Genomic DNA, 115,343 nt, shown 5'->3' with positions numbered 1-115,343 from the left:
CCGGTTACGCTTATTCCCGTTGCTCCAGTCAATCCCGTTACGCCTGTTGCTCCTGTTTCGCCTGTAGCACCAGTACTGCCTGTTACACTTACTCCTGTGGCTCCTGTTATCCCCGTCGCCCCAGTCAACCCTACAAGACCAGTCGCTCCTGTTTCACCAGTTGCCCCGGTTCCTCCAGTTACTCCGGTTGATCCCGTTACGCTTAGTCCCGTGGCTCCCGTAATTCCAGTCGCCCCTGTTAACCCTGTAAGACCAGTCGCTCCTGTTTCACCGGAACTTCCTGTCACTCCAACTCCAGTTGCACCCGTCACACCAGTTGGGCCTGCTCCAGCGATCAACGTGTAATCTGGTGAAGTCCCCGGCGTCCCCGTTGGTGATGCCACATTCGCAATATACGTACTACCGTTAAACGTTACAACCTGGCCAGCTGGATACGTTGGGGCTACGGCTGGATCAAATGGTACGATACCACTTAAACCTACGCCTGTCGCTCCTGTGACTCCGGTACTTCCGGTTACTCCAACGCCAGTTGCACCGGTCACACCTGTCGCTCCTGCTCCAGCGATCAACGTGTAATCTGGCGATGTGCCCGGCGTTCCGGTTGGCGATGCCACATTCGCAATATACGTACTACCGTTGAACGTTACGACTTGACCCGATGGATACGTTGGAGCTACGGCTGGATCGAATGGTACGATACCACTCAAACCTACGCCGGTCGCTCCTGTTACGCCCGATGCTCCTGTAGCTCCGGTACTTCCCGTTCCACCAATGCCGGTTGCTCCTGTAACTCCCGTTGCGCCTGCGCCCGCTAGCAATGTGTAATCCGGTGAAGTCCCCGGCGTTCCCGTTGGTGACGCCACATTCGAGATATACGTACTGCTGTTGAACGTTACGACTTGACCCGCTGGATACGTTGGAGCTACGGCTGGATCGAATGGTACGATACCACTTAAACCTACGCCTGTCGCTCCCGTTACCCCTGATGCTCCGGTAGCACCCGTGCTTCCCGTTCCACCAATGCCGGTTGCTCCTGTAACTCCCGTTGCTCCTGCGCCCGCTAGCAATGTGTAATCCGGCGATGTGCCCGGCGTTCCGGTTGGTGATGCTACATTCGCAATATACGTACTGCCGTTGAACGTTACAACTTGGCCGGCTGGATACGTCGGGGCTACGGCTGGATCGAATGGTACAATGCCACTCAAACCTACGCCTGTCGCTCCTGTTACGCCCGATGCTCCGGTGCTCCCGGTTACTCCAACGCCAGTTGCACCCGTCACACCTGTCGCTCCCGCGCCAGCAAGCAACGTGTAATCCGGCGATGTGCCCGGCGTTCCCGTTGGTGACGCCACATTTGCAATATACGTACTACCGTTGAATGTTACAACTTGACCCGATGGATACGTTGGAGCTACGGCTGGATCGAATGGTACGATACCACTCAAACCTACGCCGGTCGCTCCCGTTACGCCCGATGCTCCGGTAGCACCCGTGCTTCCCGTTCCACCAATGCCGGTTGCTCCTGTAACTCCCGTTGCGCCTGCGCCCGCTAGCAATGTGTAATCCGGTGAAGTTCCCGGCGTTCCCGTTGGTGACGCCACATTCGCAATATACGTACTGCCGTTGAACGTTACAACTTGACCCGCTGGATACGTTGGGGCTACGGCTGGATCGAATGGTACGATACCACTCAAACCTACGCCGGTCGCTCCTGTTACGCCCGATGCTCCTGTAGCTCCGGTACTTCCCGTTCCACCAATGCCGGTTGCTCCTGTAACTCCCGTTGCGCCTGCGCCCGCAAGCAACGTGTAATCTGGTGAAATCCCCGGCGTTCCGGTTGGCGATGCCACATTAGCGATAAACGTACTGCCGTTGAACGTTACGACTTGACCCGCTGGATACGTTGGGGCTACGGCTGGATCATATGGCACGATACCACTTAAACCTACGCCGGTCGCTCCTGTTACGCCCGATGCTCCGGTGCTTCCGGTTACTCCAACGCCAGTTGCACCCGTCACACCCGTTGCGCCTGCTCCAGCGATCAACGTGTAATCTGGTGAAGTCCCCGGCGTTCCCGTTGGTGACGCCACATTCGAGATATACGTACTGCCGTTGAACGTTACAACCTGACCCGCTGGATACGTTGGGGCTACGGCTGGATCATATGGCACTAGGCCTGTCAGTCCCGCCCCGGTTGCTCCCGTTACACCTGATGCTCCTGTGGATCCTGTAGGTCCTGTAGGTCCTGCACCTGCAAGCAATGTATAGTCTGGAGAAGTACCTGGCGTACCCGATGGCGAAGCGACATTTGTAATATAAGTACTGCCACCAAACGTGACGATCTGTCCAGCTGGATATGTTGGGGCTAATGCGGGATTGAATGGCACGATGCCACTTAATCCTGCACCTGTGGCTCCAGTAACACCAGTCGCCCCCGCAGCAGCGATTAATGTGTAATCCGATGAAGATCCCGGTGTTCCTAGAGGACCAGCTACACTCGTAATGTAAGTACTACCGTTATACGTAATTACTTGACCTGCTGGATAACCCGGGGCGAGCGCTGCATTAAATGCCACGGCTCCTGTCAAACCAGCTCCGGTTGCTCCCGTTGCTCCATTGGTTCCACCCGACAGTAAAAGAGTGTAGTCTGGAGAACTTCCTGGTGTACCCAAGGGACCGTTTACATTAGCAACATAAAGACTACCCTCGTAGCTTACTACTTGACCTTGAGCATAAGTTGGTCCCAGTGCAGGATCATATGCAGTAATATTGTTCAAGCCAACACCAGGTGCTCCTGCAGGACCCTGTGCTCCCTGTGGACCAACTGGGCCAACCGGTCCTACTGGTCCAATTCCTCCGGGTGTTCCAGTGGCCCCTGGCACCCCAGGGACTCCCGGGACACCTGGTACCCCAGGGACTCCTGGCACTCCCTGTGGACCGGCTGGTCCGGTAATCCCTCCAGTTCCAAGAGTTGTCGTGGCCCGGCTTAGTGATATGGAGATCGATCGAATTAATCCCACAAGTTTATCTTTTTCTGCAGGAGGTACTTCCAGAAGCAGCGTCACACTTAACAAGTCATCCAGTAAGTTTTGCAAGTTACCTGCGAGATTAATAAGAGGAACAGGGACAACCTCTGAACCTGCAATCGTTAATTCCAATACGGCTTGTAATTCTGCCTTTACTCCGGCACGAAATCCGGATTGATTTACAAAACTAAGTAACTGGCGTAATGCGTTCTGCAAAGACAGTATATTGGCTGAAGTCGGCTGACTGATTACAGCAGGAATAGCCACAGCCAATGAACGCAGTATGGATTCAAACTGCTCTAGTTCGCTTGTGGTTATTGGAATAAACGGAGAGCCCGCTCTAAAAGATCTGCCTTCCAGAAAAGCTTTAATATTGACCCTTTTTCGATCATCGGACATGCTTAACTCAATCCTCCTCTATCTTGCTTGCTTTTCAAGCTTATGTCACATAGGAAGGAAAATTATCTTGGACACTCTTTTTAGTCAAAAAAAGACCATTCATGTTCCACGTTGAACAAGATTAAACGGTAGTCTTCAACAAAAAAACACCCTCCATAAGGGGGTGTTTCCGCACTTTTTGTATGAAATTCAGGCTATTTCGATGAATCCAAAGGAAATTGCAAAATAAACTCTGTTCCTTCGCCAAGCACACTATTGACGGTAATCATGCCTTGATGCGCATCAACAATATTCTTCACAATCGCTAAACCAAGCCCCGTACCTACACTTTCTCCCCGAACACGAGCCTTGTCTGCTTTGTAGAATCGTTCGAAAATAAATGGCAAGTCGGATGAAGGGATACCTACACCCTGATCCTTCACAGAAACTCTGACAAATGGAGCACGAAGATAAGTGACACGCTCGGCTGAGATCATTACATTTTTGCCAGTAGGCGTATGTCTGAACGCATTATCCAGCAAATTCGTAAATACTTGCTCAAGTCGATCCTCATCTGCCTGTTGAAGTTCAATGGTTGGTTGTTCAAACTTAAATTGTAGTTGAATTCCCTGTTCTTTTGAACGCACCGAGAACTTCCGATATACACGTTCAAGTAGTTCTCCGAGGTCAACTTCTTTCATCACCATGTCCGTGTGTCCAGCTTCCATCCGCGCAAGATCAAGCAAGTCTTTAACCAGTCTGCCCATCCGGAGGGACTCATCATGAATGACCTGGATCAGTTCTTCGCTCTCTTCCGGTGAGGTAGCCATGCCGTCCAAAAGGGCTTCACTGTAGCCTTGCATCATGGATAGCGGAGTTCGTATCTCATGAGATACGTTAGCCACGAAATCACGCCGCATTTTTTCCAGACGCACTTCTTCTGTTACATCTCTTAAGACAGCCACAGCCCCTCTAACAACACTGTCAGCATACAACGGTGCCATCTGAACAGACCAAACACCTTGCTGTACATGAACATTGGAGTTCTGGTCCCCACCTTGCTCCATCACCATTCTGAACAAAGGAAGAAGGGGCTCAGGTACATCACGCGAAGTCTTGTCAGACTGCTCGGATTCTTGTCCTTCGTCCATTTTTGCCCAATCGAGATCATACCATGCCTGCATGATCTTCTCTCCTGGCGGATTCGTCAGAATAACTTTGCCTTCACCATCAAATGTAACCACCGCATCGGTCATGCTGCGAAGCACACTCGCCAAATGTTCCTTCTCATGGTTAAGGTTTCGAATATTATCTTCCAGTTGGGCAGCCATATGATTAAATGTGTTGGCAAGTTCACCAATCTCATCACTCGTTACCAGGGAGAGACGTGTTCCGTAGTTCCCTTTGCGAATCGCATTGGCTGCCTGAATCAATTGCTGCATGGGCTGCGTTATTTTGGTGAATAGAAACAATGCAAAAAACGTGGTTAAACTGAATCCAATAATACAGATATAGGTAAACAACCGCTTAATATCTCTGGATTCGGATTCTGCAAAGTTCGTATCAATGTAGGGCAGCAAAAAAAGACCCAGCGCTATAAGTACACAACCCACAAGGCAGATAATAGTGATCCATAACTTCCCGACCAGTGATCTCCAGAAACTAAAACTACTTCGGTACTTCCAGTTTATAACCCACACCCCACACCGTCGTAATCATGGCCGCCGATTCAGGCGATACCTTGTTAAGTTTCTCGCGAAGACGCTTCACATGCGTATCCACGGTACGAAGATCGCCAAAGAATTCGTAATTCCATACATCTTTGAGCAATTCTTCTCTGGAGAAAACTTTGTCGGGAGATGTTGCCAGGTAGTGCAGCAATTCATATTCTTTTGGTGTAAGACTAATCTCTTCGCCACCAGCGGTTACCCGGTGGGCATCATGCTCAATAACCAGATGCGGGAACACGATGTTGTTACTCGAATTGCTCTCCTTGGAGAGATAAGCTGTCGCGGAAGCTCGACGCAAAATCGCTTTGACGCGATAAATCACTTCACGCGGGCTGAATGGTTTTACAACATAATCATCAGCGCCAACTTCGAAGCCTTGAACGCGGTTAATCTCTTCACCTTTTGCAGTGAGCATCAAAACAGGTGTTGATTTCACCTGACGAAGACGGGTACACACTTCAACTCCATCCATACCCGGCAACATCACATCAAGCAAAATCAGCCCGTAGTCCCCTGCTGTTGCTTTACGCAGTGCAGTTTCCCCATCCTCAGCTTCATCGATTTCATAACCTTCTTTTTCAAGATACATTTTCAAAAGCCTGCGGATTCTCTCTTCGTCATCCACGACCAGTATTCGATTCTCATGTTCAGCCATGCCTCTCCAGCCCCTTTGCAATAACTCCTCATCACTTCTATTATGTTCGATCTGGCGAACAATATTTGAATACCCTTTAATAAAAAGGTACGTTTGTGTTTCCCGCTTCTAAACTCAACCTTTGCAATGCGAGTCTGTCCTAGTCCGCTCCAGCATAAGAATGTAATCCAGCAATGATCAGATTCACCCCAACTAGCGTAAACATGACGACCAGGAAGCCAAGAACTGCAAGCCATGCAGACTTCTGACCTTGCCAACCTCTGGATAAACGCAGATGCAGATACACACTATAATATAGCCATGTAATCAATGCCCACACCTCTTTAGGGTCCCAACCCCAAAAGCGACTCCAGGCAATCTGAGCCCAGATCATGGCAAAAATTAATGCTCCCAGCGTAAATATCGGAAAACCAATGGCAATCGCACGATAACTTATCTCATCCAGATCATCGGCATCAATTCCATCCATCATTGGCTGTAACGCTTGTCCAAGTGGTCTGCGCACAAGAAGTCGTACAATTCCATACAGGATCAGACCTACAATAAGTGACCAAACCACCGTATTCAGCTTACGCCCGGCATTTACCCCGTTCATCCAGGAAGGCGTCTCAAGTAAAGGTTTTTTCATGCCAAGAAACGGTGTCATGCTCTCCACTTCGCTATTATATGGTGCAAAAATCGGAGGCATGCGATAAATCACTTTCTCTATTGTACTATTTTCCTGTACCTCTGTGTCAATGCTGACCGTTTTCTGTACAAAAACCGCCTCGTAACCAGCTGTACGAAAGGCAAATACCGTTCCGATGAATCCGATGACTACAACGATCGTAACCAGGGTGAATTCAACCCATCCTCGTTGACGTCTTGAAGATTTGTCCTTACCACTGAAATCAACAGTACGGAGCAAATACATGAACCCTGCGGCAAAACCCACGGCGAAGAATGCTTCACCAAGCGCCGCCAACGTCACGTGAATTTTCAGCCAGATGGACTGAAGCGCCGGGATTAATGGCTGTACCTCCTGAGGAAATACAGCGGCGTACGCCATAATAATAATGGTAAGTGGTAACGCAAACAAACCCAGTAATGACTTGCGGTATATGGCATATACAACAATAAATGCAACCATAATCATCATGGACAGAAAAGACATGAACTCATACATGTTACTAACCGGGATATGACCTGCCCCAGCCCAACGGGTTACAAAAAATACAATATGTGCCGCCAAGGCGACAGTCGAAGCGATAAAAGCTCTTTTACCCCAGCGATTCATATGGTCCAGAGGATCACGATTACTCCATTTTTTGCCCATGACTGCGACAGCATATAACAAGAATGCAGCACAATAGAGAAAGAAAGATACGATAAATGCGTCGCTGCTGAAATCCAATAAATTCATGCCTGGTTCCCCCCGTTATCCAACGACTTCTCTTCCACTTCCAGATTCATCTGTTTCAAGACGGCCGCAACTTCACGCCTGAAGCCAAACCAGTTTTTGTTGGTATGTCCACCCAAGGTGAGCTGTTTATCATCAAAACGAATCCAGATGCGGCGATGATGCCAATAAAAACCCATGACCAGACCCAGCATAACAATACCGGCTCCTACCCACACAAAAGGCATTGCCTTATCCACTCTTATATTGAGATAACTTACGGACTGAATAATATCAACCTTGTCCATGCTGTCTACTTCCAGCTGTAGAGGAATCTCAGCTCCAATCAACTGTTGGTTAATCGCATCTTGTTGAAACCGTTGTTTGTCAATCTGCTTCGCAAAGTACAGATATTGTATCCCCTCTTCGGGCAGATCCGGTCCCTTGATGAGAAAGAGAAAAGCAGGTGCATTAGGTGAAGGCGATTTTGATTTGGGCTGACCATTCTCATCCAATCCAAAGTCCATAAACTTTTCTTTTACCGTGAGCTTATAAGGACCAGCTTCAAATGTTCTTTGGGTATCTACCATATCAATCTTAATTGGCCCATATACTTCACCCGTCTTTGTATTGACCAGATCAGGCGTTACGGACCGAATGGTGGGTGTTAGATCATAATCAAACTGATATGCTTTCAGACCGTTATAATTCAATGGATGATTCACGCGTACATCATGTCTGGCCACCTCAGCTAACTGAGGTTTCTTCGAAAGATCCGAACAGTCTGCTGTACATTCATACAAAACAACTTTTGTTTCGAACAGTTTCGGAACGGTTTTATTGAGGTTACGGAATTGCTCAGGTACTTCTTCCTCACTGTAGAATTCAACATTGAACTGTTCATTTTGCAGATACATCGATGTATTCGGGATCTTTTTGATCTCACCTTCAGGAAAAGCGACGTGCTCGTCCAGATTCAGACCTGGAAGCCCTCGTGCGAGTACCGCCAGCAAAAATATAATGAGTCCAATATGGATGACATATGGGCCCCATCGACTGAATCGCTGTTTCTCTGCGAGTAATGCATCCCCCTGGGTGTGCACGCGGTATCCTTTCTTTTTCAACGGCGTAACCGCTTTCTTAATCCAGTCTTCTGGTGCCTCTTCGATGGTACCTTGGTACACCAGACGCTGTCTTGTCAGAAATTGCGTATGTTTACGTATTCTCTGTTTATTCAGTGCTTTGTAGAGCGGTAGGACGCGATCCAGACTGCATATCACCAATGATGCCCCAATCAGCACCAGCAGTAGAATAAACCACCAGGATTCGTATGTATGGGATAAACCCAACAGATAATAGATATGACCCAACTGACCGTATGTTTCTTTGTAATAGACGGAAGGATCAATATTCAAGAATGTACTTTCTTGCGGATAGATTGTACCAAGCATAGAACCTACCAGCGTAAAAACAATCATATAGACGGCAATTTTGACGGATGAAAAAAAGTTCCATATGCGGTCAATGATGTTGGGATTACTACGCTGTGAACGGCGCGCCATGCCATCATAACGCATTTCCAGCACTTCATCCGATTTAGCTTCAGACTCCAGTAACGGTTTTCCACATGCTTCACATAGTACAGTGCCAACCGGATTCTGGTGTCCGCACTCACATTTGGTATTTTGGAACACGAATAGACCTCCTGTCAGGGCTGCTTCGCCAGTTGCGAAATTTGAGCGTCAAGTGTGTCCAAATCAAGTTGACCGATATGAATGGTAGAGATTTTGCCCGTGTCGGATACAAAGAATGTTGTTGGCATCGGAGAGATCCCGAAATCACGAACCGAGTTTTTCTCCCTGTCAAGCATGATTGGAAACGTAACCCCAACCTGCCGTACAAAATTATCCACGGTCATCTGGTCTTCTCCAACATTAATTCCGACAAATTGTACTCCCTGGTCCTTCCATTTGTCAGCTTGTGCCTGAAGTGCAGGCATTTCTTTAACACAAGGTTCACACCACGTGCCCCAGAAATTGATCACCATCGCTTTTCCTTTGTACTCATCAGACGTATGGACTTGACCATCCAGGCCCAGCAGTTCAAAAGAAGGAGACTTGTCCCCTTCCTTTGGCTTGCCATTCGAGCCGGATACCGATGTGGTAATCGCATATCCGCCCAACACCAGGATCAATAACAAAATGACGATTTGCACCGTTCTTCTTGATTTCCCCATGTGCTGCTCCCCTTTTATGTGACTGTAGCATTCGCATCTTATTGGTCTAAGACAACTGTGAACATCCTATGAACAATTATAGCGAATTTCGTCACAAAACTGCGGCGGTTTTATGAAAATTGTGTGTCCTCACATTACCTTTTTTTCATTTTTTTGGCTGGTTCTGATTGTGCGAGGGTAATCAGGTTGTTGACTTCTTCTTTGGTCAGATTACGTGTCAGACCACGTTTCAGGTTTTGTAGCAAAATACCACCAAACGAAATCCGTTTCAGACGGGTTACCGGATGGTTGATCGCCTCAAACATGCGTCTAACCTGACGGTTACGTCCTTCATAGATCGTAATGGAAATGACCGACTCATTAGCGGCTGTATCCACATCTTTGTACTCTACCTCTGCAGGAGCAGTCATGCCGTCATCCAGCATAATGCCTGTCTTTAATTTCTCCAGAGCTGTACCATGCGGCACACCTTTAACCGTTGCATGATACGTTTTGGGTACGTGATGCTTCGGATGCGTCAGCAAATGTGCAAACTCTCCATCATTGGTAAGGATCAATAAGCCCTCTGTGTCATAATCCAGACGACCCACAGGATATACGCGTTCCTTGACACCTTTCAGGTAGTCGGATACAATTTTCCGACCTTCGGGGTCAGATGCACTTGTGATTACACCTTTTGGCTTGTTCAACATCAAGTACACTTTTTTCTCACTGCGGATTGGTTTTCCATTAACCGTAATCATATCCTCTTCGGGGTTCGCTTTTGTACCCAGTTCGGTTACGACCTCCCCGTTAACTTCTACTTTGCCGGACAGGATTAGTTCCTCGCTCTTGCGGCGGGATGCAATGCCTGCCTGTGCGATAATTTTTTGTAATCTTTCCATGTTTGTCATGTCACCTCACACTAATGATACCCATCACGCAGGGAAATCACAAGGATAATCCAAGGATTTTGCAAACTGGCGACACGAATATGCATTTTAGGCGACCTTCCCCTTTGAGATTGACGCAAAAAAGCCTACCTTTACACGACCTGTTGAACACAGATGGTGTAAAGATAAGCCTTTTCCTCAAATCATTTAATTGGAAACTTTTCCTGCAACTGCAACCTGTTTTTTGGCAGGTTTAGTACTCTCTTTAATGAAAGTCTGCAATGTCTTGGAAGTAATATAATAGGTACGTCCACCGTACACAAATGTCATCATACCAATGACCCGGTTGTTCTGATCCAGAACAGGGCCACCTGAATTACCTTGTGCCATGGATTTCACAATACTGCCGATTCCCTTTTTACCTGGAACGTCCGAAGCTTGGGAACTGAACACTCTGCTTTTGGCTATCGTATTGTAGGTTGAAGGAAAATCTTCATCCAGGATGACAAGATCACCAGCAGGATTTTTGGGGAATCCAATGGTATAGACAACCTGGTTATCCCTTGCGTTTGCAAACGTGACCGGTTGGGCGTCTATTTCCTTGTCCAGCTTCAGCAGCGCCATGTCTGTCACCGGGTCTGTCTTAATAATCTTTGCCTTTACAGGCTTACCCAAGGAACCCGGACTCGCAACAGTCAGTGTGCCTTCATCACCATCAGACAGTTCAGCATAACTCTGAACGACATGATAATTCGTGAGCACTTCATCCTTGGAGATCAGTATCGAGGTACCAACATCATAATATACCATATCGGGTTCATCCTGCTTGACCAAACGTACATTCACGACTGGAAAAGAATCCGCTGTGACTGCCATTTGTGCACGCAGCTGTTTGTCGAAGTAACCTGTAAAATGTATCGTCTGAACGGCTTGAGCTGCCGCCAGCCCCGTTGACCCTGCGAGCATTGCAATAGCAAGCACGCCTGACATTCCGACACGGAGCATTCGTTTCCAACTCTTCTGCATGTCTCACTCTCCTCCGCTATTATTCTAGCATATCTAATATATCGGAAGGAAAGGAGATATCTTTTAACCAAAAACGAGCAAACAAATGGCAAGGGCAGCAATAAAACCAACGACATCGGAAAACAACCCTACTTTGAGTGCATACCGACCGTTCCTTATGCCTACAGCCCCAAAATAAACAGTCAGCACATATAACGTAGTGTCTGTACTCCCCTGAATCGTAGATGCCATACGTCCGATCATGGAGTCAGGGCCATGGGTTTTGATCAGATCGGTTGTAAACGCCAGGGAGCCTGTCCCAGTCAAAGGACGCAGTATTCCGAGTGGCAACACTTCGCCTGGAACACCCATCCAGGACACCAACGGAGCGAATAGGCTAATCACAAAATCCAGTGCACCCGAGGCACGAAATACGCTGATTGCGACCATCATGCCCACGAGATGCGGAATAATACTGATTGCAGTAGAGAAACCATCCTTGGCCCCATCAACAAAGGATTCGTAAACCGGGACCTTTTTGGTAAACGCATATAATGGAACAAACGCGATAATAACCGGGATGGCCCAGACGGAGATCCAATTGATGAAGGTTAACAAAGGTGCTCATCCTTTCATGCCGGGATTGCCACTTTTCGGAATGCGCGGCGGTTTGTGTAAAGCCCTGTTCCGATACCAGCGATCGGCGATTATAGCAGCAAGTGTAGCGATAATGGTAGCCATCAATGTTGTTCCCACAATCTCTGTTGCATTGGCGGAATGATAGTTTAAGCGGATGGCGATCAGCGTTGTCGGAATAATAGTAATACTAGCCGTATTCAGAGCCAGTAAGGTGCACATCGCAGGAGAAGCGGTTTGTTTGTCCGGATTAAGCTCCTGCAGTTGTTGCATGGCTTTGATTCCCATCGGAGTAGCCGCATTTCCTAGCCCCAGCAGATTCGCACTCATATTGGAGAGAATATAACCCATCGCCGGATGATTTTTGGGCACATCGGGGAACAGGAAACCCACAACCGGTCCGAGCAGCTTGGCAATCCGGGCCAGGAGACCGGCATCCTCAGCCATTTTCATCATGCCCATCCAGAACACAAGCACACTAATCAGTCCAAAACAGACCGTGACTCCCGTTGCCGCCCCATCAAAAGCGGCTTGCGTGACCACTTCGATATTGCCGTTGACGGCTGCAAAAGCAAATCCGATTAAAATCATGAGCAGCCAAATTAGATTAATCATGGATTATATCCTCCCTTCAATGACGATTTAGCTAAGGAGACAACAGGTGGCTTAACACGGCACGCCATGCAGCTGCCCAGGAAGAGACATCACCGATTCCACCCAGCGTTGCATCTTCTGTCTTCGGTTCAGGAGGAATATAACTGCCTTTGCGATACACCGGAATTGAGCCAACAAGTTTGCCGTCAAGCTGCATATCAATGCGACCTGCCAATCCGAACGAAGGATCTGTCGATTGTTCCTTGCCTTCGACTTTCGTTTCTGACTGGGCGCGATTTTCGTGCAGAATCAACTTTTTGGTCAATGAACTTTTCTCACTCTCGGCCAGAGGATACCAGAATCCCCGGCCCGTAACGACATCTGTATTTTGCACAGGCTGTTCTTGCTTGGCGACCTCTACTAACGGGAAGTACTCAAACCCGAAATCTAGCATCCGAGCATGATCGTTCCAATCGTTTCCGTCGTTCAGCGTTACCGCGGCAAGCTGCTGTCCATTGCGTGTAGCCGAGCTGACCAAACATCTGAAAGCTTTCTTTGTGTAGCCGGTTTTCACTCCATCTGCACCTTCATACATCCGCAGCATTTTATTTTTGTTGTGCCAAGAGTATTCCCAGCTTTCATTGGGGTTCGGTGCAGATTTGTCCTCCGTGGCTACGATTCGTTTGAACACCGGATTGTGCAACGCATATGCCGTTAATCGGGCCAAGTCATTGGCTGTGGAATAATGACCTTCTGCATCCAGTCCATGAGGGTTCATAAAATGAGAATGCATCAGACCGATTTGCTCCGCCTTTTTGTTCATTAACAGGACAAAGCCTTCTTCCGATCCACCGACATGTTCTGCGATCGCAGAGGCCGCGTCATTGCCTGAACGGAGCATTAGCCCGTACAACATGTTTTCAAGCGTCATCTCTTCACCTAACTTCAGATAGAGAGAAGATCCTTCTTTGGCAAAAGCTGAGGGAGACACTTTCACTTTTTCATCCAGCTTGCTGTGTTCGATCGCTACGATCGCTGTCATGATTTTGGTCAAACTGGCAATTCGCAGTTCCTTATCCCCATCTTTGCTGTATAAGATCCGGCCTGATGTGACATCAATGAGAGCAGCGCTTTGCGCATGTGTAGACGGACCTTGAATTGTTGCTTGGGCTTGAGTAACCCCTAATGAAGACAGCAAGAAGACAGGGATAAGCATGCATGCAAGAACTTTCGTTATTTTTCGCATCAATTCATTCCTCCGGGTCACTTGGAATCTTGTACTATCTTATGTTCGGACAACTTGGAGTATGTCCCATAGGGCAAAAACAGCAAAAATCCCTCACGCTTGAATGCGGGAGGGATCATGACGAAATGATTCAGCTGTACGTTGATGGATCTGGTGTAACCGGTACACCTGTAGCATTCGCTGGTGTTGTATTCCGTTGGAACATGCCTTGAATTCGGTCCAAAACATATGGGGTGGAGTCAATGAGTTTCTCAAACAGATGTGTGGAGTTATCGAGTGGTACAATGTGTACCCCCTGTTTACCTACCACCAGGAACGCAATAGGACGTATGGATACACCGCCGCCGCTACCGCCACCAAACGGAGAAGCAACTTTAGCTGAACTCGCATGTTCAGTAGAGGTACCCGTAGCACCACTTTTGCCACTACTCTCTCCATTAACGTGAAAATCACTACCACCGGCAGCAAATCCGAATCCTACCTTACTTATTGGCAGAATCACGGTACCATCTGGTGTTTCGACTGCATCGCCAACAATTGTATTGACATCCACCATGGCCTTGATATTTTCCATAGCAGTTTCCATTAAGCCTTGAATTGGATGATCTGACATTTAAATTCCCTCCAGTTTCAATGTAAGCTAGGTTTGATCTAACCATATCATCCCCAAACATGAAGGGACTTATGTAATAAGCATTTTAAATACACTCACCAAACCCCAACCTTACATTCCCAAAAACAGACCGACTATGATGGGTTTTTATACTGATGTCCCACTAAGCTTATTCTTTTGTTTCTCCTTATGCCTGCGGCGCTGTTCCTGAAGAAGCTTGAACCACATCCGCCATCCGCCTTCGACTTGAAGCACACGGGTGAGTAGTGTAACTCCAGCGATCAGAACGGCTGTAATCCGAATTTTCGCTCTGAAATCGAGCTCCGTTCTAAATTCCATTTCATCGGACCATACCGGCATAACCTGAAGCACGGGTGTTTCATCAAAGCGGATCTGATAGGTGAGAAAACCAATAATAATGGACTTAATGCTCCACACCCAGCCCGTCAGCACCGCTGTATATGCTGCATCACCAACGCCGATGTGGGTAGCCCAGGACAGTTGGGTCATATGTACTCGTGTGAGTGTTTGCTTAAGCCACAGCTTGAGCGCGTCCGTTGCCCTAAGCATAATTTTCACATCTTTAGTCCACTTCTTGACTTTGCGTTTGTTGACCCGCTCACTTCCCTGGGCCTCACCTCTCGAATGATTCATGGATTGTTCGGTCTTGACCAGAAAACCTTCCTTCATATTACGAAAAACAATACTCGGGATCTCATAGTTAATCCGCACAATTCCATAGAGAAGACGAACATTAATATTGGCGTAATCATCACTTTTATGTTTACTGAATGTAAAATGTACATGAACATTTGAGATGAGGACTGCGGCAATCAGCAATGCGAACAACAAACCGATTCCTCCAAGCCAAATCCACACAGGCCTTACCTCCAAGCCCTCAATTCTTTTCTCGTCTAGTATGACACTCTGAATAGGAAAAAATTCACGTCTGACCTAAAAATCCCATTTCATATTTATTTAGAAACTATTCTATTCACCATTTTTCTAAAACAATGCACAAAAAAACCGACTCCACTGATGGGTGTCGGTTAGTATGAGCTTGCAAATTAGAGTGAAGAACCCGTATTATCGTCTTCGTTGTCGATATGACTTAGGTCATCCGCCGGATCAGCACTTTCCGGTTCCAGTTGTTGCAAATCCAGTTTGTTGAATAACAGTTGTGTCTCTTCCTCCAGGTTTTCGGAATCTTCGAACAAGCCTGGTTCCGGAAGGTCTTTAATTGAAGCCAAACCGAAATAATCCAGGAATGACTTGGTCGTTCCGTACAGAATTGGTCGTCCGATCGCCTCGGCTCGTCCCACTTCAATAATCAAATCCTTATTCACAAGTGTATGGATGGCCCGCTCCGATTTTACACCACGGATTTCCTCAATCTCTACCCGTGTAATCGGCTGACGATACGCCACAATGGCCAGCGTCTCCAGAGCCGCTTGGGATAAGGACGTTCGTGCGGGAGAGTATGCCAGTTTCTCGAAATATACAGCGTGGTCAGGCAAGGTGCCCAACTGCACTACACCAGCGATCTTGAGAATCTGTACACCTCGTCCCTGCTGTGAAAATTCATGAATCATCTCCTCAATCGCGTCCGTTACAAGTTCCACTCGCTGGTCGACGATCTCGGCGATTTGTTTGATACTCAGCCCCTCTTCTCCGGACAAAAACAGCAGGCCTTCAATAATCGATTTCAATTTCGGAAAATCCATGATTCTTTGTTTCCCCTCTCCACTCCATAACGATATCCTCAAACATCCGTTCCTGATAACAGACAATCTGCTTCATCTTCATCAGTTCCAGCACCGCCAGAAAAGTGACAACAATCTCATGGCGATAGATATGTTCATCCATCAACTTGGAAAATAACAGTCTGCCTCCCGGCCCCATACTTTCCAAAGCGCCGATGACATCCCGTATCCGGTCCTTAACCGAAATCTCATCCCGTTTGATTCGGGTTACAGTTGTACGCTTCTCAGCCTTGCGTAGCGCCTTCTGAAATGCTGCAATCAGGTCAGAGGTGTGTAAACCCTCAACCGGGTTCGATTGGGCTTCTACGGGCATATAGGGGCGCAGATCCTCGGGCTCTTTGGAAAATATAAGGCTGCGTTCCCACTCCCGTTCATGAAGATGACGCGCAATTCCCTTGTACTTGCGATATTCTATCAGACGTGCAATCAGCTCTGCACGTGGATCATAATCTTCTTCTTCCATAAAATCATAATCCTCGAAGTCCTCAATTACCGGTGGTTTAGGCAGTAAAAGTTTGCTCTTGATCGACAGCAATGTTGCTGCCATGACCAGAAATTCACTCGTAATATCCAGTTCCAGTTCCTGCATCGAATGCAGGTACGCCATGTATTGATCGGTAATATCGCTGATGGGAATATCCTGGATATGAATTTCAGCCTTGTCAATCAAATGAAGCAGCAGATCCAAAGGCCCTTCAAAAGTCTCCAGTTTGTATGTAACTACCGTCACTAGACGAATCCTCCCGCCAGAAAAATACAAAACCCTGCTAAGCCGTACGAATCCGGTTTCCCGTGTTCGTCTGCGCAAAGCAGGGCACTACTATTAAATAAGCACTATTTTAGCTGTTTCGTCAAGTTTGCCATCTCAATTGCCGCCGTAGCTGCATCCCAACCTTTGTTACCCGCTTTGGTTCCGGCACGTTCAATCGCTTGTTCAATATTTTCTGTTGTAACCAATCCAAAGATTGTAGGCACGCCAGTTTTCAGGTTGATTGCTGCTACCCCTTTAGCCATCTCGTTGCACACATAATCGTAATGCGTAGTGGATCCACGAATGACAGTTCCCAGGGTAATCACCGCATCATACTTGCCGCTCTCCGCCATTTTCTGCGCAATCAGAGGGATTTCGAACGCTCCTGGAACCCAGGCTACATCCACTTCATCATCCTGCACGCCGTGACGTTTGAATGCATCAAGCGCCGCGCTAAGTAATTTACTGGTGATGAATTCGTTGAAACGTCCAACGACAACTCCATAACGTGATCCTTCTGATACTAAATGTCCTTCAAAAAATTGTGGCATTCAAGTCATCTCCCTAACGGTATAATGTAATGTAAGTAACGGAAATCCTAATTAATCTCTTCCATAAATTACATGGTGAACGTTATTCATCTAAAATATATTTACTGTTCGTTTTGTTCGATATCATCAAACTTGAGCATATGCCCCAGCTTTGCTTGCTTTGTATGAAGATAAACCGTATTGTCCTCGTTCTCTTCCATCTGGATCGCAACACGTTCTACAACTTCAAGTCCGTATCCTTCAAGGCCTTTAATTTTACGAGGATTGTTAGTTAACAGTCTGATCTGACGAACCCCAAGGTCTTTCAGAATTTGAGCGCCAATCCCGTAATCACGCAAGTCGGCAGCAAATCCCAGCTTCAGGTTTGCATCCACCGTATCCAGACCTTCCTCTTGCAGCTTATAGGCTTTGAGTTTGTTGATTAGCCCAATGCCCCGGCCTTCCTGTCTCATATAGAGCAGTACGCCGTTGCCTTCCTCGTTAATCTGTTTGAGTGCCGCATCAAACTGAGGACCACAGTCACAACGATGGGAATGGAATACATCACCAGTCAAACATTCAGAGTGCACACGTACAAGTACGGGTTTGGAACCATCTATTTCACCTTTGACCAAAGCCACATGTTCCTTGTTATCCACAGCGTTTGTATAAGCCACCGCTTGAAACTCGCCAAAGTCCGTTGGCATACGCACAGCCACTTCACGTTGAACCAGCTGCTCTTTTTCGTTACGGTAACGAATCATGTCCTGAATACTGATCAGCTTCAGATCATGCTTGCGGGCAATCTCCTGCAGATCCGGAAGTCTGGCCATTGTGCCATCTTCCTTAATCACTTCACAGATCACGCCTGCGGGATATGAACCACACATAATGGCCAAATCTACCGCCGCTTCTGTATGCCCGGCACGACGAAGTACACCGCCATCTTTTGCAATCAGCGGGAACATGTGACCAGGTTTACGGAAGTCCCCAGCTTTCGCTTCAGGATCGATCAGACCTTTCACGGTAATAGAGCGTTCATGTGCCGAGATACCTGTTGTCGTATCTTTGTGGTCCACAGAAACGGTGAAGGCTGTTCCATGGAAATCCGTATTTTGTTGAACCATCGGTTTAAGATTCAGTTCGTCCGCACGTTGTTGTGTAATCGGAACACAGACCAGACCTCTACCTTCAGTAATCATGAAATTAATGACTTCAGGTGTCGCCTTTTCGGCCAAAGCGATAAAATCGCCTTCATTCTCCCGATCTTCATCATCCACAACAATGACGGGTTTGCCACGCATGAGATCATATATGGCTTCTTCTATCGTATCCAAAATGGATTGTTCTGACATGGGTCCACCTCCAGTTTATTTCTGTTTCTATTTATGCAAATCCGTGATTGGAGAGAAAATCTTCACTGATACTGCGCGGCTTGCCAGCACCCGTCTCTCGATGTCCTCTCCCATACTGGAGCAGATGATCCACATATTTGCCCAAAATATCGCATTCGATATTAATGGTATCCCCTGTCTTTTTCACATTTAGTACAGTTTCACCAATGGTATGCGGGATTATGGAAACCGTGAATGCGGTATCCGATGTATGGACAACGGTCAAGCTAATGCCATCCAGTGTAACTGATCCTTTGGGAATCAGATATTTGAACAACTGGTGATCATCAGGTTTGATCTCAAACACAATCGCATTCTGATCACGTGTTATACTGCCAATCACTCCAGTACCATCGACATGGCCCTGAACGATGTGTCCGCCAAAACGACCGCCGGATTGCATGGCCCGCTCCAGATTAACTTTACTGCCAGATTGCAGCTGACTGAGATTGGTATGGCGATAGGTTTCAGGCATTACATCGGCGGTAAAACCTCCACCTTCGAGCGTTGTCGCAGTTAAGCACACGCCGTTCACTGCTACACTATCACCAATTTTCAGATCGTCCATGATGGCGGAAGCTCCGATATTCAGGACCATCGCTTCGCCTTTCCGACCAATACGCCGGATCTGACCAACTTCTTCCACCAAACCGGTAAACATGCTGCCGCCTCCCTTCTTTAATTTATAAAGAGTCTAACTTGTTTCTTTAAAATTCATTTATTTATTCAGGCCACACCGGAATACCGCCAATGCTGATATTATCTCCAACTTTTTCGATCTCCAACTGATTCAATTGAATCGCCTGATTCATACGTTCCACACCTTCGAAGCGGAAGCTTCCAGGTGTATCATAACCGCCTACAATCTTCGGTGCGATAAACATGAGCAGTCGATCGACCAACCGTGCCTCCAGCATGGCTCCATTCAGAGTGCCCCCACCTTCAAGCAAAATCGAACCAATCTCACGCTCACCCAACTTGCTAAGTCCGCTTAACAGATCCACACGTGGTCCAGGACCACAGCGTATAATCTCAACACCGTAAGCTTCCAAACGTTCAGCAGCTTCAGGACTGGCTTCGTCTGTGGTCAGAACCCATGTTGGAGCAAGACCATCCTTAACCATTTTGGCACCTACGGGAAGACGCAACTTGGAATCCACCACAATGCGCACCGGACTAATGCCTTCCACTTGTAAACGGGTTGTAAGTTCCGGATTATCGGCAATCACTGTGTCGACGCCAACCATAATTCCCTGGTGACGATGACGAAGGGCATGCACAATCTCACGAGCGGGCTCGTTGGAGATCCACTTGCTGTCTCCGCTGCGAGTAGCAATTTTGCCATCCAAAGTCGTAGCCGTCTTCAGTGTCACAAAAGGTAGACCCGTTGTAATAAATTTAATGAATTTTTCATTCATTCGTCTTCCACGCTCACGCAGTACGCCAACTTCAACTTCAATGCCTTGTTGACGAAGCATGCTGATGCCCCTGCCGGATACTTGCGGATTTGGATCTTCACAACATACCACAACACGTTTCACCTTTTCATGAATCAGGCGTTCACTACAAGGTGGCGTTTTGCCATAATGACTACAAGGCTCAAGTGTGACGTATACCGTACTTCCTTCTGCATCACTGCCTGCCATGTTAAGTGCATGCACCTCTGCATGACCGGTTCCACGTTTCAGATGGCTTCCCAGGCCTACAATACGACCCTCTTTCACAACTACACATCCAACGACCGGATTAATCCCCGTCTGTCCCTGTGCTCGTTCCGCCATATCCAATGCCAGTGCCATATAAAATTCATCATTGATCATTTCCAAATCCGTTCACCCCGCGGTTTAAAGTCTTGTTTATTAAAAAATCCCCGTCGAACAATCAGTTCGATGGGGATGATGAGAGACAAATGTCACCAGCAGGAGTGAAATGGATACAGCACGCCAACACTTTGCCCAAAACTTCATTTCGGGCAAGTGAAAATAGACACATACCTTAATGAACATCAATTACAGGTAAAGAGCTTTTATAGTGCGGCATATGTATGGAACTGTCCGGCGTAACCGGATCTTCCCTGCACAGTGCAAGACATTACCAATCGTGACTGTGCAGCAATACTCCTGCTGAATGCAAACCTGTTAGGTCTGCACCTCTCCTTCTCCCATCCAGACTATACTGTCGGTTCTGGAATTACACCAGATCAGCCATCTGCCAATGGCAGACAGGTCACGGACTTTGCATCAAGTGCTGGACATATGTCCTTACACTTCCTGCATCACCGCCGGTAGGGAATTGCACCCTGCCCTGAAGGATTGCTTTCGTTATTACTTGGATGTTAGCACTTTAATGCCAAAAAATCAATTGTTTTTTGTTTCTTTTTGTCACATACTAACTTTTAATAAGCTAAGAAACAACAAAAAACCGCTTCCTCTCAAGGAGGTACGGTTTTTGTTTGGAGGCACATTTCACATCCATCGCAGCATTCTACATATCAGGAAAACACCAGCTCGCCATATGCTTTAATTCTTTGGCATTATGGAATGGAGTGCGATCAGGTTCTTGCAGGGGCGAAGTCGGAAGCGGGAACTCTCTTGCCACCCTTCTGACCCAACTTGTGGAATCAATCGCAATAGCCGAGCATTTCCAGCGTCCATTCGCTCTCGGTCGAAACGTTCCATGCAAATCTGCTTTTCCCGGCATCTCTGGAAAGACACCATCCAAATATTCAACGATGACACGCTTGTCTCTGACTTCATGACAGTATACTGTCACCCATACACCTTCCCGGACCCGAACAGCATACACATCTCCAGACTGTACCTCCCCGGTACCTGCATCAGGAGATGCCTTTGGTACTTTTCCGCGAACACTTCTCTTCTTCTCCAATGCTCCTAAGATCGTGTCCTTTACAGCTGGACTCTCATCAGGCTTATCCGCAAGAGATATATTATTCAGATCAAAATCATGAAATATCTTGTTCAGGTTGTTCTCATTGATTCCCACAGATGAGTCCCACCACGCCAGAGGCGCCTGTACCTCAACCCGAACATTGGGGCGTGCGTCACGTTGCATGTAAGTGGTGAATTCCGTGATCATTCCAGGATGTTCCGGCGTATCCAATATGCCAATCAAAGCTAACGTCTCAAGCAAATCACGGTAGGCATATTCCTTCTGTGTAGGCAAAAGACGTTCCTTCTTGAGCGCTACTGCTGCCTTGCTGTAGCGTGTTTTGGGAGGTAATTCGCGCAGCACCGTTAACACCGCACGGAATGTCCAACGGTCGTAATCATTGGGTATTGGAAGCTCCTGCGCTGCAGCCAACTCTCGAAGTGCCAGCACATATCCAAAAGGATCACCGTCCAACGGGGTTCCATTGGTCATCCGCCAATACCATTGCAGCGTCGTGTCGGTAGCTTGATCTACACTTAATCCGCAGATCTTGCAAGTGTTCGAAGATGGATATGGCGTATGTTCATGACTTGGCATACTGCTCGCAATAAGCTTGCCCGTAAGCAACGAGCGCCAGATCATGGGTGCTGACCACAAAGAGGACACAAAGGCCTGCGCTGCATCATTCAGCGTCCATTGATTCGCAACTTTTTTCAGCTCAGTAATCGTTTCATCATGTTGGGGACGTACAAATCGATTCGGTTCATGCCCCGCTGCCTCAAGCGCTTCTCGATCCTTTACGGATAGACTATCCGGAACGACATGGCGCGATGCCTGCAGTTCTTCATCCCACAACGTTCGCTCACTATAAATTTGTTTTAACAAGCTTAGCTGAGTAACCGTATCCAAGGTTTTATTCATCCTTTCTAATCATCGATTTCAAGTATGTAAAAAAACAAAAAAAGTGCTTCTATAAAAGAAGCACTTCATGTTTGGATCCAGTTAAGGTGAAGGTATTAAGCTTCTACAACTTCAACAGTTTCCATTTTGTCTTTACCTTCTAAAGCGTCCACGAACTCCATACCTTTAGTTACTTTACCAAATACAGTATGTTGTCCATCCAAATGTGGTTGCGGTTGGTAGCAGATGTAGAACTGGCTTCCACCTGTGTTACGGCCAGCATGTGCCATAGCAAGTGTTCCGCGCTCATGTTTGTTCGGGTTAATTTCACAGTTGATTGTGTAACCTGGGCCACCTGCACCGCTACCGTTAGGGCATCCGCCTTGAGCTACAAAGCCCGGGATAACGCGGTGGAATGTAAGACCATTGTAGAAACCGGAGTTAGCCAGTTTCTCAAAGTTTGCTACTGTGTTTGGAGCTTCTTGATCGAACAGATCGATCAGAACTTCTCCGCCGTTTGCCAATTTAATTTTCGCTTGTTTCGCCATATGTAAATGACTCCTTTCGTATTGACCATCGTTAATGGTGCCAGAACGCATGACCCTGGGTCAAACATTACAGCACTTTTCTTAGTGTACACCGAAAATGACTGGATCGCAAAAAAAACGGAAACTTTTTTTCATAATTTAGTCCGAATATACAAAAAGCAGACGAAAAAGGAAGTTCCCTTTTCATCTGCTTCAAATTTAAAATCCCTATATCCTGAATAATGCAGAAACGCATTATCTTTTGACGAATTAGCGAGTTACTGGCTGTTTGCCAATGCGCGCTGGTACCAGGTCATTCTGGATGATATCTTGATACGTCTCACGGCGTACTACGACATCACCTTGACCGTCTTTGACAAACACAACAGCCGGACGACGAATACGGTTGTAGTTGCTAGCCATGGAGTAGTTATATGCACCTGTACAAGCTACAGCGAGCAGATCGCCGCTCTCCACTTTTGGCAGGTCCAGATCCCAGATCAACATATCGCCACTCTCGCAGCATTTACCCGCAACAGATACCGTTTCCTGAGCAGCCTCATTTGCACGGTTGGCAAGCACAGCTTCGTACTTGGATTCATACAAAGCAGGACGTGGGTTATCGGTCATCCCACCATCAACGGCAACGTATTTACGCACGCCTGGGATGTCTTTGCTTGTTCCAACAGTATACAGCGTTGTTCCTGCTTCACCCACGATGCTGCGGCCTGGTTCAACCCAGATCTCAGGTACGGCATAACCGATTTGGGCAAAATGATTTTTAACTGCGTCTGTAATAGCCTTCACGTATTGCGCAACTTCAAGCGGCGTATCTCCATCGATATAACGGATTCCGAATCCACCACCAAGGTTAACCACTTTGAAGGCAACATTAAGACGCTCATATACACTTGCTGCAAATTCAGCAACACGTTGAACAGCCATCTGGAAACCTTCAACTTCGAAGATCTGGGAACCGATGTGGGAATGCACACCGAGCAATACCAGGTTAGATTGCTTGGAAGCCAAGTCAATCGCTTCAAATGCTGTACCATTGCCGATATCGAATCCAAATTTGGAATCCGTTTGACCTGTGGAAATATATTCATGCGTATGGGCCTCAACACCAGGCGTCACACGAAGCAAAATGTTTACTTTACGATTTTTGTCCGCGGCTACAGCCTGCAACAGATGCAGTTCATTGAAGTTATCAACAACAAAGCATCCGATCTCCGCATCAAGAGCCATTTCAATCTCTTCCAGCGTTTTGTTGTTACCGTGGAAATGAATGCGCTCAGCAGGGAATCCTGCTTGCAGTGCAGTAAACAGTTCACCATCAGATACAACATCCAGGGAAAGTCCTTCTTCAGCTGCAAGTGCACACATTGCCATTACACAGAATGCTTTACTTGCGTAAGCAACCTGGAAACCCAGTCCGGAAGCACGGAACGCTTCCATGTACTCTCTGCAACGCTCGCGAACCAATTGCTCGTCCACAACGTACAGGGGAGTTCCAAATTGTTCTTTCAGATCTGTTGCATCAACTCCGCCAATCTCCAGATGTCCTTGTGCATTTATTTTACTTGTACCATGTAAATACATAATCTGCATTCCTCACTTTTTTGTATACTGGAACAGTTGCTATTCCAATGATTTTACACCAGTATATCAAATTAGGCAGCGAGATGAATGGATTTTTCGGAAGATCATTTGTGTTTTTTACTTTTTCGCAGTTCACCGTCCGGATCATCGGACATTTTGGTGTTGTCACGGGTTTTGTTAAATGATGGACGTTTTTTATTTTCCAGCAACGGAAGCCGGAATAAAAAGTTGCCCAGAGCCTTTGCATTAAACGGTATAAAAGGCCAGAGATACGAAGAATTGTACGACCTGTGAACGGTGAGCGCCAATATGAGTAGTGTACTGCCCACGACTAATCCAGGAACCTTGAATATCGCAACAGCGACTAGCAGAACCAACCTGACCAACCTGTTGGCGAGACCCAGCTCGTAACTCGGCGTGGCAAACATGCCGATGGCTGCGATAGCCATATAGAGTACAACCTCATTGACAAAATATCCTGTTTTGACGGCGATATCCCCGACTAGAATTGCCGCGATCAAGCCCATTGCAGAGGCCAGAGGTGTAGGCGTATGGACCGCGGCCATCCGTAATAAATCGACGCCCAGTTCAATCAGTAGAAACTGTAGAATCAGCGGCAGCTTTACATTTTCCTGCGGACCAATAAAGTCAAGTCCCATCGGTTTAATCGAAGGATCAATAACCATGAGAAGCCATAGTGGAAGCAAAAACAACGAGATGAGAATCCCTGCAAAACGCACCCATCGTAAATACGTTCCCATCAAGGCAGTCTGTCTATTCTCCTCGGCATGCTCACACAGGTCGAAGAAGGTCGTAGGCAGAATCATCACACTGGGGGAAGTGTCCACGAAAATGACAACTCGTCCTTCCAGCAAATGGGAAGCTGTAACATCTGGTCGCTCGGAATACCGAACGAGTGGAAACGGATTCCAACCCTTGTTGATAATCGCTTCTTCCAGCTGTTTATCGGCGGAGGGAATACCATCGATATCCACTCGCTGAATTTTTTCACGAACTGAATCCACTTGCACTTTATCCACAATATCGTCAATGTACACCACGCAGACATCGGTTTGTGTTCTCCGCCCTACCTGCATGATCTCAAATTTCAATCCAGGGTCGCGTATTCTGCGGCGCACCAAGGTTACATTGGTGAGGAGTGTTTCGGTAAAACCGTCTCTGGAACCGCGGACTACCCTTTCCAATGAAGGTTCTTCGGGTGAACGTACCGGATAACTCCGGGTATCCATAATTAAGACCGAGCGGTCCCCTTCAACAAACATTGCGCTCATACCAGTAAGAACCTTGTTGATGACCGCACTCATCTTCTCGACTTTTTCCACCTGAATATGGGGAATGTAACATTCAAAATAGGATTTGAGAGCATGTCCGGACACGTCATCCGGCGTGAGATAGGTGAGTCTTTTCAACACCTCAAGCAAAATCTCATCCTTGGCGAAGCCGGTGATCATCAGCAATCCAACATGCTTGCCACCCAGAACCATTTCCCTCATATTCACGTCAAACGATTCTCCGAGCCCCAGGACCTGTTGTAGTGTATATCTATTCTCACTCATGCGTGGGGAGATATCATCGTTTTCCTGCCAATATTGTACGGATTCCTCAATGCTGTCGGACATCTCATTTTGTTTTTTCTTACTGTACGCTTTCTCCTCTTCTTCCTTCTGAATCTCATAAGCAGACTTGTGTAACATCTCTTCCGTTATACCTTCACTATTTTCCTGGCCTGTGTGCTCTGTTTGTTCATCCATCTTCCATCCTCCTATGGCCACGAGTTACCGCTGATATATGAAAAAATCAAACAGGGAACCTGTCATTTTGCCCAAAATCATGGCGAGCAGTAATCCAAACAAATAAGGTTTCATGCCCAATCGTTTAGCTAGCACGGGTAGTACATTGAGTACCTCAGTTAGCGCCGCGGCGAGCAGACCGATGAAGACGCCACAGAACAAACCAACGATTGGGCTGAGCAGCAGCACCCCATGCATTTTCCAATGCCAGAAATCCGCCACCGTGCCGAGCAGTGAGCCACCTATTAGCGCCCCTTCGTACCAGTGAGTCTTGTCATACGATTGCGTAAGTTGAGCCAACCTGGGAATCATATCGAGCACCAGAATGAGCGCAATTACGCCGCTTCCTACGGCAATCCCCCCTGCAACACCCAATACAATGCTGATTGCTCCATTAAGAACGCTCATCCGCATTCATCTCCCTGCGTTCCTGCTCATGCATCCGTTCACTTTCTTCAATCACCACATATTTATCTACATTTTGCTGGTATAGGAACATCTCCACTTCCAGCGGAGTAGGCTCCTCATTCCACTTTTTCTTGAACAAATGATTAAAAAATACTGCCATTCCGAATCCAATGCCAATGGAATACGCCACTTGGAACAGATAGGGATGTTCGTCCCGATGCCCAGTGAGCATCTCCACAATTCGAATCTGTACTTCCTGCATGTTCACATCGGCATGAAAATTCATAATGGTTAAGGCTGATCCAAAGAACAGCAGCAGCCAAACCAGAATGAACAGGGACTTGGAAGGTTGACCATTTCCCGCAATGACTTCAACCAACGTATGACCTGATCCCATCAGTTCCACACTTACCTCCGGCAAGATACGCCGAATTTGGGGAATAATCTGCAATATATCAATGAGGATCAGATTGCCATCCTCCGGTCCAGGGCGCAGCAGTTCAAGCTCCAGTAGCCTGCCCTCCTGGTCTTCAGAAGAGGTCAGTACATGTGCAATGTCTCCAAGCTTGACTGCTCTGCCCCTCTGGATGCGAATACGGCTGCGCAGACGAATATAGACCATTGGAGTGGGTGTCTGGGACATCCATAGCACTCCTTTACTGCGTAATTTAAGTTAGTATTTGAAGAATGTGCAAATTTATTACAAACGGGTTGGAAAAAGATCGGGAGGTGGGTGGGGGCGCTGCGGGATGGATCGGTCATTGGTCGCTGTTGCTCGGGGGAGGATACACGCAGACACTCCGACGGCAGACCAACCTTCTGATCGCTGTTGTCTCCAAATTCTTTTGAATTATTTCTAAGAGTTAGAAATTTGGAGACAAAGGCGCACGCTTCGCTTCTTCAGGTCTAATCTGCCGCCTGCGTTGCTTATGCATCCTTAGATGAGCCCTCACGCTTCGCTCCTTTTGACCGATTCCATCCCTCCGCTACCCATCGTCCTCCCGTTTCCAAACGTTTGAAATAAATATGCTGGGGAGGAGGCAGGGGGATTTAAAAGATGAATCTCGGGCTTTATTTTGACTTGAACGGAGGAGTGACTATTGACCGATTTGGGGCGTAATTGAGTGTGAAGCATTATTACACATATCAAAAAAGTCGCCGTATGGGCGACTCTTTGGAATTTGTAGATAGGCTCACGGATCATGTACAATAGTTCAGCAATTATGTTCTTTTTCTCTTTTGTTCAATTCCCTTCTAAAACGTAAAGGGGTTGAATTCATTGTTTTGCGGAATTGGTTAATGTAATAACTCGTGCTGTTTAAATCCAACCTCATAGGCAATTTCGGTGATGCTACGCTCGGAGAGTTGCAATAGTTCAATGCTTCTTTGGATGCGGTACTCGATCACATATTGCATGGGTGTGGTTTTCAGGATTTGCTTGAAATAACGGCATGTCTCCGATCGACTTAACTGTCCGGCCTTTGCAATATCTTCTAATCTAATCGGCTCGGCATAGTTGAAATGAATCCATTGCAACATGTCTTTCATTCGCTTGTTTCTGCTCATCTCTGATGGATCATGTTCCAGGGAATATCCGTTCATAATCAGTAGTTTCCACATATTCAGCACCGAAGAAGCAACATTCACTTCGTAAAAAGGAACTTGTTGCACTAGCTCCTTTCTAATCTGTGCAATGGCACTCAGGATCTGTTCTCCCCAAGCGTTAGCTCTTTCGATATACAGAAAAGGCAAATTAGTTGCTGTTACATATGGATGTACGTACTTTATATACAAATCCGAAGGCATGATAACATGCGGGGACAAATTCAGACATAAATAAATGCAGTTCTCGCTCACACCGTGATCTTCGGCCATATGCATTATTCCACTGTTGATAAAAATCCCGTCACCTTTGGACAAAATCACCTTTTGATCGTTGATATGGAACAACGCCGTACCCTGAAGAACGGTAACAAACTGCAATTCATCATGCCAGTGGAGAGGAATATGTCCGTGAACATTTTGAACAATGGTTGTCTCATAACAGGCTATAGATAATGTATCGGTACGGTGTTGCGTCATTTCTTTCAAATGTTGATCAATGATAAATTCGATTTTCTGCATGGCCCTCATCTCAATATAGTTATATTTTTAAGTGTAATATTGATATTAATGTACCGCATTTCTCCTTAATATAACACTATTCTTATATTTAAGGTGAGGCGAACAAGAATGACAACTTCTGCAAAATCCAAAATTTCAGGCATCGTACTCGTTCTGACCGGAGCCATCTGTTGGGGCATTGGGGGTACGGTATCTCAAAAACTGTTTCAACTGGATGGAATTGAGGTCAATTGGTATGTCACTGTACGATTGTTGATTGCTGGGTTACTATTACTGGTTATTCAATCGTTTACTAATGGACGATTTCAGATTTTTGATGTGTGGAAAAATAAAAAAACTGCTGGACAGCTGATCATTTTTGGATTGGTCGGCATGCTTACCGTCCAGTATACGTACATGGCATCCATTAAACACGGCAATTCAGCGGTAGCTACACTCCTGCAGTACCTGTCCCCTGTCATGATCATGATTTACATCGCACTCCGTAAGCAGTCTGTCCTTACACGCAATGACCTTGCATGCGCCGTTCTGGCTCTCGGTGGGTGTTTTCTCCTACTGACGAACGGCTCACTCACGCAGTTATCTGTCTCCTGGCTCGCAGTGATGTGGGGCATATTATCCGGGGTTTCAGCTGCATTTTATACGCTGTATGCCGTGCAACTGATTAAAAAATTCGATTCACTTGTTGTGGTTGGCTGGGCTATGATCATCGCTGGTTTGGGAATGAGTTTTATTCACCCGCCCTGGAAAATGAATTTTGCTGCTATCACGCTCGAAACCTACGGTTATTTGATATTTACGATCCTTTTTGGAACCATGATTGCTTTTTGGTTTTATATTGCGAGTCTCAAAAGTCTTACACCCAAGGAAACTAGCCTGCTTGGGAGCGCAGAGCCCCTTGCTGCTGTTGGAACAACTGTCATATGGCTCCATGAACCTTTTGGCTTCTATCAATGGATTGGTATGGCATGTATTCTTGGCATGATGCTGGTCATGCAGTCCAATCGTTCGAGATCTCCCCGGAGTAACAACAAATAACCTTCCTCGCCATAATGCGCGATAGAAGGTTGTTAGTTGTCGTATATTGGTGCATAAGCGCCAATATTGTTGTTGCACTCCACAAAATCACTGTGCGATCTGGTCGCGGATGGATTGCAGTATTTTTTTCTCCAGACGTGATACCTGTACCTGAGATATTCCCAGCCTGCTGGCAACCTCGGACTGCGTCTGATCCCGGTAATACCGAAGATAAACGATTAACCGCTCCCGCTCACTGAGACCACCGATGGCTTCGTTTAGCGCCAATTTGTCAAACCAACGTTCCTGAGACTCGTCGGCAATCTGATCCATTAATGTAATAGGATCACCGTCATTCTCGAATACCGTCTCATGGATGGAGGTCGGTGGTTTGTTCGCTTCCTGGGCAAATACAACTTCCTCCGGGGTTACTCCCAGCTCTGCGGCAACTTCCTTGATCGTTGGCAGACGATCCAAATGTTTGGACAGTTCGTCCCTTTTTTTGCGAACTTTATTCGCCATCTCTTTCAGTGAACGACTGACCTTCAGGGTACCGTCATCCCGCAGGAATCGCTGAATTTCTCCGATGATCATCGGTACCGCGTAGGTTGAGAACTTCACGTCATAACTGAGATCAAATTTATCTACTGACTTGAGCAGACCGATACAACCAATCTGGAACAGATCTTCCGGATCATATCCCCTGTTCATAAAACGCTGTACGACGGACCAGACGAGTCTGATGTTGCAGTTCACCAGCGTATCCCGTGAAACATGGTCACCCGACTGACTGAGCGCAATCAGCCGTTTGACCTCGGCATCGTCCAAATAGGTCTGTGAAGATGGTTTCACTTCAGCATCCATAAGAACACCAACCCCTAATTATACAATGCTTTCTTGGATTCAATCCTTTTTTTCATCTTGATGGAGGTGCCTCTGCCGGGCTCACTGCTGACTTCGAATTCATCCATGAAGTTTTCCATAATGGTGAAGCCCATGCCCGACCGCTCAAGTTCGGGTTTGGACGTATATAGCGGCTGCTTGGCCAGTTCAAGATCTTCGATTCCTTCACCGCGGTCTTCCACAATAATCGTAATCATGTCTTCCCGAATCTCGGCCTGGATGGACACAACCCCATCGGAGTTGTTGTTGTATCCGTGGATGATGCTGTTGGTCACGGCTTCCGAAATGACCGTCTTCAGGTCACTGAGCTCGTCCATCGTTGGATCAAGCTGGGAGATAAACGCAGCAACGGTTACCCGTGCAAACGACTCATTCTCTGACTTGGCCGCGAATTGCAGATTCATGAAATTTGTCCCTGTTCCTTCATTCATGAGACGACCTCCAGACCTGAGAGAGCAGTTCCCTCATTTTCGTATATCGGCATAATCTTGAACAAACCCGACATTTCCAGCAAACGGTACACTGGCGAATTGACGTCACAGACCACCATCTTGCCACCTTTATTCTTAATGAGCTTGTATCTTCCCAAAATGACACCCAGACCCGAACTGTCCATAAATTGCAGATCTTTCAGGCTGAGTACGAGATGCTCGCTTTGTCTCCGCTGGATGGCTTCATCCATTTGCATCCGTACCATGTCAGCTGTATGGTGATCCAGCTCCCCGGATAATCGTACAATCAGAATCCCGCGATGGTGTTCCATTTCTACATGCAAGTTCACGTTTGCTCACTCTCCTCCCTGTCTTAGAACAAGGATTTCTACGCTTCCAAAGGCTTTTCCTGCCCCCCGACAAAACTAGAAGAAAACCCCTATTTAACTACAAAATATGTTCGAAGGATACGTGCAACTCGCAGAAATCGCCGTTTAGTCAAACAAGTTGGACGTGGTCCGCTTGAACAACTTCCACCAGCCAGCCTTATTCACATCCTGCGGAGCCTGGATATCGAACTCCTTAATCACGTCATTGCCTTGGTAAACCACCAGTTTACCTATACTTTGCCCGGCTTTGATTGGAGCTTTCAATTCTTTGGCGACTAGCAATTCATGCCGGATGTCATTGGATTTGGCTCCTTTGCGCATCAGCACACTATAATTTTGTGTGGCATTTAGAGGCAACTCGGCAACTTCACCTTTTTCGATTCTCAGACTACCCAGTAGATCCCCTGCCTTGTAAAGAGCCTTCATCGTATATTGACTAAAGGCATAGTCAAACATCGAAGACACTTCGCTATTCCGTGTTTTGGTATTTGGTTCACCAAGTACCACGGAAACGACACGCAGTCCATCTTTGGACGCCGTTGCAGACAAGCAGAATTTCGCTTCGGAAGTATAACCTGTTTTCAAACCATCTGCCCCTTCATAAAAACGAACCAGCTTGTTTGTGTTCACCAGCCAGAATGGCTTTTCCGTATCTTTGCGAAGGTAATCCTGATATGCACCGGTATACTTCGTAATCCCGGAATGCTTCAGCAATTCACGGCTCATGACGGCAATGTCATGGGCGGAAGAATAATGATTATCGACTGGAAGGCCGTTACAGTTGGCAAAATGAGTATCCTTCATGCCAAGCTCCTTCGCACGCTCATTCATCAGCTGTACAAAAGCTTCTTCCGAACCAGCAATCTTCTCGGCCATAGCCACTGAGGCATCATTGCCTGAAGCCATCGCGATCCCTTTTAACATATCATCGACCGTCATTTCTTCCCCAGGCTCCAGGAAGATCTGCGAACCGCCCATGGAAGCTGCATATTCACTCGTTCTTACTTTGTCCGTCAGCTTCAGCTTGCCCGAGTCGATCGCTTCGATCGTAAGCAGCATGGTCATAATTTTTGTAATGCTCGCAGGAGGCAGCTGATCATGACTGTTTTTCTCATAAATGACGGTCCCCGTATCTGCATCCATTAAGATCGCAGATCGCGCCGACGGGGCCAGATCAGTTCCTCCCGCTGCCTTCGGTGTTTCTTCAGCTGATGCCGTTGATGCCATAAGGGACAGCAGGATACAAAGGGTCATGAACGATGCCATTATTCTTTTCTTCACAAGGTTACCTCCTCAAATGACTTGCTTACTGCATGTTCCATGCATGTACTGCTAATCATTGTCGGCCCGTTTCCAGTAAATTATTCCATGTAAAGCATGATTTCCCGAACTTTTATTGAAAAATGTGGTCAAAGCAAAAAAACGTACTGCACTCAATGAATGAGTAACCGTACGTTTAACACAACAAAAAAAAGGTTACCCCCGATGATTTCTCATCCAAAGAGGTAACCTTCTCTACTCAAATCTTGCTTACATTTGCGGAATAACCGCCACTACCAGCGCCAGGAACGACTCACGCACACGCTCCGTCGTTTCCATCACCTCATCATGTGACAGCGGCTGGTCCAAAATTCCGGCAGCCATGTTGCTGATACAGGAAATACCGAGTACTTCCAGGCCTGCGTGGCGTGCCACGATCACTTCAGATACAGTGGACATGCCCACTGCGTCTGCGCCCAATGTACGCAGCATTCTGATCTCTGCCGGTGTCTCATAGTTCGGACCGAGCATACCTGCGTATACCCCTTCACGTACGTTAAAACCTTGTGATGCGGCCGTATCCTTCGCCAGCGCACGCAAACGGCGGCTATATGCTTCGGACAGATCCGGGAAACGCACGCCCAGTGCAGCGTCATTTGGTCCGATCAGTGGATTTTTGCCTGTAAGATTTAAGTGATCAGAGATCAGCATCAAGTCTCCAGCTTCATACGACGTATTCACGCCACCCGCAGCATTGGTTACAAGCAAGCTGCTTACACCCAGTTCTTTCATAACCCGTACCGGGAAAGCTGTCAATTCCGGACCATATCCTTCGTACATGTGGAAACGGCCTTTCATCATTACGACTGGACGACCTTTGATGGTTCCGACCAATAGTTCACCTTCATGTCCTTCTACTGTGGACACCGGAAAATGTGGAATATCCTGATAAGCAATACTTACGCCATCTTCAATCAGTTCTGCCAGTACGCCAAGACCCGAACCCAAAATCAAACCGACTTCCGGCTTGATGGAGCTTTTGCTTTGAATATAAGATGCTGCTTCCGAAATCATTTGTTGGTTTAATGCTGTCATGCGTTGTATGTTCCTCCTTGAGTTGAAACGATCCGTTTTATGTATAACGGCGTTTGGATGTATTCAATTTATTTTATCCTAAATCGGCCCAATGTTCCGCATTTATTTGTGAATGCCATGCGTCAAAATCTATCTTGCCCTCGGATGATGGGTTTCATAGATTTCTTTCATGGTTTTGCGACCATGATTGCCATATTGTTGTCCAGGCTGCTCCACGTGACCCAGCATGTCCTGAACCGCACGTGTATCCGCCCCATTGGCAATCAGGTGTGCCGCAAACGAATGACGCAGCGTATGCGGCGTAATTTCTTCCGAGATTCCCGCGTCCACCGCTGCTTTTTTGAGCAGCTTCCAGAAGCCCTGCCGGGTTAAACGTCTGCCGGATACATTCACGAATAGTGCCTGCTCGTCCGAATCGGTTTTGAGCAACTTGTTGCGGAATTCCTCCACATATACACTTGCCCAATGTGCTGCTGGTGCACCGATGGGAAGGATACGTTCCTTGCCCGCCCCACCGCATCGGATAAAGCGCATGCCTGGCTGAACATCTCGAATGTCAAGGGCAATCAGTTCCGAGACCCGAATACCCGTAGCATATAACAGTTCAAGCATCGCTCGATCTCTCACACCCTGCGGTGAACGAATATCAGGCGCTGTCAGCAGTTGTTCGATCTCCTGGATACTTAACACCTGTGGTGGCGTCTTGTCCGCCTTGGGAGCTTCCACATCAAACGTAGGGTCCTGTATAATATCACCCCGCCGCATCAAAAAATGAAAGTAGGAGCGCAGAGATACGATGCTGCGGGCAATGGTTGCATTGGCACGTCCTGCCTGTTTGAGCTGACCTGCAAACAGGACGACATGTGTGCGTCTGACCTGATCGGCTTCGCGTATGCCATATTCCTTATCTGCAAATTCAATGAACTTGTCCACGTCTCGGAGATACGATTCAAGCGTGCTGCTCGACATCCCTTTATCATCTTCCAAGTATAAGGCATAGGCGTGTATCGTCTGTTTCATGTACAACGCTCCTCAACTGACAGACCTGCCGTTCTGGCAGACTGCTCCCGTATTTGCATCCCTGGCAGTTTGAAGCTACTCCCCGTACCAATAGAACAAACGGAGACGCTCTGCCATCGTAGGACGTCCTTCTCCATTACCCGGCCAATCCGTTTCCTGAAATACTTTGATTGCATTGCCAGTCGGCATCTGATATTGATCCACAGGTGAGATCCAGCCATTAAACAGATCCAGAACATGATAGAACAGATAAACTAATGCAGCAAAAAATATAATAAATCGAATAAAACGGAGCCCTCTCCGCACTGATATAATCATGGGCGCGTCCCCCTCCTGATTCGAATCCAGTATTGTCCTTGAATCAGGGTATGTCCATAAACACAGGTTTATGCCATCCGGGGGAAACTCCAGATCATGTCCGGTGCCAAAAAAGCTCTCCCGTCAAAACCGCCGGTGAGAGCTTGAAGATATGCTATGTTATTCTTCATCTTTGGGTTTCTGTTCATTTTTAGCTTTGCAACGATAACAAATTCCATGAAAGTCCAGTCGGTGATCTACTACCGAAAAGTTGAATTCCCGCTCCAAACGCTCTTCAAGCGGTCCAAGCCAGTCTTCACGTATTTCATCCATACTTCCGCATTGAACACAGATTAAGTGATGATGGTGATGCTTGGATGTATCTCCGCGCAGATCATAACGCGCTACACCGTCGCCGAAGTTGATTTTCTCTACAACATGCAGCTCACTCAGCAGTTCGAGGGTACGGTACACGGTTGCCAGACCGATTTCGGGAGCCTTTTCTTTAACGAGCATGAATACGTCTTCTGCGCTCAGATGATCTTCTTCATTCTCAAGAAGTACTCTTACGGTGGCTTCCCGCTGGGGCGTTAATTTATATCCTTGGGACTGTAGTTGCTGCTTAATTTTATCAATCCGTGCTTCCATTTTCTCCCTCCCCCTAGGAAATCACTGCACACTGCAACTTAACCCACTCTTTTCATTATAGGGGGAGTGCGTAATTAAAGTCAACATTTTACACTATACGGTACACGTTAGGCCGGTAGTAGCATTGGCGTGACCCAGCGCATCATCGCAGGTGTAACCCATGTTTCAAAAGACGCCACACCGAGCAGCAGTGCAGCCATAACCAAAGTTAACACTATATATGAAGCAAAAGGCCTTTGTCGACCAGGTGTTCGCTGCATCAAAACACGATTGCGAATGATGTATAACGAGAACGTCATCGCCGCCACACTGCAGATCAGGAGGATCGGAATGACAAATAGATTATGCGGCGCCACGGAAACCAGTGCAAACAGCAGCCCTTTCCAGGAATACTGCCCAACAAGGTACCCCACTGTGAATCCAATGAGCACACCTTTCAGAAAATCCAGAACCAGTATACCGGGCAGTCCAACGACGGATAAACCCAGAATAAAGATCAGACCCACCCATTTCAGATGGAGCATGGCAATGTCCCAATATGCCCCGGTCTCAGTCACCTGTGCACTGTGCTGCACGGTCATGAAGAAATTGCCGAGATAACCCTCCAGATCCTGACGTTGCTCAAGAGACAATGCGTTCACCATGAGCGCGCCAAAAATGACGCCGACCAGAAACAAGACAGCCACGAATACATATAACGAAGTCTGACCTTTAAATGTAAAGTAGGAAGAGCGCATACAGGTACGAGTCCCCTTTCCGGTATCATGCTGCAAGGATTCTCAATTCCATCCTCATAGTCATTCTTATGAACCGGAGTGCTCCTGTATGACTTCTTGTCCAGATTGGACCTCTGTAAAGCCAAAGCTAATATGAGTTGAACTACAGAATATTTACACGGGTCACTCCGAAGCTTTTTCCTGAACAGCAACCTTTCCGTACGTACCGCCACCTCCGGAGGACAGCTCCAGTTGTCCGTTCCGTGCAGCCACAATCAGGCCTGCCAGCACAGGTCCAACAACCGCATCAAGCTCTTCCTCTCTGGTGCGATGAAGTACATTCATTTCCGTACCAAAATGGTCCAGTAGCTGGCGCAGTTTGGCTTTGCCAAGACCGGGGATGAACTCCAGTGGTACCTGATAATGATAGGCCGGTCTGTTTGCAGGGACATGAGGACTCTCCCGATCAGAGATCGCCAGAATGCGGTCCAGCACCCCCTGAACCAGCTTCAGACTGCCACAGTGCGGACAACGCTCTGCTGACATCGCTCGCTCATCCATAATGCTGCCACATGCTGCACAGTAAGTACGGTGATACTTGCCCAGTCTTGGATTCAGTCCATAATTGGCCGCAATGCTCCTGCCGGCTTCTCCTTGAAGTGCCATACGGAATTCATCAAAAGAAGGGGCAGCAACTTGCAGTTCGTTATACTCCCGTCCAATCTTACCAAGGGAATGAGCATCCGAATTGGTGAGAAACGGTACATGATCCAACTCCCGAATATAACTGGCCATGGATGAATCAGAGCTTAACCCCAACTCGACAGCATCCACAAGACGGGTATCCAATACATCGCCCATACGGGGCGTAGTACTGCCATAGATGCCTTTATGCGGTGTAAATACATGTGCAGGCACAATAAGCCCACCACGTGCCTTAATCTCAGCCTGCATCTCTAGAGCGGGCACGTACACCCGCTGAGAACTGAGGTTCACATTTTTCATATAACGTTTCATCCAGTCCGTGAAAGACTTCATCGTTTTCAGATCACGGAAGTACGCCAGCATATGAAACTCACGCATTCCAGGCTCGCGCAGCTCAATCTCTGTACCCAGCAGAATGGTAGTTTCCTGGTAGGCAATACCGCCGCCCTCAATCTCGGACATGGTACCACTCTCCAGCAATTGCTCAATATCCATCTGTACAACCGGAGAATGACAATCAATAACACCAAGCAAATGAATTCCTTTGCGATCCGATGCTTCCCGAGCGATATTCTCAAATGTCAGATCGCGACTGCCGCTGATTTTAACGGCCTCGCCGCGTGAGGTTCGTCCGATGTGAATATGCAGGTCTGTATAACAGGGCTCCCACATCGAGGATGTTTCCAGTTGGTCTTGCATGTTTAGAACCGTCCTGTCGTTCTGTAGAGATCCCACGCATACACAGCCATCATCGTTTTGGCATCGCTAATCCGGTTCTCGTCCATGAGCGCATAGGCTTCCTCCAGAGTTATTTCGGCAACTTCAAGGAATTCATCTTCGTCCAGCGCCATGTCCCCTGCTTCCAACTCTTCAGCGATGTAAAGATGAATGATCTCATCTGCGAACCCCGGTGACGTGTAAAACGAACGCAAATGACGCAGCGACTTGGCTACATATCCCGTCTCTTCTCGCAATTCACGTGCTGCGGCAACCTCGGGCTCTTCTCCCGGGTCCAGTTTCCCCGCAGGAATCTCCACTTCGGTGCGCCCCATTGCCTGACGATACTGATCCACTACAAGCATACGATCCCCATTCAGAGCGAGTACAGCTACTGCTCCAGGGTGCCGGATTATCTCACGTGTAGCCGTCTGGCCGTTCGGTAGTTTAACGGTATCGACTTGAAGTGAAATCACTTTGCCCTCGAAGATTGGCTTAGTGGATACGGTCACTTCATCTAGTTTTGGATTGGCAGGTTGTGCCGCGTGGATGGATTGGGCAGATTGGTTTGGTTTCATTTGTTCTTCAACTCCATATCGTAGGATTATATATAAATGGACTAAAAATATTTACACTAACCACTCCGATGACAGAACAACCCTTCGATCGCTGTTATCCCCAGATTTTTTTGATTTCTTTCTCTAATAGATAAAATTTGGTTATAGCTTATGCTTACGATGCAGCTTTCTTTCAGAAAGCTTTTAGGCGAACGCTCCGCTTCTCTTGGTTATTTCTGTCCTCTCCGTTCTTGTGTAAAGGATTAGCTCAATTTATATATTCGGTGAATGTATAATTCTCTGATTTTGGGCATATGGTGAGCGTATAGAATTCTCACAGCAAATATAAACGAATCAGGGGGACTTTCGATGAACAGTTATATGACGCCTCAATCCGTACACGTGGTAGGACAAGCCCGGCAAGTACAGCTCATACTCAAACAATGGTTGCGCGAGTGGGGCCCGGATGCCAAGTTAATCGATCTGCTCGCTGGACGCAAATGAATGGGTCATTAATCCATTCACCCATTGACTCAATTTGACCCTAAATTAACGAGTCTTCTCCCTTGAAATATAACATGAATTCGCAAAAAGTCCGAATCCGATATAGACCGGGTTCGGACTTTTGTCTAAGAAGTACACGTTATTTCTTGTCAGCTGCCGTTTCCTGAATAATAGCTACGACTACCTGGGATAACTTCACAATGTCTTCGGCACGAATACGTTCTTTGGTTGTATGAATATCCTCATACCCTACCGCCAAGTTCACTGTTGGAATGTCGAATCCGTTAAAGATATTGGCATCACTGCCACCACCGGAAGCAAACGTACTTGTCTCCAGCCCAATACTGCGGATGGCACGCTGTGCAAGCTGTACAACTTCGTGTTCATCATGGAAGCCAAATGCAGGGTAAAGGATCTCACTTCTAAATTCAGCCGTTGCACCGTATTTGCGACATGTCGTTTCCAGCGCATCACGCATCTGTGCAACCTGCAATTCAACTTTCTCCTGCACAATACTGCGGGCTTCCGCTTCAAGCTGTACAAAGTCACATACCACGTTGAGTGGTGATCCACCCTGGAATTTGCCAATGTTTGCTGTCGTTTCATCATCAATTCTGCCCAGTGTCATCGCTGCAATTGCTTTGGCTGCTACCTGAATGGCGCTGATCCCGTCTTCCGGGTTCACGCCCGCATGTGCGGACTTACCATAGATGCTCATTTGAATTTCAGCTCTGGCTGGTGCAGCTACACAGATCGTGCCTACAGCTCCATTAGAGTCAAGCGCATAACCGAACTCGGCATCGATATCCTTCGGATTCATCGCACGTGCGCCCACCAGTCCAGACTCTTCGCCAACTGTAATGACCAATTGAATTTTGCCATGAGGAATCTTGTTTTCCTGGATCACACGAATCGCTTCGAACAATGCCGCAATCCCTGCTTTATCATCTGCTCCCAGGATCGTTGTTCCATCACTGCGAATCCAGCCATCTTCACCCAGTTCAGGCTTAATTCCCTGTCCTGGCGTTACGGTGTCCATATGACATGTGAAAAAGATCGGTGCAACCCCTTCTGTTCCTTCGGCTTCCCAGGTAATGACGAGATTTCCGGCGCCATGTCCGGTTTGCTCCATGGTGTCGTCCTCATAGACATGAAGACCAAGCTCTGCAAACTGTTCTTTTAACACCTTCGAGATGTTCTGTTCATTTTTCGTTTCACTATCAATCTGCACCAGTTCCATGAACTGATCGATAACACGTTGTTGTTTAATCATAGGACTTTCCTCCCTCTCGTGGATACGGTACAATACAATTACTATGGCTTGTTTATTTTATGAGGTTGTTCAAAAAGTCTGCTTTTGATTACGAAGGATGCCTGGCGGCATCATCAGCATCGAATATGGAATTCAGCCGAAATGTCCGTTGCTCACGTAGTTTTCCCTACGCTCCGCTACTCCATTTCTAGCTTCATCCCATCTTCTTGGTACTGAAAACCAGTCTTTTTGAACATACACTTTATGTTGAAAGGAGTTCTCTCATCATGCAAAAAAAGAAATGGTTCAAAATCATCATCTATCTCATGCTGATCGCCATGATCGGGTCCACCCTTTTCATCGCTCTCGAACCGTTGCTGTTCGGATAGCAACCTAAAGCCTTTCGACGAACTGTTTACAGACGTTGAAGGGCTTCTTTTTCCGTGACCCAATTAATCTTATACGGAAAGATACGATTAAAGTACGGAACAATCTCCTGCGCTACCTGCTCCACCGCATAGGACTTGCCCGTTATATCCTCCAGTGAGGTAACGCCATACTGCTCAATCCCACAAGGAACAATCCCCTGAAAACCTGCATGTTGAATGCCTGAGCTGATGTTAAAAGCAAACCCATGACTGGTCACAAAACCGCGGCGGTGTTTGCAACGATTAAACTTGATGCCGATTGCAGCAATCTTCATATCGCCAATCCACACACCCGTGTAACCCTCTTTGCGTCCGGCTTCAATGCCCTGGTCTGCGAGATAATCCATAAGTACCTGCTCAAGTTTCCGTAAATAGCCGTGCAGATCCAGGTCTTCATCCCGACCAAGAATCAATAACGGGTAACCTACCAACTGGCCCGGACCATGATAAGTAATATCACCGCCACGGTCAATTTGAAACAAAGAAATCCCTTGCTCACGCAACTCTTCCGGACTGAGAAGCAGATGCTCCGGATGATTTTGTGATCCGATTGTATACGTAGGCGGGTGTTGTAAAAGCAGCATCTGCTCCGCTCCCTCGCCCTCGTCCAATCGCTGCACAATCGCTTTCTGGCGGTTCCAAGCCTCTTCATAATCAAGCATTGGTATGTATGCAACATCCAGCGGCTTGCTCATGATTCCCCACACCCTTCTGCTTCAGGTTCATTGTACAATTGAGCACTTGTCCATAGACAGCAGGAAAAGTGCACGGCCTCCGGCACATACACTTTCCCGTCAACTATTTACTTAATACACCTTGCTCTCCATGGTATATCCTTCAAGGTTTTCTTTGACACGTTGCAAGAAACGTCCGCTGATTACACCATCCAGGATTCGGTGATCCAGTGATAGACACAGGTTAGCCATCGAACGAACAGCGATCATATCATTAATAACCACTGGCTTTTTGACAATCGACTCAAATGTAAGAATCGCTGCCTGCGGGTAGTTAATGATTGGCTGGGACAGGATCGAACCAAATGAACCTGTGTTGTTTACCGTAAACGTACCACCTTGCATATGATCCAGCTTCAACGTACCTTCACGTGTTTTGCGAGCCAGTTCATCCACTTCACGGGCCAGACCTGCAATATTTCGCTGATCGGCATGTTTGATTACAGGTGTAAGTACGGAATCTTCGGTTCCTACCGCCATGGACAGGTTAATGTCCCGTTTGACGATAATTTTGTCCACTGCCCATACCGAGTTCATGATTGGGTAGTCTTTAATCGCGTTAACGACTCCCTTCATCATGAAGGACAGATATGTCAGATTGATGCCTTCCTTACGCTTGAACTCATCCTTAAGTTTATTGCGCAGCATCACAAGATTTGTTACGTCCACTTCGATCATTGTCCATGCATGCGGGATTTCCGATACGCTTTGACGCATATTCCGGGCAATGGCATTACGCACAGGGGTAACATCGATGAAATACTCCGATCTTCCCTGGCCGCCACCTTCCACTTCGATCTGTGGAATTTTCGGGCTTTCGGTTAGATGAATGCCTGAATGTCTCACAGGAACACCTGCATCGGACGCTGAGATCGCTTCTCCAGCGGTTAAACCCATTTCTCCATTTCCACGATTCACTCCGCTGAATGGAGAAGCAGACGGCACACCAGAAGGTGTATGCTGTGCTGCTGCAGATGATGCTTGTGCAGACGCAGACGATCCAGCCGCGTTACCTCCCTGTGCAACAAATGCCAGCACATCTTTGCGGGTAATACGACCACCGGCTCCAGTGCCTTGGATGCTTTGCAAGTTCAAGCCATGCTCTGCTGCCAAGGATTGCACTGCCGGGGAATACCGATTGCGCATCGGCTGGTTGGGGTCATGTGCTGCTGTATTTGAGGCGGCAACAGGAGTGTGGCTGACATGTTGCTGCACTTGCTCCTGTTGCTGCGATACTTGTGTTACTTGCTCGGCCACTTCTTCGTCAGAAGCTGCGACCTGCATGCGGCAGATTGCTTCACCAACAGCAATCGTTGTGCCCTCTTCCACCAAAAGGTCACCCATAATTCCATCCACAGTGGATGGAATCTCGGCATTAACCTTATCAGTGATTACTTCACAGATCGGCTCGTACTGTTCCACACGGTCGCCCGGTTTTTTCAACCATTTGCCTATGGTAGCCGAGACCAGCGATTCCGCCAATTGCGGCATAATGACCTCGATCCATTTCATACGTTCAGCCATTTGATTATCACTCCAAACTTTACTTTTAAACGATCCAAAAAACGAAATTAAAACTCGGCAAGTGTACGCATTGCTGCTTTGGCTTTGTCCTTGCTCAGCATGTAGAATTTCTCCAATGTTGGGCTAATTGGCATGGCCGGCACGTCAGGTCCGCAGAGACGCTGAATCGGTGCATCCATTTCAAATAGACATTCCTCACTAATAATAGCGGCAACTTCGGCACCTACACCACCGGTTTTGTTATCTTCGTGTACAATCAGCACCTTGCCTGTCAGACGAGCGGAAGCGATAATGGCTTCACGATCCAACGGCTGCAATGTGCGCAGATCCAGAACGTGTGCAGTAATGCCTTCTTCCCGTTCCAGCTCCTCAGCAGCCTGCATTACAAAATGCAGCGGCTGACTGTAACCGATCACCGTAATATCCGCACCCTCACGAAGTACGTTGGCTTTACCAATCGGAACGATGTAATCATCTTCAGGCACATCTTCCTTGATAAGCTTGTAGCATTTTTTATTTTCAAAAAAGAGTACCGGGTCCGGGTCGCGAATAGCGGCCTTGAGCAGTCCCTTGGCATCGTATGCCGAGTAGGGTGCTATAATTTTCAGACCAGGTGTACCAAAGAAAATCGATTCCGGACATTGGGAGTGATACAACCCACCGAAGATTCCGCCACCAATCGGCGCGCGGATAACAATCGGACAGCTCCAGTCATTGTTGGAACGATAGCGGATCTTCGCCGCTTCACTAATGATCTGGTTTGTTGCCGGCAGCATGAAGTCCGAATATTGCATTTCGGCAATCGGCTTCATGCCATACATCGCTGCACCAATGGCAACACCTGCAATAGCGGATTCAGACAAAGGTGTGTCCATCACTCGCATTTCGCCAAACTGATCTTGCAGCCCTTTAGTTGTGGTAAACACACCACCTTTGAGACCTACGTCTTCACCAAGGATAAAAACATTCTCATCCCGTTCCATCTCTTCTTTCATCGCGAGACGGATTGCATCAATATATTCCATCACTGCCATACTTACCGTCCCCCTTCTTCGCTGTCCGCATAAACGTGCGTCAGAGTATCCTCAGGTTTAGGATATGGTGCGTTGTCTGCATATTCAGTTGCTTCTTTCATTTCCATCGCAAGCTGCGAAGCCAGATCCGCATCCCGGGCTTCGTCCCAGATGCCGCAATCGATCAAGTAGTTCTTCATGCGAGGAACGCCATCTTTCTTCCAGTTCTCCTCAACTTCCTCTTTGGTCCGGTAAGCCAGATCATTATCGGAGGTGGAGTGAGGTGACAACCGATACATCATCGCTTCAATCAGTGTCGGGCCTTCTCCGGCTATAGCACGGCGACGCGCTTCCTTCACTGCAGCGTATACTTCTAATGCATCGTTTCCATCTACACGCAGTCCAGGGAACCCGTATCCTTGTGCTCGATCGGATATTTTGCCGCTCAACTGTTTGTGAATCGGTACCGAAATTGCATATTGATTGTTCTCACACATAATAATGACAGGCAATTTATGCACACCTGCAAAGTTGGCTCCCTCGTGGAAGTCACCCTGGTTGCTTGATCCTTCGCCAAAGGTAACAAAAGAAACAAATTCTTGCTTCTTCATTTTGGCAGCCAGCGCAAATCCAACAGCGTGCGGAACCTGTGTTGTAACCGGGCTGGAACCCGTCACAATCCGCAGCTTTTTGTGACCGAAGTGACCCGGCATTTGCCGACCGCCACTATTCGGATCTTCTGCCTTCGCAAAAGCAGACAGCATCAACTCACGCGGAGTCATGCCTACCGCCAGTACAAAGCCGTAATCGCGGTAATAAGGTAAATAATAATCGTGATCCCGATCCAGACCAAAAGCAGCGCCTACTTGCGCAGCTTCCTGTCCTACACCGGATACGTGAAAGTTAATTTTGCCAGCCCGTTGCAAGAGCAAGCAACGCTCGTCAAACTTGCGTGCGAGCAGCATGTATTTGTACATATCCAATACTTCACCATCGCTAAGTCCCAGCTGTTGATGCCGGTGGACCGCGTCTGCAGTACCTTGTGAACTCATATGAGGTACCTCCTTTTAATCAGAGCCTGTGCCACTCTTACTACCCGATCTTATAACCTGGTACTAAGACTTGGCTTAACCTTATTATAATCCCTTTTACCCAAAAAAGGAAAGGACCTTTCTCATAAGCTTGTTTGGCTTACATCCCAATGGCCTTTCCATCGACCGCCAGCATGGCTTCACCCATAATTTCCGATAGAGAAGGGTGCGGATGAATGGTTTGTCCGACTTCCCAAGGTGTGGCATCCAGCATCTGAGCCAGAGAAGCCTCAGCGATTAATTCCGTCACATGGGTGCCAATCATATGTACCCCCAATATATCATTCGTCTTGGCATCTGCGATCACCTTCACGAATCCATCCCGACTTCCGTGAATAAGCGATTTGCCAATGGCCGAAAATGGGAACTTGCCTGTTTTAATATCATAGCCACGTTCTTTGGCTTCACGCTCGGTGAATCCGATGCTTGCTGCTTCCGGACGTGTATACACACAGCGCGGGATGCGATGGGATTCTACGGCATGTACCGTTTCGCCCGCCAGATGATCCACAGCGAGAATGCCTTCATGACTTGCAGCATGTGCAAGCTGTAAACCGCCGATGCAGTCACCAATGGCGTAGATGTGACCTTCGCCGGTCTGTAACTGTTTGTTCACAGCGATGAACCCACGCTCCAGTTTGATATCTGTATTTTCGAGTCCGATATTTTCGACATTAGCCTGACGTCCAACCGACACGAGCATTTTCTCCGCTCTCAGCGTTTCCTGCTTATCGTCACCAAGCTGCACATCAATCTGGATGCCCTCTTGATCCGTGTTATATGTTTCCGTTAGAACAGTGGCACCTGTCAGGAAACGAACACCTCGTTTGCTTAGCAATCGCTGCATTTCTCTGGCAACATCCTCATCCTCGGCCGGCAACACGTGAGCAGCTGCTTCTACTACTGTGATGTCTACGCCAAAGTCATTCAGCATGGATGCCCACTCCAGTCCAATCACACCCCCACCGACAATGATGAGTGATGCAGGAAGTTCATCCATACGCAGGGCTTCGTCACTGCTCATAATAAACTTGCCGTCCGGTTCCAGGCCCGGCAACACACGTGGACGCGAACCAGTGGCAATGATGAGATTGGTTGGAACTACCGTATCCATCTCGCCATCTTCAAACTCCACAGCAACTGCTCCGCTCTGCGGTGAAAAGATGGATGGTCCGATGACGCGACCTTTCGCGTGTACAACCTGGATTTTATTTTTTTTCATCAAATACTGAACGCCCTGATGAAGCTGTTCGACAATTGCATCCTTGCGCGCCTGTACTTTGGGAAATACAAGTGTGGCCCCAGCGGTCTCGATACCATACGTCTCGCTCTCTTGAATCTCGGCGTACACTTCCGCGCTTTTCAGCAAAGCCTTACTCGGAATACAGCCACGATGCAGACAGGTTCCACCAAGCTTGTCCTTCTCAATGATAACGACTTGTTTCCCCAGCTGTGCAGCCCGGATTGCGGCTACATATCCACCGGTTCCTCCTCCAAGAATTGCAACATCACATGTAATTGGCATCTCTCAGGCTCTCCTCTATGAATCAAATTTCAATATAATTTATGATGGCTTAAATCATGGTTTAGCTTATACCCTCTATATGCCATTGTACTCTCCTTAAGCGGTCAACTCAAAGTTTGAAGCAATCACACATGGACAGCCTATGCATTCCAAGCTATGATGGAATCAGGTATGATCTGTAAGCGTAACCTTTATTTAATGTCGACTTTGGCAGAAAGGGTATAATGCTCATGAATACAAGATTGGTCTTTGCGCGATTTTTGGCAATTGTTGTTCTGGTCATCCCCGGTTTAATGGCAATGAAGGGTTTTCTGATGATGAAAGATGCCCTGTTCCTATATTATGCCGAGCACGGGAACGAACTGATTTCACCAGGGTTCCAGTGGCTTTCCTTTGGCGGTGGACTTGTCCTTTTTGCCGCAGGTATGAGTTTTCTGGGAGGCTGGATCCTGTTCCGTGACCGCAAGCGTAATTATGTAGGTCCCCGTTTCCGGTCCAAAAGTGTACCCGAAAAAGCAGAGACGCCCGGAAGGACTCCATGAGTCCGGGCTTTTTGTGTGTTTATACAACACATACCGACAACTTTACATAGACAGGATGGATCATCATGGTATCATTTCTAATCACGTTACAACGATTGCTCAAAGGCATTTTCCATGCGTTCAAAGACCCGAAGTTTCTGGCTCTGTTCGCGTTAACGGCAGCAACGTTACTGTCAGGCACTTTGTTTTACACTCGTGTTGAAGGTCTGCACTGGATCGATGCGTTATACTTCTGTGCGGTTACTCTGACTACGGTGGGACATCCTGAATTTGTGCCAACCACCGGATTCAGCAAAGCCTTTACCGTGATCTACATGTTTGCAGGCATTGGTCTCACCTTTGCCATGATTGCCAGAATTACAGCAGGTATTCTATTCCCTCGCAAATTAAAGACAGAAGAGGACCCGGATTAATCTCCGGGTCATTCGTATAAGGCATCCCGCAGTTTGGTAGACATACGTGATTCTTTGGAAGAAGACTTCAAGATCGTTCTACGCAACGTCAGGTTACTTGCCTGCAGTCGCTCCGCTTCTGCGAACAGTTCTGCAAATAATACCTGCGACGCTTCATCTAGAGACCCCTGCTCTTTCAAGCTTTCATATCGCTTTTGAAGTGATGTTAATGCTTCACTCATACTAAACACCTCTTTTCACAACTCCTGTTAATTAGCTACCGTAACCAATACCTTAACAATCCATATAGTAACACAAAGCTGCGCAGATTAGTTCTGGCTCTTTCCAAAGATTTTGTGGTACTCTGTAATGGTCGCTTTTTTTGTTGAATCCCGTATGTGAGAGGAGTAGCAGCACCGTGCAAACAGGACGTATTACCGTAATTACTGGACCCATGTTCAGTGAAAAATCCGGTGAACTCATTCGCCGTTGTCAGAAATTAATACAATTTGGCCGTAAAAAGGTTGTGGCCTACAAACCAGCCGAGGATGATCGGTTTGCCCAGGACGAGATCGTAAGCCGAATTGGTTATCGACTCCCTGCCCATTCCATTCCCCGGCAATTAACCCCGGAATCCGTAGAAATGATCTTGAACCAAACCATAGATGCTGATGTTGTTGCATTTGATGAAGTACAATTTTTCAGCAGTGCCATTATGGAACTTGTCTCGGAGTTAGCGTATTGTGGCAAACATGTCATTGTGGACGGACTTAATATGGATTACCGTGGTAAGGAATTCGGATATGTCGGCGGTTTGCTTGCCATGGCAGACGACATTGAGAAACTCTCGGCTTTCTGTGCGGTATGTGGCAGCCCGGATGCAGCCTTTACGCAACGTATCGTCAATGGGGAGCCTGTTACCTTGGGTCCGGTTGTCATGATTGGCGATTCAGAAGCTTACGAGCCACGCTGTCGTTGCTGCTTCATTCCTCCTCACAAAGTTGAATGCTCATCATAATTGCTAAAAGATTTTTGATATCTTCCAAAAAGGCCCCTTGGGGCTTTTTTTGTTATAGAGCAAACATTCGCACAAAAAAGCACCGCTTCGCAGCGATGCTTCCAGAGTCACTTCCCGCTAGTCACGGGAAACAAAATATTTGTTGGTCATGTAGTAAGCGTCACCACGCGACGTTTCCACCATTCCTTTTTTGGCATCCAAAAATACAATCTCTTTACACTTTGTACAGTACCATTTTGTGCGCTTGTATGGAGATTCCGTCACATAAGCCGTGCCACATTTACAATCAATCTTCATTAATAACTCGGTTGATTTATAAGCACTGGACAAGCGTTCCAGGTTATCCTGCTGCTGTGTAGGCATAATGGTCTGCTGATAATCCGATAAATGATTTTGAACCTTGAAGTCTGCTACCAATCCTGCATTCAATCCAAAAAACTCCTTGCCGATTTCGGTCACGAAGCGCTTCTCATTTCTGTAGCAATCCAGCCACTCAATAATCTGCTTATTAGACAGTGGAACCGTACCCTTGATACCGCTGTTTAAGGTGTAGGTCATGATGTATAAAGTATCGTCTTGTCTACCTGAGTACATTAGAATCCTCCTTCGAATACATTTGCTAATGTACTACAAAAACGCGCATAAATCAAAAAATTCTTATTTCCTGAGCGCATCTCTTCTTATTAAATGGGAAACATTCCACGTTCATCCGCCAAAGACTTACAAGAACTGCATACACCTGAAACATTTCCCTGTGGCGCCGCATAATGCACGACCGATTTAACGTTTTTCTTGCATATGGAACAGTAGTGCCTCCTTTCCTTTTTTGGGATATAGTCCGATAGCTTAACCACGTTTTTGTTCGGTCGGAATCGTTGTAAGAAACCCGGCCATTTCATCTCGCTTCACTCTTTCTTGTTCGTCTACTTCGTAGTCATTTTTTTACTCTGGGCTAAAAATCATCTTGTCTTTTTTTATGTATACGATTCCAAGTTGTGCATGCCTATCTCATAATCTATTCGACGTTTTGAGCGTTTTTCCTGTTTTTAATCTCTACACATATAAAAAAAACCGACAGAACCTGCTCTCCTTTTTTTTCGGAAGAACAGTATTTTAGTCGGTTCCATCCTTATTTATAAAAAGTTCCCAGAACGTCCAGCTCTGATGAGCGCTCAATTCGAAATGGATAGATATACCCCTGATTCATTCGGGTAAATTTGCGGCTCCACAGATCCAGTCCCGATGTGAACTGATAAGCCTGATATATAAACTTGGAGCAATAATTGCGCTCAATACTGCGCAGATTGGTCTGCAAACGGTAGAATTTTACCTGCTTGTAATGGTCATGTACCCACCCGGCTGCTTTCATGCCTGCCTCATTCAGTCTGGAACGGAATATAATAAAGCGATCTCCTTCATAAAAACGCGTGAGATACCACTCTAATGAATCAGCAAATACAGGCCCATAAGGATGCACATGATACACTTTTCCGTCGAGACCGATAATGCCCATATGCCCGGCGTAATAGGTTGATTCTGAGCTTGGCGTGTACACAATATCCCCTGGCTCTAGCTTCATCTCGCCCAACACGTTAATAGGCAAGTCCTGATGCAGCCGTTTGGCTGCTGAGCGTTCACGCCGACCTTCAACCAACAAGCGATGAAGCGCACCAGCAAGTGCGAGATACATTTCAGACCATTTGATCTTTTTTTTATCAGATCGTTTGAACCACCGCTGGATGAAGGTGAAACCTCGTTGTGGCTGTGATCCCTTTTTCATACGCTGCACTCCACTCTGATCTAGTTATAGTATCTATATAAGTTGAATTAAAGTTTATTTACACTGGCACTACGATGACAGAACAATCTTCCAATCGCTGTTATCCCCCAGATTTTTTCGATTCCCTTTTTCTCAAGGGAAAATCCGGTGATAAAGGCGCCCGCTTCGCTTTTTCAGATTTTTTCTGTCCTCTCCGTTATCGTGTAAATTATTATTTCAATTTATATAGTTGTGATTCTAATGTTTCTCAGGCTTATTATAGACATTTGGTAGTGTATATACAATTCGGAAGTCTTTGCTTCTGGTAAAATTATGCCTTCTTATTACCCATTTTATGCAAAAAAGATGACTTCGGGATTAACCCAAAGTCATCTTACTCGTAGCCACATGTAAACATTTATTCTTCTACAACACCAAGAGCTTTATTTTTCTCCTTAAAACGACTGTTATGGGAAGAAACATAAGCCACTTTTTCCGCTTCAGGGTCCATGTAAAGCTTTGCACTGTTTACCGCTAGGGCTGCATCAGTGAAAGTACCAGCAATCAAATACAGTTTGCTACCATAATCTACAAAATCACCTGCGGCAAAAACACCGGGAATATTGGTTTGCAATCTCTCCGTTGTAGTGACATGCCATTCGCCAAGATCAAGTCCCCAATCCCGGATTGGACCAAAGTCACTCTTCATGCCGTGATTTACAATGACAGCATCGACTTCAAGCAGTTCAGTTTCGCCTGTGTCCACGTGTGAGATAGTCACCTGTTCAATCACATCACCACTCATACTATGCAAAGTCTCTACCGCATATGGTGTACGGACATCTACAGAGGATTCTCTCATACGCAGTACATTACGCTCCAACCCGCCAAAGCGGTCACGACGATGCACAACCGTAACTTGCTCTGCCAGGGCTTCCAGTTCATTCGCCCAGTCCACAGCAGAGTCGCCTCCACCCGAGATCAACACGCGTTTACCACGGAATGGCTCCAGTTCTTGCACGGTATAGTGCAGATTGCTAACCTCGTAACGGTCTGCACCTTCAAGCTCCAGCTTGGCCATTTTATATATACCATATCCGATTGCCATAATGACGGTACGTGTCCAGTGTTGCTCACCTGTTGCAGAAGTTAGCAGAATTGTGCCATCAGGTTGACGCTCGAATCCTTCGATCTGTTGTTCAAATACGAGGGTTGGCTCAAAAGTTTTTGCCTGTTCTTCCAATTGTTTGATCAGATCTTCACACAGAATTGGCGTCACACCCCCGACATCCCAGATCATTTTCTCCGGATAAAAGAGCATGCGACCTCCCAATCTGTCACGTGCCTCAATCAACTTGGTCTTCATATCTCGCATGCCGCTATAAAAGGCAGAGTACATGCCCGCAGGGCCACCGCCGATAATGGTTACATCATAAAGTTCCAACTGCTGATTCATATTAAAAATACCTCCGTTAATTCGATCCAGAACATCGAGTATTTGATATCGATTCTCATTATCACTTAAATCCTAGTGTAATGGTAATCTTATCAAATTACAATGGCTAAAAAACAAACATTTCTTGTACAAAAATTTCACGAACAAATCCGCTCTTTACTATTGGGCTCTTGGAGCCGCCAACAGCTTTTCAACGACAAAATCAATTTGTTTATTGATTGAATAGATATCCGAATAGTAGAAGAAATCAAAATCAATTTCAATTAGGCGACCTTCTTTAACAGCCGGGATGCTACTCCATATTGGATCATCCGTAAGGTTATCTGCCCCTTCATACACCGAACGAAACACGTAGTCCCCGATATATTCAGGCAGTACTTCCATGGATAGATTAGAGCCTCCCGCTTCCGAAACTACATCAATTTTCTTTTGTACCACTTCAGGTGCTTTCATCCCCAAGTATTCATATAGTGCCTGAGATCCTCGGCCATATTGCTTGCTCTCTACAACGACCATACCTTTCAAACCGCCCTCCACAATGGAAACCGTTTTGTCCAATATGCCTGCATCTGCTAGTGTTTGCTTACTCTCTTCGACTTTGCTATTGAGATTATTGATTAATGTCTCAGCTTCCTGTTCTTTGCCAAAAATACTCGCTATACTCTGGAGTCTTTCTTCTGTTGTCATTTTCTCGTATGGAATATATACCGTTGGTGCGATATCCTTTAACAACGTATACGTCTCTTCTGAAGGAACAATGATCAGATCCGGATCAAGGTCAATGACAGCTTCAGGATTCGGTTCGAACCAGGTGCCTAGTGAATTTACACCTTCAAGCTCACTCTTGTAGGCAGCCCCGTTGAATACTTCAGATGTAGCAATTGGCTTAATTCCAAGCGCAACGACGTCTCCCTGGAGATACAATACAACAACTCGTTTCGGATTCGCTGGAACAACTACGTCGCCCTTAACCGTTGAGACCGTACGTGTTTCATTGTCTTTGTTCGTCTGGCTTCCTGTGTCTGATGATACTGCCGTACTGCTGTTATTGGAACTGGCACCCGTTCCTTCGCCAGCTGCTGGTGTTGTTGCTGTACCTGAAGAGCAGGCTGCGAGGAGCATCGTTATGCTCAATAATGCAACCATAATCATACTGGAACTTGTTTTTCTTCTTTTCATTGGTGTAGACCCTCCGTCTATATATTGATAATGATTCTCATAATCAATATATCCCGACTTCCATCTTCGGCCAATGGACGATTCAGAGATTACCAATGGACGATCCTCTGTTCTCGCTTCTTCTCTCATCTTTCGTTGATACTGTATCGGAGAGATCCCCACATGTTTTTTGAAGATACGACTAAAATAATACACATCCGAATAACCTACTTCTGCTGCAATTTCACTCAGCGTTGCATCAGATCGCAAAAGCAGATTGCGAGCCTTAGCGATTCGGGTCTGAATTAAATAATCAATGGGACTGTGACCCGTCTGTCGTTTGAATTGCATGGATAAATGACGGGAGCTGTAGTTGAATTGTTCAGCCAGGAAATCAAGCGTGACCTGTTCCCTATAATGGTTCTGTATATAACGAAGTGTTTGTTTCACCGGGTCAGCAAGCTCTGTTTTGATCTCCTGCTCTGCCAACTGAACCATCATTTCATGAATGAATTGGTAAAATAAACTTTTTGTATGAAGCAGATCCAGACTCCCAGATTGAATCCATGCACCCTCAAGCTCATCAAGGTAACGTAACAACCCCAGCGGACTGCTCGGTGCAAATCCATATTGCAAAGAGAACGGCGCAACTTCCGGCTGTGCCAATAACCACTTTTTACGATAACTAGGAAAGGCAAGGAATGCTCTGTAATAGAGCAGAATATATTCAAAATCTTCGTTGGTTTGGATATCCAGTGAAGATCCTTTCGCCCCATGAAGCATGTAGAACCGCTCTGCCTTGTATGTTTGTCCATCCAACTGAAGCACAGCCGATCCTCGAATCGTATATATAAAACCATTTGCCGGAAGTGTGTAAGAACTCAGTTGTGCCCCTGCCTCCATAACGATTCGGCGTATATCCAGAACCTTAACAGCGGCATGATTCCAGCATTTCATCTGTTCGTCTAATTGCATCGAATACTCTCCAATCCCAACCTCACCCGGAATAAAGGCCTTACAAGGTCATCATTCTGCCACACATCCGATAACATATGTGTAGCAGTGGTTCACTATAATACCTCTATTATAAATGATAATAATTTTCATTATCAACTGTAATTTAGAGTGGAATTGGATTTCATCTCATCCATCACTTGTTATGCTTATTTTGGTTCAGAGATCTTCGTAAACCAGGCGGCCAATTCCTCTGTTTGGTCCAATGTTGCAATCGGGTCAAAGTACCATGAACGATCCGGGCTCCAGATAAACACACGATCATTTTTAACAGCATCCAGTGAACTCCAGACCGGTTTCGATTTCAACTCTTCCAGGGTCAGATTATCTGCTGTTAGAATGATGTAGTCTCCGGCGAACTCAGGAATCGCTTCCGATGAAACTTCAACCAGTTGATCCTTCATTAAAATCTCTTTTTTATCTGCAGGAGGATTCAGCCCGAGCGCGCTGTAGACTGCCTGACCTCCCCGACCAAAATTATCACCAAAGGCCAACGGTGCTTTATCATAGAACTGCATGACCGACACCTCGGCCTGCGGATCAATCGCCTCATGAACGCGCTTCTTGGCATCTGCAATTCTTGCGTCATAATCGGTTAACCATGCCTCAGATTCTTTTTCTTTATTCAGGACTTCACCGAAATAGGCAATTTCTTCGTGGGTGTTTTTCAATTCGCCATAAGGTACAACCAAGGTAGGTGCAATTTTGCTAAAGGAATCAAATAAATCAGGATTACCTGTCACAATGAGATCCGGTTCAAGTTCCAACACCTTTTCGAGCGAAATGGTTTCATATTCACCAATATTTTGCACACCCTCAAGTGATTTGATAAAATACGGATTTTTGAGGTTCATCTCGGGTGTACCCACAGGTTTGATCCCTAGGGCGATCAGACTTCCCAAATACAAGTCAACCACAATCCGTTTAGGTTCAGCCGGGATTGTAATATCTCCCTTAACCGTTGAGACTGTGCGGGGTTCCGATGTTTTGCTTTGATTCTCCGCTGTTACTGTCTTCGTAGAACTTGACGTACTATTGCTTCCGGAAGCATCCCCACTCGAATTACTGGCAACACCTGTAGAGCAGGCACTTAACAGTAATGTAAGACTTAATAGAATACTAAGTAGCATTCCCGTTCTTGTCTGTCTGTTCATATTTATTGACCCTCCATGCTTATATTGATAATGATTATCACCATCAGTATAAACATACCTTCCACTTCCACCTCTGAAAATGTCATTTCGCGCCATGCCTAATGTCAGATCAGGCCAATATAAGGGTGCTGAGGTCTTTTCTTTGAATTGCAAAGGAGAAAGACCTGTATGTTTCTTGAACATACGTCCCAAATAATATCCATCCGGATAACCGATGCCGGATGCAATCTCATCCAGCGTGGCGTCTGTTTGCAGCAACATCTCCTTTGCTTTGAACAAACGAAACTGAAGCAGATAATCGATCGGACTGGTTCCAGTCGACTGTTTGAACTTGCGTGACAAACTTCTGGGGCTGGTACCAATCATTTCTGCCAAAATATGAAGCGTAAGTGGCTGGGTGTAGGAAGACTTTATAATTTCAATGACTTTGCTGACCTGATCCAACATACTTGGATAGCGATTGTATACAAGAGGTATCTGTGACGATACCTGCTCCACAAATGCATAGAACAAACTCTTGGCCTGAAAGTGATGAATGGGGTTCTTTTGATCCCACAAAACGTGCATCTTTTTCAATTGCTCATATAAAATGGTTGGCGTATTGGGGGTAAAGCCATAGTTCATTTGAAACGGATTGATTCGCTCCATTAACCTTCCCAGATCATTTCTTCCTCCACTAGGCAGGTTTGCTTTGTACATCAAGTAATATAAGCGCAATCCGGATTCGCCTGCTTGAATCACCAACTTACTCCCTTTTCCCCCATGGAGAATATAAAAGCGACTCACGTCATATGTTTGATTGTCAATCGTCACTCCAGCATCACCCTGAATGGTGAGTACAAAGGTACTTGTCGGGAATTTGTATTTCATCTCTTCATATGCCTCTAATTCCATGTAACGGATATCTGTTATACTCACCGCAGCATAGTTCCAAAGGATATAATAATCATTCCACATTTTGCTAATCCATCTCCGTCTACATAAATTGTATCTGTACTCTACTCACTTATTGATAACCATTATCAATTATTATGATGAAGTACGCAATACAACCGACGTAAATGAATGCACACAGACAAAAAAAGCTATTCAAATCCTTCTCTTAACATCCGATATATGAAATAGAACCATGATAAAGAGAGAAGGAGAACAGAGGATATGAATTCAATCTCATCTGCAACCAAAAGCAGTTTCACTCCCGGGAATCAAGTCTCCAGTAGGGATAAAGAAATTCAGGGACTCATGCAGCAGAAGATCCGGCTCAATGAAGAAATGCAAGGTGTAAAAACCAATGACGAGTTGGATACCAAAACCAAGGCTCAGCGAATTAAATCCTTAACAAGCTCCATATCACAGATCGATAGCCAGATTGCCCAAATTAAAGCTGAAGAATTGCAAGAAAAGAACAAATTAAGACAGCCCGAAAAGACTCAACAGCAACAACCCCAACCAACCGACGAGACACAAGCCCCTTCACTGGATCACCTGATCAAACATAGTCAGACTTATGATCAATTGGGTAAGCTGGTCGGCTTGCGTGATCGCATGCAGGGCTCCATTCAGACCACTGAAGGAGAGACGCGATTCGACCGACTCGTCCTGGAGATTAATCCTCCTACAAATGATCTCGATCTCGGCAAATCAATGATGTTGGAAAACTCAGAGCGCACCGTCTTTCAGGCAAAACGAGAGGTTGTTCAGGACATCAATTCTCAGCTCAGCAAGGTCAATCAAAAGATTGGGGATTTGGTTAAAGAGATCCATCAGCCCGCACCTAAAGAGGCAGCACAAACTCCTATCTCTGCAACATCTGCAGAAGAAGATCAGGAAATAAACGAAGGAAAGAAAACGGAAAGTAAAGAGAATCCATCAGATGGCGGAACCACAGACCAGAAATCCGGAAACGGCCCGCAAACTCCGGCTTCTGCATCTCCTGCTGCTTCATATCCATCCGTCGATATTCGAATCTGAGTACCCTTTGCTCAAACATACTTATATGTATACATAATGAGGTTGAAGTGTTTTCGCAACACAGCACTCGACTGGCATCACATAATAGAAAAACCGCTATTACAGGTGACTAACTCCTGATAAGTAGCGGTTTTTCTTGTATCTTTAACGTTAGTAGTTGTAGCTACTATGATTATTTCTTATGTCTAGCACGGAGTACTGGCGGTATCATTGGCACAGATGATACTTCCAGCAATCGCCTTACAACCTTTTTTGATGCGTGTGGCCTCATCAATAATCTGATCAATGTTTTCATATTTTTGCTTGCTGTTGGTTACAACGGCGATAGATACCGACACAAGAGGAATGGGCCGATTTAGCCCGGAACGTCCTTCCCCCAGAACATATTGATTATGCCAATCATGTTCGTTGTAAAACGTCTTTTTCATTTCCTCAAAACCTGAGATGACTTCCTCACTAATATGTTTGTAATCATGGTGATTCAGGATTGTAATAAAATCATCACCACCGATATGTCCAAGAAAAGCTTCAGGCGGAACAAATAGCTTACGAAGCAAGTTAGCTGTCGCCTGAATAAGCTGATCCCCCATTTTGAAGCCGTAGCTATCATTGTAGGATTTGAATTGATCGAGATCAACGTACAGTACGCTAAAATGGTCCATCTGAAGCGCCTGAGACAGCCTTTCGTTTATGATATGATTACCTGGAAGGCCAGTCAGCGGGTTCATAAATATCGCCATTTCAGCCCGTACATCAGCAACAGCAAGCAGCAAACGTCGAATACTCACAGCTCCATAGAAACTTTCCCCTGACGTGACCAGCACAAGATCATATATTTCGCCTTCATCTCGGTCCATGGCTAGAACACTGACATCAGTAATCTGTTCCGAATAATCCACGACCAGCGCCTGCATGTTCATTACTAGTTCTACAGGACGTCCCATATACAGATTATAGCCATATTGGGTGCCAATCTGCTGAAAGAATCGGGGCCGCATCATTAATGACACACCCTTCTCCCCCATAACAGCTATACCTTCCAGACTAGGGTTAGACTTGAAAAGATGAAAAACGATATCACATTTTGTATCAGATTGTACTACAGGAATTGGTTCAGCAATCTCGCCTATTTGCGTAAACATACGATTCTACTCCTCTGTTCGTAGCATCTAATCCGAACTTTCCAAATATATATGTAGGTCTTTGTCAATGGTCACATCGTACCACTTTTTACTTGAAAAAGCGTTAACTGGAGGTAAAAGTTTATGAAATAAAATTTTTATCCTCATGTTCTGAGTTATTTCGTTATGCAAAATACCGTCATTTACTGGATATCTTATATCCAATAAAATGACGGTATTCGTTGGCACTGTAGTTGCTCCGTGCTGCGTCATAATTGATATATTCCCACTGGTATCAAAAGCCTTTACTCCAAGAGAACAGCTCGTACCAGGATTCAGTCCTGTTAATGTATATCCACACTTGAACAATACATCTCCTTGTATTATATTCACATAATTGATTGTCTTTTCTTCATCTATCCAATCGATACGTACAGAATCCTTTTCATCTATGTAGGTATAATTTTGGTAACGCTACCATTTGGGCGAGCAATAAGACTATTATGTTTCTCTTCGTGGATCTCAGTACTTCCATGATTTCTGGAGTACCCATTAAGCTTTCTTTCCCTATAATCAAAATAGAATACTCTTTGTTATCAAACCGTTGTCCATTTGATAGATTTCCTTTTATCATGCCCCTTGTTATTCCTAAACCAGTAACTTCATTTATCCTTTGAATCGCATTCTTACCACTAAGACACTCCAACAGACTCAGTTTTTCGGATTCCCTTAATCCAACGATCGTTACACATATAATAGACGAACGATCTCTCAGTCTCAAAGTCGTGTTATTTCAATATCCCTCCACTTCAATATTTTCTAGCGTTGTAAATTCACTTTTATCAACATTAATGTTTTCATTGGCTTTCATTCATTAGTCCAACTTCATTAAATACTGCTCTATAGTGGACAAAAAGACCGCCAATTTAAAACATCAGCGGTCTTCTCATTGTATTATTTTATTATATTGCTCACCTGTTGCCCTTTTGAAAAGGGAATTACAGGTGAGCAATGACCATTTGATATTTTGTGTTTTAGGCTAAGAGAAGAATCTGACTACAATCTCAACCTTCTTGTTGTTGTTCTTGTTGTTGTCACTGTTTCCGTTGTTCTTGTTGTTTTTACTATTGTTGTTGTCTTGATCCTTAAAACATCCTTCAATCTACTTTCCATAATCTTCCTCACAAAAAAGAATACTTTCTTGTAATATTGCATAGATTAATTTCCTCCTTGTTTACAAAAGGAGATTGCTCACCATCCCAAACTTTATTAAATTCTACCAGATGCGTTGCGAGAAAACAATTCACAGAATTAATTCTATTTAAGATTTATTAAATCTTGTACAACAAAAGCCAAAATCATGCTTAGTAGACAACTGAAATTGTGAAAATTGGAACAGCTACATTTTTCCTTATGTAAATTAATACCCAATAAATTTTTACATTACCAAATAATACGTATTATTACTATCATTGCTTATTAATGTCGCCTGCATTATACTCCTAATTATTGGTTCTAAATTAACTATATAGAATCGATAACTCATTTTGGAGATGGTGTAAATAAAAAATTTCGGAGGGAATTTAATTGTTTAAAAAGGCATCTTTAAAATCGTTTTTCCGTATTACTGCTCTAACTATGGCTTTCTTATTATTTGCTGTAACTGGTGCACAATCTTATTCGTTAGCCGCAGGTGTAGAAAAGTTGCAAAGTGATCAAGAAGTTGTAACCAGCACAGAGGATAATATTGTTCCAGAAACTATTGCTGATGAAAGCTCAAATATCACAGAGGATGCACGCACCACAGACGATGAAAGTCAAAGTCAGAGTAACGTTCCAGAAACTCCGTCTAATGAGAACTACCATAGTGTAAACATTGGCGACTTTGATATTATTGGAGAAGATGTTCCACTTGAAGAGTCGAAAGTAGCATGGGTACTCCCTTGGGTTGGTTGGGAAATCGGAAAGGTTATAGTTTGGTTGGCTGCTGGAGCCGCTGTTGGAGTAACAGTTATCGAAGGCTTTGTAGAAGCTAAAGCGTTTGTGAGTGAACTCACAAAGAGCAAACAGAAAGATAAACCTAAATATTATAGAGTTAAATACGATAAACTAAACCTTTATGTTGGGGCCCCATTGACAGATGACCAAGCTTTTTCAATCATTTCTAGCCCATATGGTGAAGTTTGGACACCAAGTTATAATGACGGTAGAATTCTCGCAGCTAAATTTGCAGGTAAAAATGGAAAAATCATCTCAGAAAATCATTCCAAGAAAAATTATAATGATACTCGCTATTTCTGGCATTTCCATGGAGAGAAGTCAAACGGAGTTCGCTCAGGACATATTTTTCAAGGTACTGAAGGTCAAATGGGACAGATACCAAAACCAAAATAATGAGCAATTAACGTAAAGCATATGATATTCTAGAAATACATATACCATCTCCAGAACTAAATGCTATATATCGAGACAACTTCAGCAATTGCATGAAGTTGTCTTCTTAACCTAATTAATTTAAGAGAAGAGGATGAAGAAGAATTGCATATTAACATACAACAACTATACGAGCGATATCTCACCCTAAATATACCAAATCCTTTTTCATTAGAGCAAATTCACGATCACCTGACCAATAAATATCACGCTGAGAAAGTGGATCTTAGCCTTTTCTCAAATTTAAGTAGTGATCCTTATGCTGACTTCGATCAAGCTATTGCTGCGTATGTGTTCAAAGACAAGCGCGGAATTATTGAACTATTAAAACTGAACAACGAAGAGGAAATTTATGAGCCTTTAGAATTTGCTTGGATCATAAATTCAACAATACAGGGATTTTCTCACATGCTATGTGTTGAGATAAGTGTACTACAAATAGAGATACCCAAGGAACAGATGGTTCTGGGAAACTTACTATTTGAAGAGTATCTGGTAGCTCTCTATTTAACTGGTCACATTTTTTTTGAAAATGATCAATTAATTGACAAAGTGATAGCACGTTATAAAGAAGGTTACCGTCTCCGGTATTTTGGGAACCAAAACGGTGACGATACTTATCTGTGCAATTAAACTATAACCACTTTTGATGCTCTTTCACATTGAAAGAGCTATTTTATTAGTAAGCATGATTTTCTAGACAAATCAGCCCGTCGCGGTGGAAGTGTCAACTGTAAAAAAAGAATGTCATTATGATCTAATGCCCCCCTTCCCTAGTCCCTCAAAAGTGTTGTCTAATATGGATTAGGCGACACTAAGGGCCTTATAATATCCATATTATATAAATAAATCTCTTGAAACACCTGATATAATTCGATTTCGCATATTTATTCATTAAAACTTAAAGTCCCAACTATATTTAGCATAATTCACATATACAAATTAAACTGCATCAGAATATTGTTTTTAACCATCTTTGTTTCTTTTATAAGACGGATGTTCCCTGACAGTACCTTCAACGTTTGCTCGTAGTAAGGTCTTACGATAAAGATTTTCGAATGAACAGTACAGCATAAAGTTATTCAACTGAAATTCAATATCATTCATAAAAATACCGCCCTTCATTGGATTTTTCCAAACCCAATAAATGACGGTATTAGTTGGTTTATATCATAGAAGTTTATCGGTTCCAAATCGAATGATCCAGATATTTACCCCCAAAATTGTTCAGACGGTAAATATGCCAAAACCCGCACCACGTCTACTTTCAGCTTACCTTATGCTCAATTCTCAGCTTGTCAGCGACCATCGCGATGAACTCGCTATTTGTTGGTTTCGACTTGCTGATGTTGATTGTATAACCAAACAAGTGGCTGATGCTGTCGATGTTACCGCGAGTCCATGCCACTTCAATGGCATGGCGGATCGCACGTTCGACGCGGGACGGCGTCGTTTTGAATTTTTCGGCAATCGCCGGATACAGCGTTTTGGTGATGGCACCCAAAATTTCGATATTGTTATATACCATCGTAATCGCTTCGCGCAAATACTGATATCCTTTAATATGCGCAGGAACGCCGATTTCATGTATGATGGACGTAATGCTTGCATCGAGATTTTTGTGTTTGCCCATTGGCACAACATTGGATTTCATGAACATGGATGATCCATTGCTCGTGGACATCGCGGTCTGTGTTCCAACGAGTTGACGCACACGATTCGCAAGCACTTCCATGTCAAACGGCTTGAGAATATAATAAGAAGCTCCGAGTTGCACGGCACGCTGTGTGATATTCTCTTGTCCGAATGCCGTAAGCATAATGACTTTAGGCTGTGGAGACAGGTTCAGGTTGCGCAAGCGCTCAAGCACACCCAGACCGTCCAGATGCGGCATGATAATATCCAGAATCAATACATCCGGCACATCCCGAGTTTGCTCCAGCAATTGCAGTACTTCTTCTCCATTGTATGCAATACCGGTTACTTCCATATCTTCCTGCTCAGATATATATTCGGCAAGCAAATTCGTAAATTCACGATTATCATCGGCCAGCAATACCTCAATTTTTTGCAAAACGGTATCCTCCTTTAAATTAAACATCGTTTCGTACATTTCCTTACAGGTTAAATTTTCGACACAGCAAGTTAAATTCCTCCTGTCGAAAATTATTTTTCTTTATTTTTTTTTCTTGATCCTATATAATAAATAATTTATTTCATTATCCGATATATTATGTTTGCTTTCGACAAAAAAGAACCTCAGGGCTGTTTAGCCAGCCTTGAGGTTCTTATCGTTTTCCTTTTTCATCATCACACCAGCATCTTGTAACATCCATTCAATGAAGCAACCGTAACCCGATTTCGGATCATTCACGAATACATGAGTAACTGCACCGATCAACTTACCATTTTGTACAATGGGGCTGCCACTCATCCCTTGAACGATACCTCCGGTCTTATCTAGCAGTTTCGGGTCCGTGATTCGAAGTACCAGACCTTTTGTTGCTGGTTCGGTTTGATCTGCCACATGAACAATGTCAATGGAGAAGCGTTCAACTTGTTGACCGTCAACCACGGTAAGTATTTCGGCCGGTCCTTCTTTGACTTCATGAGAAAAAGCGACAGGAATACCTTTCGAATACAGACTGTGCTCAGGATTTCCGGACATTTTACCAAAGATGCCAAAAGCCGTATTACGTTCAATATTGCCCAAAATTTTGCTTTCCTTGAGGAAATGAGCACGTTTTTCACCCGGATCACCGGTCTCACTTTTAGAAATGGACGTCACATTGGACTGAACGATCTGACCACTACCCACAACAATAGATGTTTGTGTGTTCATATCTGTAATAACATGGCCCAGTGCGCCGTAAACGCCCTGATCTGGAGCATAGAAGGTAAGTGTGCCAACACCGGCTGCGGAATCACGAATATACAATCCAAGCCTCCACGCTTGATCCTCGGAGTCATACGCCGGAGTTAATCGTGTCTTCACCGTTTCCTTACCACGTTTTAACACAACATCAATACCTTTTTTACTTTTACCTGCAAGTTCAACGGCTTCAGAGACACCTGCCACGCCATCCAGGCGTTTACCATCCATATGCGTAATCAGATCTCCAAGCTTAATGCCTGCCGTTTCTCCTGGCGATACACGCTCATCCTGCCCGGAACGGACCAGATGATGACCTACCACCAGAATACCTGCCGATTTAACTTTGACGCCAATCGTTTGACCCCCGGGTACAACACGCAAATCCGGTATCACATTCACATGGACTGTTTTTACCGGAATTTTACCCCACAACTTCAACGTTAATTTGGCATGTCCCGTCTGTTGAGGGTGAAGATGCAAAGGTTGTTGCCTGGTAACATGCATCGCTGCCTGATCATCCAAACCAACGATATCAGGACGATCTACAACGGCGCTTGAAGCAGCAGGAACAGCGAGCCGGACATCCGCTTGCCTGCCAGCAAACACCTGCAATTCATCCGGCAGTGAAGCATAACTTTGCACAGGCTGAATGGCCTGGCTAATCACACAAAGAAAGAAGGCAAATAAAAGACCTAGCAATTTCTTCCTGAGGGGGGAATTCAATGGCTGTCACACTCCCTTTGCTTCTTTCGCTTGACGAAAGGTGGTCGCCAATTGCGTACCTATAAGATAACCTCGCCCCCAGGCTTTTATTACTGTCAATCATTACGCCAGCCGTCCGTTTCACCCTTTTTTGGCTTCCGCCAAATTCAGCATTTCCTGTGCGTGATGCAGCGTTTTTTCTGTAATTTCCACGCCGCCCAGCATACGTGCCAATTCCTTCACTCTGCCTTCGTCTGACAGCGATTCCACCTGCGTCATCGTCCGTCCATCGTAGACATGTTTCTCAATGAGATACTGATGATCTGCCATACAAGCCACTTGTGGTAAGTGAGTTATTGAGAAAACCTGACAAGTCGAAGACAAGCGGAACAGTTTTTCCGCAATGGATTGAGCTGCTCTACCGCTAACACCAGTATCAACTTCATCAAAAATCAACACAGGTATCCGGTCATGTCGCGCAAAGATACTCTTCATCGCCAGCATCATTCTCGACAACTCACCACCTGAAGCAATCTTGCCAAGTGGTCGTAATGGCTCTCCCGGGTTCGGTGAGATCAGGAATTCCGCATTGTCCGCACCCTGACGATTCAGACGAATACGGCGTCCATTCCATTCAATGCCCTTCGGATCTTCGAATGGAGTAATCTGAACACGCAGTGTAGTCCGTTCCATTTGCAGATCCTTGAGTTCACTTTCCACCTGTGCAGCAAGTTCCTCTGCGCATTGTTTGCGAACCTTGCTGAGTTCTTCAGCAGACTCCATCACAAGGTTCAGCATTTTGTCACGTTCAGCTCGCAATTTCTCCAGCCGTTCGTCCTTGTTCTCCAGTTGGTCGGTTTCATGGCTAATCTGATCATAATAACTCAGAATAAGTTCAACACTGTCCCCGTATTTCCGTCTGAGGCCAGAAATCAGATTCAGTCTTTGCTCCACTTCTTCCAACCTTGCCGGATTAAATTCAATCTTCTCCCGGTAATCCCTTAGCTGGAATGTCGCATCTTCCAATTGATAAAATGCGGATTGCAGCTGCTCTACAATTGGTTGCAGTCCTTTGCTATCATATCCAGAAATGTCTTCAATTCTTGAAAGAGCAATGCTCACAGCTTCAAGTCCGCGTTGACCACTGAGCAGATCATATGCACCAGCAACACTGTCCATCATTTTCTCACTATGGGATAGTTTGACCCGTTCTTCCCCGAGTAATTCATCCTCGCCTCGTGTAAGGCTTGCCGCTGCGATCTCCTCAAGCTGAAAGCGATACATGTCCAAGAGTTGATATGCCCGCTGACTGGACTCCTGAAGCGCACGCAGTTCTTTTTCCGCCGTGATAAATTTGCTGTAGCGCTCCTGGTACTTCGCTTTGACAGGTCCGATGACTTCCGAGCCATAGGTATCGAGAAGCCCCAGATGGCTCTCTGCACGCAGCAAACTCTGATGTTCATGTTGTCCATGGATATTGATCAGCTTCTCGCCTACTTCCCGCAGCATGGTCAGATTGACCAATTGCCCATTAATGCGGGACGTACTCTTCCCTTGAGTATTCAGCTCACGCCGAATAACCAAATGCTCTTCAGGCTCACAATGGATACCGAGTTTCTCTAACGTCAGCCAGACCGGATGACTCTGCTCCATCTCGAAAAGGGCTTCCATCTCTGCCTTCTCACATCCGTACCGGATCAGATCAGCTGAACTTCGTCCACCGGCAATTAAGCCAAGTGCATCTATAATAATCGACTTCCCTGCACCCGTTTCCCCTGAAAGTACATGGAATCCCGGATGGAATACAACGTCCACTTCTTCCACCACAGCCAGATTTCGAATCGATAACGTAACTAACATCTGCAAAAACACCTCCGGATGACTAACTCAGAAATTATGTTTTTGAACCATTAATTTAAGCAATATAACCCATGATGCGTTCAATAACGGTCACGCTGTTACCTTCAGTCCGGCAAATAATGAGGATGGTGTCATCTCCACAGATAGTGCCCATGACTTCATTCCACTCAATATTATCAAGCAAAGCTGCAATGGAGTTGGCTGTTCCCGGCAAACATTTCATCACAACCAGATTGTTTGTGTGATCAATGTGCAGGAAGTTGTCAACGAGTGCACGCTTCAACTTTTGAATCGGATTGTATCGTTGATCTGTTGGCAAAGAGTACTTGTATCTTCCGTCATCCATCGGAATCTTGATTAACAGAAGTTCCTTGATATCTCGGGATACCGTCGCCTGAGTCACCTGAAAACCTGATTTGCGTAGTGCTTCAACCAGATCATCCTGGGTCTCAATTTCATTTTGACTAATGATTTCGCGAATCTTGATGTGCCTTTGTCCTTTCATACATGCCTCCAGTTAAATGTATTGCAATAAAGCAGCATTTGTAATTCGCCGCAGACTTTGCCCTGCAATGTTTATTCTTTTATATTAGTCCAGATCATCCCCATCATACACATCTTCCTGATAGTCCATGAGCCTGATTAACTTAATATCGGAATCCTCCACGTCAACATACAGCAATCCTTCACAGCCAGGATATAACAACAGATAATTGAGGAAGCGATCCCTTAGCGCAGGGCCGGTCATTTCAATTGGCTGCCTACGACGAGACGTTTTCACCAGGTATCTGAGATCCTCACGTTCTGCAACATAATCAATGAATAATCTGCTGTAATAAACGGATTCATTGGCCTCAAAAGCCAAAGGAACTTTCATTTTGCCACCGATGACTTCGTAACCCTGTGCTTCAAGCAAATCCAAGGCCGGGGAATCCTGAATCTTCACGTTCAGTTGCATTCCAGACAAGCTTACCGGCATCGGTCGGTTCACCCAATTACGTAAGCCAAAGAACAGCCACAAGATCAAACAGACAGCAAGTACACCTATAACGATTGTGTCATATTGACCATCCATTATCGCTCACCTCGAAGACATATTCGAGGTTCAGTAACGATTTCCCTTTACGTCAATCACCTTTCCAGCGAAAAGAAACCCATCTTATGATGAGTTTCCCGTAAATGTATGAGCTGCTTCCTTTGCAACTTGCTCTGCAAGTGCATCAAGTGAAGCTGGATCGTTCTCTGGTTGTGTGGCCTCTGGTTCTTCCAGACGCCAATGAGCGAGAAATTCTATATTACCTTCTCCACCGGTTATCGGGGAGAAAGTTAAACTCTGCAGATGCAAACCAAGTTGACTGGCAAAATGAAGCATCGTCTGCAATACATCCTTGTGTACTTTCGTATCACGTACTACACCGGATTTGCCTACTTTTTCACGTCCTGCCTCAAATTGAGGTTTAATCAATGCAACGATATCTGCAGGTTGCTTCAAAAGAGCCAGGAGTGGCGGTAATATGATTCGCAGTGAAATGAACGACACATCAATGCTCGCAAAGTTCGGCACTGGTCCCGTTAGATCTTCCGGAGTCACATAGCGAAAGTTGGTTCGTTCCATAACAGTAACCCGCTCATCATTACGCAAAGACCAGTCGAGCTGATTATAACCCACATCAATCGCGTAGACGTGAGACGCGCCATGCTGTAGTGCACAATCCGTAAATCCACCGGTGGATGAACCAATGTCGAGCATGACAAGTCCATTCATATCAAGGCCGAAATGGCGGATCGCTTTTTCGAGCTTCAATCCGCCTCTGCCGACATAGGGATGTACCGAGCCTTTAACTTTCAGCTCGGCTTCCCTTGGAATTTTCATGCCCGCCTTTTCGATCGGCTCATTATTGGCATACACCAGTCCAGCCATGATTGCGGCTTTTGCCTTCTCACGACTTTCATAATAGCCCTGCTCAACCAGCAGAACATCAATTCGTTCTTTCGGGAGTGACATGTCTGTCTCCTATCATGTAAATTTACGAAGGAAAACGTGTTTTGGGGATGCCGTAAGATGATTGAACAGCCATCTTGCGTAGTTCAGCACATACATTCTCAACGGTAAGACCCACTTCCTCACGTTGTTCCTTAATACTGCCATGCTCGATGAAGCGATCCGGAATCCCCATCAATTGTACATGAACATCATGTAGTCCCTGCTCTGCATAAAACTCCAGCACTGCACTACCCATGCTACCTGCTTGGGATGTTTCTTCAAGTACAATCAATTTGGTGCCTCGAACAGCTAATTCACGCAACATCTGCTCATCAAGAGGTTTCAGGAAGCGAGCGTTGATTACGCCTGCTGTGATACCTTCCCGCTTCACCATCTCTGCTGCTTCTTCTGCAAGCTGCACCATCGATCCTGAAGCGATGACAGCATATCCTTCCGATGGACGCAGTTGCTCCCATGATCCAATCGGAATCGGAACAAGTACATCATCCAGAGGTACACCCACCACATTGTTTCGTGGATAACGGTAAGCAATTGGACCTTCATTATAATCAAGCGCCGTTTTCATCATATGACGCAATTCATTTTCGTCTTTTGGCATCATCAGAACGATATTTGGAATATGGCGCATAAATGCCACATCGTATACCCCTTGATGTGTTTCCCCATCCGGACCAACAAACCCGGCACGGTCAATAGCAAACATCACGTTAGCATTATGACGGCAAATATCATGTACAATCTGATCATATGCACGTTGCATAAACGTAGAATACACGGCAAAGACCGGTTTCAAGCCTTCCATAGCCAGCGCAGCACACATGGTTGCCGCATGTTGTTCTGCGATCCCTACGTCAATCATGCGGTCCGGAAATTCCTTACTAAATGGAATAAGACCTGATCCTGTAGGCATTGCTGGCGTTACAGCTACGATCCGCTTATCCTGCTTAGCAAGATCAATTAACGTTTGACCAAACACTTCCGTGTACATCGGTTTTCCGACTGCCTTCAGCACTTGACCGGATTCAATTTTGTACGGAGAAATCCCGTGCCACTTGTGCGAATCGGCTTCTGCTGGCTGATAACCTTTGCCTTTGGTCGTGAGCACGTGAACGAGCACAGGACCATCAACGTTATCTGCCTGTTTGAAGGTTTCAATCAATTTGGGAATATCGTGCCCATCAATCGGCCCCAAATACGTGAAGCCCAGTTCTTCGAAAAGAACACCTGGTACCATCATATATTTGACACTATCTTTAATCCAGCTTGCCGATTTGGCCAATCGATCTCCGATAGCTGGAATTTTTTTAAGCATCCCCTCGACATCATCTTTTGCTTTCAGATAATGACGATCCGAACGAATCTTGCTCAAATATTTATGCATGGCCCCAACGTTTGGAGCAATGGACATTTCATTATCATTCAGAATAACCATCAGTTTTCTCTGCTCATGACCGATATGATTAAGGGCCTCAAAAGCCATACCACCTGTAAGCGCTCCATCACCAATCATCGCGATAACTTGGTTGTCCTCACCCTTCAGATCACGTGCAAGGGCCATCCCCATTGCAGCAGACAACGAAGTACTGCTGTGTCCAGCTTCCCATACATCATGTTCGCTTTCGTTGCGTTTGACAAACCCGCACAGGCCGTTATGTTGACGCAATGTATCAAAGCGATCCATACGCCCTGTCAGGACTTTATGCACATAAGCCTGATGCCCTACATCAAAAATCATTTTGTCTGCTGGACTGTTATAGCAGTAATGCAGGGCTACCGTGAGCTCAACCACGCCTAAGTTGGGTGCGAGATGCCCACCTGTAACAGACAGTTTCTCAATCAGAAACTGCCGGATCTCTGCCGACAAAAGGGCAAGATCATCCTGAGACATCGACTTTAGATCACTGGGTTGTTTAATTTGTGGAAGCAGCACGAGAATCTCCCCGCTTTCCTAGATTGTTTAGTTATTGTTGTAAATCGATATATACATTATGAATCAAATGACATTAAATCATTATAACATAAAAGAACAAGAATCATAATTTACTGCACTATACTCCAGATAACGAGCATTCTCGCCAGCAAGTTATTTAAAATTCTTCTCCATATGTATTCCCGCATCCACTCGGGACAGACTTTTTCCATCTACTCGGAAAAAGGACATTACATTCATTACACGGTTATACAGGTTTTGAAACAGCGCGTTTTATCAGAATCTAATGGTCTCGACTCATCAGGTAATCTGCAATTTCCAGCAATCTGGATGCATCAGGTAACTCAGCTCTTTCAAGTGCGTCTTTTGCAGATTGGGTAAGAGATTTCACCTCAGCTACAGAAGCCTCCATGCCAATAAAATAAGGATATGTTACCTTCTGCTGATTCACATCGCTCTGTGTTTTCTTGCCCATCTTCTGCTCGTCACCCGTCAAGTCGAGAATATCATCCTGAATCTGGAACGCCAGCCCCAGATCACGGCCAAACACACGTAAGGCTTCCAATTGTCCTTCCGTTGCTCCACCGATTCGTGCTCCAGCAATGAGGGAGAAAACAATCAGGTCACCTGTTTTGTGCAAATGAATATATTGAAGCTGTGCAAGATCAGTCATGCCTTGCTCGCCTTCCATATCCGCAACTTGGCCACCGACCATACCTCTTGCTCCAGCGAGTTCGGACATGTCCTCTACGATGGACAGCAACGCATCTGCCGCCACACCGCTACGGCGTCCAGCTTGAACAATGCTATAAAAAGCATGGGTTAACAGCGCATCGCCTGCCAATATGGCTGTTGCTTCACCATATACCTTATGATTCGTTAATTTTCCCCTGCGGTAATCATCATTATCCATAGCAGGCAGGTCGTCGTGGATCAGTGAGTACGTATGAACCATCTCCACGGCGCAGGCTACCGGCATTGCAGCTGTACGCTGTGCACCGAAGGCTTCCGCCGCAGCAACGACCAGAAGAGGACGAAGGCGTTTGCCTCCGGCCATGAGTGAGTACTGCATCGCATCCGTCAACGATTGGGGTACATCCCAGTGATCGGGAAGCGTGTGTTTCAACGCTTCTGTCACCGCAGCTGTGACCTCTTCGAGGTATGCTTGAAACGAAGGACGATTACTCATGGACTTCACCGCTCTCATCGTCAGCAGTTCCGAAAGGCTTCTTGCGAAGCTCTCCATCTTCTTCTACGATCATCTCGATCTTGCGTTCCACTTGTTCCAGCTTCAGACCGCAAAGTTGCGAAAGTTTCATCCCGCGTTGAAACAGATCGATGGCCTGTTCCAACGGAACATCACCATGTTCCAGCTGACCTACGATGTCTTCCAATGCCGCCATTGCCTCTTCAAAATTCAATTCCGGTTCATTCGCCATGGGTATTGTCGTCCTCCTTCATTCCCCAAACCTGACAGTCCAGCTGTCCGTCTGTTAATTTAATCTTAATTGAATCTCCAGGCTGTACATCCTTTGTGGACTTGATTAATCGCTGTTCCTGCTCGTCATAGACAAGGCTGTATCCACGTGACATGACTTTAAGCGGGCTGAGCGCATCCAGATGCCGCACAGATGATTTCCACTGTTGTTGCTTTGATCTGGTTATAGACCTGATCGCAAGTTCCAGTTGTCTGCGTGCTGCCGCATTCTCACGGCGTGCTGCATTAACCTGCTCACGAGGATTGAATCGTTGCAGTGCTGCCCGCAGACGTTCCTGCTTCTCTCCTGTCCATTTCATACGCGTATCCACTGTTCTCAAAAGCCGTTGGTGCATCATATCCAGTCGTTCCGTATGCTGCATCAAGGTACGTCTTGGATGCACCAGCACTGGCGAACGCTGTAATCTTGCGAGCCGTTCACGATTATGTACAGCACGCTGACGTAAGCTGTGCTGTAACTGGCGCTGACGTTGTCCGATCTGATCAAGCAACTCAGCTCGATTAGGTACAGCTAATTCAGCAGCTGCTGTAGGTGTAGCCGCACGCAAATCGGCTGCAAAATCAGCAATAGTGAAGTCCGTTTCGTGCCCAACCGCAGAAATGACAGGAATATCCGAAGCGACTATTGCTCTTGCCACAATCTCCTCATTAAAGGCCCACAACTCCTCCAGTGAACCGCCTCCGCGTCCAACGATAAGTACATCGGCTTCTCCCATCCGGTTCAGGTTTCCAATCGCTTTGACGATGGAAGGTGCTGCACCCTTGCCTTGAACCAGAACAGGATACAAAACAACTTTGGCAGAAGGGTATCTGCGTTGGAGTGTGATCATGATGTCTCGCACCGCCGCTCCCGTCGGTGAAGTTACAACCCCGATGGTCTGTGGATAACGAGGAATCTGTCTTTTCCGCGAAGGTGAGAATAACCCTTCATCCTCGAGCTTTTTCTTCAGCTGTTCGTATGCCAGATACAGACTTCCAATTCCGTCCGGTTGCATATGGGTAGCGTAGAATTGATACTGCCCATCCCGTTCATACACCGAGACATTACCACGGGCAATAACCCTTGCACCCTCCTTCGGTACAAAGGGTAATCGCTGGTTATGGGACGCAAACATAATTGACTTGATCCGGCTGTCCTTGTCCTTCAATGTAAAATACATATGGCCGCTGGAGTGATGTGTGAAGTTCGAAATCTCCCCGCGTAGCCAGACGTCCGACAGGACCTGATCCGATTCCAGTTTCATCCGGATGTATCGGTTCAGGTCTTTGATGGAGTAGATCTTTTGATCTGCCACAGACAAAACCCTAGGCCAATCCGTGAGCGCGCTTGGCAGCGATCAATGTATTTTGCATCAGCATTGTGATTGTCATCGGACCAACACCACCAGGAACGGGTGTAATTGGACCAGAAACTTCTTTTACACTCTCGAAATCAACGTCTCCTGCCAGTTTGCCATTCTCCAAACGGTTCATGCCGACATCAATAACAACAGCACCCGGTTTCACAAAATCAGCATCCACAAAATTAGCACGGCCGATGGCTACAACTAGAATGTCCGCCTGACGCGTAATTTCTTTCATGTTAGCTGTGCGGGAATGACACATCGTTACCGTTGCATTCTCACGTTGCAGCAACAGCGATACCGGTTTGCCAACGATGTTGCTTCTTCCGATGACTACCGCATGTTTACCGGACATTTCCAGTCCAGTGCGCTTGATCAGTTCAATTACACCAGCCGGGGTACATGGAAGCAGACTATCGTCTCCAATAACAAGATTACCAACATTGACTGGATGGAATCCGTCTACGTCTTTATCCACCGCAATCGCATCAATGACGGCTTTCTCTTCGATATGTTTTGGCAGTGGGAGTTGAACCAAAATTCCGTTAATGGATTGTTGATTGTTCAGCTTGTCCACCAGCGCAAGCAGATCTTCTTGGGACGTATCTGCATCCAAGCGATGCACTTCGGAGTAGAAACCGAGGTCGTGACATGCTTTTTCTTTATTACGCACATATACTTGGGATGCCGGATCTTCCCCGACGAGCACAACAGCCAGACCAGGTACTACCCCCTGTTCGCTAAGCTGTTTTACTTCTGTTGTCATGCTTGCGCGGATCTCTTGGGATACTTCTTTACCGTTAATAATAGATGCTGTCATTGTACTCTCTCTCCCTTATGTGAATATAAATTTAGAGGTTGTTCAAAAAAACCGCTTTTGATTACAAAGGATACTGAAAACCGGTCCTTTTGAACACGCACTATAATTAATCATAACTTAAGATAATTTTGCTTTAATGGCATCAACTTCCTGAATCATGCGTCCAAGTACGCCATTGACGAACTTACCGGATTCTTCTGTACCAAAATATTTGGACAGTTCGATTGCTTCGTTGACAGACACTTTTGCCGGAATATCATCACGGAACACCATTTCATACGTTGACAGTCGTAGAATTTGGCGATCTACACGTGACAGACGGCTGATCTGCCAACCTTTCAAATAATCCACCAGCAGCCCGTCAATCGCTTCTTTATTGTTCCATGCTCCTTGTACAATCTCAGTAACATAGGTACGCATTACATCTGCATCGCGGATAACCACTTCGGTTTCATTATCTTCAGCGGCTTCATTGATCAACATGTTTACAGCTTCTGCTGCGCCTACCTCATTCATTTCCATCTGATACAGACTTTGTACTGCAATTTCCCTTGCCAAACGTCTTTTCATGTCCTGCCTCCTGCAGCGCTCCGTCTGGAGCGTCATCATGCTTATTTTATAATCCATGCAACCATCTCATCAAATCCTTTAATAGATTGATCGATGGCTTCCACGGTATTGTTATTGTTATCCCTTTTCACAAAAAAACCTGCAATACGTTTCCTCCAAAAAACGGGCAACCTAAACTACAGCTCTATTTTCGGAAGAAACATATTGCAGGGTTCAGGTAGGTCACTTAAACGGACGCCAGCGATCGCCAAGCCATTGCCCCCACTCCCTCCAGGGAATGGACGAACCCAGCTTCGAATCGCTTCGTCTGCCTAACGTATAACCGATGAACACCAAGAGTGCAAAGAACAACATATCCCAAAAACCGATCCATACATAAAGAAATCCAAAAAAGATGCCGCCGATAATTCCGGTAATTCGGCCTCTGTGACTATCCCAAATCTCTTTCCACAGCATCAGTGAAACTCACCTCATTCCACTCGACTCTTGTAGTTAGGCGACTGGGTTACATTAGCGATATACACCGTGACAAAAGAAACCGGGATGCCCGTAATCTCTTGTACATGATCATGTATCGCCTTTTGCAGATCAGAAGTCAGCGCAGGAATAGGTGTCTCACCATCCACTACTGCACGGATCATAATCTCCAGTCCTGACTCAACCACACGTATGCGTGCCTTGACATCACGTACTCCCCGGAAACGGGAAGTTGCCTTCAAACAGAGATTCTCAATCGTCTCCATCGAAATCTGTACATCACCAAACTCAGTACGTTGATCTACAGACGGCAACGATGCACGCTCACGCCGAACCGAGATGTAGAAAAATCGCAAACTCAGGATAAACAAAATCGCTGCTGCAATAACCGACGCAACAATAACGTTTTGTTCCTGCTGGTAATTCAATTCGTAAGGCAGCACACCGCTAATCAGAAGAATGACGGCTGCCGATATTGCTCCAACGCTTATGCTGTATATAAACAACAGAAGCCGATCCAGTATTTTAGCCACGAACTGCACAGCCTCCCTTGCTCACTAACATTACTTAACCTGTTCACTAGCAAAAAATCAGATCCTCATCTAGCTTTCGCTATAATGAAGACCTGTCCAAGACGGGATAACCCCCGGCAGATGATGCCGGGGGAATCTGTCTTCTTTTATTTTACGCGCTGACTGTTCAGGTCGATCTCTTCCACTTTCTCGGTGCTCTTGAACTGAACGTCATGAATGTGCACATTCACTTCATTCACATTCAATCCTGTCATGTTCTCGATGGAACGTTTCACGTTCTGTTGAATCTCCGTAGCTACTTGTGGCAGACGGTATCCATACTCGATAATTACAGAAACATCAACTGCAGCTTCACGTTGGCCCACTTCAACTTTAACGCCTTTGGAAAGGTTTTTGCGACCAAGCAATTCAGCAAATCCGCCAGCGAATCCGCCACTCATGCCTGCAACACCTTTCACTTCAAGGGTTGCCAATCCAGCAATCACTTCAATAACTTCAGGTGCGATCTGGATTTCACCGATATCCGTTCGTTCAAATTCAGTCGGTAGTGTACTCATAACTGTTCAACACACCTTTCGCGAGATAAGTTTGCGGCCATCCGTCAGGGCGCTGGACTCAGGTTAATCAACCTTCAGAACCCTTCCGGTCCGGCTTTACCGGAACTCCTGCAAACATCCGCAAGGTGCGGGCTTATCCTTTGCAGGAGACATGCGCTCTTATTATTACATACTATATCATTTGGGCTACATTATGACAAACAAGCCCAATATACCTTTTAAATCTCGTTTTCCTCAAGAAATTTGATATCAAAGTCACCACGAATGAACGTTGGGTGCTCCAGCAATTTCTGATGGAAAGGAATAGTTGTAGATATGCCTTCAATCGCAAATTCCCCAAGCGCACGCTTCATCTTGGCAATCGCCTCTTCACGATTCGCTCCCCACACAATCAATTTTGCGATCATGGAGTCATAGAAAGGTGAAATGGTATAACCCGGATAAGCAGCACTATCTACACGAACGCCAGGTCCTCCCGGTGCAAGGTAGAATCCGATTTTGCCTGGTGATGGCATAAAGTTACGGTCCGGATCTTCTGCATTGATACGACATTCAATGGACCAGCCATTGATAACCACGTCTTCCTGACGGAATGAAAGTGGGTTGCCTTCAGCTACCGAGATCATCTCACGGATCAGATCCACGCCAGTAACCATCTCAGTAACCGGGTGCTCTACCTGAATACGCGTATTCATTTCCATGAAATAGAACTCGCCATTCGGGCTGAGCAGGAATTCCAATGTACCCGCTCCCGAGTAATCCACAGCAAGGGCAGCCCGTACCGCAGCTTCACCCATCAGTGTACGCACATCTTCGGAGAGAATCGGACACGGAGCTTCCTCTACCAATTTCTGGCGACGACGCTGAACCGAGCAATCACGCTCTCCCAAATGTGCTGCATTTCCGTGTTTATCAGCAATGATCTGAATTTCCACGTGTTTCATACCTGTCAGGAATTTCTCCAGATATACACCTGCATTGCCAAATGCCTTTTGTGCTTCCTGCTGAGCAGCAGTAATCTGCTTAATCAGCGTTTCTTCATCTTCGGCAATACGAATTCCCTTACCTCCGCCACCAGCAGTAGCTTTGATAATAATAGGATATCCGATATCTCTAGCAATCATGATGGCTTCATCCATATTTTCAACAAGGCCGTCTGATCCAGGAATAACAGGTACTCCTGCATCTTTCATCGTCTGTTTGGCAACAGCCTTGTCACCCATTTTGGTGATGGCTTCAGGAGAAGGTCCAATAAACGTAATATTGCAAGACTCACAAATTTCCGCAAAATCAGCATTCTCCGCCAAAAAACCGTAACCAGGGTGGATTGCATCACATTCCGTCAGTGTGGCTACACTCATCAGGTTTGTGAAGTTGAGGTAACTGTCCTTAGACAGTGTCGGTCCGATACAATAAGCCTCATCTGCAAGACGAACATGCAGAGAATCCTTGTCCGCTTCCGAATAGACGGCTACCGTTGAGATGCCGATTTCACGGCAGGCACGAATAATACGTACCGCAATCTCTCCACGGTTCGCAATCAGTATTTTTTGAAATTTCATTTCGTTTTGTCCTCCTTCGAAGCTCATGCGGTTAGCTGTTTACCAGCTATAACGGTTATTCCGGTTTCACCAGGAAAAGGGGCTGCCCATACTCGACCAGCTGTCCGTTCTCAACCAGCACTTCAACGATTTCTCCCTTGATGTCCGCATCAAGCTCGTTCATCAGCTTCATAGCTTCGATGATACATACCGTTGTTTTCTCAACAACTTTATCACCAGCGCTCACAAAAGGACCCGCTTCCGGCGAGGAAGCTCTGTAAAAAGTACCTACCATCGGAGATACAATTTTATGTAAATGACTTGTAGTATCGACCTGCGGTGCAGCTTCACTTACCACTGCGGCCGGCTGCACTTGCGGAGCAGCAATCATTTGCGGTTGCACAGCAGCTGCTTGAACATACTCCGTTTTGCCCGGTTTGCGGATCGATAACCGTGATCCTTCATTTTCAATTTCCAACTCTTGAACGGAACTTTCATCTACCAGTTTAATCAGTTCTTTGATTTCACTCAATTTAAACATTTCCATTATTCACTCCTTCGGCATCATGCCAGTCTCACTAGGACGGTCATATGGCTTTATGTATTATATCATAATCATTAAAAATGGAAAGAGCCCGAGAGTACAACCAGCTCCCGGGACTGCATTTCCATGATTTGGATTACTGTTCTGTGACGTATTGCACGCTGATTTTGTTCTGTGAAACCGCCAATTCTTTCATGACCAGATCGACAATGGATACCGCCTGTTTTACATCCAGTTTGTCACTGAGGACCACCACTTTATACTTGTCGGCATCTTCTTGAACGATCGCATTAGCGTACTGTTGAGAGAGCGTCTCTTCAATGCCAGTGATTTTAGCTTCTTTTTCTTCCAGTGTACGGAGTTGCTCCGTTGCTTTGGCATTCTCCTCTGGTGTTTTGCTCAGATCACCTGCCACGGTCATCAGTTCCTCATACTTACGATTGTTGCTTTCTTCACGTTGCCACTGGTAGTTCTGGAACTGGCTGCTCGCAGATGCTGTCGTATTCTGCTCTTCCATTTCCTTGAGGACTTCCTCATCTGTCTTGGTTGCAGTGCCGCCTGCCTGACCATCTGTCTCCGGTGTAGTTGTTGCGCCTTTGTCGGTCTCTTTGTTGGTTTCTTTGCCTGCTTCACCCTTATTCTCGCCTGGTTCGACAGCAGGTGTTTTCTCTGTATTTCCAGCTTCTTTACCTTCCGTAGCCGCCGGTTCTTCCACAGCGCCAGCCGCACTTGGATCACTTTCAACTTCGCCGCTATTCACCACTTCATTCACAACCAAACCTTCTGTAGGATCAAGAATGCCTGCCGTCTCCTTGGCTTCCCCTTGCTTGATTCCATCCACTTGCTGACTGTCAGCCACCGGCGCGTTGATTGGACCGGAATCCTCAGTGAACAGATAATACGCGGACAAAATGACCATCAGACTCAGCATGGAAACGAGCCATACCGTTTGACGTTTGTTATTCATTAGAACTTCCTCCTCAAATTGGCTTCAATCTTATGAGAATTGAATCTTGTGATTCAACACATCAGATTAGTCTTGTTTGCGCGGTACAACCGAGATCCGGTAGGCTGCCACATTCAGTCCTTTTTCCACAGCATCGGTTATCAGGTCCTTCACAACCTTGTTCTCTGCACCCCTCGCAACCACAAGCACCCCACGGATCTGCGGTTTGAGCTTTTTGGTCACTATAGGTGTCTGATCCCCTGATATTTCGTACGTAATAATCTCGCCATCACGGGTATATTGCGTCATATGTCGCTTGCCCCCGCTAGCATCGGTTTCTTCGGTAAGTTGCTGAGAATCCTTCACGTTCCGCTGAACGACCAATTCTTCTGTGGAATCCACGGTAACCATCACATCAACCGTTCCCACACCAACAATGTTTTCCAGCACACCTTTGATTTTGTCTTCAAATGCAATTTCGATCGCCTGAAAAGGATTCTGTTCTGACGGATCACTCTGTATGGATGCCATGGATGTTGCCGGGTCCGGTGGTTCCCGACCGATATTTTCGGAATCAATTTTTTTGACATTGACGAAGGAATTGAACAGCATGATTCCCACCCCGATCAAACCGAGGATAATCAGCCAGCGGAAGGTTTGACTCCGCCTTGCCCCACCCTCTCCGCCACCCATCCAGGTTTCCATCTTTTTGAACCATTGTTTCATCGGACACCCTCCTTCTCAGAGCACTTCACCACTTTTGGGTTCTCTCACTTGAACGTTGCTCGCATCAACATCCCACTTTTCAGTCAACAATGTAATAATCTGCACCGCATGTTCGGACCTTGTGGATGTCTCACCTTGCTGCTTCGTCTCATCTGCCTGATCACGTATAACAGGCTGGGAAGAGGCTTCATTTCCACCACGCTGCCCTTTACTCACATCAATCTGTACATCAGGTACTTCAATCTGACCAACCTGGATGGGCTGCTGTGTTTGAGGTGATTTATCCTTCTCCGCTTCTGTGTCTGTTCCAAATATGGGTTGTGTATTAGCAGCAACTTCTTGCTGCCTTGCCTTCACTTCTCCCTCTGCACCCTCTCCTGCCATCTCGACCAACACACGCTGGATCACAGGCAGTTCGACGGATGAGGCAGCTTCCATCTCGGTTTCATATTTACTCATGGTCAGCTGTACCTCTACGGACCGCACCTTGGCTCCTGTTGTTTCTTCAATCTGACCTTTCATGACATTAGCCAGTTCTTTGGCTGTCCATTGTAAGGATTGTTCCTGTTCATTGGATTGCAGCCGCTTGCCCTGAGCTAATATCTGTTCGAGTGTCGCATTCCCATCCGAAGGAGCATCCATTGCCGACATGGCCCGTTTCAGTTCGCCAACCGGATCACTTTTGAGGAGCTTGGTTATGGGTGATAAAAGGGTCAGCAGGATGAGAAGGCTCAGCACAAGCTTGACATAACGTTCCATGGATCGATTGGGCAACAACATATCCACAAAAGTCGCCAGCAGCACGATCATAATCAAATCCTGGAGCCAGTTGCTCAGCCACCCCATCCTTTCCATCCCCCTTTCTTGCCAACATACATTCAGCGCATCATGACAGTCAGATTGCCCGCGGTCAGCAAGATGGTAATTGCCAGGAAAAACATCAGCCCGACGGCTGCGAGCGCCGCAAATACGTAGATCATGCTCTTGCCGATGGCCTGGAGGCATCCTACAATCGGGGTGTCTCCTAGCGGTTGCATAATGGCACCGGTAACGTTGTATATCAAGGCAAGAGCCAGGATCTTGAGTGCCGGAAAGGCACATAGAAACAAAATGATGATTACCCCGGTGAGTCCAATTGCATTTTTGACAAGTAAAGAAGCTGTAATTACCGTATCCGTCGCATCCGCAAATGTTCTGCCCACGACAGGGACAAAGTTGCCTGCGATGTATTTGGCGGCCTTCAGGCTGACTCCATCTGCTACCGATCCCGATGCTCCCTGAACCGAGATTACACCCAAAAACATCGTCAGCAGAATACCCAGCAGTGCCACACTAATATTGCGCAGGAGGTCTGCCAGCTGTGTCAGCTTGTACTTGTCAGACAATGAACTGACGAGATGCAGAACAGCCGAGAAGAAGAGTAACGGGAATACCAGCAAGTGAATCAATGTGCTCACCAGATGAATCATGAAAATGATGAGTGGATGTGTCACCGAGACGGTGATGACATTCCCCATGGACGCGAGTAGTGTGAATAACAAGGGAACCATGGCCATCATGAAGTTGATCATGCCGGTTATGGCATCCTTGGCGTATCCAATCGCCACACTGAAACTGTTGATTGCAATAATGATGATGACCATATAACAGATGGAATAGGCGATTTTGCTAATATTATTTTTCTCAAATGCGGTCTGAAGTGTCTCCAGAATCATGCTGAGTACACTTAACATCACAATCGTGACCAGAAGTTTGCCATTATATAAAATTTCATGCAGCATGAAGGTTCCTATCGCTACAAACACCGATTTCAGGCTGAACCCTTCATTGCCGGGGATTAACATATCCATGAAGGAAGGGGTCTTCCCATCCGGGAAGAAACCACCGTATTGTTGCATCAGTTGATCCCAGTATTTCTCCACCTGATCCTTGGGAAGCTGATCGGCCTGCTGCTGCATCCACTCACCGGATGGTGAGCTTGCAGTAACCTGTCCCAGGATACCAAACAGAAAACAGAGCATCAGCACAACCGTAAGGCGCCACTGCGGCTTATGATGCATTGATTTCATATGAAGTCCGCACGCCCTTTCTACACCGGCATCAGCTTCATGACGGTTTCGATAATAATGCTGATGATCGGTATAGCAAGTACAAGGATCAGTACCTTACCAGCCAGTTCGATCTTGGACGCAATGCTCTCCTGACCTGCATCCCTGACAATCTGTGCGCCAAATTCAGCGATGTAGGCTATACCAATAATTTTCAGCACCGTTTTCAGATAAATACTTTCCATGCCTGAATTCTCGGCAAGCCGCTTCAACACTTCGATGACTGCACCGATTTTGCCAATCAACAACATGAAGATGACAATGCCGGTCGCGGCAGCAATCAGAAAGGCAAACATCGGTTTCTGTTCCTTAATGACCAGAATGAGCACTGTTGCGATGAGCGCCAAACCTACAACTTGGATAATTTCCACAGGTCACCACCATCCGGCTTCATGACCGTTTTTCATTGAAAAAGAAATATCGATTTGATCTCTTGTAGCAGGCTGTCCAGCATACGGACCACCATGAACAATACAACGACAAATCCGATTACGGTCACCCAGTGAGCCATATCTTCCTTTCCCATTTGTTTCAGTACCGTGTGAATCATGGCGATAATGATTCCGATACCCGCAATTTGAAAGATTGCGTTCACTTCTAGATTCATGACCTTGGCACCTCACTATCCCGGCTATTTCAGAAGATCAGAATGACGATTAACGCTCCGACAAGCATCCCGAGGCTTCGGCTCATTCGTTCATATTTCATTTGATCGGCCTGGGCACGGGATTCCTCATGCATTAGTTGTTGAATGGCTAACGATATATGTTTGGTCTGATCCTGACGGTCACTTGTGCCAAGGCTGAAGCTTAATTGCAGCATCACTTCCTTCTCGTCAGCCTTCATGGCCGATCTTCCCCACGCCAGATCCACACCTGACTGCAGACTTTCCCGGGCAGTGAGTCCATGAGGAGGTTCCATCTGTGTGGCTGCATGAAGGAACAGCGTCTTTACAGGTTCTTTGGTCTGTGCTCCCATCTTGCCCATGGCATCGGGAAGTGGAGTGAGCCCATAGTTAATCTCCGTCATTAGTCGCTGGAGGGCTGCAATGAGTTCTCGCAACTGTCTCGGTCTTAATGCATACTGTCTGGCCTTGTAAAAACCGGCGAGGGTGCTGGCTAACAGAATAATTACCGCACCAAACATGTTAACCAAAGGCTTCACCTCCTGCCTCGGTCTGCTGCAACCCACGCATTTTGCCATCAGCCAGCCGAAAGGTCATGCCCCGGCTCGTCCGTTGCAGCTGGACATAACGTTGAAACATCTGCTCCGTAATTAAGGTTCTAAGGGCGGGTCTGGCCGACAGCTCCGATAGATCACGGCCATGAGCAGTCGCGATCACAGAGACTCCAGCATGCAGGGCTTCCATCACCGCCTCGGCATCCTCCGGACGACCGATCTCGTCCACAATCAGGACATCGGGCGACATGGAGCGAAGCATCATCATCATGCCCTCAGCCTTCGGACAACCGTCCATCACATCTGTTCGCGGACCTACGTCGAATCCAGGTACTCCTTTGTAGCTGCCAGCGATTTCGGACCTTTCATCCACAATACCCACTTTCAGCCGCGGACGTATTCCCTGAACCAGTTCATTGCCCCCTGTAAGCTTTGTACCACTGCTAATTTGTCTCGCCAGATCTCGCAGCAACGTCGTTTTCCCTTGTTGAGGTGGTGATAGGATCAACGTGTGCAGGACCTGTCCGCTCTTCATATCGAGAAGATAAGGAAGAATACGATCAGCCACTCCATGTACCTCACGGGCTACCCGAACGTTAAACCCGTTGATATCACGCAGGTATTCGACACGCCCACCGCTTAGTACCGTTCGTCCAGCAAGCCCGATTCGATGTCCCCCAGGTATGGTGATGAACCCTTTGCGCAGTTCCTCTTCCAATGTATAAAGTGAATGGTTACTGATCAGGTCCAGCAACCTGTGCGTCACTTCTTTCTGAGGAACATACGCTTCTTCAGGATTCCCGGTCGGACAACCTTGAGGTGTCAGGAAGTGGTATGTGTTGCCTGCATTAATCTCCAGGGGTCTGCCTTCACGAATACGTACTTCCTCCACTTGTTCCAATAGAGCGGGTGGCATTCTTCCAAGAATGGTTCGGATCGGTTCCGGAAAAAGTTCCCTCCAGTTCACCTTCATGAGTAGGCTCCTCCAACCTTGAGATCATTTGGTTCACACTTCTGGCGCTTGTTCATATCTCAAGTTTATGCCTGTACATTTAATTTATGACGCTGAAATCTATCAATTCTTTAGAATACGGTTGAGAGTTGAAACCATAGATCCACCTTCTGTTCTAGGCACCCGTCTAGATGTGCATGCATATAGTAATTGCAGATAGGTAAGTTCCATTTCGGTTCAAAACAGAACTACCGATCCCCAGATACAGAAAGGAGTTGTGGGGAGTGCGAGTTGATGTCGTTGGCAATGTGAATGAAGTACGTACCATTGATATTGCAGGGCGAAGTGCAGTTGTCATTGATGTATTGTGTACGACCAGTACGATTGTTACGGCTCTGGCGTATGACGCTTCGGCTGTGATTGCCGTAGAGACCGTTCCACAAGCCAAACAAATGGAAGTGAAAGATTGCATTCGAGGCGGGGAGCGTTTTGACAAAAAAATCACCGGATTCGAAGTGGGGAATTCCCCCTATGAATATATGACTGCAGGCATTGCAGATAAAACAATCATTCTAACCACAACCGATGGAACACGAGCTTTGATCAAGGCTTCCAAGGGGAAACATGTATTTGCTGGTTCATTTCTCAATGTGCAGGCTGTTGCAGCAGTTCTATGTGAACTTCAACGAGATGTATTACTGTTATGTGCGGGGAACCAGGATGAATTTGCTCTGGAGGACGGGTTGTGTGCTGGATGTATCATCGATGAACTGCACCGTCAATCCTGTTCTCCCCTCCAACTTAACGATCTCGGCATCGTTCTTCATCAGGCGGTATCCCAATGTCAGGAGAGCATCCCGGAGCTGGTGCAGGGGTCTGTTAGCGGGCGGAGACTTGAAAAGTTAGGCAGAGTTCATGATATTTCGTATTGTTCTCAATTAAACCTGCTGGATTGTGTTCCCGAGATGGGGGAGGGGAACCGCATGCAACCTTATAGAGGCATACGCGGGGGAAAGATGTTCAAGTTGATGTGAGAATTGTTATGAGAAAAACAAAAAAAGGTGTACTGCTGCCCGTTGGCAACAGTACACCTTTGCTAATTTACATACACATAAAACACCTTATCTGCGATCTTGAGGTCCGCCGATAACAGCTTGCTCTGCAGTGTCGAGATCATATGCTGTATGCAATGCCTTAATGACGTCATGCAGCTTATCTCCGTCAATGACACAAGATACTTTGATCTCGGAAGTGCTCACCATCTTGATGCTCACGCCTTCAGCGGAAATGACTTTGAACATCTTCGCAGCTACACCAGGGTGACTGACCATACCTGCGCCAACAATGGAGATTTTAACGAGGTTCTCCTCTGATGTGACTTCACGGTAAGGCAAACGGCTGTGAAGGCCTTCAATGACACGTAATGCGTTCTCACGATCAGACAGCGCCACAGAGAACGAGAAGTCCGCTTTGCCATCCATCACTCCGCTCTGAACGATAATGTCCACATCCAGCTGATTGGACGCAAGCGCACCAAATACTTCGGCCAGAACTCCTGGTACATCCGGCACACCCAGAATACTGATGCGAGCCACATTTTTGTCATAGGCAATACCACTAACCACTACGCCTTGTTCCATTGCTGCTTCCTCCTTCACAACCGTTCCTTCATTATGGTTAAAGCTGGATCTTACAATTAAAGGTACACCGGAATGCTTCGCGTACTCTACTGCACGCGGATGCAGCACCGCTGCTCCCAAATTAGCAAGTTCCAGCATTTCGTCATACGATATTTCCTTCAGCTTGCGTGCAACCTTAACGATCCGTGGGTCCGTAGAATAGATTCCGTCTACATCCGTATAGATCTCACACGCATCAGCCTTAATTGCTGCCGCCAGCGCTACAGCTGTTGTATCCGAACCACCACGACCCAGCGTTGTGATCTCGCCGTCTTCCGTCATGCCCTGGAAGCCTGCAACAATAACAATGTTGCCCTCGGCAAGTGCTGCATTCACACGGTCAGGTTGAATATCATGAATACGTGCTTTTCCGTGAACCGGCTCTGTGCGGAATCCCGCTTGCCAGCCTGTAAACGATACCGCCTTACGTCCGAGCGCTTGAATAGCCATGGATAACAAAGAGATCGAAATCTGTTCTCCTGTCGTTAAGAGCATATCCATCTCACGAGCAGGCAGATCACTATTCAGTTGTTTTGCCTGATCAATCAAATCATCTGTTGTATCCCCCATGGCCGAAACCACAACTACACACCGATGTCCTTCATCAGCTTTTTCTACAACACGTCCGGCTACACGCTTCATGCGTTCTGTATCTCCGACCGAGCTGCCCCCAAATTTCATGACGTACAATGACAACGCAAATCCACTCCCTACCTTGTGCAGTATGCATAATTAATGTCCATCGTCATTATTCTCTACGAGAAATGACTTTAACCCAGTATATTACGAAAGCGCCTGATAGGCTAATCTTTTTTCGAAAAAACCCTCTGCCAAAGGAATGGCAAAGGGTTGTTAATACAGTTTATTAGCTTACAGATTGTGAAAGTTACGCACGGGAAGAGTATTTACCTTCACGTGTGTCAATCAGGAGAACGTCACCTTCGTTAATGAACAAAGGAACTTGTACATTCAAGCCTGTTTCCACTTTTGCATTTTTGGTAGCGCCTTGTGCAGTGTTACCTTTAACACTTGGCTCAGTCTCGATGACTTTCAACTCAACGCTTGTTGGCAAGTCAATTCCGAGAATTTCACCTTGGTAGCTAACGATCTTAACGACCATGTTTTCTTTCAGGAAGTTCAATTCCCATTCCAGTTGATCACTAGTCAATGTGAACTGATCATAAGTTTCGTTATCCATGAACGTGTGCTCTGTACCGCTTGCATACAGGTAGGATACGCCACGGTTTTCGATGATGGCACGACCAATCGTTTCGCCTGCACGGAATGTTTTTTCAACGGTGTTACCGTTACGCAGGTTTTTCAATTTGGAACGTACGAAGGCAGCGCCTTTACCTGGTTTAACGTGTTGGAAATCAAGCACGGTATAGATATCGTTATCTACTTGCACGGTCAAGCCTGTTTTAAAATCGTTTACTGAAATCACAAAAAATCCCTCCTGATATGGTTGAAAAGTAGGTGATATATGACAATGGGTTAATGTAAAGGTGGGTTTATTCTGAATTGATGACCATGTGCAAATGTGACCGTTACGGGTTCGGATCGTTCCTCCGATCGCTGTTGTCTCCTCATTTTCCCGACTAGATTTTAATAAGGTTTAAAATGAGGAGACAAAGGCGAGCGCTTCGCTTCTTCAGAATCGATTCCGCTCCCTTCACTACTTTTGCAATGGTCCATAACAATCAGCAATAACCTGTACCTTTATATTAAAAATCGTCTTATATCCCTGGTGGCTGTAAATTAGCCGATTACGGTGAACTTCTTGTCCGACTTCGTGAGAATATGAATACCCGTCTCGGTAATCACTACGTCATCCTCGATACGTACGCCGCCAAGCCCGTCAATATATATACCCGGTTCAACGGTAACAACCATACCCGGTTTCAATACATCGTCGCTAAGCTTGGACAAGCGAGGAGCTTCGTGAACTTCCATACCCAGACCGTGGCCTGTGCTGTGTCCGAATTGATCTCCATATCCGTGACCTGCAATGATATCACGAGCCAATGCATCTGCTTCCCGTCCGGTCATACCCGGTTTCAGGTTCTCCAGCGTATGTAACTGAGCTTCCAGTACAATGTCATAAATTTTACGCAGCTCAGGTACAGGTGTACCTGTTGCAATGGTACGTGTCAGATCTGAACAGTATCCGTCCAAAAGTGCACCAAAGTCAAATGTAATTAACTCATTCTGTCCGATGACCTTACTGCTCGCTACACCGTGAGGCATAGCAGAACGTTCACCCGATGCTACAATGGTGTCAAACGAAGAGGACGTTGCTCCATGTTTGCGCATGAAAAACTCCATCTCCAGATCCACTTCACGCTCCGTCATGCCTGGTTTTGCAAACTGCAAAACGTGGCTGAACGTAGCATCTGCCAGATCTGCTGCTCTCTGCATGACGGCGATCTCGTCTTCATCCTTGAACATGCGAAGTTGTTCCACGATCCCGGATACAGCTTTCAGTTCAATAGACTGCAGTGCTTCAGCATAAGCGGAGTGCGTGCCAAATGTAACACTATCCTGCTCAAAGCCCACTGCTTTGATATTCGCGGATGTCAGCAATTCGCGCACCGTATCCATCGGCTTGGCTCCATGCTCCACAACGGTAAATCCTTTGGCTTGCTGAGGCGCTTGTGACATATAACGGAAATCAGTCAGCAGATATGCATCCTGTTCCGTGATCAGCACATATCCCGCCGAGCCTGTAAAGCCCGTCATATAACGACGGTTAATCGGGTTTGTAATCAGCATTGCTGTGAGTTCACGCTCACGCATGGCTTCACGCAACTTATTTACTCGTTTGTTTTCCATCGGTAACCCTTCTTTCTCTCACATTCCCGGGTTCCCGGCTCAGGTTTGTTTGTCCAGATGACGCACAAGAGCCAGCAATCCCAGTTCATAGCTTACTTCGCCAAATCCGGCAATCTGCCCGATTGTTTCCGCTGCAATCACTGAATGATGTCTGAACGCTTCGCGTGCATGAATGTTGGATAGATGTACTTCAACCGTAGGGACTTTTACAGCATTGATTGCATCACGTATAGCATAGCTATAATGGGTAAATGCTCCGGCATTCAGTATGATTCCGTCTGCCTCACCCATCGCTGCATGAATGCGGTCAATGATGTCCCCTTCATGGTTCGATTGATAAAAAGCGATGGAGACGCCAATTTCATCAGCCTGTCTGCGAATTTTGTCCTCAATATCCTTCAGACTAAGCGTTCCATAGATGCCCGGTTCGCGTACACCAAGCATGTTCAGGTTCGGACCATTGATCACAATAATTCGTTTCATCGCTGCTCCACCCTCTCTGCAAATAACCATCTGCTATTTTAACACAGCCATTGCCGGATTGAGAAGCTTTTTTGCGCTATGCCCCCGCTTGCTCCGGCTCGCGTTTACGTTCATCCGTGTACTCCATGGCTACCGTGTAACCAATGAACAGCCCCCATAACAAAAAGAAACAGAGCTCCGTGATGATTGAATCCCACGTTAAACCGTTCAAAGGCTTCATCATACCCAGTTTTGGTCCGACCAGTACAAAGAGAATCAGCCACCAGACAATTCCATACACCATGCCAGGTATAGGCCCTTTCAGTTTTCTAATCGTGAACGTATAGAGCAAGGAAGCCAAGATGGAAAATACGATAAAAAACAGCCAGCCTGTCAAATGTCCTGCTGCGGTATATATATATTCATGTTTGAAAAAAGGCTCGGCCAGAAATCCGACAGGTACAATTGTAAAATGCAACAGATAGAATAGCCAATGCAGCCCACCCCATATAAAACCGGCAAAAAAGCCTAGCTCTAACGCAAAGGAAAATGGCTTCGTGTAGTAGTGAGCTTGACCTTGCCTCTGGGTAGGGCGCCTGCCCTTGTCTTTTTGCTGACGTTCTTTCGGACGTTGACCTTCATCTTGTGATGTATCTTCATGCTTACGTTCTGTCATCGATATTCTCCTTCATTCAGTTGATAATCCCGCATTATGCCTCGAATTTCCGCTCCGATTCTACGAGGTAGTATGTTCAAAACAGGACAATCTTAACAACATCCTTCAAGGTTTGACTCACAAACTAGAAATTGGTCTTAAAATTCGATACAATAGGGTTATTAAACTGCCTTTGATCGCGAAGGCCTAGAACAGAATAGGAAGGTGAATAATTTGCCTCAACAATCCAAGCCTGTCAGCTATGGGGGGCAAGCTGTCATTGAAGGCGTAATGTTCGGTGGGAAACATGTCAACGTTACAGCTGTTCGTAGAAAAGACGGCGAAATTACGTATCTGGAAGTTCCCAAGCAAGACAAGTCCTGGGTCACGAAATTGCGGCGGATTCCTTTATTACGCGGAATTGTCAGCATTATAGATTCAAGTGTCAAAGGTAGCAGACATCTCAATTATTCTGCTGACGCCTATGCTGATGATGAACTGGAACCGGAAGAGAAAGCCAAGCAAAAAGAGAAAGAAGGTTCAGGCTGGAGCCTTAGTATGATCATTGGTGTGACCGCCGTAGCCATCCTTTCATTCCTTTTTGGTAAAGTTGTGCTCACATTGCTTCCTGTTGTTATCGAGAATTTTCTATTCAAAAATGCATTCGACAATCAGTTTTTGCATAATTTACTGGAAGGCGGCATTAAGCTGATCCTGTTACTCTCCTATCTGTGGTTAATCTCACAGACACCGATGATTAAACGTCTCTTCCAGTATCATGGAGCGGAACACAAAGTAATCAGCGCACATGAAGCTGGTGAAGAACTGACACCGGAGAACGTGCAAAAGTACAGCCGACTGCACTACCGCTGCGGAAGCAGTTTCATTATGTTGACTGTCATCATTGGAGTGTTTCTATACTCCCTCTTCACGTACGATAACCTCTGGGAACGGATGGGTCAGCGTCTGTTGTTATTGCCAGTTGTGCTAGGCATTTCTTTTGAACTGTTAAAGCTCACGAATTCAGTACGTGATATTCCTGTACTGCGTTATCTCGGATACCCGGGATTGTGGCTGCAATTGCTGACAACAAAAGAACCGACCAACGAACAGGTAGAAGTATCCATTGCTTCGTTTAACCGTATGCGTGAGTTGGATGCCAAGCTTGCCAATGTCTCTGCTACGTCAGAAGTACCTGTTGCAACACTCGATCCTGTGAAAGGGTGAATGATATGAACAAGCAGGCAATCTTATTTTGGACGTTCATTGCACTAGCTGCTGTTGGAGTCTTGACTTGGCTGGGGAACGCTAGTCCATCCAGGATCATTATTCCTCTGGTCGTGTTCGGAGCTGTATTCCTGCTGTACAAATATCCGCCTCGTCGCTGGGCAAGCAAAACCAAATCACCAAAGATCAAGCCATCGGCTCGAACCATGGCGAAAGTCAATGCACAGTCCAGTGCCAGAAAGAGCAGCGGCTCTTCTAAGAAACGCAAGGATTATCCTTTCCAAGTGATTCAGGGACAAAAAGGTAAAAGCGATGAAGATATACCGAAATTTCATTAAAAGTTACTGATATACAAAAAAGCAGTTCTCCCAATATGCGGAGAATTGCTTTTTTCGCGTTTATACAGGAATCAGAGGCGGAGCTTCTGCCTGTTTCTTGCGCAATTCTTTTCGTTGTTTGTCCAGCTGTTCATCATACACTTTCATATTCCACCCGTTGAAAAATTCACTCCCTGCGGTAGTACCTGATCGATATAAGGCCGTGCTGTCCTGTAACGATAAATGAAATTGCGTTGGTTTAATCCCAAGCGTTGGTATCTTCACTGTCCGAAACCGGTTAATCTGTTCGATGTAGCGTTCATCATGTGCTGTGAGCATCGTCTCCACAAGGGCCTGAAGCATGCTTAACGGTCCTTTAATCCGGGCAGGTTCCACTTCCGTCTTCCCCACCATTTTGAATCCGACAACCGGAATAACGTCTCCACCTCGTTCCGTACGATCCCCATCGAAGAGCCACAGCGGAAAATTGCTAAGCAATCCACCATCCACTACATAGACGAACTGATCTTGAAAAGGAAGTCCTTTGGAGAATACTGGCGATTTACGTATGATTACCGGATCGAAAAAATACGGAATACTGCAACTCATACGTACCGCTTTTGCAACATCCAGCTTCGCAGGATCAATGCCGAACCGACGAATATCGTCCGGCAGCACCAGAATGGTCCCATTGGATATATCGGATGCGGTAATAAGCAACTTGCCTTGCGGCAAGTCAGCGAATGTGCGAATCCCTTTCTGCTCCAACATCTTGCGAATCCATGATTCCAGCGCTTCTCCGGAATACAGTCCTTTCTTCAAGAACAGCCTTGCTGCGGGTCCGATCCATCGGGTATTAAATATGGGGGAACGACGCAGCAATGAAACAAAGGGTGTATTCTCAATAATGACTTTCATCTCTTCGGCCCGGTAACCCGCCGCTAGCAGAGCAGCTACAATGGAGCCCGATGACGTGCCGGCCACCCGATTGAACTGAATGCCACAATCTTGAGCACCCTGCACAGCACCCGCAAGCGATATTCCCTTGACGCCTCCACCTTCAAATACCGCGTTAATTAACATAACAAAAAACCCCCGTTCTCCAGGCAGCCACGTTTCTACTGCCACTCTATGAGAACAAGGGTTTGTCTTATCACTGTATTGTTAAAATGTTTTATAGACCATAGTAGGCTTTTAATTTGGCAATCAAGCCGAGAGGGTTCTTCGTCAAGTACTGTGAACTAAAGAAAATATCCCCTTTGACCGAACCATACTTCTTGTTGTAGTTCAGCTGATCGATGATCTCCTGTGAAGTCTGCCAGCCAATTTCCGGCGTACCTAACTTATAAGGAGAGTGACCGATATACAATTTTACATTTGTGTTAGCCACTTCATTCGCCCACCAGTCCACGACTTTGTCGTATCTGGCTACACTTAGTGTCATACTCCAATACACCTGCGGAGCGACATAGTCGATCCACTCCTGGTTAATCCATGTCCGCACATCTGCATTCATGCTGTCATACGCGGTTACTCCTGCTTTGGTATCAGAACCCGTCAGATCAACAGATTTGTTACGCCATACACCAAATGGACTAATTCCATATTCAACGTTAGCTTTCACGCTGTGAATGCTCTGTCCGAGCTGCTTAACGAACTGATTGATATTGTCCCGACGCCACTCAGCACGGTCTTTGGTATTCAATGTGTTATAGGTTTTGAAGGCGGCATCATCATTAAAAGTCACATTGGATGGATAGAAATAATCATCCAGATGTACACCATCAATATCATACTGATTGACCACTTCCATGATTGTATCGATAATATGCTGTCTGGCTTCCGGGATACCCGGGTTAATGTACATTTTGCCGGATGCATTCACAATCCAGTCGGGATGAAGTTTGGAGATGTGATTTGCAGCCAAGTTCGTTGTACTCGCTGAGTTGGTCGCTCTAAACGGATTAAACCAGGCATGGAACTCCAGGCCCCGCTTGTGAGCTTCCTCAACCATGAAAGCGAGGGGATCATAGCCTGGATCTTTACCTTGTGTTCCTGTCAATACGCTGTTCCAAGGTACCAGACCTGAAGGATAGATGGCATCCCCATTGGCTCTCACTTGGACAAATACGGCATTAATGCCCATACCTTGCAAAGTATCTAGCTGTTTCGTATACTCCTGTTTTTGCTTCTCTACATTTCCCTTGGCACCGGATGTAGGCCAGTCTCCATTCACAGTGGAAATCCAGGCTCCCCGCATCTCTTCAGAAGCTGGTACAGTGCCCGTACCTCCAGGCTCCGCTGGGGTTGCCGGGGTTGGTTCAGGAGTTGGGACTGATTCGTCTCCTGTGTACAGATCAATGGTCTGGGCTGCCTGATTCCAGTTCACTCGAATGCCAAGATTCTCACTGACGAATCGAATGGGTACCATGACCCGACCTTGTTTCAATTCGACCGATGCATCCAGACCAACTACAGCGTTATCCACGGTCGCCTGCTGGCGCCCGCTCGTCATAGAGATGACTGAATCGGATTTCTGAATGGTCACGGTACGAGTAGCTTGAGACCATAAAACAGACGCACCCAGTCCTTCGCTAATAACACGCAGAGGTACCATCGTTACATTTACTTTGGGCAAGATGTAGGGTGATACATCCGATTCCAAACGGTTGCCGTCCAGAAAAATAGCGATTTCCTTCTGCCCGGCTGCTTGTGCCGTCATGCCTGCTGTCTGTAATCCAAGTACAAAAATGAGCAGCAGCATCAATCCTTTACGAAAATTCATTAGTGCAGTCCTCCAAAATCATTATAAATTTGCGGTAAATTCTACTAGTTTAATAGACGCTCCTACCCATCGTTTAGTTGCGAAAATCACCAAATTATGGTGTTAATCCAAACAAAAAAATGCTTCCTGCCATTAAAACGGCAAGAAGCATCCTTTGATCACAGGATACGATTCATTGTATATCACCATGTTGAAACCACTGCTGAAACTTAAGACTCCGTATTACTCATGACGTCCTGAAGATTTTTGAGGTCACGCAACCGACTCTCATCCTGACGGAAGTATTCAACCAAGGACTCAATGCATGTAATGGAGTCCCAGCTCAGATGATGTTCAATGCCTTCAACATCATTGTAGATATTTTCTTCCTGAACACCAATCGTTGTCAAAAATTGTTCAAGCAGATGATGGCGCTCCATCAAACGTTTGCCCATCTTTTTGCCTTTTGGCGTAAGCACCAGTCCGCGGTACTTCTCATAGATCAGGTACTCGTCTTTGTCCAGCTTTTGGATCATCTTCGTCACCGATGAAGGATGTACTTCCAGTCCTTCAGCTATATCAGACACACGAGCATAGCCCTTTTCATCAATTAATTTGTATATACGCTCCAAATAATCTTCCATACTGGGCGTTGGCATCTGCTTCCCTCTTTTCTCTCTGACCGGCCCCTATTCGTGCCTGGTCCCTATCTTATAATGATACATGTTATCAATACGCATTGGCAAGTCCTGCACAGTTCGCAGCGCGCTCTTACACAAGTAATTGGCAGGCGTGACTTCTACCCAAACGAGGCAAACTAAACAAAGTTCCGCATCGAAAGGAGTGATTTCGTGAGTACAAGTGTAGCCTCACCGCCAGTTCGTAAAGCAAAAGGTACTAAACCCTTTATTCCCGATTTGGTGTATTTTGAACCCGGTGCGTTGGAATATGATAAAGGCAAACGGATTATGGAATGGGTGACATCCAAAAACATACCTTATCAGATGACCACATCCCATAACCGAATCACAAACTTGCCGGGTGAAACCGAACAAGAAAAATATCGGATGGCAAAGCGTACTCTGGTCGTTGGTGTGCGCAAAACACTCAAGTTTGACCAGTCGAAACCTTCAGCGGAATATGCCATTCCCATCTCTACAGGCTGTATGGGGCACTGTCATTATTGTTATCTTCAAACTACCCTTGGTGCCAAACCTTATGTCCGTGTCTACGTTAATACTGAGGAGATCATTCAGGCTGCCAAAGGATACATCGAAGAACGCGCGCCTGAAATCACACGATTTGAAGCCGCATGTACGTCTGATCCGGTAGGACTCGAGCATATCACGGAAAATTTAAGTGACTTGATCCGTTTTATGGCAGATGAAGAATACGGACGCTTGCGCTTTGTAACCAAATATCATCACGTTGATCCGTTGCTGAACATCAAGCATAACGGTCACACCCGTATCCGGTTTAGCGTCAATTCGGATTATGTCATCAAAAACTTTGAACCGGCTACCTCCAGATTTGAGGAACGCATTGAAGCTGCTGGCAAAATTGCACACGCCGGTTATCCCCTGGGATTCATTATCGCTCCTATTATGTGGTATGAAGGCTGGGAAGAAGGATACTCGGAGCTTTTGCAGAAGCTGGCAGATACACTTCCAGAGGAAGCAACCAAGGATCTTACGTTTGAGATGATCCAGCACCGTTTTACCAAAACGGCTAAAGCAACGATTGAGAAGCGTTATCCTAAAACCAAGCTGGAGATGGATATTGAGAAACGCAAGATGAAATGGGGCCGCTGGGGTCAGTACAAGTATGTGTATAAGGATGACCAGCAAGATGCGCTGCGCGAATTCATAACGGAACGGATCTTTGAACATTTTCCACTAGCCAATATTGATTACTTCACCTAAACGAAAAACAGGATTGCCCAAAATCATATGCAGTTAAAAGCATTTCTAACAAACGATTAAAAAGCAGGTTACATGACCCAGAGTGTCTCGGGTAACATGTAGCCTGCTATGTCATACATAATAAAACTTAAATTCCGTTCATCCGTTTAAATAATCATCCAGTCTGGTGTAATCTGCTGCAACCAGATCGTAATCTTTGTCATCTGATCTGTAAAAAGCAATACCCCAAGGAACAACATTAATGCTCCCCCGACCTTCATCATGACATTGGAATACCGTAAGATCCAGCGTGTCGAACCAATGAAAAACGCCAAAATGAAAAACGGGATGGCAAACCCAGCAGTATAACCTGTAATCAACGTCAGCCAGGTTGTGGGCTCACTTGCAGCCATCGCAATGATCGCTGTTAGAATAGGACCAATACACGGCGACCAGCCTGCTGAGAAACCGATGCCAAATATAAAAGAGCCCAGATAGCCTGCTGGTTTCCATTTCATATCCAGCTTTCGTTCCTTCATTAGAAACTGCGGCTTGAACACCCCAAGCAAAAATAACCCCATAAGCATAATCAAAATCGCAGACAATTGCCGAATCAGTTCGCGGTTATCGTTGAAAAATTGACCAAACAGTCCCGCACCAAGGCCAAGTGAATAAAACACAGCCGAGAAGCCTAAAATAAACGCCAGCGTATGCGTCATGGTCTTAAAGCGGACTTCGCGCTGATTGCGGTCATCCTTCAATTGTTGTACCGTCATACCTGTAATGTAGGAGAGGTATGATGGATACAGCGGAAGACAACATGGTGATATAAATGAGACTAAACCTGCTACAAAAGCCATCCATACATTAACATCAGGCATGAAGCGGATGTCTCCCTTCCCGGGCTCACGTGCTTGCTCGTTCAGTCGTCAGGCTCGGAACCCTTTTTTTCCAATCATCGTCAGAATCAGCATCATGATCAGCAGTAATACAATCGTTGCTCCAGGTGCGAGGTTCCAGATGCCTGCTACAACCAGTCCAAGGACTACGGCAATTTCGCCAATCACCACGGACAAAATAATGGCGGATTTGAAACTTCGGGCCATCAACAGGCTGACCGCTACCGGAATGGTCAATAGCGCTGACACCAGAAGCGCACCGACAATCTTGATCGCCGTGCTAATGACAAGTGCTGTCATCACAGTGATTAACATGTTCAGAATTCTCACAGGCAACCCTGTAACCGCTGCCGCATCTTCCTCAAAGCTGAGCAGGAAAAATTCCTTATGTAACAATGCCACTACAATCACCACGATCAGCGTAACCACACCTACCAGCTTCAAATCCGTAGCGTCTAATGTATATATGCTGCCGAACAAATAACTCATGACATCTGCATTATATCCTTTGCCCAGCGTGAAGAACAAGGAAGCAAGAGCCACACCACCGGACATGATAATGGCAATCGATAATTCGGCGTAACTCTTGTACGCTTTGCGCAATTTCTCTATCGCAAATGAAGCAAGCACGGCAAATATCAAGCCCACCGCAATGGGATACACTTCAATCAGGAATCCAAGTGCAACACCGGCAATGGTCACATGAGACAAGGTGTCTCCGATCATGGATAACCGCCGCAAGACCAGGAACAGTCCGATTAACGGAGCGGTAATGCCAATTAACAATCCACCCGCCAGGGCACGCTGAAAAAAATCACTCATTAATATTTCCAAAACAAACACGACTCCTTCGGCCTTACTCTAATCTAATGGGCCATAAATACGGCTAGCGTACCTGTGCAGTGGTATGTTGCAGATTGGTCTCAGCACAATCCTGTACCTCATGCGAATGACGGACATGAAAATTAATTTTGCCATTCGTTACCGCAGCTTCAGAACCCAGATAACTCTCCATCCGATCCATATCATGAGACACCATTAGAAAAGTCATACGGTGATGTTCATGCATATGGGTAATCAGTTCAAAGAAACTGGCCTGTGATTCAGCATCAATACCTACTGTGGGTTCATCCAGAATCAACAGATCCGGGTGATTGATAAGCGCCCGTGCCAAAAATACACGCTGCTGCTGTCCACCGGACAATTGACCAATACGTTTGTTCGCCAGATCCTCGATCCGCATGACCTGCAACGCATCCGTGCACTGTTGCTGGCATTTGCGAGACATACGACGGAACATGTTTTTGTTATTATACAAGCCTGACATAACCACTTCACGAACGGTCGCAGGGAACAACGGGTTAAATGCATTCTTTTGAGGCACATACCCGATTCGGTCCCAGTCCTTGAACCTGCGGATCGACTGTCCGAATAGTTTGATATCTCCCTGCGCAGGAGGAAGAAGTCCTACCAGCATGCGCAGCAATGTCGTTTTACCCGCCCCATTGGAACCGATAATCCCGACAAAGTCCCGTTCCTGGGCCATAAAATCGAGATTTTCAATCACTCGCTGGTCCCCGTAGGAAAATGATAGTTTCTCGATCTCTATAATTGGATCATGACATAGTGGCATGATTTGCTGCATGGCAAAGCCGCCCTTCATTATATATAAGAATCCCATAGCGTCCTAAGAGCCTTCACCGCGAACGGTAAAGACTCTTCGAGCTGAATCCTTCATTCTATCTTATTTTAATGCGATCAGCAGATTTTGCAAATTTTTCTCCATCAGGGTGAAATAATCATCCCCGTTTGTTGCCTGCTCCTTGGTTAATCCCTCAACCGGATTAAGGACCATGGTCTCCACGCCTGCTTCACTTGCCAGTGTTTTCGCCAATTTGTCAGATACCAGCTCTTCGAAGAAAATGTATTTGATACCTTCATCTTTAACGAGTTTCGCAAGCTTCACAATATCCTGTCCTGTTGGTTCAGCATCCGGGGAAAGTCCCATAATGGCATGCTGCGTTAATCCATAATCACGCGCAAGGTAGCCGAACGCTTGGTGCGAGACAACAATTTCCTTGTTCGGTACGGTAGCTAGTTCATCTGTAAAACGCTGATCCAGCGTCTCAAGCTTCGTACGAAGCGATTCATAACGTTGTTCGTAACCTGCTTTGTGATCGGGATCTGCCTCGACCAGACTATTTTTGATGTTTTCAGCCATGATCATGGCTGATTTCGGACTAACCCACGTATGTGGATCAATATGATGATCAGCGACATCTTCACTCGTTGCCTCATCTGTATGTTCATCCGCATGCTCGTCTTCATGCTCTTCGCCGTGACTGTGTCCATCATCACCCTCAGCAGTTAACAGTTTAACCCCTTCGCTGACGGCAACAGACTTCACCTGTGTATCGTTATTCAGGGACTTCAGGAAATTCGGCACCCATCCTTCCAGTCCAGCTCCATTATATAAAAACAGCTGTGCCTTGGACGTATTTACGATATCCTGACTCTTCGGAGTCCAGTCATGTGGCTCTACTCCCGTTGGCAGCAGATTAATAACATTGGCATCCTCACCACCGATTGCAGTCGTAAAAGCATATACAGGATAAAATGTCGTCACAACGTTTACCTTGCCTTCCACAATCTTCGCACTATTGGAGTTATCCTGCCCACACGCAGATAATACCAGCAAAGTGAGAATAAGCAAACCCGTCCACAGTAACTTCATGTTGCCTCTTTTGCTCGTCTTCCCAGTCCGGTTAGCCTGAACTTGATGTTGCACTTTATAAAATGTCATTATGATTCACTCCGCATCTCTTAATCGTAAACATTACTGAAAGAATTATAGGTAACCTGAACCTACTTGTCAAGCTATCCCGTCCTATTCATTCTTTCCTGAAGTACGGAGTTCATAACAGTATATGCTTGTTCTCTTCCCGTCAGATACGAATTATATCAATAAAAAAAGGGACCCGAATTAAATCGGGCCACCTTGAGTCATTTTTATGACAGAATTTGAATCAATTTCATAACTCAATTCTTATTTTACTTGTGCACCATTAGGCATGTTGTCTGGTACTGTAGCAAGTGTAAGCTGGTCGCCATGCGATGCTGCAAGGATCATACCCTGAGACAGTTCACCACGAAGTTTCACCGGTTTGAGGTTGGTCACACAGATGACTTTGCGTCCAACCATCTCTTCTGGCGAATAGAACTTCGCAATTCCAGATACGACCTGGCGCTGCTCATAACCCAGATCCAGCTGCAATTTCAGCAACTTATCCGCTTTTTTGACAGGTTCGCAGGAAATGACTTGCGCGACACGCAGTTCAACTTTGGCAAAATCGTCAATACCGATCTCTTCGGTACCCTCAGGTGCAGTTACCGGTTCAACAGCTGCTGAAGCTCCAGCATCTGCTTGACTTGTTTCAGGCTGTGCTGCTTTTTGGCCACCTGTCATTGCTTCAGAGATATAAGCAATTTCCTGTTCGGAATCCAAACGCGGGAAGATTGGATCCCCTTTTTGTAAGGCGTTTCCTGCTGGAACCAGACCCCATTGCTTGGCTGTATCCCAAGCCGTAAGTTCACCTTCCTGAATGCCAAGCTGTGCCCAGATTTTATGAGGAGCACGTGTCAGGAATGGTTGCAACAGAATGGAAGCAATTCTCAAGCTTTCGATCAGGTGAGCCATAACGGATGCCAATTCATCGCGTTTTGCTTCATCACGAGCCAGCGCCCATGGCTGCGTCTCATCAATATATTTATTGGTGCGGCTGACAAACTGGCTGATCGCTGTCAGTGCTACGGAAAACTGCAGGTTTTCCATCGCCTGTTCCACTTTTTCCACTGTAGCATGGCCTGCTTCTTCCAGCGAAGCATCAAATTCCGTTACATTTGAAGCAAACGCCGGGGCTTTGCCTTCAAAATATTTGTCTACCATGGCAACGGTACGGTTCAACAGGTTACCCAGATCGTTCGCGAGGTCGGAGTTAACACGCTCTACGAAACTCTCTGGTGTAAACGTACCATCGGAACCAAACGGTACTTCACGCAGCAGGTAATAACGCAGTGCATCGAGACCGTAACGGTCAATCAGAGTCACTGGATCAACGACATTACCTTTTGATTTGGACATTTTACCGTCCTTCATCAACAACCAGCCATGTGCAAACACTTTCTTCGGTAAAGGCAGATCCAATGCCATCAACATAATTGGCCAGTAGATCGTATGGAAACGAACAATTTCTTTCCCAACCAGATGTACATCCGCAGGCCAGAACTTGTTATACAGGGATGCATCGGATGAACCGTAGCCCAAAGCTGTAATATAGTTGGACAACGCATCAATCCACACGTAAACCACGTGTTTTGGATCGCCTTTCACTTTGACGCCCCATTCAAATGTGGTCCGTGATACGGCCAAATCTTCAAGACCTGGCTTAATGAAGTTGTTGATCATCTCGTTTTTACGGGATTCCGGCTGAATAAAGTCCGGGTTCTCTTCATAATATTTCAACAAACGATCTGCATATTTGCTCATACGGAAGAAGTAAGATTCTTCTTTGACCAATTCAACCGGGTGTCCGCTATCCGGGCTCTTGGCCGAGATAATCTCACCCTTCTCATTCTTCTCTACATCCACCAATTGAGTCTCTGTGTAATACGTCTCATCTGGAATGCTGTACCATCCTTCGTACTCACCTTTGTAGATATCTCCCTGTTTCAGCAAACGGTCAAAGATATCCTGAACAATGGTTTTGTGACGCTCTTCGGTTGTACGGATAAAGTCGTCATTGGAAATGTCCAGCTTGTTCCACAGTTCCTTGATCCCCACAACGATATCGTCGATAAAAGCTTGTGGTGTCTGTCCTTTCTCTTGTGCCTTGCGCTCAATCTTCTGGCCATGCTCATCGGTTCCTGTCAGATAATGAGCATCATAACCGCGTAGACGCTTGTAACGAACCATCGCATCTCCTGCCACCGTTGTATACGCATGCCCAATATGCAATTTGTCACTCGGATAATAGATCGGGGTTGTCAGATAAAATGTTTTTTTGTCAGCCATGAATGACTTCTCCTCCTTCAAATGTTCCTGCTTCATGTGATCCCTTCGTCCAAAACAACTAAAAAAGAACACAAAAAACTCCCGCCCCTATGGGACGAGAGTTGCTCTCACGTGTTACCACCCAAATTCCCCATGTTTTTCGCAAAACACAGGCTCTGTCGGTCCTTCGACCGCCCATTAACGCTGGATCACGCCTCAGCCTTACGACAGCAGCTCTGAAATCACTGTCTGCACGCTCGAAAGAGGTTCCTCCGGGACCATATTCCATCCTCCTCCCAGACCGGTTCTCAGCTCATCCGGCTCTCTGCACTGGGGGTGTGTCTGTACTTATCCCTTCACTGGAAATCATATAGAAGTTGTTCAAAAAGTCCACTTTTGATTACGAATCATGCCTACCGGCATCATCAGCATCGAAGTTGAAATTCAGCCGAAATGTCCGTTGCTCACGTAGGTTTCCTACGCTCCGCTACTCCATTCTAACTTCATCCCATCTTCTTGGTACTGAAAACTAGACTTTTTGAACGCTCATATATAGGAAAATATACTGAAATGCGGACCCCTTTGTCAAGTGGACAGCATCCTCAAGTTCAATCACGGCCTGCTTCCAGGCCTCCCTAATGCTTCCGGCTATAACGTTACTCTGATACCAGAGTAGACTTCTCCGCCTTTGGTGGCACCAGATCCACTCCACCTGGATGAAACGGGTGACATTTGGCGATACGTTTCGCTGTTAACAACGAACCTTTGAGCGCACCGTGGACTTCAATCGCCTCCATGGCGTAAGCCGAACAGCTCGGATAGAACCGACATGTTGGCGGTGTTAATGGAGAAATATAGTTGCGGTACACCCGAATGGGTGCCTGAGCAATTCTGCGTGATAACTTCATGGTCAGTGCTTCCCATGAGCATGTTGATGTCCCGACGCCGCTTTGGCCGGAGCATGCTCTGCACAGTCCTTACAATATCCAAATACCTCGAACTTGTGGTCTACAACCTGAAATTGCTCAGGCGCATCCGCAAGCTGCATCGGGCAAAAAATAATAGGATATGTCTTCTGACACTTCAGACAGATCATATGATGGTGATGATGATCTTCACTACAGTGTGCTTTGAATTTAACGCCATCTTCGAAGATGACCTGTTCCAGTACACCCAGTTCCTGCATCACCCGCAAATTACGATATACTGTGTCAAAACTCAGTCCGCTGTAAGTCTTACCCATATATTCATAGACGTCCTTGGGTGTAAGATACCCGGGGGACTCGGCAAATAACCGGGCCAGTGTTTTCCGCTGATCGGTAATGCGAAGCCCCTGTGAGGACATGGTCGAAATAATCTGTTCTGTCGACAGCATGATCTTAAGCACCTCCTGTCATACGAGCATTTTGCATCATTCATAGAGCGACAGTTTATTCGGCAAAAGCGAAAACTTTCGCTTTCTTGTATACCTCTAATAATGCATCAAATTACGATTAGAGTCAACGAAGACACCGGGTTAGGTCATTTCAACATCACATAAAAAGGACTCCATACACATGCATTGCCATTAGTCTAGCTTGAGCTAATGACATTACATTTTGATGGAGTCCCTTCCTGACGGTTCAGATGATCAATCGTTCGGGCGACTTTTGGGGTGAACGGGTATATATGATATAAGCTTTCACTCCAAACCGTCCGTGCATGTTCATGTTATTATTTTTCAGCCGGAAGCGGCGTGAACAGCAGGTTAACAGGCAAGTTACTTCCTGGTGCCGCCGAGAAGAGAATGGTTACACTCTCGCCGTACGAACCTGTGCGATACATTACACTTTGCTCATTAGGTGCAGTTACAGATTTACCTGTGGAAATCTGAACGACCTGTCCATTCACAAGTGCCACACCTGAGTATCTGCCACCACGAGGGTTGAATGAAATCAACGTGCGCGGAGCAACATTATTCAATGTAATTTTGTACAATACACCGAAGTTACCTGCGTTGGAAGCTTCCGTGTAAGCCATAGGGTCCGTTCCCACAAGGTTTGGATCACTTGCATTGTCTCCAAGTGGCAGACGTGCAGGCTTCGACCCTACTTCTTGATCATACGTAATGATCCGTGTTGCATTTGGATAGGTACCACGGTTGTGAACACCATCACGATCCAGAACTGGCAGACTCGACAACACTTCCATCGGGTCCTTGTTTTCTTCAATCATAATAATGTTGTAATCCAGTTCATAGTCACTGAATACATCCGAATACAAGGAAATGACCTGTCCCTGTTTCATCGGAAGAACGCTCAGATCATTGAGAATCAGCTTGCTTTCTCCTGGCTGGATGTACACTTTCTTTTGTCCGGTACCATTCTGCATGGATTGGAACCAACGGTCAATGGACAACTTTCCAGCTACCGTTGCAAAAGGAGACGGTCCTGCAAAACCCATGTTTTGCTGGTCAATGGACGCCGTGTATGCATTGTTGTTTGTCGCTACAACATACATTTTTACGTTTTTGCCCGTGTTGTTCACATGGTGAATCATGAAGCGTGTCTGTCCAAAGGAAGATTCCTTGTACACAATGCCTTCTGTATTCACGGTTTCCGGGCTGTTACTGCGGATCAGTAGACTTGGTTCATCATAATAAGTGAAAGGTACTTTCTCCAATGCCGGTACTCCACCACCGTCAAAAGTGAACTTCTCACCGACTGGTGTGAACAATTGATTGAAGTCAGTCACACTATAAAGTGTTTCGCCCGTAATATTGATCATCTTGGTATAGCTATTGCTAGCACCATGTTTATCGGTAACTGTAATCGTTACGGTCTTGGGTCCTGGAACAAAGAATGCAAGTGCATTGTTATCCCATTCTGTTTTTACAATTGCATTCTCATCATCTGTACTTTGATCAATATAAGTGATTTTCTCACCCATTTTGTATTCTTCTTTATCTGTCGTAAACATCGCGACAGGTGGCAGATTTGGTCTTTCAACCTTAATCGTAACCGAATACGGATCACTCCATTGACCACTTGAATCCTGAACCGCATAGGTTACTGTGTATACACCTGGTTGGTCGAATGAATCCTGACGGCCTGTCCAACGCTCATCTACAATGCTGAGTCCCTTGGGAGAGCTGGATTTAGTTGTGTAGGTTACCTGATCTCCGGCAAAAACCTCTTTTTGTACCGTGAAACTTGCCACCGGTTTGGTACTCAGATTCAATACAACCGTTTTGGCAGATTGATTTACTTTATACGTAATGTCCAAAGCTTGGGTAATTGAAGTCAACGGCACCATGAACGTATTTTTTTGTTGATAAGCCGCGCCCTTCATAGTTCTGGACACACCATTAACGGTATAGATCTTGCTGTTTGTTTTGAAACGCAACTCATCTTCACCACTAATAATGATCGTTTCTTTAGTTGTGTTATCATATTTGACATCGTAGCCAACCCGATCAACGAGAGCACGGATCGCTACATAGGATACACCATTTTTAACAGCCATCGGCTGTCCAGCAAGATACGTTTTGCCGTCTTGCATCATTTTATTACTGTTCATATAAAGAGTGAGGTCTCCACCCCCGCCTCCAGCAACAGATGAACCGCCTGTAGATGGTTGCTCCACTTCGACTGGTGCAGGTGCAGGTGTTTCCTCAGCTGTACCTCCTTCGTCCGTAGGTTCAATTACCGGCTCAACAGGAGTCGCGTCTGTTCCTGTAGGAACATCTGTCTCAGGGTTCACTTCTTCAGTTGTTTCATTATTTGATGTTGGAGTGTTTGTTCCGGATTTCACTTCGGATTCCGCGATGGTTTGTTCTTTCTTCACAACCTCCACGGATTTAACTTTGGCTGTATTCACTGATGTAGTATCGCTCTGATCTGCTGATTGTGCATTGGCAGGAATGACTGCAAACGCCTGAAACACAGCAAAAGCGGTAAGTATGGACAATTTCTTCTTCAAATTCATTCTTTGTCTTTGGCTCCTTCTGCTCCCATTTTATAAATATCCCCCTCAAAAAGTCATATTATTAGACGCTTGGAACCGGGAAAAGTTGCTAAAAAGTTAAGAGGAGAATTGTAAACTTTTAATAGAAGGAAAATACTATGAAAATAGTTATCTATCAATTATCTTTTTAGCATTCGTATCCCAAAATTAACCAATAGAAAATTCCAACAAAAAAATCTCTCCAGGAGATGGTCAATCAGCACCATATCGCAGAGAGATGTAAGGATTGAATAGGTCTAGCGCAAACGGACAGGCAGACTTCCTGTTGGCTGCAGTCCACCGGTTAACACATGGGACAATACCCGAACAACTGCAGGTGTATTCTCATACGTACAAACATAACTACCCGGCCTCGAAATCTCCAGCAGATCATATGGATTGCGCAGAGCAATTACAATCAGGGTATGATTCTCACTAAGCTTTTCAACCAAATACTGTTGCCCTTTCGGAAGATGTCCAGCCGACGTGTACGTACATACGATCACTTGCTCACTCTCCGACACTTCCGCCAATATCCGATCTGCTTCATCCTGAGTAGGCTGAGTTGTTATGTTGTGTTCACGAACTCTGCCTCGCAACTGCGAAAGCGCCATACCAAGTGATTCTGTATGAGACCATGGTTCATCCACCTCTGTCCGTTGTACCACCTCAGGCCAGATGACATACACGTCCTTCTCAGGGTCCAACGGTAGCAGCCCTTCATTATGAACAATCGTAATACTGCTTGAAGCAACCGTGAACAGCATCGATTCGTTTCGTTTACTTGAATCACTGGGTTTAGTAGATTCAGTGCAATCAACAGGTTCGACATCGATTGCTTCGACCGTTTCACTCGCTTTCGGCGAAACAAGATGATCATTCTGCTGCCCACAGCGCTTTCTTTTCCATGTTATAATGCGTTCAACCGCCTGATGAATAACCTCTTCCGAAATGCGCCCCGTTCGAACTGCTTCGTATATGCCTTCCAGCGCAGCAACCTGATCTTGCAAGGTATGACTCACCAGAATCAGATCTGCTCCTGCTTCCACAGCACGAACGGCAGCTTCAGCTACCCCATATGGCTTGGATATTGCATGCATTTCAAGACAGTCTGTAATAATAATGCCTTCAAAACCCATTTCCTCACGTAGCAGACCCGTTAACACCTTATGTGACAACGTAGCCGGAATGGGCTCGGGCTCAATCGAAGGGAACATCACATGAGCTGTCATAATCGCATCAACTCCGGCCTCAATCGCCTTGCGGAACGGCAACAACTCCATCTGTTCCAGCCTGTTTCGATCATGAGGTACCGTAACCATACCAAGATGAGAATCTACGGCGGTATCTCCGTGCCCCGGAAAATGTTTGGCAGTAGCAGCTATGCCCTGTGATTGATATCCGGTGATGGCTGCTACGCCATGAGCGGCCACACTTTCAGCATGTTCACCATACGAACGCACACCGATAACCGGGTTAAGCGGGTTGTTATTCACGTCGACCACTGGCGCAAGGTTCATATCAATACCGATGCTTTTTAACTCACACCCCAGAATTTGGGCACACTCCAGGGTATATTCCGGATTTCCTGTTGCACCAAGTGCCATATTACCCGGCACTTGGGTCATTCCCTCTTTGTCAATCCGTGCAACCATGCCACCTTCCTGGTCCACCGAAATCATGAGTGGTAAGGCCCCCGCTTCAGCAGCCATATCTTGCAGTTCGGCGGACAGCCGTGTCAATTGATCTATACTTTCGACATTCCGCCGGAAATAAATCACACCCCCGACGTGATAGTCACGGATTAAGCGAGTAATCTGTTCATCTGCGTGCTGACCGTGAAATCCACACATCAACAATTGGCCTACCTTTTGCTCCAATGTCAGATCATTCAAGAGTTTCATTTGACCTCTCCTCCCGGTTCCCTCGCCACTACGAACCCAATCGTTTACTCTGCCTGTACTCGGAGGGTTTCATGTGGAAGTGTTTATGAAACACCTTGGAGAAGTAACGGCGCTCCTTGAATCCTGTGGCTTCTCCAATCGCTGTAATGCTCCATTCGGTTGTACTCAACAATAAAGCTGCACTTTCCATCCGTTTCTGCGTCATGTATTCCACAAAAGTAACACCCATTTGGGTTTTAAACAGCTGGCAAAAGTAACCTGGGCTGATTCCGAGCCAATCTGAGACTTCATCTATTCCCAAGTCCTGTTGCAGCCGTGCATCCATATACTCACATGCAGACAGGATCAGTTCCGATACAGAAGGACGTGGCTGCGTTTGTTTGCCCTGATAGGCATGGGTAACAACCTCTGCAAATTCAAGGAGTTCCCTCATGGATACGGCCCCTTGCAGTGCATTCCAAAAATTCACTTCGTGCTCTTCAGCGAGGGCCTGTACTTCACGCAGTTCACGAAGCATGTGCACAAGCATAAACCGAAGATTGGTTTCATCTACCTTGCTGAAGGATTGTCCTGAATTCCCCATTTGCTGTTTAAGCCGATCCAATACATCACGTAACCCCTGCTTGTTCCCTTGACGAATCCACCGAGTAACAAGCTCCAGATCTTCTCTTGTAATCCATGAGTTAGCCCCTTTGGAGGCCGTATGATCATGCGATAAGGCGGTTTCGGGACAACTTGCCTTCAGCACCCTGTCTTCACTCTCCGAATGGGACATCAGTATTTTTTGACAATGCCGGTATCGTTCCAGAATTTGACTTTCCAGGTTCACGGGCACAGCATCCTGAACAACCCTGACCTTCACACCTGAATCCAAGGACAATATCACATTTAATTCGAGACACAGTTGATGGGCCAGTTCCTCTGAGCGACGTTTCCACTCACCTGATGCCTCCAGCAGGATGCACCACTCCCCTTTGCGAGTCGAAAGAATCTGACAGTCCCCCTCAATTCTCTCTGCTACTTCCCTAAGTCTGGAACTTAAGGTCTCATGCCATCGTTGGTGCTGAAGCTCGGACCAGCCGATCGAATGGCGAAAATAACCGACCGCATCCACCAGCAGCAACGTATACGGTGTAGCAGTTGTTATGAATTCAGGAACAGAGGCAGGATAGGCAACCTTCAACGGTGCTTCTCCTCGTAACAGGTCAATCAATTGTTTGTGTCTGATCCAGCTTTCCATCTCTTGGCTGCGATAACGTTGCGAATCGTTTTCCTGACGTCTCTTCTGGATCTGTCCGGCAAGTTCACGCAGTTTATGTTCCAGATTCAAATAATCAATTGGCTTACATATGTATTCATGTACGTTATATTTAATAGCGGTTCGAGCATATTCAAACTGCTGATAACCGGTCAGCAAAATAATTTCACACGTTTCACCCTGCTCTCGCAGCAAACGAATTAGTTCCAATCCATCCATAGACGGCATCCGAATATCGCACAAGAGAATGTCTGGATGACTTTCTGTAACTTTCCCCAGCGCTTCTGCCCCGCTTCTCACTGTACCTGTGATTTCAATCCCCATATCTTCCCAGGGTAAAATATAGTTCAGATTCTCCAGAATCGGCAGTTCATCGTCAACCAGCATTGCAGTCAGATTCATCCGGCTTCCTCCTGCTCATATAATGGAATGATGCATCGAATAACTGTGCCATACCCCGGTGCTGAACATATAAATATGCCATACCCGGCCCCGTATTGAATACGAATTCGATCTGCCACACTTCGTAATCCCAATCCCCGGCGTTCCGTTATGGACGATAATAATTCCGCCCCTTCCGCGAGCATAACTTCCGGCGGATCTTCTGCCATATACTCAAATCGTGCGAGCATTTCCTGGGGAATACCGATCCCATTATCCTCAACACATAACACCAGATGATCCCGTTCCGCATATGCGCTTATCCGCAGTACACCTGGATAGGTGATCCCCTCAAACCCATGTTGAATGCTATTTTCCACCAGAGGCTGGAGGGTAAGCTTGAGCAGGATTGAGCTGTATAAATGAGGTGGAATGTCAATCTCATAGGTGAACAAATCACTGAACCTGTACTGTTGAATCTCCAGATAACTCTGCAAATGCCTGATTTCCTCACCCAGCGGAATCTCCTCCTGATCCTGAATGCTGATACGAAGCATATTGCCTAGTCTGGTCACCATCTCGCTTACTTTGCGGCCCTCCCCACGCAGCGCTAATCCATTAATGGATTCCAATGTGTTAAACAGAAAATGAGGTTTGATCTGGGCCTGTAGTACACGTAGTTCCGCTTGGGCCTTCTGCTCTTGCTCTGCCCGAACACGACGGAATAATCCCCCGATCCGATCCAATAGTTCATTGAACCCTTGCGCAAGCAGCTGCATTTCATCGAATCCTTTTCCTTCCACCCTCGCATTAAAATCACCATCATCCACACGACGCATAAACCTTACAAGTACAGCAATGTTACCCGTAATGCGATTCATGAAAAAAAGATTAAAGATCATCGCTGCGAGCAGGCATAACAGAATAATGATGACAGACCAACCTGCAAAGGCATTGGTTTCCGCAGATAAGGCTTCCCATGAAGTCACACTGACGAGGCTCCAGTTATAGTTTTTCAGATGATATTGCGAAATGATACTTTCCTTGCCGTCAAAGACCGTTCTGACACTGCTAAAGCCAGGACCGTAACTGCCGGATTCAGCACCAAGATTTTGCATGTTTTCACCGTTATAAATACCAGCAGGATCATAAACGATCAGGCCTTCTTCATTAATTAACAGGAAAGATGTATCCTGTGCCGAATCGCTGATCTGCAGGTGACGGAAGATCCTGTCGATCTCTCCTTTTTTGATCTGAACAACAAGCACGCCGATATTTTGAAAATAACTGAGTTCTTTGACCAGTCTGATCTGGGTGAAGACAGGTTCTATCCCGGTTAATTCGGGATATTCCAGAGGTGCGAGCCATTTAGGCACGCCATTAAGTTGCTGAATTTCGTTGAATAAGGGATGTACTTTGAATTGCTGAAAAGGAAGGGCTTGAAAATTTTCTTTAGTGAAAATGGAGACAATCTGGTTATTCTCAGATGAACGCAAATCATATAAAAAGGCATAACTGATGAACGGATAATTATATAGAAGGGAACGGAAATTGCGCTGGCTGGCATTCAGAGATAACTGATTACCGGTTCCCAGATCCTGCTTGGTCGGATCTTTGGCGTTCAACGCCATTTGGAAAACCGATGTGGCTATCCCGTTGTCGGTCACATTGTTAATCTGCTGAAATACATTCTCGATATTGTAGCTGATGGCCTGAAGCGCATATTCGGCCTGTTGATTGTATTTTTTCTCAATCGTATGTGATGTGACCAGAAACATGCCAATGCCTAGCGCACACATCGGTACAATAATCAGCAGCAGAAATGCCAAGGCCAGCTTCATTCGCAAGTTCATATCCCGTTCTCCCTATCAACTGGTTCATGGTATTAACCTTTGACACCACCCGCAGTTACTCCTTCTATAATTTTCTCTTGGAGTATAGCGTAGATCACAAGTACAGGTACAACGCTGTATACAATACCTGCCGACATCTGGGCATAGTTCATCTGATATTGATCCCGAAACTGGACCATGCCCACTGGCAGCGTACGCAATTTATCGGTGGATAAGAAATAGTTGGCGAGTAAAAATTCGTTCCAGTTGCCGAGGAAATTAACGATAAAAACGGTAACAATAGCCGGAACCGTAAGAGGTATCACTATTTTAGCAAAGATACCCGGGGCCCTCAAGCCGTCCATGACCGCCGCTTCCTCAATTTCTCCAGGCAGAGAACGCATAAAAGCCGCCAGTATAATAATTGTAAAGGGGATCGCATTGGCCACATAGGGCACGATCAATGCCAGATGCGTATCCAATATGCCCATTTTGCGAACAAGCAGATATATCGGCAGCATAAGTGCATTGTTGGGAATAAGCATACCCGCCAGAATTAAGCTGTACAGAAACAGGCTCCATCTCCGGTGTCTCATCCGGGTTACGGCAAAAGCAAACATGGCACCAAGCACAATCGTACACGCCGACGATAAAACCGAAATGTACAGGCTATTCCAGAAATATGTGCCAATCTTTGCATTCACCCAAGCCTCCACGTAATTGTTAAACTCCCATGTTGTAGGCAGACCGAATGGGTTCAAGGCGATTTCATTGTTATCCTGCTTAAATGAAGAGAAGATTACAAATAAAAAGGGAAACAAAATCGCGATTAAATACAATATTAACAACACATGAGGTATACTGCTTTTTAAGCTTTTTGCCATCAATATTCCACCTTCTCGCTCCGCCTCGCTACCAGCAGTTGATACACCGCAGTGAGCACAAGCGTCAGAGCAAAGATCAGCACTGCAATGGTATTGCCATAGCCATATTTGAAGTTGGTAATCGCGTATTTGATCATATATGTGGCCAGAACCTCGGTGGACCCAGCGGGCCCACCTTTGGTCATGACAATCACGATGTCGGCTGCTTTCATGGCACCTGCAATGGACAACATGATCACCACTGAAATGATCGGCCGGATCAGCGGCAACGTAATTCGCATTGCACGTTGTACCGCTGTTGCCCCATCGATTGCAGCCGCTTCATCCAGATCACGGGGAATCGCCAGTATGGCAGCCAGTACCATGACAATGTAAAATCCCGTCCACTGCCAGGCATTGGTCACCAAAATGGACAACATGGCAAATCGGTTATCCGATAACCAGTAGATTGGATCGATGCCCAGCACATGAAGTATTTTGTTTAATAGTCCGATATTGGGTTCATAGATGAACCCCCACAAGATACCGATAACGGCTGTCGACATGATGGATGGTAAAAAAACAGCTGTTTTATACAGACCTTTTAGCCTTTTCACATTGGCAATAAGAAGTGAAAACAGGACGATGAGGGGTACCTGAATCAGTACCGAGAATCCGATGAAAAAGCCGTTATTCCGTGTGGAAATCCAAAATCGTTCATCAGTCAGTGCCTTCACATAGTTGGATAAACCCACAAAACGTGGCTCAGCCGATACCCCATTCCAACTCGTCAGACTGTAGTACAGGGAGCTGCCAATAGGATATAAGAAGAACATCACAAACAGAATTAGGGCTGGCATTACAAATAACGTATAGATTAACGGGCTGCGGAGTGAAGTATTCATGGTCAGCCTCCTTCAGTCACTTCAACGATCGCAGTTTCAACTTGGATTGAATTATTCCACGGAAGCGTTTGCTTCCTCCTGCACCTTTTGCAGCTCTTCTGCCATTTTCTCTGGGGTGGTCTGCCCACCAATCAACTTCTGGATTTGCAGATTGCTGATCTCTGTCGTCACATCGGCCTGAACGAGTGCATCAAATGCCGGGAACGATGTCTTGGACGCATTAAGCACAGCCACAATTTCTTTCATCAGATCATCGGTAATACTGTCGGTCAGCACTTTCTCATCCAGCTTCATCGCAGGCAACACACCATCTTCCACAAGGCCACGGACCTGCATATCTTCATTGTAGAAATTTTTGATAAAAGCTTTCACTGCTTCCAGCTTCTGCGGGTCATCCGCCACTGCTGCCGAGAATCCGTATCCATTGTTCACATCCCGCATCAAAGACGTCTGATCGCCTGCGCCGTTCTCTACCGGAGGCATATTGAAAAATCCAACCTTGCCAATGAGCGATTCACCGCTCTGACCTTCCTTGAATACAGATGATTTCCATGTTCCGTCATACATCAATACCGCTTCTCCGCTCGTAAATTGCGTGGTGTATTCGGCATACTCAAAGCCCAGTTCACCTTTTTTGAAATAACCCTTATCGACCCATTCCTTATGTTTGGCAAAACCTTGCACAACACCCGGATCGGTCCACTTCGCTTCACCTGTTGCAAACTTTGCGGTAATCTCCGGTCCGGCATACCGGGACCACAGGTGGTTGGTTAACATAAGCGGTACCCAGCCCGCCTTGGATGCTGAAGCAAGCGGCACTTTGCCATCGGCCTTGATCTCGGCCAGTATATTGTCCAGTTCAGCCATGGTGGTTGGAGCTTTCCATCCTTTTTGTTCGAAGTACTCTTTATTATAGAAAAAACCTTCGCCCGAACCGCCAATCGGCAGTCCATATACTTTGCCTTCATACGTAAACGGTTCAAGCGATGTAAACTGGTCCTGAATGCCCAGCTCTTGCAAGATCGGAGTCAGATCAAGCAGCATACCTTCCTTGGCATAAACTTTGGAATCCGGGCTACCGAACAGTTCAAATATATCCGGCGGGTTACCTGCCGCCATCTCCCCGCGAAGCTTCTCCTTGCGATTCACATCGGATTCGACACCATCCAGCGTAAAGGTCAGATTGGGTATCTCACCCTCAACTTTGTCCACAACATCCTGCAGAATGGCCAGTCTTTTCTGTTTGTCGGCTCCCACCTGCGTGTGACGGAGAAGCATCTCAACCGGTTCCTTACTTGTCTCCTCCACAGGTGTATTGCCTGCGCCCTGCTGTGGCTCGTTACTTGAGCTTGCACATCCCGCCAAAGTCCATGAAGTGATAAGCAATAATGAAAGCAGTAATGTCATTCCTTTTTTCATCTGGTTGACCCTCCTCAAGATATTGAGCATTTGGCTTTACACTCTGATTATAAAAAGCCGGAGCTTACATCGTAAGGATGACAATTCATCAATGGAGGGATAAAATCCTTCACTGGACCCATAATCTTGCATTTACAATGGATATCAGCAAAAAAACAGCCCCTGCGAAACATGTTCGCAAGGACTGCTTGATTGATTGTTTTTACTATATATAAAGGTTAGATTACTTACCTGAACAAGCCACACCAGCCGTTTCCTGGCGACCTTGTTCGATCAGGCGATACGCCCGCTCCACTTCTTCTTCACTTGGTGAAGGAACACCATCCAGTGGATATACTTTACCGAGCGCTTCCCATTTGTAAATCCCCATCTGATGGTATGGAAGAATTTCGAACTTCTCGACGCCATTTAATGTCCCAATAAACCGTCCGAGGTTAAGCAGATCCTCTTCCTCGTTATGAATGCCAGGCACATACACGTGGCGTATCCACATTTTCCGGCCCTGCTCCGATAACCACTTGGCCGTTTTCAACGTTCTCTCGTTGGATTTGCCTGTCAACTTGATGTGTTTCTCATCATCAATATGTTTGAGGTCCAGCAGAACCAGGTCTGTGTGATCCAACAGATCGTGAATCCGTTCCGGTTCGTTAAATCCGTTGCTGTCCAGTGTCGTATGCAATCCCCAGCGGCGCTTCACTTCTTTGAAGATTTCCCCTACAAAGTGGGCCTGTAACGTTGGTTCTCCGCCAGATATCGTGAGTCCGCCTCCAGAGCTGCGGTAGTAGGATAGATAAGGCTCAATTTCAGCCAGTACCTCCTCTAACGTCATTTCTTTTCCACCATCCAGCGCCCATGTATCAGGGTTGTGGCAATACTGACATTTGAGTAGACATCCTTGCATAAAAAGCACAAAGCGGATGCCTGGGCCGTCAA

The 115,343-nt window shown here is 46.2% G+C and carries 111 protein-coding genes, 1 pseudogene and 1 riboswitch (2 of these 113 running past the window's edge); of the genes and pseudogenes, 14 read left to right on the top strand and 98 right to left on the bottom strand.

What is annotated here, in order from left to right:
* From NSQ38_RS16480 to NSQ38_RS16360, 25 genes are all read right to left on the bottom strand, one after another.
* Positions 1-3,425: the 5' portion of a collagen-like repeat preface domain-containing protein gene (locus tag NSQ38_RS16480; RefSeq protein ID WP_339782966.1), read on the bottom strand. Its footprint begins 970 nt before the window's first position; the window shows 3,425 of its 4,395 coding nt (coding positions 1-3,425); it begins with the start codon at positions 3,423-3,425; the stop codon falls past the left edge of the window.
* A 194-nt stretch (positions 3,426-3,619) separates the two neighbouring features.
* Positions 3,620-5,017, bottom strand: coding sequence for an ATP-binding protein (locus NSQ38_RS16475; RefSeq protein WP_253501426.1), 1,398 nt, complete (start codon positions 5,015-5,017; stop codon positions 3,620-3,622).
* Between the two features lie 55 nt (positions 5,018-5,072).
* Positions 5,073-5,789 (bottom strand): response regulator transcription factor, encoded by a 717-nt coding sequence (locus tag NSQ38_RS16470; protein WP_036607918.1) that lies wholly within the window; start codon positions 5,787-5,789, stop codon positions 5,073-5,075.
* Positions 5,790-5,928: 139 nt separating this feature from the next.
* Entirely contained in the window at positions 5,929-7,191 is a 1,263-nt protein-coding gene (gene ccsA / locus NSQ38_RS16465) for a cytochrome c biogenesis protein CcsA (protein WP_074095662.1), read from the bottom strand.
* A complete protein-coding gene (locus tag NSQ38_RS16460; protein ID WP_074095663.1) occupies positions 7,188-8,861 on the bottom strand; it encodes a cytochrome c biogenesis protein ResB in 1,674 nt (557 codons plus the stop codon). Before NSQ38_RS16460 ends, ccsA begins: the two co-directional genes overlap by 4 nt.
* Before the next feature lie 14 nt (positions 8,862-8,875).
* Positions 8,876-9,403 carry a redoxin family protein gene (locus tag NSQ38_RS16455; RefSeq protein ID WP_017687661.1) on the bottom strand — a complete coding sequence of 176 codons (528 nt, stop codon included), beginning with the start codon at positions 9,401-9,403 and terminating at the stop codon, positions 8,876-8,878.
* Between the two features lie 134 nt (positions 9,404-9,537).
* Complete coding sequence (locus tag NSQ38_RS16450; protein WP_062835222.1) at positions 9,538-10,287, bottom strand: pseudouridine synthase; 750 nt, start codon at positions 10,285-10,287, stop codon at positions 9,538-9,540.
* A 195-nt stretch (positions 10,288-10,482) separates the two neighbouring features.
* The gene (locus tag NSQ38_RS16445) at positions 10,483-11,301 is read right to left on the bottom strand and encodes a serine protease (RefSeq protein ID WP_339782965.1); all 819 of its coding nucleotides are present in this window, start codon (positions 11,299-11,301) and stop codon (positions 10,483-10,485) included.
* Between the two features lie 63 nt (positions 11,302-11,364).
* Positions 11,365-11,898: a spore maturation protein gene (locus NSQ38_RS16440; RefSeq protein ID WP_017687658.1), complete on the bottom strand. Its 534-nt coding sequence runs from the start codon at positions 11,896-11,898 to the stop codon at positions 11,365-11,367.
* A 6-nt stretch (positions 11,899-11,904) separates the two neighbouring features.
* On the bottom strand, positions 11,905-12,531 hold the full coding sequence (locus NSQ38_RS16435) for a nucleoside recognition domain-containing protein (RefSeq protein WP_017687657.1): 627 nt from the start codon (positions 12,529-12,531) through the stop codon (positions 11,905-11,907).
* A 31-nt stretch (positions 12,532-12,562) separates the two neighbouring features.
* Positions 12,563-13,756 carry a D-alanyl-D-alanine carboxypeptidase family protein gene (locus NSQ38_RS16430; protein WP_339782963.1) on the bottom strand — a complete coding sequence of 398 codons (1,194 nt, stop codon included), beginning with the start codon at positions 13,754-13,756 and terminating at the stop codon, positions 12,563-12,565.
* A 130-nt stretch (positions 13,757-13,886) separates the two neighbouring features.
* Positions 13,887-14,369 carry a GerW family sporulation protein gene (gene ytfJ / locus NSQ38_RS16425; protein ID WP_339782962.1) on the bottom strand — a complete coding sequence of 161 codons (483 nt, stop codon included), beginning with the start codon at positions 14,367-14,369 and terminating at the stop codon, positions 13,887-13,889.
* A gap of 147 nt (positions 14,370-14,516) precedes the next feature.
* Complete coding sequence (locus NSQ38_RS16420; protein WP_339782961.1) at positions 14,517-15,248, bottom strand: DUF2953 domain-containing protein; 732 nt, start codon at positions 15,246-15,248, stop codon at positions 14,517-14,519.
* A 188-nt stretch (positions 15,249-15,436) separates the two neighbouring features.
* Positions 15,437-16,093, bottom strand: coding sequence for an SMC-Scp complex subunit ScpB (gene scpB, locus NSQ38_RS16415; RefSeq protein WP_339782958.1), 657 nt, complete (start codon positions 16,091-16,093; stop codon positions 15,437-15,439).
* Entirely contained in the window at positions 16,062-16,862 is an 801-nt protein-coding gene (locus NSQ38_RS16410) for a segregation/condensation protein A (RefSeq protein WP_076328266.1), read from the bottom strand. Before NSQ38_RS16410 ends, scpB begins: the two co-directional genes overlap by 32 nt.
* A 104-nt stretch (positions 16,863-16,966) precedes the next feature.
* Positions 16,967-17,434 carry a 6,7-dimethyl-8-ribityllumazine synthase gene (gene ribE / locus NSQ38_RS16405; RefSeq protein WP_017687651.1) on the bottom strand — a complete coding sequence of 156 codons (468 nt, stop codon included), beginning with the start codon at positions 17,432-17,434 and terminating at the stop codon, positions 16,967-16,969.
* A gap of 101 nt (positions 17,435-17,535) precedes the next feature.
* Positions 17,536-18,768, bottom strand: a complete 1,233-nt coding sequence (locus NSQ38_RS16400) for a bifunctional 3,4-dihydroxy-2-butanone-4-phosphate synthase/GTP cyclohydrolase II (RefSeq protein WP_091028885.1) — start codon at positions 18,766-18,768, stop codon at positions 17,536-17,538.
* A gap of 31 nt (positions 18,769-18,799) precedes the next feature.
* Positions 18,800-19,468: a riboflavin synthase gene (gene ribE / locus NSQ38_RS16395; RefSeq protein WP_036607839.1), complete on the bottom strand. Its 669-nt coding sequence runs from the start codon at positions 19,466-19,468 to the stop codon at positions 18,800-18,802.
* Positions 19,469-19,529: 61 nt separating this feature from the next.
* Positions 19,530-20,633 carry a bifunctional diaminohydroxyphosphoribosylaminopyrimidine deaminase/5-amino-6-(5-phosphoribosylamino)uracil reductase RibD gene (gene ribD, locus NSQ38_RS16390; protein WP_176872572.1) on the bottom strand — a complete coding sequence of 368 codons (1,104 nt, stop codon included), beginning with the start codon at positions 20,631-20,633 and terminating at the stop codon, positions 19,530-19,532.
* A 323-nt stretch (positions 20,634-20,956) separates the two neighbouring features.
* A riboswitch (FMN riboswitch) is annotated at positions 20,957-21,123 on the bottom strand.
* Positions 21,124-21,291: 168 nt separating this feature from the next.
* Positions 21,292-22,581, bottom strand: a complete 1,290-nt coding sequence (locus tag NSQ38_RS16385) for a hypothetical protein (RefSeq protein WP_339782956.1) — start codon at positions 22,579-22,581, stop codon at positions 21,292-21,294.
* A gap of 131 nt (positions 22,582-22,712) precedes the next feature.
* Positions 22,713-23,144 (bottom strand): peptidylprolyl isomerase, encoded by a 432-nt coding sequence (locus NSQ38_RS16380; RefSeq protein WP_017687646.1) that lies wholly within the window; start codon positions 23,142-23,144, stop codon positions 22,713-22,715.
* Between the two features lie 249 nt (positions 23,145-23,393).
* Complete coding sequence (gene lysA, locus NSQ38_RS16375) at positions 23,394-24,725, bottom strand: diaminopimelate decarboxylase (RefSeq protein WP_017687645.1); 1,332 nt, start codon at positions 24,723-24,725, stop codon at positions 23,394-23,396.
* A gap of 104 nt (positions 24,726-24,829) precedes the next feature.
* Entirely contained in the window at positions 24,830-26,497 is a 1,668-nt protein-coding gene (locus NSQ38_RS16370; protein ID WP_338587697.1) for a spore germination protein, read from the bottom strand.
* Between the two features lie 24 nt (positions 26,498-26,521).
* Positions 26,522-26,950, bottom strand: coding sequence for a stage V sporulation protein AB (locus NSQ38_RS16365; protein ID WP_211083510.1), 429 nt, complete (start codon positions 26,948-26,950; stop codon positions 26,522-26,524).
* A complete protein-coding gene (locus NSQ38_RS16360; RefSeq protein WP_338587698.1) occupies positions 26,931-27,587 on the bottom strand; it encodes a stage V sporulation protein AA in 657 nt (218 codons plus the stop codon). The genes NSQ38_RS16365 and NSQ38_RS16360 overlap by 20 nt, the downstream gene beginning before the upstream one ends.
* Positions 27,588-27,631: 44 nt before the next feature.
* Here NSQ38_RS16360 and NSQ38_RS16355 point away from each other — a divergent pair, with 44 nt between their 5' ends.
* Entirely contained in the window at positions 27,632-27,793 is a 162-nt protein-coding gene (locus tag NSQ38_RS16355; protein WP_339782953.1) for a hypothetical protein, read from the top strand.
* A gap of 365 nt (positions 27,794-28,158) precedes the next feature.
* On the opposite strand, the pseudogene NSQ38_RS16350 reads toward NSQ38_RS16355, so the two are convergent.
* Positions 28,159-29,068: pseudogene (locus tag NSQ38_RS16350) on the bottom strand (AraC family transcriptional regulator).
* Between the two features lie 108 nt (positions 29,069-29,176).
* On the opposite strand from NSQ38_RS16350, the gene NSQ38_RS16345 reads away from it, so the two are divergent.
* A complete protein-coding gene (locus NSQ38_RS16345) occupies positions 29,177-30,106 on the top strand; it encodes an EamA family transporter (protein ID WP_339782950.1) in 930 nt (309 codons plus the stop codon).
* A gap of 87 nt (positions 30,107-30,193) precedes the next feature.
* Here NSQ38_RS16345 and sigF read toward each other — a convergent pair whose 3' ends face one another.
* The 11 genes from sigF to NSQ38_RS16290 form a co-directional block, all read right to left on the bottom strand.
* Positions 30,194-30,949: an RNA polymerase sporulation sigma factor SigF gene (gene sigF, locus NSQ38_RS16340; protein ID WP_036607856.1), complete on the bottom strand. Its 756-nt coding sequence runs from the start codon at positions 30,947-30,949 to the stop codon at positions 30,194-30,196.
* 14 nt (positions 30,950-30,963) lie between these two features.
* On the bottom strand, positions 30,964-31,419 hold the full coding sequence (gene spoIIAB / locus NSQ38_RS16335; protein ID WP_338587703.1) for an anti-sigma F factor: 456 nt from the start codon (positions 31,417-31,419) through the stop codon (positions 30,964-30,966).
* Positions 31,416-31,769 carry an anti-sigma F factor antagonist gene (gene spoIIAA / locus NSQ38_RS16330; RefSeq protein WP_017687636.1) on the bottom strand — a complete coding sequence of 118 codons (354 nt, stop codon included), beginning with the start codon at positions 31,767-31,769 and terminating at the stop codon, positions 31,416-31,418. The genes spoIIAB and spoIIAA overlap by 4 nt, the downstream gene beginning before the upstream one ends.
* Before the next feature lie 144 nt (positions 31,770-31,913).
* Entirely contained in the window at positions 31,914-33,035 is a 1,122-nt protein-coding gene (locus NSQ38_RS16325; protein WP_339790564.1) for a D-alanyl-D-alanine carboxypeptidase family protein, read from the bottom strand.
* Between the two features lie 303 nt (positions 33,036-33,338).
* Entirely contained in the window at positions 33,339-34,163 is an 825-nt protein-coding gene (locus NSQ38_RS16320; protein ID WP_036607861.1) for a purine-nucleoside phosphorylase, read from the bottom strand.
* A 129-nt stretch (positions 34,164-34,292) separates the two neighbouring features.
* Positions 34,293-35,183 carry a tyrosine recombinase gene (locus NSQ38_RS16315; RefSeq protein WP_105599514.1) on the bottom strand — a complete coding sequence of 297 codons (891 nt, stop codon included), beginning with the start codon at positions 35,181-35,183 and terminating at the stop codon, positions 34,293-34,295.
* 75 nt (positions 35,184-35,258) lie between these two features.
* Positions 35,259-35,501 (bottom strand): DUF4227 family protein, encoded by a 243-nt coding sequence (locus NSQ38_RS16310; RefSeq protein WP_017687632.1) that lies wholly within the window; start codon positions 35,499-35,501, stop codon positions 35,259-35,261.
* A gap of 159 nt (positions 35,502-35,660) precedes the next feature.
* Positions 35,661-36,128 (bottom strand): Fur family transcriptional regulator, encoded by a 468-nt coding sequence (locus NSQ38_RS16305; RefSeq protein ID WP_090922447.1) that lies wholly within the window; start codon positions 36,126-36,128, stop codon positions 35,661-35,663.
* Positions 36,129-36,235: 107 nt separating this feature from the next.
* The gene (gene spoIIM, locus NSQ38_RS16300) at positions 36,236-36,865 is read right to left on the bottom strand and encodes a stage II sporulation protein M (RefSeq protein WP_017687629.1); all 630 of its coding nucleotides are present in this window, start codon (positions 36,863-36,865) and stop codon (positions 36,236-36,238) included.
* Between the two features lie 162 nt (positions 36,866-37,027).
* Positions 37,028-38,248 carry an endonuclease Q family protein gene (locus NSQ38_RS16295; RefSeq protein WP_339782948.1) on the bottom strand — a complete coding sequence of 407 codons (1,221 nt, stop codon included), beginning with the start codon at positions 38,246-38,248 and terminating at the stop codon, positions 37,028-37,030.
* A gap of 2 nt (positions 38,249-38,250) precedes the next feature.
* Positions 38,251-38,844: an NUDIX hydrolase gene (locus NSQ38_RS16290; protein ID WP_051447058.1), complete on the bottom strand. Its 594-nt coding sequence runs from the start codon at positions 38,842-38,844 to the stop codon at positions 38,251-38,253.
* 348 nt (positions 38,845-39,192) lie between these two features.
* Between NSQ38_RS16290 and mciZ the strand changes: the two genes are divergently transcribed.
* Positions 39,193-39,327, top strand: coding sequence for a Z-ring formation inhibitor MciZ (gene mciZ / locus NSQ38_RS16285; protein ID WP_017687626.1), 135 nt, complete (start codon positions 39,193-39,195; stop codon positions 39,325-39,327).
* 139 nt (positions 39,328-39,466) lie between these two features.
* Here mciZ and NSQ38_RS16280 read toward each other — a convergent pair whose 3' ends face one another.
* The gene (locus NSQ38_RS16280; protein WP_339782946.1) at positions 39,467-40,600 is read right to left on the bottom strand and encodes a M20/M25/M40 family metallo-hydrolase; all 1,134 of its coding nucleotides are present in this window, start codon (positions 40,598-40,600) and stop codon (positions 39,467-39,469) included.
* A gap of 266 nt (positions 40,601-40,866) precedes the next feature.
* Between NSQ38_RS16280 and prli42 the strand changes: the two genes are divergently transcribed.
* On the top strand, positions 40,867-40,968 hold the full coding sequence (prli42, locus tag NSQ38_RS16275) for a stressosome-associated protein Prli42 (protein WP_017687624.1): 102 nt from the start codon (positions 40,867-40,869) through the stop codon (positions 40,966-40,968).
* A 26-nt stretch (positions 40,969-40,994) separates the two neighbouring features.
* On the opposite strand, the gene lipB is transcribed toward prli42, so the two are convergent.
* The 5 genes from lipB to lpdA form a co-directional block, all read right to left on the bottom strand.
* A complete protein-coding gene (lipB, locus tag NSQ38_RS16270) occupies positions 40,995-41,702 on the bottom strand; it encodes a lipoyl(octanoyl) transferase LipB (protein ID WP_339782945.1) in 708 nt (235 codons plus the stop codon).
* A gap of 111 nt (positions 41,703-41,813) precedes the next feature.
* The gene (locus NSQ38_RS16265; protein ID WP_339782944.1) at positions 41,814-43,265 is read right to left on the bottom strand and encodes a dihydrolipoamide acetyltransferase family protein; all 1,452 of its coding nucleotides are present in this window, start codon (positions 43,263-43,265) and stop codon (positions 41,814-41,816) included.
* Positions 43,266-43,312: 47 nt separating this feature from the next.
* The gene (locus NSQ38_RS16260) at positions 43,313-44,299 is read right to left on the bottom strand and encodes an alpha-ketoacid dehydrogenase subunit beta (RefSeq protein WP_339782941.1); all 987 of its coding nucleotides are present in this window, start codon (positions 44,297-44,299) and stop codon (positions 43,313-43,315) included.
* 2 nt (positions 44,300-44,301) lie between these two features.
* The gene (locus NSQ38_RS16255; RefSeq protein WP_036607878.1) at positions 44,302-45,330 is read right to left on the bottom strand and encodes a thiamine pyrophosphate-dependent dehydrogenase E1 component subunit alpha; all 1,029 of its coding nucleotides are present in this window, start codon (positions 45,328-45,330) and stop codon (positions 44,302-44,304) included.
* Positions 45,331-45,469: 139 nt separating this feature from the next.
* Positions 45,470-46,894 carry a dihydrolipoyl dehydrogenase gene (gene lpdA, locus NSQ38_RS16250; protein ID WP_133385407.1) on the bottom strand — a complete coding sequence of 475 codons (1,425 nt, stop codon included), beginning with the start codon at positions 46,892-46,894 and terminating at the stop codon, positions 45,470-45,472.
* 230 nt (positions 46,895-47,124) lie between these two features.
* Between lpdA and NSQ38_RS16245 the strand changes: the two genes are divergently transcribed.
* The gene (locus NSQ38_RS16245; RefSeq protein ID WP_036607881.1) at positions 47,125-47,436 is read left to right on the top strand and encodes a DUF2627 domain-containing protein; all 312 of its coding nucleotides are present in this window, start codon (positions 47,125-47,127) and stop codon (positions 47,434-47,436) included.
* A gap of 65 nt (positions 47,437-47,501) precedes the next feature.
* Positions 47,502-47,849, top strand: a complete 348-nt coding sequence (locus NSQ38_RS16240) for a potassium channel family protein (protein WP_339782939.1) — start codon at positions 47,502-47,504, stop codon at positions 47,847-47,849.
* A gap of 8 nt (positions 47,850-47,857) precedes the next feature.
* Here the strand turns inward: NSQ38_RS16240 and NSQ38_RS16235 are convergent, their stop codons facing one another.
* Entirely contained in the window at positions 47,858-48,070 is a 213-nt protein-coding gene (locus tag NSQ38_RS16235; RefSeq protein WP_339782938.1) for a hypothetical protein, read from the bottom strand.
* A gap of 176 nt (positions 48,071-48,246) precedes the next feature.
* On the opposite strand from NSQ38_RS16235, the gene NSQ38_RS16230 reads away from it, so the two are divergent.
* Positions 48,247-48,846 (top strand): thymidine kinase, encoded by a 600-nt coding sequence (locus NSQ38_RS16230; RefSeq protein WP_062835251.1) that lies wholly within the window; start codon positions 48,247-48,249, stop codon positions 48,844-48,846.
* A gap of 117 nt (positions 48,847-48,963) precedes the next feature.
* Here NSQ38_RS16230 and NSQ38_RS16225 read toward each other — a convergent pair whose 3' ends face one another.
* From NSQ38_RS16225 to NSQ38_RS16205, 5 genes are all read right to left on the bottom strand, one after another.
* Positions 48,964-49,440, bottom strand: coding sequence for a hypothetical protein (locus NSQ38_RS16225; RefSeq protein ID WP_017687614.1), 477 nt, complete (start codon positions 49,438-49,440; stop codon positions 48,964-48,966).
* Positions 49,441-49,975: 535 nt separating this feature from the next.
* Complete coding sequence (locus NSQ38_RS16220; protein ID WP_339782937.1) at positions 49,976-50,626, bottom strand: hypothetical protein; 651 nt, start codon at positions 50,624-50,626, stop codon at positions 49,976-49,978.
* A gap of 397 nt (positions 50,627-51,023) precedes the next feature.
* Positions 51,024-52,061: an NAD(P)/FAD-dependent oxidoreductase gene (locus tag NSQ38_RS16215; RefSeq protein WP_338587725.1), complete on the bottom strand. Its 1,038-nt coding sequence runs from the start codon at positions 52,059-52,061 to the stop codon at positions 51,024-51,026.
* A 159-nt stretch (positions 52,062-52,220) separates the two neighbouring features.
* The gene (locus tag NSQ38_RS16210; protein WP_339782935.1) at positions 52,221-54,194 is read right to left on the bottom strand and encodes an AraC family transcriptional regulator; all 1,974 of its coding nucleotides are present in this window, start codon (positions 54,192-54,194) and stop codon (positions 52,221-52,223) included.
* 188 nt (positions 54,195-54,382) lie between these two features.
* Positions 54,383-56,281: an AraC family transcriptional regulator gene (locus NSQ38_RS16205; RefSeq protein WP_339782933.1), complete on the bottom strand. Its 1,899-nt coding sequence runs from the start codon at positions 56,279-56,281 to the stop codon at positions 54,383-54,385.
* Positions 56,282-56,545: 264 nt separating this feature from the next.
* Here NSQ38_RS16205 and NSQ38_RS16200 point away from each other — a divergent pair, with 264 nt between their 5' ends.
* A complete protein-coding gene (locus tag NSQ38_RS16200; RefSeq protein WP_339782931.1) occupies positions 56,546-57,358 on the top strand; it encodes a hypothetical protein in 813 nt (270 codons plus the stop codon).
* A 185-nt stretch (positions 57,359-57,543) separates the two neighbouring features.
* Here the strand turns inward: NSQ38_RS16200 and NSQ38_RS16195 are convergent, their stop codons facing one another.
* On the bottom strand, positions 57,544-58,500 hold the full coding sequence (locus NSQ38_RS16195) for a GGDEF domain-containing protein (protein WP_339782930.1): 957 nt from the start codon (positions 58,498-58,500) through the stop codon (positions 57,544-57,546).
* 1,566 nt (positions 58,501-60,066) lie between these two features.
* Between NSQ38_RS16195 and NSQ38_RS16190 the strand changes: the two genes are divergently transcribed.
* Positions 60,067-60,873 carry a hypothetical protein gene (locus tag NSQ38_RS16190; protein WP_339782929.1) on the top strand — a complete coding sequence of 269 codons (807 nt, stop codon included), beginning with the start codon at positions 60,067-60,069 and terminating at the stop codon, positions 60,871-60,873.
* 144 nt (positions 60,874-61,017) lie between these two features.
* Complete coding sequence (locus NSQ38_RS16185; protein ID WP_339782928.1) at positions 61,018-61,545, top strand: pyruvate kinase; 528 nt, start codon at positions 61,018-61,020, stop codon at positions 61,543-61,545.
* Positions 61,546-62,179: 634 nt separating this feature from the next.
* Here NSQ38_RS16185 and spo0A read toward each other — a convergent pair.
* From spo0A to spoIIIAA, 25 genes are all read right to left on the bottom strand, one after another.
* Positions 62,180-62,986, bottom strand: coding sequence for a sporulation transcription factor Spo0A (gene spo0A, locus NSQ38_RS16180; RefSeq protein ID WP_091018123.1), 807 nt, complete (start codon positions 62,984-62,986; stop codon positions 62,180-62,182).
* Positions 62,987-63,181: 195 nt separating this feature from the next.
* Positions 63,182-64,510 carry a SpoIVB peptidase gene (gene spoIVB, locus NSQ38_RS16175; protein ID WP_036614352.1) on the bottom strand — a complete coding sequence of 443 codons (1,329 nt, stop codon included), beginning with the start codon at positions 64,508-64,510 and terminating at the stop codon, positions 63,182-63,184.
* 120 nt (positions 64,511-64,630) lie between these two features.
* A complete protein-coding gene (gene recN, locus NSQ38_RS16170; protein WP_133385415.1) occupies positions 64,631-66,349 on the bottom strand; it encodes a DNA repair protein RecN in 1,719 nt (572 codons plus the stop codon).
* Between the two features lie 55 nt (positions 66,350-66,404).
* Positions 66,405-66,854 carry a transcriptional regulator ArgR gene (gene argR, locus NSQ38_RS16165; RefSeq protein WP_017687604.1) on the bottom strand — a complete coding sequence of 150 codons (450 nt, stop codon included), beginning with the start codon at positions 66,852-66,854 and terminating at the stop codon, positions 66,405-66,407.
* An 84-nt stretch (positions 66,855-66,938) separates the two neighbouring features.
* Positions 66,939-67,424, bottom strand: coding sequence for a hypothetical protein (locus NSQ38_RS16160; RefSeq protein WP_076215803.1), 486 nt, complete (start codon positions 67,422-67,424; stop codon positions 66,939-66,941).
* Positions 67,425-67,508: 84 nt separating this feature from the next.
* Positions 67,509-68,354, bottom strand: coding sequence for a TlyA family RNA methyltransferase (locus tag NSQ38_RS16155; RefSeq protein WP_091028825.1), 846 nt, complete (start codon positions 68,352-68,354; stop codon positions 67,509-67,511).
* Positions 68,355-68,376: 22 nt separating this feature from the next.
* Complete coding sequence (dxs, locus tag NSQ38_RS16150; protein WP_091028823.1) at positions 68,377-70,284, bottom strand: 1-deoxy-D-xylulose-5-phosphate synthase; 1,908 nt, start codon at positions 70,282-70,284, stop codon at positions 68,377-68,379.
* Positions 70,285-70,567: 283 nt separating this feature from the next.
* Positions 70,568-71,491, bottom strand: coding sequence for a polyprenyl synthetase family protein (locus tag NSQ38_RS16145; RefSeq protein WP_339782926.1), 924 nt, complete (start codon positions 71,489-71,491; stop codon positions 70,568-70,570).
* Positions 71,466-71,723 (bottom strand): exodeoxyribonuclease VII small subunit, encoded by a 258-nt coding sequence (xseB, locus tag NSQ38_RS16140; RefSeq protein WP_017687599.1) that lies wholly within the window; start codon positions 71,721-71,723, stop codon positions 71,466-71,468. The genes NSQ38_RS16145 and xseB overlap by 26 nt, the downstream gene beginning before the upstream one ends.
* Positions 71,713-73,077 (bottom strand): exodeoxyribonuclease VII large subunit, encoded by a 1,365-nt coding sequence (gene xseA, locus NSQ38_RS16135; protein ID WP_150364559.1) that lies wholly within the window; start codon positions 73,075-73,077, stop codon positions 71,713-71,715. The genes xseB and xseA overlap by 11 nt, the downstream gene beginning before the upstream one ends.
* Positions 73,078-73,087: 10 nt before the next feature.
* Entirely contained in the window at positions 73,088-73,945 is an 858-nt protein-coding gene (gene folD / locus NSQ38_RS16130; protein WP_017687597.1) for a bifunctional methylenetetrahydrofolate dehydrogenase/methenyltetrahydrofolate cyclohydrolase FolD, read from the bottom strand.
* A gap of 117 nt (positions 73,946-74,062) precedes the next feature.
* Positions 74,063-74,515, bottom strand: a complete 453-nt coding sequence (gene nusB / locus NSQ38_RS16125; protein WP_017687596.1) for a transcription antitermination factor NusB — start codon at positions 74,513-74,515, stop codon at positions 74,063-74,065.
* Positions 74,516-74,737: 222 nt separating this feature from the next.
* Positions 74,738-74,971 carry a DUF2273 domain-containing protein gene (locus NSQ38_RS16120; protein ID WP_017687595.1) on the bottom strand — a complete coding sequence of 78 codons (234 nt, stop codon included), beginning with the start codon at positions 74,969-74,971 and terminating at the stop codon, positions 74,738-74,740.
* A gap of 14 nt (positions 74,972-74,985) precedes the next feature.
* Positions 74,986-75,525, bottom strand: a complete 540-nt coding sequence (gene amaP, locus NSQ38_RS16115; RefSeq protein ID WP_017687594.1) for an alkaline shock response membrane anchor protein AmaP — start codon at positions 75,523-75,525, stop codon at positions 74,986-74,988.
* Between the two features lie 146 nt (positions 75,526-75,671).
* A complete protein-coding gene (locus NSQ38_RS16110) occupies positions 75,672-76,082 on the bottom strand; it encodes an Asp23/Gls24 family envelope stress response protein (protein WP_017687593.1) in 411 nt (136 codons plus the stop codon).
* Positions 76,083-76,300: 218 nt separating this feature from the next.
* Positions 76,301-77,644 carry an acetyl-CoA carboxylase biotin carboxylase subunit gene (gene accC / locus NSQ38_RS16105; RefSeq protein ID WP_036614375.1) on the bottom strand — a complete coding sequence of 448 codons (1,344 nt, stop codon included), beginning with the start codon at positions 77,642-77,644 and terminating at the stop codon, positions 76,301-76,303.
* A 55-nt stretch (positions 77,645-77,699) separates the two neighbouring features.
* Entirely contained in the window at positions 77,700-78,164 is a 465-nt protein-coding gene (accB, locus tag NSQ38_RS16100; RefSeq protein ID WP_036614903.1) for an acetyl-CoA carboxylase biotin carboxyl carrier protein, read from the bottom strand.
* 139 nt (positions 78,165-78,303) lie between these two features.
* Positions 78,304-79,134 carry a SpoIIIAH-like family protein gene (locus NSQ38_RS16095; RefSeq protein WP_339782925.1) on the bottom strand — a complete coding sequence of 277 codons (831 nt, stop codon included), beginning with the start codon at positions 79,132-79,134 and terminating at the stop codon, positions 78,304-78,306.
* Between the two features lie 66 nt (positions 79,135-79,200).
* On the bottom strand, positions 79,201-79,839 hold the full coding sequence (spoIIIAG, locus tag NSQ38_RS16090) for a stage III sporulation protein AG (RefSeq protein ID WP_017687589.1): 639 nt from the start codon (positions 79,837-79,839) through the stop codon (positions 79,201-79,203).
* A 15-nt stretch (positions 79,840-79,854) separates the two neighbouring features.
* The gene (gene spoIIIAF / locus NSQ38_RS16085) at positions 79,855-80,685 is read right to left on the bottom strand and encodes a stage III sporulation protein AF (protein WP_339782923.1); all 831 of its coding nucleotides are present in this window, start codon (positions 80,683-80,685) and stop codon (positions 79,855-79,857) included.
* A 32-nt stretch (positions 80,686-80,717) separates the two neighbouring features.
* Complete coding sequence (spoIIIAE, locus tag NSQ38_RS16080; protein ID WP_339782921.1) at positions 80,718-81,908, bottom strand: stage III sporulation protein AE; 1,191 nt, start codon at positions 81,906-81,908, stop codon at positions 80,718-80,720.
* Between the two features lie 20 nt (positions 81,909-81,928).
* Positions 81,929-82,318, bottom strand: a complete 390-nt coding sequence (gene spoIIIAD / locus NSQ38_RS16075) for a stage III sporulation protein AD (protein ID WP_017687586.1) — start codon at positions 82,316-82,318, stop codon at positions 81,929-81,931.
* 32 nt (positions 82,319-82,350) lie between these two features.
* Positions 82,351-82,554, bottom strand: coding sequence for a stage III sporulation protein AC (gene spoIIIAC, locus NSQ38_RS16070; RefSeq protein ID WP_017687585.1), 204 nt, complete (start codon positions 82,552-82,554; stop codon positions 82,351-82,353).
* Between the two features lie 29 nt (positions 82,555-82,583).
* The gene (gene spoIIIAB / locus NSQ38_RS16065) at positions 82,584-83,102 is read right to left on the bottom strand and encodes a stage III sporulation protein SpoIIIAB (RefSeq protein WP_036614389.1); all 519 of its coding nucleotides are present in this window, start codon (positions 83,100-83,102) and stop codon (positions 82,584-82,586) included.
* The gene (gene spoIIIAA, locus NSQ38_RS16060) at positions 83,095-84,099 is read right to left on the bottom strand and encodes a stage III sporulation protein AA (RefSeq protein WP_339782920.1); all 1,005 of its coding nucleotides are present in this window, start codon (positions 84,097-84,099) and stop codon (positions 83,095-83,097) included. The genes spoIIIAB and spoIIIAA overlap by 8 nt, the downstream gene beginning before the upstream one ends.
* Positions 84,100-84,362: 263 nt before the next feature.
* On the opposite strand from spoIIIAA, the gene NSQ38_RS16055 reads away from it, so the two are divergent.
* Entirely contained in the window at positions 84,363-85,112 is a 750-nt protein-coding gene (locus tag NSQ38_RS16055) for a 2-phosphosulfolactate phosphatase (RefSeq protein ID WP_338587749.1), read from the top strand.
* An 87-nt stretch (positions 85,113-85,199) separates the two neighbouring features.
* On the opposite strand, the gene NSQ38_RS16050 is transcribed toward NSQ38_RS16055, so the two are convergent.
* From NSQ38_RS16050 to NSQ38_RS16030, 5 genes are all read right to left on the bottom strand, one after another.
* Positions 85,200-86,453, bottom strand: coding sequence for an aspartate kinase (locus tag NSQ38_RS16050; RefSeq protein WP_047843625.1), 1,254 nt, complete (start codon positions 86,451-86,453; stop codon positions 85,200-85,202).
* Between the two features lie 190 nt (positions 86,454-86,643).
* Positions 86,644-87,201 (bottom strand): elongation factor P, encoded by a 558-nt coding sequence (gene efp / locus NSQ38_RS16045; protein WP_017687580.1) that lies wholly within the window; start codon positions 87,199-87,201, stop codon positions 86,644-86,646.
* Positions 87,202-87,515: 314 nt separating this feature from the next.
* Positions 87,516-88,589, bottom strand: coding sequence for a Xaa-Pro peptidase family protein (locus NSQ38_RS16040; protein ID WP_339782919.1), 1,074 nt, complete (start codon positions 88,587-88,589; stop codon positions 87,516-87,518).
* Positions 88,590-88,628: 39 nt separating this feature from the next.
* Positions 88,629-89,072 carry a type II 3-dehydroquinate dehydratase gene (gene aroQ, locus NSQ38_RS16035; RefSeq protein WP_036614400.1) on the bottom strand — a complete coding sequence of 148 codons (444 nt, stop codon included), beginning with the start codon at positions 89,070-89,072 and terminating at the stop codon, positions 88,629-88,631.
* Positions 89,073-89,148: 76 nt separating this feature from the next.
* Positions 89,149-89,727, bottom strand: a complete 579-nt coding sequence (locus NSQ38_RS16030; RefSeq protein ID WP_339782918.1) for a YqhR family membrane protein — start codon at positions 89,725-89,727, stop codon at positions 89,149-89,151.
* Between the two features lie 213 nt (positions 89,728-89,940).
* Here NSQ38_RS16030 and NSQ38_RS16025 point away from each other — a divergent pair, with 213 nt between their 5' ends.
* Both NSQ38_RS16025 and NSQ38_RS16020 read left to right on the top strand, forming a co-directional pair.
* A complete protein-coding gene (locus NSQ38_RS16025) occupies positions 89,941-90,933 on the top strand; it encodes a DUF1385 domain-containing protein (RefSeq protein ID WP_339790561.1) in 993 nt (330 codons plus the stop codon).
* Positions 90,934-90,938: 5 nt separating this feature from the next.
* A complete protein-coding gene (locus tag NSQ38_RS16020) occupies positions 90,939-91,271 on the top strand; it encodes a hypothetical protein (RefSeq protein WP_036614407.1) in 333 nt (110 codons plus the stop codon).
* Positions 91,272-91,331: 60 nt separating this feature from the next.
* Here NSQ38_RS16020 and NSQ38_RS16015 read toward each other — a convergent pair whose 3' ends face one another.
* From NSQ38_RS16015 to mntR, 3 genes are all read right to left on the bottom strand, one after another.
* Positions 91,332-92,333: a patatin-like phospholipase family protein gene (locus NSQ38_RS16015; protein ID WP_338587758.1), complete on the bottom strand. Its 1,002-nt coding sequence runs from the start codon at positions 92,331-92,333 to the stop codon at positions 91,332-91,334.
* A gap of 91 nt (positions 92,334-92,424) precedes the next feature.
* Complete coding sequence (locus tag NSQ38_RS16010; protein WP_339782916.1) at positions 92,425-94,035, bottom strand: family 10 glycosylhydrolase; 1,611 nt, start codon at positions 94,033-94,035, stop codon at positions 92,425-92,427.
* Between the two features lie 209 nt (positions 94,036-94,244).
* Positions 94,245-94,673, bottom strand: a complete 429-nt coding sequence (gene mntR / locus NSQ38_RS16005) for a transcriptional regulator MntR (protein WP_062835284.1) — start codon at positions 94,671-94,673, stop codon at positions 94,245-94,247.
* Positions 94,674-94,865: 192 nt separating this feature from the next.
* Here mntR and splB point away from each other — a divergent pair, with 192 nt between their 5' ends.
* Complete coding sequence (gene splB, locus NSQ38_RS16000; protein WP_338587763.1) at positions 94,866-95,936, top strand: spore photoproduct lyase; 1,071 nt, start codon at positions 94,866-94,868, stop codon at positions 95,934-95,936.
* A gap of 146 nt (positions 95,937-96,082) precedes the next feature.
* Here the strand turns inward: splB and NSQ38_RS15995 are convergent, their stop codons facing one another.
* The 15 genes from NSQ38_RS15995 to pflA all read right to left on the bottom strand — a co-directional run.
* Positions 96,083-96,796, bottom strand: coding sequence for a cytochrome c biogenesis protein CcdA (locus tag NSQ38_RS15995; protein ID WP_339782914.1), 714 nt, complete (start codon positions 96,794-96,796; stop codon positions 96,083-96,085).
* Positions 96,797-96,844: 48 nt separating this feature from the next.
* Entirely contained in the window at positions 96,845-97,648 is an 804-nt protein-coding gene (locus NSQ38_RS15990; protein WP_017687569.1) for a metal ABC transporter permease, read from the bottom strand.
* A 52-nt stretch (positions 97,649-97,700) separates the two neighbouring features.
* A complete protein-coding gene (locus NSQ38_RS15985) occupies positions 97,701-98,459 on the bottom strand; it encodes a metal ABC transporter ATP-binding protein (RefSeq protein ID WP_169481989.1) in 759 nt (252 codons plus the stop codon).
* A 99-nt stretch (positions 98,460-98,558) separates the two neighbouring features.
* Entirely contained in the window at positions 98,559-99,548 is a 990-nt protein-coding gene (locus NSQ38_RS15980) for a zinc ABC transporter substrate-binding protein (RefSeq protein WP_339790558.1), read from the bottom strand.
* A 312-nt stretch (positions 99,549-99,860) separates the two neighbouring features.
* Positions 99,861-101,921, bottom strand: coding sequence for a methionine--tRNA ligase (gene metG / locus NSQ38_RS15975; RefSeq protein WP_339782912.1), 2,061 nt, complete (start codon positions 101,919-101,921; stop codon positions 99,861-99,863).
* 599 nt (positions 101,922-102,520) lie between these two features.
* On the bottom strand, positions 102,521-102,772 hold the full coding sequence (gene yidD / locus NSQ38_RS15970) for a membrane protein insertion efficiency factor YidD (protein ID WP_091018158.1): 252 nt from the start codon (positions 102,770-102,772) through the stop codon (positions 102,521-102,523).
* Positions 102,773-102,774: 2 nt separating this feature from the next.
* Positions 102,775-103,239 carry a Fur family transcriptional regulator gene (locus NSQ38_RS15965; protein WP_074095707.1) on the bottom strand — a complete coding sequence of 155 codons (465 nt, stop codon included), beginning with the start codon at positions 103,237-103,239 and terminating at the stop codon, positions 102,775-102,777.
* A 338-nt stretch (positions 103,240-103,577) separates the two neighbouring features.
* Positions 103,578-105,830: a stalk domain-containing protein gene (locus tag NSQ38_RS15960; RefSeq protein ID WP_339782910.1), complete on the bottom strand. Its 2,253-nt coding sequence runs from the start codon at positions 105,828-105,830 to the stop codon at positions 103,578-103,580.
* A gap of 275 nt (positions 105,831-106,105) precedes the next feature.
* Positions 106,106-107,752 carry a beta-N-acetylhexosaminidase gene (gene nagZ / locus NSQ38_RS15955; protein WP_339782908.1) on the bottom strand — a complete coding sequence of 549 codons (1,647 nt, stop codon included), beginning with the start codon at positions 107,750-107,752 and terminating at the stop codon, positions 106,106-106,108.
* Positions 107,753-107,780: 28 nt separating this feature from the next.
* Entirely contained in the window at positions 107,781-109,412 is a 1,632-nt protein-coding gene (locus NSQ38_RS15950; protein ID WP_339782906.1) for a response regulator, read from the bottom strand.
* Positions 109,409-111,244 carry a sensor histidine kinase gene (locus NSQ38_RS15945; RefSeq protein ID WP_133385429.1) on the bottom strand — a complete coding sequence of 612 codons (1,836 nt, stop codon included), beginning with the start codon at positions 111,242-111,244 and terminating at the stop codon, positions 109,409-109,411. The genes NSQ38_RS15950 and NSQ38_RS15945 overlap by 4 nt, the downstream gene beginning before the upstream one ends.
* 32 nt (positions 111,245-111,276) lie before the next feature.
* Positions 111,277-112,107 carry a carbohydrate ABC transporter permease gene (locus tag NSQ38_RS15940; RefSeq protein ID WP_091028779.1) on the bottom strand — a complete coding sequence of 277 codons (831 nt, stop codon included), beginning with the start codon at positions 112,105-112,107 and terminating at the stop codon, positions 111,277-111,279.
* Positions 112,107-112,991: a sugar ABC transporter permease gene (locus NSQ38_RS15935; protein WP_036614432.1), complete on the bottom strand. Its 885-nt coding sequence runs from the start codon at positions 112,989-112,991 to the stop codon at positions 112,107-112,109. The genes NSQ38_RS15940 and NSQ38_RS15935 overlap by 1 nt, the downstream gene beginning before the upstream one ends.
* A gap of 51 nt (positions 112,992-113,042) precedes the next feature.
* Positions 113,043-114,410, bottom strand: a complete 1,368-nt coding sequence (locus NSQ38_RS15930; RefSeq protein ID WP_091028776.1) for an extracellular solute-binding protein — start codon at positions 114,408-114,410, stop codon at positions 113,043-113,045.
* A 223-nt stretch (positions 114,411-114,633) separates the two neighbouring features.
* Positions 114,634-115,343: the 3' portion of a pyruvate formate-lyase-activating protein gene (gene pflA, locus NSQ38_RS15925; protein ID WP_091028774.1), read on the bottom strand. Its footprint extends 43 nt past the window's final position; the window shows 710 of its 753 coding nt (coding positions 44-753); its start codon lies beyond the right edge, outside the window — the gene reads right to left on this strand; its stop codon occupies positions 114,634-114,636.

The organism is Paenibacillus sp. FSL R7-0313 (assembly GCF_037969885.1).
In the GTDB taxonomy this organism is placed as follows: domain Bacteria; phylum Bacillota; class Bacilli; order Paenibacillales; family Paenibacillaceae; genus Paenibacillus.
Note: the sequence above shows the minus strand (reverse complement) of the source record. Positions and strands in the feature narration are given on the sequence as shown.

What these genes read in the sequence shown, in the direction of transcription:
- NSQ38_RS16470 (WP_036607918.1), bottom strand. Translation starts at nt 5,789, where the DNA reads ATGGCTGAACATGAGAATCGAATACTGGTCGTGGATGACGAAGAGAGA.
- ccsA (WP_074095662.1), bottom strand. Translation starts at nt 7,191, where the DNA reads ATGAATTTATTGGATTTCAGCAGCGACGCATTTATCGTATCTTTCTTT.
- NSQ38_RS16455 (WP_017687661.1), bottom strand. Translation starts at nt 9,403, where the DNA reads ATGGGGAAATCAAGAAGAACGGTGCAAATCGTCATTTTGTTATTGATC.
- NSQ38_RS16450 (WP_062835222.1), bottom strand. Translation starts at nt 10,287, where the DNA reads ATGGAAAGATTACAAAAAATTATCGCACAGGCAGGCATTGCATCCCGC.
- NSQ38_RS16445 (WP_339782965.1), bottom strand. Translation starts at nt 11,301, where the DNA reads ATGCAGAAGAGTTGGAAACGAATGCTCCGTGTCGGAATGTCAGGCGTG.
- NSQ38_RS16435 (WP_017687657.1), bottom strand. Translation starts at nt 12,531, where the DNA reads ATGATTAATCTAATTTGGCTGCTCATGATTTTAATCGGATTTGCTTTT.
- NSQ38_RS16430 (WP_339782963.1), bottom strand. Translation starts at nt 13,756, where the DNA reads ATGCGAAAAATAACGAAAGTTCTTGCATGCATGCTTATCCCTGTCTTC.
- ytfJ (WP_339782962.1), bottom strand. Translation starts at nt 14,369, where the DNA reads ATGTCAGATCATCCAATTCAAGGCTTAATGGAAACTGCTATGGAAAAT.
- scpB (WP_339782958.1), bottom strand. Translation starts at nt 16,093, where the DNA reads ATGGATTTTCCGAAATTGAAATCGATTATTGAAGGCCTGCTGTTTTTG.
- ribE (WP_017687651.1), bottom strand. Translation starts at nt 17,434, where the DNA reads ATGCCACAATTTTTTGAAGGACATTTAGTATCAGAAGGATCACGTTAT.
- NSQ38_RS16400 (WP_091028885.1), bottom strand. Translation starts at nt 18,768, where the DNA reads ATGTCAGAACAATCCATTTTGGATACGATAGAAGAAGCCATATATGAT.
- ribE (WP_036607839.1), bottom strand. Translation starts at nt 19,468, where the DNA reads ATGTTTACCGGTTTGGTGGAAGAAGTTGGTCAGATCCGGCGTATTGGT.
- NSQ38_RS16380 (WP_017687646.1), bottom strand. Translation starts at nt 23,144, where the DNA reads ATGGCGAAACAAGCGAAAATTAAATTGGCAAACGGCGGAGAAGTTCTG.
- lysA (WP_017687645.1), bottom strand. Translation starts at nt 24,725, where the DNA reads ATGTATTTACATGGTACAAGTAAAATAAATGCACAAGGACATCTGGAG.
- NSQ38_RS16370 (WP_338587697.1), bottom strand. Translation starts at nt 26,497, where the DNA reads ATGGATGAACAAACAGAGCACACAGGCCAGGAAAATAGTGAAGGTATA.
- NSQ38_RS16365 (WP_211083510.1), bottom strand. Translation starts at nt 26,950, where the DNA reads ATGCGGATGAGCGTTCTTAATGGAGCAATCAGCATTGTATTGGGTGTT.
- NSQ38_RS16360 (WP_338587698.1), bottom strand. Translation starts at nt 27,587, where the DNA reads ATGTCCCAGACACCCACTCCAATGGTCTATATTCGTCTGCGCAGCCGT.
- NSQ38_RS16355 (WP_339782953.1), top strand. Translation starts at nt 27,632, where the DNA reads ATGTGCAAATTTATTACAAACGGGTTGGAAAAAGATCGGGAGGTGGGT.
- NSQ38_RS16345 (WP_339782950.1), top strand. Translation starts at nt 29,177, where the DNA reads ATGACAACTTCTGCAAAATCCAAAATTTCAGGCATCGTACTCGTTCTG.
- sigF (WP_036607856.1), bottom strand. Translation starts at nt 30,949, where the DNA reads ATGGATGCTGAAGTGAAACCATCTTCACAGACCTATTTGGACGATGCC.
- spoIIAB (WP_338587703.1), bottom strand. Translation starts at nt 31,419, where the DNA reads ATGAATGAAGGAACAGGGACAAATTTCATGAATCTGCAATTCGCGGCC.
- NSQ38_RS16325 (WP_339790564.1), bottom strand. Translation starts at nt 33,035, where the DNA reads ATGGCATCAACGGCATCAGCTGAAGAAACACCGAAGGCAGCGGGAGGA.
- NSQ38_RS16320 (WP_036607861.1), bottom strand. Translation starts at nt 34,163, where the DNA reads ATGACAGCATTAAACCAACAAATGATTTCGGAAGCAGCATCTTATATT.
- NSQ38_RS16315 (WP_105599514.1), bottom strand. Translation starts at nt 35,183, where the DNA reads ATGAAACAGACGATACACGCCTATGCCTTATACTTGGAAGATGATAAA.
- NSQ38_RS16310 (WP_017687632.1), bottom strand. Translation starts at nt 35,501, where the DNA reads ATGATTATATCAGTGCGGAGAGGGCTCCGTTTTATTCGATTTATTATA.
- NSQ38_RS16305 (WP_090922447.1), bottom strand. Translation starts at nt 36,128, where the DNA reads ATGGAAGCACGGATTGATAAAATTAAGCAGCAACTACAGTCCCAAGGA.
- spoIIM (WP_017687629.1), bottom strand. Translation starts at nt 36,865, where the DNA reads ATGCGCTCTTCCTACTTTACATTTAAAGGTCAGACTTCGTTATATGTA.
- NSQ38_RS16295 (WP_339782948.1), bottom strand. Translation starts at nt 38,248, where the DNA reads ATGCAAGACCAACTGGAAACATCCTCGATGTGGGAGCCCTGTTATACA.
- NSQ38_RS16290 (WP_051447058.1), bottom strand. Translation starts at nt 38,844, where the DNA reads ATGAAACCAAACCAATCTGCCCAATCCATCCACGCGGCACAACCTGCC.
- mciZ (WP_017687626.1), top strand. Translation starts at nt 39,193, where the DNA reads ATGAACAGTTATATGACGCCTCAATCCGTACACGTGGTAGGACAAGCC.
- NSQ38_RS16280 (WP_339782946.1), bottom strand. Translation starts at nt 40,600, where the DNA reads ATGATTAAACAACAACGTGTTATCGATCAGTTCATGGAACTGGTGCAG.
- prli42 (WP_017687624.1), top strand. Translation starts at nt 40,867, where the DNA reads ATGCAAAAAAAGAAATGGTTCAAAATCATCATCTATCTCATGCTGATC.
- lipB (WP_339782945.1), bottom strand. Translation starts at nt 41,702, where the DNA reads ATGAGCAAGCCGCTGGATGTTGCATACATACCAATGCTTGATTATGAA.
- NSQ38_RS16265 (WP_339782944.1), bottom strand. Translation starts at nt 43,265, where the DNA reads ATGGCTGAACGTATGAAATGGATCGAGGTCATTATGCCGCAATTGGCG.
- NSQ38_RS16260 (WP_339782941.1), bottom strand. Translation starts at nt 44,299, where the DNA reads ATGGCAGTGATGGAATATATTGATGCAATCCGTCTCGCGATGAAAGAA.
- NSQ38_RS16255 (WP_036607878.1), bottom strand. Translation starts at nt 45,330, where the DNA reads ATGAGTTCACAAGGTACTGCAGACGCGGTCCACCGGCATCAACAGCTG.
- lpdA (WP_133385407.1), bottom strand. Translation starts at nt 46,894, where the DNA reads ATGCCAATTACATGTGATGTTGCAATTCTTGGAGGAGGAACCGGTGGA.
- NSQ38_RS16245 (WP_036607881.1), top strand. Translation starts at nt 47,125, where the DNA reads ATGAATACAAGATTGGTCTTTGCGCGATTTTTGGCAATTGTTGTTCTG.
- NSQ38_RS16240 (WP_339782939.1), top strand. Translation starts at nt 47,502, where the DNA reads ATGGTATCATTTCTAATCACGTTACAACGATTGCTCAAAGGCATTTTC.
- NSQ38_RS16235 (WP_339782938.1), bottom strand. Translation starts at nt 48,070, where the DNA reads ATGAGTGAAGCATTAACATCACTTCAAAAGCGATATGAAAGCTTGAAA.
- NSQ38_RS16225 (WP_017687614.1), bottom strand. Translation starts at nt 49,440, where the DNA reads ATGTACTCAGGTAGACAAGACGATACTTTATACATCATGACCTACACC.
- NSQ38_RS16220 (WP_339782937.1), bottom strand. Translation starts at nt 50,626, where the DNA reads ATGAAAAAGGGATCACAGCCACAACGAGGTTTCACCTTCATCCAGCGG.
- NSQ38_RS16215 (WP_338587725.1), bottom strand. Translation starts at nt 52,061, where the DNA reads ATGAATCAGCAGTTGGAACTTTATGATGTAACCATTATCGGCGGTGGC.
- NSQ38_RS16210 (WP_339782935.1), bottom strand. Translation starts at nt 54,194, where the DNA reads ATGCAATTAGACGAACAGATGAAATGCTGGAATCATGCCGCTGTTAAG.
- NSQ38_RS16205 (WP_339782933.1), bottom strand. Translation starts at nt 56,281, where the DNA reads ATGGAATTAGAGGCATATGAAGAGATGAAATACAAATTCCCGACAAGT.
- NSQ38_RS16200 (WP_339782931.1), top strand. Translation starts at nt 56,546, where the DNA reads ATGAATTCAATCTCATCTGCAACCAAAAGCAGTTTCACTCCCGGGAAT.
- NSQ38_RS16195 (WP_339782930.1), bottom strand. Translation starts at nt 58,500, where the DNA reads ATGTTTACGCAAATAGGCGAGATTGCTGAACCAATTCCTGTAGTACAA.
- recN (WP_133385415.1), bottom strand. Translation starts at nt 66,349, where the DNA reads ATGTTAGTTACGTTATCGATTCGAAATCTGGCTGTGGTGGAAGAAGTG.
- argR (WP_017687604.1), bottom strand. Translation starts at nt 66,854, where the DNA reads ATGAAAGGACAAAGGCACATCAAGATTCGCGAAATCATTAGTCAAAAT.
- NSQ38_RS16160 (WP_076215803.1), bottom strand. Translation starts at nt 67,424, where the DNA reads ATGGATGGTCAATATGACACAATCGTTATAGGTGTACTTGCTGTCTGT.
- NSQ38_RS16155 (WP_091028825.1), bottom strand. Translation starts at nt 68,354, where the DNA reads ATGTCACTCCCGAAAGAACGAATTGATGTTCTGCTGGTTGAGCAGGGC.
- NSQ38_RS16145 (WP_339782926.1), bottom strand. Translation starts at nt 71,491, where the DNA reads ATGAGAGCGGTGAAGTCCATGAGTAATCGTCCTTCGTTTCAAGCATAC.
- xseB (WP_017687599.1), bottom strand. Translation starts at nt 71,723, where the DNA reads ATGGCGAATGAACCGGAATTGAATTTTGAAGAGGCAATGGCGGCATTG.
- folD (WP_017687597.1), bottom strand. Translation starts at nt 73,945, where the DNA reads ATGACAGCATCTATTATTAACGGTAAAGAAGTATCCCAAGAGATCCGC.
- nusB (WP_017687596.1), bottom strand. Translation starts at nt 74,515, where the DNA reads ATGAAAAGACGTTTGGCAAGGGAAATTGCAGTACAAAGTCTGTATCAG.
- NSQ38_RS16120 (WP_017687595.1), bottom strand. Translation starts at nt 74,971, where the DNA reads ATGCTGTGGAAAGAGATTTGGGATAGTCACAGAGGCCGAATTACCGGA.
- NSQ38_RS16110 (WP_017687593.1), bottom strand. Translation starts at nt 76,082, where the DNA reads ATGAGTACACTACCGACTGAATTTGAACGAACGGATATCGGTGAAATC.
- accC (WP_036614375.1), bottom strand. Translation starts at nt 77,644, where the DNA reads ATGAAATTTCAAAAAATACTGATTGCGAACCGTGGAGAGATTGCGGTA.
- accB (WP_036614903.1), bottom strand. Translation starts at nt 78,164, where the DNA reads ATGTTTAAATTGAGTGAAATCAAAGAACTGATTAAACTGGTAGATGAA.
- NSQ38_RS16095 (WP_339782925.1), bottom strand. Translation starts at nt 79,134, where the DNA reads ATGAATAACAAACGTCAAACGGTATGGCTCGTTTCCATGCTGAGTCTG.
- spoIIIAG (WP_017687589.1), bottom strand. Translation starts at nt 79,839, where the DNA reads ATGAAACAATGGTTCAAAAAGATGGAAACCTGGATGGGTGGCGGAGAG.
- spoIIIAF (WP_339782923.1), bottom strand. Translation starts at nt 80,685, where the DNA reads ATGGGGTGGCTGAGCAACTGGCTCCAGGATTTGATTATGATCGTGCTG.
- spoIIIAE (WP_339782921.1), bottom strand. Translation starts at nt 81,908, where the DNA reads ATGAAATCAATGCATCATAAGCCGCAGTGGCGCCTTACGGTTGTGCTG.
- spoIIIAC (WP_017687585.1), bottom strand. Translation starts at nt 82,554, where the DNA reads ATGAATCTAGAAGTGAACGCAATCTTTCAAATTGCGGGTATCGGAATC.
- spoIIIAA (WP_339782920.1), bottom strand. Translation starts at nt 84,099, where the DNA reads ATGAAGGTGAACTGGAGGGAACTTTTTCCGGAACCGATCCGAACCATT.
- NSQ38_RS16040 (WP_339782919.1), bottom strand. Translation starts at nt 88,589, where the DNA reads ATGGAAAACAAACGAGTAAATAAGTTGCGTGAAGCCATGCGTGAGCGT.
- aroQ (WP_036614400.1), bottom strand. Translation starts at nt 89,072, where the DNA reads ATGAAACGAATTATTGTGATCAATGGTCCGAACCTGAACATGCTTGGT.
- NSQ38_RS16030 (WP_339782918.1), bottom strand. Translation starts at nt 89,727, where the DNA reads ATGACAGAACGTAAGCATGAAGATACATCACAAGATGAAGGTCAACGT.
- NSQ38_RS16020 (WP_036614407.1), top strand. Translation starts at nt 90,939, where the DNA reads ATGAACAAGCAGGCAATCTTATTTTGGACGTTCATTGCACTAGCTGCT.
- NSQ38_RS16015 (WP_338587758.1), bottom strand. Translation starts at nt 92,333, where the DNA reads ATGTTAATTAACGCGGTATTTGAAGGTGGAGGCGTCAAGGGAATATCG.
- NSQ38_RS16010 (WP_339782916.1), bottom strand. Translation starts at nt 94,035, where the DNA reads ATGAATTTTCGTAAAGGATTGATGCTGCTGCTCATTTTTGTACTTGGA.
- mntR (WP_062835284.1), bottom strand. Translation starts at nt 94,673, where the DNA reads ATGCCAACGCCCAGTATGGAAGATTATTTGGAGCGTATATACAAATTA.
- NSQ38_RS15995 (WP_339782914.1), bottom strand. Translation starts at nt 96,796, where the DNA reads ATGCCTGATGTTAATGTATGGATGGCTTTTGTAGCAGGTTTAGTCTCA.
- NSQ38_RS15985 (WP_169481989.1), bottom strand. Translation starts at nt 98,459, where the DNA reads ATGCAGCAAATCATGCCACTATGTCATGATCCAATTATAGAGATCGAG.
- NSQ38_RS15980 (WP_339790558.1), bottom strand. Translation starts at nt 99,548, where the DNA reads ATGAAGTTACTGTGGACGGGTTTGCTTATTCTCACTTTGCTGGTATTA.
- metG (WP_339782912.1), bottom strand. Translation starts at nt 101,921, where the DNA reads ATGAAGCAGGAACATTTGAAGGAGGAGAAGTCATTCATGGCTGACAAA.
- yidD (WP_091018158.1), bottom strand. Translation starts at nt 102,772, where the DNA reads ATGAAGTTATCACGCAGAATTGCTCAGGCACCCATTCGGGTGTACCGC.
- NSQ38_RS15965 (WP_074095707.1), bottom strand. Translation starts at nt 103,239, where the DNA reads ATGCTGTCGACAGAACAGATTATTTCGACCATGTCCTCACAGGGGCTT.
- NSQ38_RS15960 (WP_339782910.1), bottom strand. Translation starts at nt 105,830, where the DNA reads ATGAATTTGAAGAAGAAATTGTCCATACTTACCGCTTTTGCTGTGTTT.
- nagZ (WP_339782908.1), bottom strand. Translation starts at nt 107,752, where the DNA reads ATGAAACTCTTGAATGATCTGACATTGGAGCAAAAGGTAGGCCAATTG.
- NSQ38_RS15950 (WP_339782906.1), bottom strand. Translation starts at nt 109,412, where the DNA reads ATGAATCTGACTGCAATGCTGGTTGACGATGAACTGCCGATTCTGGAG.
- NSQ38_RS15945 (WP_133385429.1), bottom strand. Translation starts at nt 111,244, where the DNA reads ATGAACTTGCGAATGAAGCTGGCCTTGGCATTTCTGCTGCTGATTATT.
- NSQ38_RS15940 (WP_091028779.1), bottom strand. Translation starts at nt 112,107, where the DNA reads ATGGCAAAAAGCTTAAAAAGCAGTATACCTCATGTGTTGTTAATATTG.
- NSQ38_RS15935 (WP_036614432.1), bottom strand. Translation starts at nt 112,991, where the DNA reads ATGAATACTTCACTCCGCAGCCCGTTAATCTATACGTTATTTGTAATG.
- NSQ38_RS15930 (WP_091028776.1), bottom strand. Translation starts at nt 114,410, where the DNA reads ATGAAAAAAGGAATGACATTACTGCTTTCATTATTGCTTATCACTTCA.